This window comes from Hydrogenophaga sp. RAC07 (genome assembly GCF_001713375.1).
In the GTDB taxonomy this organism is placed as follows: Bacteria; Pseudomonadota; Gammaproteobacteria; order Burkholderiales; family Burkholderiaceae_C; genus Hydrogenophaga.
The window spans coordinates 4,001,628-4,111,729 of the sequence record NZ_CP016449.1 but is presented as its reverse complement, the minus strand read 5'-3'; the positions used below and the strand labels follow the sequence as shown (position 1 = coordinate 4,111,729).

Sequence of the window (110,102 nt, the reverse complement as noted above, 5' to 3'; positions counted from 1 at the left end):
TGCGCGCCTCTCGGCCGCGCGCAGCCTGGGCGCCGCGCTCGACGCGACGCTGGACACACTGACGCAGGACCTTGCGGTGCGCCACGCCATGGTGCTCATCCTGGACACCACCACGCAGCGCCTCTACACCGTGGCCAGCCGCGGTTATGAAACCTCCGGCGTGGGTTCGGAAATCGCGTTGGGCGACGGCGTGATCGGCGTGGCCGCGCGCGAATGCACGCCGGTGCGCATCATGCACATGACCAGCGCCTACCTCTACAGCCGTGCCATGCGCAACAGCCTGGGCGACGCGTGCCCGCAGAACACCGACATTCCCTATCCCGGCCTGCCCGAGCCGCACAGCCAGCTGGCCGTGCCGCTGCAGTCCGCCGGGCGCGTGGTCGGTGTGCTGTTCGTCGAGAGCCCGCTGGACATGCAGTTCAGCTTCGAGGACGAAGACCTGCTGGTGGCGCTCGGCGGCCAGCTGGGTGCTGCGATCGACCTGATGCAGGAAGCCGAGACACCGTGCACCGAGGACGAAACGCAGGCCGCCTCGACGAACACGCCACCAGCGACGGCGTTGGGCCCGGCGCTGCATGTGCGCCACTACCGCAGCAACGACAGCGTGTTCATCAACAACGCCTACCTGATCAAGGGCGTGGCCGGCGCCATCCTGTGGAAGCTGCTGCGCGACGGTCAGCAAGGCCGCAGCGAGTTCACCAACCGCGAGCTGCGGCTGGACAGCTCCCTGCGCCTGCCCGATGTGGCCGACAACCTCGAAGCCCGGTTGCTGCTGCTGCACCGCCGCCTGGCGGAGCAGTGCCCGCAATTGCGCATCCAGAAGACCGGGCGCGGCTGCTTCCGTTTCGAGGCGAACGGCCCGGTCGAGCTGGAAGACGTGGCGGCCTGAACCGCGAACTCAGGCCGTGACCAGACCGGGCACGGGCGGCAGACCGAGGCCGCGCGCGAGCTTGGCCCAGTCGCGCTGGTTGAGCAAACCCTGCGTCCCGGTCAGCATGCCTTCAAACACCGGTGCCGGTGCACCCGCGCGCATGCCCTGCATCACCTCCAGGCGCTCGGGGGCGTTCAGCTGCGGCAGCATCCAGCGCATCACCAGCATCATCTCGGCTGGCTCAATGGTGGCCAGCAGGGCGTCGTGGATGCCGACCAACTCCGCATCGCTGTAGGCGGCCCAGAGCGCGCTGTTGTGCACGGTCTCCTCGGCGTGCATGTGCTGGAAGTTGTCGGCCACGAACAGCGCCAACGCCAGGTAGAGGGCCTGCAGCGCGGGTTCGCGCTCGCCGGCTTCGGTCTTCAACAGGGACACAGCGGCGTCGCGCAGGTGGGCGATGTGGTGCAGGTGGCCGTCGTGTTCTTGCGCGATCGGCCCACAGACGCCGGGGCAACGCGCTTCGAGCGCAGGGTGCACGAAGTTGTTCTCGTGGTTGACGTGGCTGGTGCACAGGTTCATGAGTTCAACGACGCGGGTGACGGCGTGGTTCACATCGGCGGCGTCGCCGGGGTCGGCGCGGCCGACGGTGAGCAAGGTGTCGGTCATCAGGGCGCGCAGCGCCTTGTGGATGCCGGCGTACAGGTTGAAGCGGCCGAGGCCGGTGCGGGCGGCGGCGGTCACGTGGGCGATTTCGATGGCGTGGGATTGCATGGTGGTTCCTTTGGCGGGCGTTGCCCGGCTTGTCTCGTGATGACCGAGGCACCCCATGTGCCGCGAATCATGGAAAACAAGTCTAGGAATCCAGCCCGGCCCGCGCTGCTAAATAGCGCTTAAAGGAATCGTAAAAAAACCTTAAGCGAAGCCATCGTTGGGGAGTTCAGTCGAGTCCGCGCACGCGACCGCGCAACTGCTTGACGGTGGAGCGCGTGGCCTTGCCCTCCAACCGGCGCTGCTTCGAACCGAAGGTGGGCTTGGTGGCCTTGCGCGCCTTGGGCAAGGTGGCCACGCTGTCCACCAGTGCTTGCAGGCGCTCGAGTGCTTCGGCCTTGTTCTGCTCCAGGCTGCGGCTGGTCTGCGCCTTGATGACGACCACGCCCTCGGTGGTGATGCGGTGGTCGCTCAGCGCGAGCAGGCGTTCCTTGATCGCCTCGGGCAGCGATGAGGCGTGCACGGCAAAACGCAGGTGCACCGCGTTGGACACCTTGTTCACGTTCTGCCCGCCCGCGCCCTGCGCGCGGATGGCGGTGAACTCCACCTCGTTGGGATGCACGCTCGGGGACATGCGGGGAGTGTGCCACGCAGCCCCGCGGCCCCAAGGTGTCAGTAGCGTTCCTTCACGCCCGTGACCATGGCCTTGACGAGCCGCGTGCGCTCGATGCGGCCCATGACGATGGTCGCCGCCGCGTGCAGGCCCACCATGGGCAGCAGCCACTCGCCCAGGCCTTCGTGCAGATCCTGCAGCCACTCTTCGCCCCAGAAGAGGTCAAGCGTCTGCATCCAGCCGGTGAGGCCGAGCATGAGCACCATGGCCAGAAGGGCGAACACCATCAAGGCCCCCAGCGGGTTGTGGCCCCAGTGGTGTTCGCTGGCGCCGCCGAGCAGCGCGCGCACGTGGTGGACCACGCGCCGCGGTGTCGGAAAGAAGTCGGCAAAACGCGCGTGACGCGGGCCGATGAAGCCCCACACCACACGCACACCCACCAAGGCCGCAGCGGCGTAGCCCAGCCATTGGTGCAGGTCTTCTCCGTCGTCGACCACCAGGAGGTTGAGCAGCACGCAGGCCACCAGCGACCAGTGGAAGACGCGGACCAGCGGGTCCCAGACCCGCCTGGACGCAACGGTGCTCACTTCTGCTCGATGGCCTTGCCACTCACGGGATCAAAGTAGATCTCGACCTTCTTGCCGGCCTTGTCGGTACCGTAGATCTCGTAGCACTGGCCCTTGCTCACCTTGAAGGTCTTGATCTGGTAGCCCTGGGCTTCCACATCCTTCTTGAACGCCGCCTCGGGCATCCACTTTTCTTTGGGCGCGTTGCAGGCAGGGCCTGCCACGGCGGCGCCTGCCACGGCGAGAAGAAGCGCGGAGAGAACAACAGATTTCATGATTCGTTTCCTTGTGTTTCGATGCCAGCGGTTGCTGGTGAAGGCATTGAAACGAACGAACTTGAAATGAGGCTTAAACCGCTTTGTGACGGATGTCAGCAGCGGTAACGCAGAGGCTCAATGGCCTTCGGCGCGTTCGGGTGCCTTGCGCCACAACAGCATCAGCGCCAGCAGGGCCGAGGCCATCATGAGGAAGAGGCTGATGGCATTGAGCACCGGTGTGGCACCTTCGCGCATGCGGCTGTACATCAACACGGTGAGCGGCGAGTCGGAGCCCACCAGCATCAGCGTGGTGTTGAAGTTCTCGAAGGACATGAGAAAGGCCATGGCGGCCGCGCCGATCATGCTGGGGCGCAGGTACGGCAGGGTGATGGTCCACAGCACCGCAGCGCGGCTGGCGCCGAGGTTGTAGGCGGCCTCTTCGAGGGTGCGGTCGAAGCGGCGCAGGCTGGCCGAGATGGTGAGCGTGGCGATGGTGACGATGTAGCAGAACTGCCCCAGGATCACCAGCGGCAGACCGGGGCGCAGGAAGTCCAGTTCCAGGCCCCAGGTCTCGTCGGCAAAGTTGGCGATGCGGCTGGCGAACGCAAGGATGGAGATGCCCAGGATCACGCCCGGGATCACCAGCGGCAACATGCTCAGCAAGGCGATGGCGTTCTTGCCGGGAAAGTCGAAACGCTCCAGCAGAAAAGCGTTGCAGGTGCCCACGCCGACCGAGAGCACCGTGACCCAGGTCGCCACCCACGCACTGGTGCCCAGGCTCTGGATCAATTCGGCGTCGAACAGCAGGCCGGTGCGGCTGTCGTTGTCGGCCACGAACCAGTCGAGCGTGAAGCCCAACCAGGGCGGCGTGGGGTAGGGCGCATTGTTGAACGCGAAGATGGCCACCACGGCCAGCGGCACGAACAGGAACACGAAGAACGCGAGCACGAAGGCGTTGAGGCCAATGCGTTGTGCCAACGGTCGGGGCAGGCTGGGGATCATCGGATCAGGTTTTCATGACCGCACCGAAACGCTGGCCCGTGAGTTTGAGGCCCAACCACACCAGCACGGTGGACAGGAACAGCAACAGGAAACCGAAGGCCGCGCCCTGGTTCCAGTTGAAGCGTGTGATGAACTGGGTGTAGATCTGCTCGGTGAACCACAGCGAGTTCTTGCCACCCAGCAGCGTGGGCGTGAGGTAGTTGCCCAGGCACAGCATGAAGACCACGATGCACCCGGCCGCGATGCCGGGCGCCGCGTGCGGAATGACGATGCGGCGCACGATGTTCGCGGTGCTGCCGCCGAGGTCATAGGCGGCTTCGATCAGGCTGTCGTCCAGGCTCTCCAGGCTGTTGACCAGCGGGATCACCATGAACAGCAGCGAGGCGTAGACCAGGCCGACCAGGATGGTGCTGTCTCGGTAGAGCAGCTCGACCGGCGCACTGGCCAGACCCAGGCCTTGCAACAGGCTGGAGACCACGCCGGTCTCGCGCAGCAGGATCAGCCAACCCAGCGTGCGCACCATTTCGCTCACCCAGAACGGCAGCAGGCACAGCACCAGCAGCACCGTCTTGGCGCGCCCGCGCGCCACCTTGGCGATGTACCAGGCGGCGGGAAACGCCAGCAACAAAGTAAGCACCGTGGCCAGCACCGAGAGCGTGGCGGTGCGCACGAAGGTGTTCCAGTACAGCGGCTCGTCCACGAAGGTGCGGTACTGCTCAAGGCTGAGCGCGTATTCGCCCGGCCCGGTGCGCGCCTGCAGCGACAGCACCAGCAGCTCCACGTGCGGCAGGATCACCAGGCCCAGCAACCACAGCAGCGCCGGCGCGAGCAGCACCCCGAGGAAGAAGCGGCGGTGGCTGCTTTCACTCATGGAGTCGTCAGGCCGCGAAACACCAGGCCTGCGCGCTCTGGTAGGCGAAGTGCACCGTCTCGCCCGCCTTCAGGTCGGCCAGGCGCCCGGTGAGGGGAAGTGCGATGTGCAGGGGCGTGTTGCTGCGCGCCTCGCGCACCTGCACGGTGGAGTTGCCGCCGTCGAACAGCACGCTGTCGACCACCGCGCTCCAGGCCGGGTCGCCAGCCGGCAGCTCACGTGGGCTGCGGCCGATTTCGATGGCCTCGGGCCGCACGAAGACCACCGCGGCCTGGCCCGCGGCGATGCTGCCCACCGCCTGCGCCCACAGCGCCATGCCACTGCCGGTGCGCAACTGCACCTGGGCACCGTCCACTTGCTCCACCCGTCCTTCAAACCGGTTGTTGTTGCCCACAAACCCCGCCACGAAGGACGTGGCGGGCTGGTAGTACAGCTGCTGCGGGCTGCCGACCTGCTCGAACCGGCCCTGGTTCATCACCGCCACCTGGTCCGACATCACCAGCGCCTCCGACTGGTCGTGCGTGATGTAGACAAACGTGGTGCCGATCTCGGCCTGCAGCTGCTTGAGCTCCACCTTCATGTGCTCGCGCAGTTTCAGGTCGAGCGCGCCCAGCGGTTCGTCGAGCAGCAGCAGGGTCGGCTCCAGCACCAGCGAGCGCGCAATGGCCACGCGCTGCTTCTGCCCGCCCGAGAGCTGGTCGATGCGTTTGTCGGCGCTGCCGGGCAGGCCCACGCGTTGCAGCATGTCGGTGACCTTGGCCTTGACGGCCGGACTTTTCAGGCCGCGGCGCTCCAGCCCGTAGGCGATGTTCTCGCCCACGCTCATCATGGGAAACAGCGCCAGGTGCTGGAACACCATGTTCACCGGCCGTCGGTTGGGCGGCACGCCCAGCATGGACGCACCCTTGATGCGCAGGTCGCCGCTGTCGGGCGCGATGAAGCCCGCGATCATGCGCAGCAGCGTCGTCTTGCCGCAACCCGAGGGGCCGAGGATGGAGAAGAACGAGCCACGGCGAACTTTGAAACTCAAGGCCTGCACCGCCGCAAACGCGCCATAGCGTTTGTCGACGGCGAGCACCTCGAGATCGTTGTCGCCGGGGGAGGCGGTGCCGGGTGTGGGCACCGTTTATTGGGCGGCTTTGACGCGGTCGAGCACGCGGCCCTCGATGTCTTCGATGCCGGCCGGCACCGGCGGGTACCACTTGATGTTCTTCAGCGCCGCGTCGGGGAAGCTTTCGGCGAACTGCTTCTTGAGTGTCGCGTCGGCGAGCTGGTCGGCGCCTTTGCTGGCGGTGAAGTTGCCCGCGGCACCAGCCACCTTGGCAGCGACTTCCGGGCGCATGTTGAAGTTGATCCAGGCGTAGGCGGCTTCGTCGTTGCGGCCCTTGGCGGGCAGCGCGAAGGTGTCGACCCAGCCCAGCGCGCCCGACTTCGGCGCCACGAACTTGATGTCCGGGTTGGCCTTGTTCAGTTCCCAGCCGCCGGTGTCCCACATCATGGCCGTGGTGAGTTCACCCGAGCGGATGCCGGCGAGCAGCTGGTCCTTGCCGTCCCAGTAGAACTTCACGTTCTTCTTGCACTCGGCCAGTTTTTTGCCCATGTCGTCCATGAGCGCGGTGTAGGCCTTGGGGTTGTTGTAGAGCGCAAACGGGTCTTTGCCGGAGGCAAACGCCATGGCGATCAGCGTGGGGCGCTTCAGGCGCATGCTGACCTTGCCGGCGTTCTCGGCCGCACACAGGTCGGCGTAGTCGGTGGCCTTGGAGGTCTTGGTGTTGACCACCAGGCCGTCGGTGCCCCAGATGTGCGGCACGCCATAGACCTTGCCGGCCACGGTGGTGTTTTTCTTCGTGGCGTCCAGCATGGACGGGATGAACAGCTCGGACTTGATCTTCTTCAGGTCCATCGCCTTGTAGATCTTGAACTCGGTCTGCGGGCCGGCGATGCGGTCCTGACTGGGCTGCACCAGGTCGAAGCCCGCGCCGGCGGTGGCGCGCAGCTTGGAGATCATCTCTTCGTTGTTGGAGAGCGTGACCTCGACCTTGATGCCGGTTTCCTTGGTGAACTGCTCCACCACCTCTTTGGGGGCGTAGCCACCCCAGGTGAGCAGTCGCAGGGTCTTGTCCTGGGCGGTGGCGCCGGTGGTCACACACAGGACCAGCGTGGCCAGGGCAATGCGGTGGAAGGAACGGTTCATGGTGGACTCACTTTCAAAGGTGACGGGACAATGAAAACAGCGTGACGACGGGATGGACCGGGAGTGACAGGAAAAGCGCCACTATCGTCCAACCGCGGGGCTTGTCAAGGCGACATGCGCAAGGCGTGCCGGCTGCAGCGTACGTCGACGGCATGACGCTCCAGTGACAGCCCCGCGACGCGCGGGGCCATGTGGCTGGCTGGGATAATCGAGTCCATGGCAAACAAGCAGCGTGTGGTGGTGGGATTGAGCGGTGGCGTGGACTCCGCGGTGAGTGCGTACCTGCTCAAGCAGCAAGGGCATGAAGTCATCGGCATCTTCATGAAGAACTGGGAAGACGACGACAACAGCGAATACTGTTCGTCCAACATCGACTTCGTGGACGCCGCCAGCGTGGCCGACGTGCTCGGGATCGAGATCGAACACGTCAACTTCGCGGCCGAGTACAAGGACCGCGTGTTCGCCGAATTCCTGCGCGAGTACCAGGCCGGGCGCACGCCCAACCCCGACATCCTGTGCAACGCCGAGATCAAGTTCAAGGCCTTCCTCGACCACGCCATGCGCCTGGGCGCCGGGAAGATCGCCACCGGCCACTACGCCCGGGTGCGGGAGCGCAACGGGTCGTTCGAGTTGCTCAAGGGACTCGATCCGCTGAAAGACCAGAGCTACTTTCTGCACCGCCTGAACCAGGCGCAGCTGAGCAAGACGCTGTTCCCGGTGGGGGAGCTGCCCAAGACCGAGGTGCGCCGCATCGCGGCCGAGATCAAGCTGCCCAACGCGAAGAAGAAGGACAGCACCGGCATCTGTTTCATTGGCGAGCGGCCGTTCCGTGACTTCCTCAACCGCTACATCGCCAAGGAGCCCGGTCCGATCAAGGACGAAAAGGGCCGGGTGCTGGGCCAGCACGTGGGACTGAGCTTCTACACGCTGGGTCAGAGACAAGGGCTCGGGATCGGTGGCGTCAAGGCCAAGGGCGCACAGAAGGGGGGCAACGACCACGCCCCCTGGTTTGTGGCGCGCAAGGACATGGCGAGCAACACCTTGTGGGTGGTGCAGGGTCACGACCATCCCTGGCTGCTCACGCTGAAGCTGAGCGCGCAGGACGTGAGCTGGGTGGCTGGCCATGCGCCGCAGGGTGGCGAGGTGGGCGCCAAGACGCGTTACCGCCAGGCCGACGCGCCGTGTGCGCTGCAGCCGCAAGGCGACAGCCAGTTCGACTTGCGGTTCAAGGAGCCGCAATGGGCCGTGACGCCGGGGCAGAGCGCGGTGATCTACGACGGCGAGGTCTGCCTGGGGGGTGGGGTGATCACCACCGACGCGGCCAGCGCCTGAGCCTCCTCAAGGCGCTTTCGACGGTGCATTCAGGCGCGCATGGATGCGCCGCGTGGTGCGCCACACCACCCACAGCACCAGCGGCACCATCGCACCCGCCGCCATCTCCGGCTGGATCGGCAGGCCCGCCGCCTTGGCGCCCTTGGCGATGTAGAGCAGCAGGCTGATCACGTAGTACGAGATGGCCGCGATCGACAGGCCTTCCACCGTCGCCTGCAGTTGCAGCTGCAGTTCCTGCCCGCGCGTGAGCTTGGCCAGCAGCTCCTGGTTTTGCGCTTCGGTGACGATGTCGACCCGTGTGCGCAGCAGCGCGCTGGTGCGCGAGACACGTTCTGACAGCGAGGTCAGGCGCTGTGCGCTGGCCGCCACCGTGGCCATAGCCGGCGAGAGCCGGCGCTGCATGAATTCGCCGATGGTCTGCGTGCCCGGAATCGGCTTTTCGCGCAGTTCGGCAATGCGCTGCGTGACCACCGCGTCGTAGGCGCGCGTGGCGGCGAAGCGGTAGGTGTTCTCGGCGGTGGCGCGCTCCACCCGGGCCGCCAGCGAGACCAGCTGGTCCAGCAGTTCCTGTTCGGAGGTGGACTTGTTCTCGAGTTGCGCGGTGATGGTGGCGAGCTGCGCTTCGGCCGCGCTCAAGGTGGGCCCCAGTGTCTTGGCCACCGGCAGGCCCCGCAGGGCCATGAGGCGGTAGGTTTCCAGCTCCAGCAGCCGCTGAGAAATGCGGCCGGCGCGTGTGTCGGTGGTGCCCGGTGGCGTGAGCACCAGCATGCGCTCGAAGCCCGAGGGGTGCAGGCGGAAATCGGTCAGGGCCCAGGAATGCCCGCCGCCGATCTGCGAGGCGACCACGGTGCGTCCACCAAACCACTGCTGGGCCGGCTCCATGAGCCTGGCCTGCGCTGCAGGCGTTTGTTCGGGCAGCTCGCAATGCAGCATCACGAGCTTGATGGCGGCCACCGTGCGCCCGGGAATGCCGCGCAACCATCCGGGGGGTGTGACCAGCTTGTCCAGCAGCACCGGGTCGGTGGCGCCCAGCCCGGCGCCCTCGGGCAGGTGCTGCACGATGGAGTAGCGGGTGAACTCGGTGTGGCGCTCCCACTTCAGCGTGTGTTCGTTCAGCCGCAGGCGCAGGAAGTTGCCCTGCATCTGCTCCAGCGTCAGATCGTCCTGCCCGGGCAACTGCTTGAGGTGGGTCCATTCCTGCTCGCGGCTCACACCCTCGTTGAGCACCGCCACGAACACGATCAGCGCGGGCAAGTGGATGCGTGCCGAGGGCCTGGCATGCACCTCGTTGTGCAGCTCCTCGCGCAGCGCGTCGTCGGGGGGCAGGGCGCCCGGGAATGAAGGGCCACTGGCCGCGGTGAGGGGCAGATTCATGGGCGCTGAGCGGGTGAGTTGGGGCCGCTCAACTGTATGCCAAAGCGCCCGCCGCGCCCGCCGCAGAGGATTCAGGTGTGGCGCAACAGACGCCTGAGCCAGCGCATGCCCGAGCGCCGGGACCACAGCCGACCGGACACGGCCAGCGGCGCGGGTTCGGCCCACGCCATCCAGCCCCGGGCGGCGGATGGCACACCATCCACAGGATCGTGTCGGGAACGCGCAAAGGCCGCCAGGCGGGAGATGTCGAGCGCGTGGCGCGCGACGCTCGATGGTTGCGCCATCAGCTGGCGGTGCTTCTCCAGGGCCGCCTGGATGGTCCGGCCCATGCAGGCCGGCCCGGCGGGTTTGGACATGAAGCGAAAGATCTGGCCCTCGTTGATCAGGCGGCCGATGGTGGCGCTGTCGCAGTCGGCAGCGTGCATGACGGCCACGATGTTGGGGCTGCTGCGCTTCACGGCGCGGATCAGGTTCAGCGTTGCGCTGGTGCCCGAGTGGGTGTCGGCCACGATCACGGCCACCTTGTGGCGGTGCATCAGGCTCACCGCTTCGCCCGGGCTGCGCGCCCACAGCAGCAGCATGTCCTGCCCCAGCGCCGTTCGCAGCAGGTGCTCGGTGGTCGGGTCCTCGTCCATCAGCAACACGGCTTCAATGTCGCTGCCGAACCGAAGATCCGGGTCCGTCGGTGCCTGGGCGACGGGGTTGGTGTGGCGGGTCGCGGGCCGCCGCAGCGGCACTTCCCGCGCCACGGTGGCGGCGTAGGTCACCATGTCCAGCAGGTGCTGGTTGTCCCAGGGCTTGTGGATGTACCGGAACACCTCGCTGTCGTTGACCGATCGCAGCACGTCGGTGTATTCGGCATGGCCGGTGAGCAACAGGCGCATGGTCTGGGGCGACAATTCCTTGACCTGCTCCAGGAACTCGGTGCCGGGCATGCCGGGCATGCCGGGCATGCGCTGGTCGCTGATCACGACGTCGAACCCGCTGTGGCGCATCAGCGCCAGGCCTTCGTCGGCATGGGTGGCGGAGAACACGTCGAAACGGTCGCTCAGCAAGGCGTGTAGCGAGCGCAGCACGCCGGGTTCATCGTCCACACACAGGACGCGGGGTTTGGTGGGGGTGGTCATGGGGGTCAGGGGCTGTCAGGGTGACCCCTGACGAGCGCCAACCTGACCAGTTGCAGTACGGGCACGATGCTATTTTTGGCCCGTGCTTTCGCCCATACCCCGCAGGCAGTATCTTGGCTTGCACCTGCGGTGCGGGCCCTGCCTGCCGCGACCGGGACGGCTTCAGCCGCGAGGCGGGTTGTGCATCACCGACGCATCGGTCTGCACCAGATCCATCGGGTACCGCAGGCCCGCGAGGTGGTCTTCCATGCAGCGCAGCACCAGCGGGCTGCGGTGTCGCGCGGCACTGGCGCGCACTTCGTCGGGCGTGAGCCACAGCGTGCGCACGATGCCGGTGTCCAGACTGAGCCCCGGCACCGCATTCCCCAGCTCTCCGCAAAAGGCAAACCGCAGGTATGTGATGTCCTCGTCGTCTGCGGGGCTCTGACCTGCCCGCTGAAACCGCGAGAGGTACACGCCCACCAGCGCCGTGGGCGTGAACCGGTGGGTGGTTTCTTCCAGCGTTTCGCGCACCACTCCCTGGGCCGGGCTCTCTCCGGGGTCGAGGTGTCCTGCCGGGTTGTTCAGGCGCAGTCCCTCCGGCGTGTGTTCTTCAATCAGCAGATACCTGCCATCGCGCTCAATGACGGCCGCCACGGTGACACTGGGTTTCCATCGTGTATTCATCCATGCATTATTGATATCAGGTGGTGGCCTGAAATGCTTGTCAGGGCAGAAACCGGGCGGTATCCTCGAAAAGTCGCACTTTTAAATTACAAAAGAAGCAGACAAGGCGGCAAAAGTCAAACAAACGGGGTGGATCTATGACATGGCGTGGATGGGGCGTGTCCCACCTGTCGTGGGCGATTCGCTGGATGGTCTTGGTGAGTGCCTCGTGCCTGGGATGGTCGCCAGTTTCTGCCCAGACGCGGCCTGTCGTCTCCTTGACGAGCCAGGTCGACGCGCTGTCCCTCACCGACCGGCTGGAGTTTCTTGTTGACGGCGCAGGAGATTGGCAGCCCACCAAGCCACCACCGGGCGCCGGGTTCACACCGCTGAACGGGCGATGGAACCGTGACAATTTCGGTACCCGTGAGGCGCACATGTGGTCCAGGACCACCCTCAACACCGGCGATACGGGCGGGGGCGACTGGCTCTGGGTGGTGGCGAACCCACATCTTGACCGGGTCGATGTGCTCGTGTTGCTCGACGGCCAGACTGTGGCGCGCTGGAGCGGCGGCAACGCATCGCCTGGACGCGCAGACGCCGTTCGAGTGCATCCCTTCCTGCTGTCACAGCTTGCGCTGAAAGCCGGCACCGAATACACGGTGTACATGCACGTGCACTCACGCGGCGTCTTCTACGTTCCCGTGAGCCTGTGGCGACCCCGGGCGTTCTGGCAAGCGGATCAGGTGCGCTAAGTGTTGTCCGGTCTGTATTTCGGACTGGTGATGGGGCTGTTTGCCTACAACCTGTTTCTCTACCTGCTCATACGCGAGCGTGTTTACCTCCATTACCTTGGGTGCGTCCTCGCCCTGACATTGAGCCAGTTGGCCAACACCGGACTGGGTGCGCAGTGGGTGTGGCCCGCGTGGGCAGCTTCCAGCACGTTCATCAACAACCTGGCCATCGCCTGTTCGGCCGCGCTGGCGATGTTGTTCGTGCGCGCGTTTCTCAAGACGCGCCAGGCCGCGCCACGCATCGACCGGTGGTTGCGCGGCAGTGCTGGGGCCTGGCTGGTCGTGCTGTTGGGGCTGCCTTTTCTGGACAACGTGATCGCGGGGTACATCCTGGGCCCGGCCGGCTTTCTCACGGTCGTCTTCCTGACGCTGATCACGTGGGACGCGGTGCGCGCACGCCGGCCCGGCGCGCAGTATTTCGCCCTGGCCTGGGTCACCCTGTTTCTGGCGGGCGCCCTGTTCGCCCTGTTCCGGCTCGGGGCCTTTCCTCACCATCCTGTGCTGGCCAACATCATGATGATGGGCTCTTCGCTCGAACTGGTTCTGTTGTCGTTCGCGCTGGCCGACCGGATACGCTCGGATCGTCTGGCCAAGGAAAGAGCCTTTGCCGACAGGACCGCTGCGACTGTCAGACACGACGCAGCCCAGCGTGCCCTGGCTGAAAAGTCCAGCTTCATGGCCACGGTGACGCACGACATCCAGCAACCGCTCTATGCCATGCGGCTGGCCATGCAGAGCCTGGTGGATGCGCCGGCCGCCCCCCAGCTGGACGCGCCGCTCGCGCAAATCCGCTCGGCCATGCAGTTGGCCGACGACCTGCTGGGTTCCCTGGCCATGGTGGTTCAGCTCGATCGCGCCGATCTCACACCTTCCATCACACGCCATTCCGTGCAGAAGATGCTCGAGCGAGTTGAGTTGCTCTTCGAACCGCTGGCGCGGCAACGCGATCTCGATTGGCGCGTCACCCCTTGCGTCGCTTGGGTGAGGAGCGACCCCATGTTGCTGCAGCGCATGGTGTGCAATCTGGTGGCCAATGCGATTCGGTACACCGAGCGGGGTGGTGTGTTGCTGTCGTGCCGCGTGCGTCGCACGGGCCTGCTGCTGCAGGTCTGGGACACCGGGCCAGGCATCGCACCCGAAGAACAGGATGCCGTCTTCGAGGAATACTTCAGGGGCGGTGCCGCACAGTCGGGTGAATCGGGTCTGGGGCTCGGGCTGTCCATCGTGCGTCGGTGTGCCCTCCTGCTGGACATCCAGCTGAGCCTGCGCTCGGTGGTCGGGCGGGGCACTTGCTTTCAGTTGCTGGTGCCGTTGGCGCCTCCCAACGAATGACCGTGCACGCCGGTCGGGCCAAGGCAGTTCACCCACGCCTGCCCGGGCGGCGACCTTCAGTTAAGCTTGCCAGCTGATTCCCCAACCCGCGAGCGAGGAGACGTTCATGATGATTGGCGTACCCACTGAGACCACAGTGGGCGAAACCCGAGTGGCCGTCACGCCCGAGACGGCCAAAAAATACGTGGCCCAGGGGCACACGGTGCGCGTGCAGTCCGGGGCCGGCCTGGCCGCCAGCGTGACCGACGCGGCCTACACCGCGGTGGGGGCCGAGATCACCGACGCGGCCAGCGCACTGGGTGCCGACCTGGTGCTCAAGGTGCGCACCCCGTTCGACAACGAGCTGGCCCAGATGAAGCCGGGCGCCACCGTGGTCGGCATGCTCAACCCGTTCGACGCCGAAGGCCTGCAACGCATGGCGCGAGCCGGCCTCACCGCCTTTGCACTCGAAGCCGCACCGCGCACCACCCGCGCGCAGAGCATGGACGTGTTGTCTTCGCAGGCCAACATCGCCGGCTACAAGGCCGTGATGCTCGCGGCGCACCACTACCAGCGTTTTTTCCCCATGCTCATGACGGCGGCCGGCACCGTCAAGGCCGCTCGCGTGGTCATTCTGGGTGTGGGTGTGGCGGGCCTGCAGGCCATTGCCACGGCCAAGCGCCTGGGTGCGGTCATCGAAGCGTCCGACGTTCGCCCGAGCGTGAAGGAACAGGTCGAATCGCTGGGCGGCAAGTTCATCGATGTGCCGTACGAGACGGCCGAAGAGAAAGAAGCGGCCGAAGGCGTGGGCGGTTACGCCCGGCCCATGCCGCCGAGCTGGCTGGAGCGGCAGAAGGCCGAGGTCGCCAAGCGCGTGGCGCTGGCCGACGTGGTGATTTCCACCGCCCTGATTCCGGGTCGAGCCGCGCCGGTGCTCATCACCGAAGACATGGTCAAGTCCATGAAGCCGGGCAGCGTGATCGTGGACATCGCCGCCGGCAAGGGCGCCAATGGTGTGGGCGGCAACTGCCCGATCACCGAGACCGACCGCACGGTGGTCAAGCACGGCGTGACCATCGTCGGCGAGACCAACCTGGCCGCCATGGTGGGCGCCGACGCCTCGGCGCTGTACGCGCGCAACGTGCTCGATTTCCTCAAGCTCATCGTCAACAAGGACGGCGCGCTGCACGTGGACATGGAAGACGACATCGTCGCGGCCTGCCTGATGGCGCAGGGCGGTGAAGTGAAACGCAAGAGCTGAACGAGACACCAAGGACAAGACCATGGAAGCCGTATCCCCCACCGTTCTCAACCTCATCATCTTTGTGCTGGCCATCTACGTGGGCTACCACGTGGTGTGGAACGTCACGCCCGCGCTGCACACGCCGCTGATGGCCGTGACCAACGCGATCTCGGCCATCGTGATCGTGGGTGCCATGCTCGCAGCGGCCCTGACAGAGACCAACCTGGGCAAGACCATGGGTGTGCTGGCGGTGGCGCTGGCTGCGGTCAACGTGTTCGGTGGATTCCTGGTCACGCGGCGGATGCTGGAGATGTTCAAGAAGAAGGAACGCAAGGCGCCTGTGGCCGCTGAGGGAGCGCACAAATGAGCATGAACCTGGTGACCCTGCTGTACCTGGTGGCCAGCATCTGTTTCATCCAGGCCCTCAAAGGCCTGAGCCATCCGACCACGTCCATCCGCGGCAACGTTTTCGGCATGACCGGCATGGCGATTGCCATCCTCACCACCGCCGCGCTCATCGTCGAGCTCTCCGGTGGCAAGGCCGAGGGCATGGTCTGGGTGCTGGTGGGTCTTGTGGTGGGTGGTGGCGCCGGCGCCATCATGGCCAATCGGGTCGAGATGACCAAGATGCCCGAGCTGGTGGCTTTCATGCACAGCATGATCGGTCTGGCGGCGGTCTGCATCGCGGTGGCCGTGGTGGCCGAGCCCTACGCCTTCGGCATCGTCGCCAAGGGCGTGCCGATTCCCTTCGGCAACAAGATCGAACTCTTCCTGGGTGCGGCCATCGGCGCCATCACCTTCAGCGGTTCGGTCATCGCCTTCGGCAAGCTCTCGGGCAAGTACAAGTTCCGTCTGTTCCAGGGCGCACCGGTCACCTTCTCCGGCCAGCACATGATCAACCTGGTGCTCGGTCTGGCCACGGTGGGTCTGGGCGTGTTCTTTGCGTTCACCGAAAACTGGCCTGCGTTCTTCTTGATGATCGCGCTCTCGTTTGTGCTGGGCGTGCTGATCATCATTCCCATCGGCGGCGCCGACATGCCGGTGGTGGTGTCCATGCTCAACAGCTACTCGGGCTGGGCGGCAGCGGGCATCGGCTTCAGCCTGAACAACTCCATGCTGATCATTGCCGGCTCGTTGGTGGGCAGCTCGGGCGCGATCCTGAGCTACATCATGTGCAAGGCCATGAACCGCTCGTTCTTCAACGTGATCCTGGGCGGCTTCGGCGGTGAGGCTGCCACGGCGGGTGGCGCCAAAGCCGAAGCGCGGCCGGTCAAGAGCGGCAGCGCGGACGACGCGGCCTTCGTGCTGGGCAACGCCGAGACCGTGGTGATCGTGCCCGGCTACGGCCTGGCCGTTGCGCGCGCGCAGCACGCGGTGAAGGAGCTGGCGCACAAGCTCACCGAAAAAGGCATCACAGTGAAGTACGCCATCCACCCGGTGGCGGGCCGCATGCCGGGCCACATGAACGTGTTGCTGGCCGAGGCCGAGGTGCCTTACGACCAGGTGTTCGAGATGGAAGACATCAACGGTGAATTCGGCCAGGCCGACGTGGCCATCGTCCTGGGCGCCAACGATGTGGTGAACCCCGCCGCCTTGCAAAAGGGCAGCACCATCTACGGCATGCCCATCCTCGAAGCCTACAAGGCCAAGACCGTGATCGTGAACAAGCGCTCCATGGCCGCGGGTTATGCGGGTCTGGACAACGAACTCTTCTACATGGACAAGACCATGATGGTGTTCGGCGACGCGAAGAAGGTCGTTGAGGACATGACCAAAGCCATCGAATGACGGCCCCGGCCATGTGCCGGAAGGTTTTCTGTCAAAGGGGCCGGCTGCCATGCCGGCCCCTTGGTTTTTGTAGCAAGCAATCTTCGTTGGACGCGACTCTGCGTCCAGTCGTCAGAAAGTCGTAAGGGAAAAACACGAGGCCCCGCCATGCCACGCAGCCCGACAATGGCGGGTTGTTTTCAATACCAAGTTCTGGAGATCATGCATGACCGCATCAACGGCCGACCGTCCCTGGCTGGGCTCGTATTCCCCCGGTGTGCCCGCCGACATCGACGTGGCGCAGTACAGCTCGCTGGTGCACCTCATGGAAGAGAGCTTCGGCAAATACGCGAACCGGCCGGCCTACAGCTTCATGGGCAAGCAGATCACGTTTGCGCAGACCGACAGCCTGTCGCTCGCGTTTGCGGCCTACCTGCAGGGCCTGGGTCTGGTCAAGGGCGACCGCGTGGCGATCATGATGCCCAACGTGCCGCAGTACCCGGTGGCCGTCGCGGGCATCCTGCGCGCGGGCCTGGTGGTGGTGAACGTGAACCCGCTGTACACGCCGCGTGAACTGGAGCACCAGCTCAAGGACTCGGGCGCCAAGGCCATTGTGATCATCGAGAACTTCGCCAGCACCTTGCAGCAGTGCATCGCCAACACGCCGGTGAAACACGTGGTGCTCACGTCCATGGGCGACCAGCTGGGTCTGCTCAAGGGCGCGCTGGTGAACTACGTGGTGCGCAACGTCAAGAAGATGGTGCCCGCCTTCAGCCTGCCGCAGGCCGTGCGGTTCAACGACGCAATTGCCAAGGGCACACGCGGCACGCTCAAGCGCCCCGACATCAAACCCGACGACATGGCGGTGCTGCAGTACACCGGCGGCACCACCGGCGTGAGCAAGGGCGCCGTGCTCCTGCACCGCAATGTGATCGCGAACCTGCTGCAGTCCGACGCCTGGAACGAGCCGGCCATGAGCCGTGTGCCCGAGAACGAGCAGCCCACCAGCGTGTGCGCCTTACCGCTGTACCACATCTTCGCGTTCACGGTGAACATGATGCTGGGCATGCGCACCGGGGCCCTGAACATCCTGATCCCCAACCCGCGCGATTTGCCCGCGGTGTTGAAAGAGCTGGGCAAGCACACCTTCCACAGCTTCCCCGCGGTCAACACCCTGTTCAACGGGCTGGCCAACCACCCCGAGTTCAACACCGTGAACTGGAGCAACCTCAAGGTCTCGGTGGGCGGCGGCATGGCGGTGCAAAGCGCTGTGGCCAAACTCTGGCTGGAGAAAACCGGCTGCCCGATCTGCGAAGGCTATGGCCTGTCAGAGACCAGCCCTTCGGCCACCTGCAACCCGACCACCAGCACCGCCTTCAGCGGCACCATCGGCCTGCCCCTGTCCAACACCTGGCTCAAGTGCCTCGACGACGATGGCGTCGAGGTGCCGATGGGCCAGCCTGGCGAGATCGCCATCAAAGGACCGCAGGTGATGGCGGGCTACTGGCAACGGCCCGACGAGACCGCCAAGGTCATGACACCCGACGGCTACTTCAAGACCGGCGACGTGGGCGTGATGGACGAGCGCGGGTACTTCAGAATTGTCGACCGCAAGAAGGACATGGTGCTGGTCAGCGGCTTCAACGTCTACCCCAACGAGGTGGAAGACGTGGTGGCGCAGTTGCCTGGCGTGATGGAGTGCGCCGTGGTCGGTGTGCCCGACGACAAGTCGGGCGAGGCGGTCAAGCTTGTGATCGTGAAAAAAGACGAGGCGCTGACCGAAGCCCAGGTGCGCGACTATTGCAAGGCCAACCTCACCGGCTACAAGCAGCCCAAGGTGGTGGAGTTCCGCACCGAGCTGCCCAAGACGCCGGTGGGCAAGATCCTGCGTCGCGAGCTGCGCGACAAAAAATAGTGGGAGGCCCCACCGCCATCGTCAGCGCGCTGCACGAGGAGCTGGCCGCTGTGCTGGCGCTCATGCCCGACGAGCAACAGCAGACCGCGGGCGGACGCACCTTCTGGCGCGGCCACCTGCACGGGCACGACGTGGTGGCCGTGCTCTCGGGCATCGGCAAGGTGGCTGCAGCCACCACCGCCACGGCATTGATCGAGCGCTTCGGCGTGCAACGCATCGTGTTCACCGGGGTGGCCGGTGGTGTGCGACCGGGTGTGAACGTGGGTGACGTGGTGGTGGCGCGGCACTTCCTGCAGCACGACATGGACGCCTCGCCACTCTTTGCGCGCCACGAAGTCCCCGGCTATGGCCGCTCCACCTTTGACGCCGATGCGGCGCTCACTGCGCAATTGCTGCGCGCGAGCGAAAGCGTGTTGCGCTCCTTGCCCACGCAGTTGCCTGAAGCGGTGCGCAGCGCGTTCGGCCTGCACGCGCCCCGGTGCCACCAGGGCCTGCTGATCAGCGGTGATCGTTTTGTGTCAACCACCGCCGAGAGCGAGGCCCTGCGCCGCGAGCTGCCCGAGGCGCTGGCGGTGGAAATGGAGGGCGCGGCCTTTGCCCAGGTGTGTCACGACTACCGCGTGCCGCTGGCCGTGGTGCGCACCATTTCCGACCGCGCCGACGACGCGGCGCACGTGGACTTCCCGCGCTTCCTGCGCGAGGTGGCCAGCCGCTACAGCGGAGCGATCGTCGAGGCCTTGCTGAGCGACTGAACGCGGCGGGTCGTCAAACCCACCGCAGCAGCAGCCCCGCCACCAGCGGCAGTGCCACCGCGCTGAACAGCGCCGACAGGCCCATGGCCAGCCCGGCGAAAGCGCCCATCTCCTCGCTCACCTGAAACGCCCGCGCGGTGCCGATGCCGTGCGCCGCCGTGCCCAGCGCGAAGCCGCGCACCACCGGGTCTTTGATGCGCAAGGCGTCGAACAAGAACCGCGCGCTGGCGGCGCCGATGATGCCGGTGGCCGCGACCAGCACGGCAGTGAGCGAGGGGATGCCGCCGATCTTCTCCGCAATGCCCATGGCCACGGGGCTGGTGACCGACTTCGGTGCGAGCGACGCCAGTGTGGCTTTGGACGCACCCAGTGCCCAGCCCACGCCGATGGCGGTGACGGTGGCCGCCAGCGTGCCCACCACCAGCGCGCCCGCGATGGGCAGCCACAGGCGCTTGAGCCGGGGGAGCTGTTCGAACAGCGGGATGGACAAGGCCACCGTGGCCGGCCCGAGCAGGAAGTGCACAAACTGCGCGCCTTCGAAATAGGTGGCGTAGGGCGTGCTGGTGGCCCACAGCAGCGTGGCCAGCACCGCGATGGCGATGGCCACCGGGTTGGCCAGCGGGTTGAAGCCGCTTCGCTGGTAGAGCAAAAACGCGCCGTGGTAGACCAGCAGCGTGAGCGTGAGACCCAGCAGCGGCGTGGCCGAGAGGTAGACCCAGATGTCGGCGAGCGCGCCGGGCAGAGGCAGCGCGGGTGTCATCGTTGGGTCCGTTTCATCAACCACGCCATGGTGAGCGCCGCGCTCGCGAGCCCCACCAGGGTGCTCACCACCAGCGCCACACCGATCGCGAGCGCTTCGTTGCCCAGGCGCTGCAGGTGCAGCATGACGCCCACACCGGCCGGCACGAACAACAACGAAAGGTGCTGCAGCAGCGTCTGCGCGGTGGGCTTGATGGCGCCCAGCACCGAGGGGCGCAACACCAGCGTCAACAGCAGCAGGGCCAGGCCCACCACCGGGCCGGGCATGGGCGCACCCGTGGCGAGCACCAGCGCTTCGCCCAGCAACTGGAACACCAGCAGCGTGGCCAGCGCAGGGATCATGGCGTGGTCAGCGCCTCGTCCAGCACTTCCACCCAGTGGCGCACCGGTGTGGTGGTGCCGCTTTGCAGGTGCGTGATGCAGCCGATGTTGGCGCTGGTGATCACACTGGGCTGCAATTCACCCAGGTGACCGAGCTTGCGGTCGCGCAGCTCGTAGGCGATCTCGGGGTTGAGCACCGAATACGTGCCGGCGGAGCCGCAGCACAGGTGGGCTTCGTTCTTGGCCACCTGCACCGTGAAGCCGAGCGCGGCGAGGTGATGCTCCACACCGCCCTTGAGCTTCTGGCCGTGCTGCAAGGTGCAGGGCGGGTGGAAGGCGATCACGCGCGAGGCATCGGGTGCGTGCTTCAGCAGGGACCGCAGCGCAGGCACAAGCGCGGGCAGCAGCTCGCTGAGGTCTTGTGTGAGTTCGCTGATGCGCGCGGCCTTGGCGGCATAGGCCGGATCGTCGCGCAAGATGTGGCCGTATTCCTTCACCGTCACGCCGCAGCCCGAGGCGTTCATCACGATCGCTTCCACCGCATCCGGGCCATCGACCAGCGGCCACCAGGCGTCGATGTTGGCGCGCATCTGCGCCATGCCACCGCTCTGGTCGTTGAGGTGGAACTTCACCGCGCCGCAGCAGCCCGCAGCCGGCGCCAGCACACCCTGGATGCCGGCGGCGTCCAGCACACGCGCGGTGGCGCTGTGGATACTCGGCATCATGGCCGGCTGCACGCAGCCTGCCAGCAGCAGCACGCGCCGCGCATGCGTGCGCGTGGGCAGGCGGCCGGCGTTGCGGGGCGCGGGCACCTTGTTCTGCAGCGACGCGGGCAACAGCGGGCGCACCAACTGGCCGAGCTTCATGGCCGGGCCGAACAGCGGGGAGGGCAGGCCCTCCTTGAGCAGCCAGCGCACGGTTTTCTCGGCAGCCGGGCGCGGCACCTTTTCGTCCACCAGCTGGCGCCCGATGTCGACGAGGTGGCCGTAGTCCACGCCGCTGGGACAGGTGGTCTCGCAGTTGCGGCAGGTGAGGCACCGGTCCAGGTGCATCTGCGTCTTGCGCGTGGGCTCGGCGCCTTCGAGCACCTGCTTGATCAGGTAGATGCGTCCGCGTGGGCCGTCGAGCTCGTCGCCGAGCAGCTGGTACGTGGGGCAGGTGGCGGTGCAGAAACCGCAGTGCACGCACTTGCGCAGGATGGCCTCGGCCGCACGGCCGTCGGCGCGGGCCTGGTATTCGGGGGAGAGCTGGGTTTGCATGAGAGGTCAGGCCATGCGACCTGGATTGAAGATGCCGGCGGGGTCGAACGATTCCATCAAGCGGGCTTGAATGCTTTGCAGCGCAGCGCCCTGCATCTGGAAGCGCGGCACGCCAGGCGCGCCATCGGCACCGGCGCGGAACAGGGTGGCGTGGCCGTTCACTGCGCTGGCCGCCGCACGCAGCTCGGCGGCCGCCGACGCAGGCGCCCACAGCCAGCGCTGCGCGCCCTGCCACTCGATGAACTGCGCGTGCGGCAACGCGAGCACGGGCGCGGTCTGCGGCACCGAGAGGCGCCACAGGCACACATCGGGCGACGGGGCGTCGAAGAAGGGCAGGCGTTGGTCGCGGCAGGCGTCCCAGTCGGGGCCGGCCTGTGCGTTGTCCATGCGGGTGCCACCGGCCTCGCGCGCCATGCGCTCGCAGGCCGCTTCCACCGCGGCCACGGCGCCGCGCAGACGCACGAACAGCAGCTCGGGCGCGTCCGCCGCGGTCTCATCCTTCACCCAACAACTGGCGTTGATCGGCAGTGGCTGGCCACCCCAGCGGTGCAGTTGTTCCAGCGCGTCGTGTTGACCCAGGGGGAACACCAACGTGGCCTCGGCCAGCGCCACCGGCAGCACCTTGAGGCTGACCTCGCTGATCACGCCGAGCGTGCCCATGGCGCCGGCCATCACGCGGCTCACGTCGTAGCCCGCCACGTTTTTCATGACCTGACCCCCGAAGGTCAGCAGTTCACCGCGGCCGTTGATGAAGCGTGCGCCCAGCACGTAGTCCCGCACCGAGCCGGCGGTGGCCCGCGCCGGGCCGGCCAGACCCGCGGCCACCATGCCGCCCACAGTGCCGCCCGGGCCGAAGCGCGGGGGTTCAAACGGAAAACACTGGCCCTGCCCGGCCAGCAGCGCCTCGACCTCGGCCAGCGGCGTGCCCGCGCGCACCGTGATGACGAGTTCGGTCGGCTCGTAGCTGACCACGCCCGACCAGTCGGTGGTGGAGAGTTCGGTGCCCGGGGTGGGCACGCCGAGAAAGGATTTGGTGTTGCCGCCGACGATGCGCAGGGGCTGGCGGTCGGCGCCAGCCTGCAGAATCTGATCGATCAGGTGGCCGGGGTGTTCGGTGGTGCTGGCTTGCATCCGGACGATGGTAGTCGCCGGGGCTTCGCGAGACTTTGATTTTTTTTGCATGCGGGAATGCAAACCCACTGCGAACCGGCGCAAGCCGGCCCCCGGGGACAGCAATCCGCGAAGCGGCGGAGCGTGGGGGCTGGCTTTTATCTTGTGTAGCCCAGGCACATGCCTGCATTCGCCCGGCCTTTGCACTCGCGCTGCAGGCGCTTCTCCCGCGCTGCGGGGCTTTCTTCCGACGGCGCCTTGTGAAACTTCACCGAGGTGGGTTTGCGTGGGCTGCCGGACGGGTTCGGTCCCGCGGCCTGTGCGCAAAGCACGAAGAAGGCGGACAAGGCGATCACGGTGCGGGACAGGGAAGCGTGGCTCATGGGTTCCTCCAGGTTGCTGCGGTGAAAACGCAGTAACTATAAAGAACTCGTCAGGCACAAAAAAACCCGCGTGCCGGTTGGCCACGCGGGTTCAACTTCCACAGGAGAATCTCGGCAACTGCGCGGTGGGGCCTTCGTTGAAGAACCAGCCACACCGCGCGGTGAGACCTGCAGGACTCAGCGGTTGTAAGCCGTTTCGCCGTGAGCGGTGATGTCCAGACCTTCGCGTTCGGCTTCTTCCGAGACGCGCAGACCCACCATCATGTCCACAATCTTGTAGCAGACGAAGGCCACGATGCCCGACCACACCAGGGTGATCAGCACGCCTTCGGCCTGCACCACCATCTGGCTGGCGATGGAGTAGTCGTCGCCCTTGATGCCGCCCAGCGAACCGGCCGAGAACACGCCGGTGAGCAGCGCGCCCACGATGCCGCCCACGCCGTGCACACCGAACACGTCCAGCGAGTCGTCGGCGCCCAGCATCTTCTTGAGACCGGACACGCCCCACAGGCACAGGAAGCCGGAGATCAGGCCGATGATGATGCCGCCCATGGGGCCCACCGAGCCGCAAGCGGGGGTGATGGCCACCAGACCGGCCACAGCGCCGGACGCAGCGCCCAGCATCGAGGCCTTGCCTTTGGACAGCGCTTCACCGACACACCAGGCCAGCACCGCAGCGGCCGTGGCCAGCAGGGTGTTGATGAAGGCCAGGCCGGCGCCGCCGTTGGCTTCCAGGTTGGAGCCGGCGTTGAAGCCGAACCAGCCCACCCACAGCAGCGAGGCACCGACCATGGTCAGCGTCAGGCTGTGAGGCGCCATCGATTCCTTGCCGTAGCCGATGCGCTTGCCCAGCATGTAGGCACCCACCAGACCGGCGATGGCGGCGTTGATGTGCACCACGGTGCCACCAGCGAAGTCCAGCGCGCCCTTGTCGAACAAGTAACCACCGGCACCCCAGACCATGTGGGCGATCGGGATGTAGCTGAAGGTGAACCACAGGGCACAGAACAGCAGCACAGCGCTGAATTTCATGCGCTCGGCGAACGAGCCCACGATCAGCGCACAGGTGATGCCGGCGAACGTGGCCTGGAAGGCAACGAAGATCAGCTCGGGAATCATCACACCGGGGGTGAAGGTGGCGGCCAGCGTGGCGGGCGTGATGCCCATCAGGAAGACCTTGTCGAGGTTGGCAACGATCAGGCCTTCACCGCCGAACGCCAGGCTGTAGCCGTACACGGCCCACAGCACGACGATCAGCGAGAACACCACCATCACCTGCATCAGCACCGACAGCATGTTCTTGCTGCGGACCAGGCCGCCGTAGAACAGGGCCAGGCCGGGCACGACCATGAGCACCACGAGGATGGTGGAGACCATCATCCAGGCCACGTCGCCCTTGTCCATGGTTTCCTTGACCGCTTCTTCAGCAGGCGCTGCCTCGGCCGGGGCGGCGGTGGCAGCAGCCGGGGCTTCAACAGCCATGGGGGCGGCAGCGGGTGCATCGGCAGCCGGCGCTGCGGCGGCAGCGGGAGGCGCTTCGGTCGTGGTCTGCGCGGTGGCGCTCAGGCCTGCAAAGGCCAGGCCGGCGCCCAGCAGCAGGGTTGCAATCAGTTTTTTCATGTCTGTGATCTTTCTTGTTCAGTGGCGATGATCAGAGCGCTTCTTTGCCGGTCTCGCCGGTGCGGATGCGAACCACCTGTTCGAGCGAGGTGACGAAAATCTTGCCGTCGCCGATCTTGCCGGTGCGTGCCGCACCTTCGATGGCTTCGATCACGCGATCGACGAGGTCGTCGGAGACGGCCGCTTCGATCTTGACCTTGGGCAGAAAGTCGACCACGTATTCCGCGCCGCGGTACAGCTCGGTGTGGCCCTTCTGGCGGCCGAAGCCCTTGACTTCGGTCACGGTGATGCCTTGCACGCCCATGCCGGAGAGTGCTTCACGCACTTCGTCCAGTTTGAACGGCTTGATGATGGCTGAAACCATTTTCATGCTGCTATTCCTCTTCTTGAACAGGAGGGTGATGGGACCGGATGGCCGACACCGAGGTGGAAACGAGTTCGGCATGCCCGGAAGCAAACCAATCGCGGTGGGCTGACTGCGGCATGGCGGACCACGCTTCGAATCAATCGCTTACAAGACCTAGCAGGGAATATGCCAACCCACGGCATCCCTACCCCCTGGGGTTGCGGGCTTCCACGCTCACTACAGTCGCCAGCGCGGGAACAAACGTGTGTCGGTGAGCTCCGCGAGCCGCCGCTGAACCGGGTTGGACCCACACCGCGGCGCCGCACCCCGAGGGTGCGCACCAAACAAGTGCCTTTCCACAAAACCGTGCGTCCGTCCGAAAAGGTGGACATCGCGCACCGAAACAGGGAGTGAATCGCCATGGGACTGTCATTGGTGCGCAGCCGCGCGCTGCTCGGGCTGGACGCCAGGCCGGTGCAGGTGGAAGTGCATCTGGCCAACGGCCTGCCCAGCTTCACCCTCGTGGGCCTGGCAGACACCGAGGTGAAAGAGGCCCGCGAACGCGTGCGTTCGGCCATCGCCAACGCGGGGCTGGAATTTCCGTCCAACAAGAAGATCACGGTCAACCTGGCCCCGGCCGACCTGCCCAAGGACTCGGGCCGCTTCGATTTGCCCATTGCGCTGGGCATCCTGGCGGCCAGCGGGCAGATCAGCGCGGCGCGGCTGGCTGACTGGGAATTCGCTGGCGAACTCTCCCTGGGCGGTGAACTGCGCCCGGTGCGCGGCGCGCTCGCCATGAGCCTGGCGCTGCACCGCGACGCCGGCCCTGACGCCAGCAACGCCCGGCTCGTGCTGCCGCCGGGCAGCGCCGAAGAAGCCGCGCTGGTGCCACAGGCCCGGGTCTACCGGGCGCGCCACCTGCTCGATGTGATTGCCCGCTTTCTCCCCGAGAGCGCATCCACGGCCGAGCCGCCCGACGACGGCGGTTGGGCGCGGCTTTCGGCGCATACGATCGGGGAAGCGCCTGCGCTGGCGGATCTGGCCGACGTCAAAGGCCAGAGCGCCGCCCGCCGCGCGCTGGAGATCGCGGCCGCTGGTGGCCACAGCGTCTTGATGGCCGGGCCGCCCGGGTCCGGCAAGTCCATGCTGGCCCACCGTTTTGCGGGCTTGTTGCCGCCCATGAGCACGCTGGAGGCGCTCGAATCCGCAGCGGTGGCCTCGCTGGCCGGGCGGTTCGATCTGGCGCGCTGGGGACAGCGGCCCACCTGCGCGCCGCACCACAGCGCCAGCGCGGTGGCGCTGGTGGGGGGTGGCTCGCCGCCGAGGCCGGGCGAGATTTCGCTCGCGCACCACGGCGTGTTGTTTCTCGACGAACTCCCCGAATTTCCCCGCGCCGCGCTGGAGGCCCTGCGCGAGCCGCTGGAAAGCGGGCACATCCGCATCTCGCGCGCGGCCATGCAGACCGAGTTCCCGGCGCGCTTTCAGCTGGTGGCCGCCATGAACCCCTGCCCCTGCGGCTTTCTGGGCCACCCCACCCGTGCCTGCCGCTGCACACCCGACCAGGTGGCGCGCTACCAGGCCAAGCTCAGCGGCCCACTGCTGGACCGCATCGACCTGCACGTGGAGGTGCCGGCGCTGCCGCCGGAGAACCTGTGCACCCACCAGCCGGGCGAATCGAGCGTCTGCGTGCGCGAGCGTGTGACCGCGGCGAGGGACCGTGCGCAGGCCCGCCAGGGTTCGGCCAACCAGGCCCTGGCAGGGCGCGCGCTCGACGAACACGCCCAGGCCGAAGCCTTGGCCGTCAAGTTCCTGCACACCGCGGCCGCGCGCCTGGGCTGGAGCGCGCGCGGCACCCACCGCGCCCTGCGGGTGGCGCGCACCATCGCCGACCTCGCGGGCAGCGACACGGTGGGCGTGGCGCACATCGCCGAAGCGGTGCAGTACCGGCGGGTGGTCACACCGGGCGGCTGACAGGAGACGGGCCGCGCGCCACATGACCTTGTCCTGTGGTGCCGCGATGCAACTGGTATGGTTTCCGGCTTCCCCCATCTGAAGCAGGAGACACCATGAGCTACCCCCACACCCAACTGTTCATCCACGGCCAATGGCGCGACGCCGCCGCTGGCGAGACGCTGGCCGTGTTCAACCCGGCCACCGGCCAAGAGATCGGCCGGGTGGCCCACGCACGCCAGGCCGACCTCGACCTGGCGCTGGACGCCGCGCAAAAAGGCTTTGAAATCTGGCGCGACAAGCCGCCCATCGAACGCGCCAAGGTCATGCGCGCCGCTGCCGCGCTGATGCGCGAGCGCGCCGGCGCCATTGCCGCGCTGCTCACGCAAGAGCAGGGCAAGCCGCTCGCCGAGGCCAAGGGCGAGGCCATGGCCGCGGCCGACATCATCGAATGGTTCGCCGACGAAGGCCTGCGGGTGTACGGCCGCATCGTGCCCTCGCGCGGCAACCTCGCCATGCGCCAGATGGTGCTCAAGGACCCGGTCGGCCCGGTGGCCGCGTTCACGCCGTGGAACTTCCCCGTCAACCAGGTCGTGCGCAAACTGGCCGCGGCGCTCGCCACGGGCTGTTCCATGATCGTGAAGGCGCCCGAAGAAACCCCGGCCGCGCCGGCCGAGCTGGTGCGCGCCTTTGCCGACGCCGGCCTGCCGCCCGGCGTGTTGGGGCTGGTCTACGGCACGCCGTCGGAGATCTCCACCTACCTCATCGCGCACCCGGTCATCCGCAAGATCACCTTCACCGGCTCCACGCCGGTGGGCAAACAGCTCGCCGCCATGGCCGGCCAGCACATGAAGCGCGTGACCATGGAGCTGGGTGGGCACGCGCCGGTGATCGTGGCCGAAGACGCGGACGTGGCACTTGCCGTGAAGACCGCGGGCGGCGCCAAGTTCCGCAACGCGGGCCAGGTCTGCATTTCGCCCACGCGTTTCCTGGTGCACGAGAGCATTGCCAGGGAGTTCTCGGCCGCGCTGGTGAAACACGCCGCCGGCCTCTCGGTGGGCGACGGTTCAGCCGAAGGCACGCAGATGGGCCCGCTGGCCAACCCGCGCCGCGTGACGGCCATGGCCGAATTCACCAAAGACGCCGTGGAGCGCGGCGCCACGCTGGCCACCGGCGGCGAGCGCATCGGTGAAGCCGGCAACTTCTGGCAGCCCACCATCCTGACCGACGTGCCGCTGGACGCGCGCGTGTTCAACGACGAGCCCTTCGGCCCCATGGCCGCGGTGCGCAGCTTCAATACCCTGGACGAAGCGATTGCCGAGGCCAACCGCCTGCCCTTCGGCCTGGCCGGCTACGCCTTCACGCGTTCGTTGAAAAACGCCGACCTGCTGGCGCGCCGCGTCGAGGTGGGCATGCTGTGGGTCAACATGCCCGCCATGCCCTCGGCCGAAATGCCGTTCGGCGGCATCAAGGATTCGGGCTACGGCTCGGAGGGCGGGCCTGAGGCGATGGAGGCCTACCTGAATGCCCGGTCGGTTTCCATCATGAATGTCTGAGGCAGAGCAGGGGGTGCATCACCCCTTGTTGGGGCCCAGCTTGTTCGTGAAAGCCACCACCAGCGCAGTCATCAAGAAGAACGCCTGCAACTCCAGGCGCCAGCCGCCGGTATTGGTGATGTCCATGAAGTGGCCCGCATGGACGAGGGCGAGGGCAAACGCCATGTTGATCGCGATCACCAGCGCCGCCGGCACCACCCACACGCCCACCAGCAGGAACAGCGGGGCGATCAGTTCGCCCAGGTACACGCCGTAGGCCAGTGCGCCGGGCAGGCCCTTGGCCACCAGCATGCCCTCAATGCCGCCCACGCCGCCGGTCACCTTGGCCCAGCCGTGAAAGATCATGAGGATGGCGAGCGTCCAGCGCAGCAGGATCACGCCCAAGCGGGGTTGGTTGAAGAGGTTGTTGATCGCGTTCATGTGTTCAATGTCGGTTGAAGTGAAGAAAGGTTCCCGAAAACTGACCCACAGGGCGGTGTTCGGTTCCAGGCAGGGTTGAAACAAGCTTAAAGATTCGGCGCCAGCCAGCGCTGCAGCTCTTTCTCGGCCACCGCGCTGCGCTGCGCCAGATCGGCCACCTGATCCTCGCCGATCTTGCCTACGTTGAAATAGGCGCTCTCAGGGTGGCTCAGGTAGAAGCCGCTCACGCTGGCCGCCGGCAGCATGGCCAGGCTTTCGGTCAGGCCCATGCCGATGTCTTCGCACTGCAGCAGTTCGAACATCGGGCGCTTGACCGAGTGGTCCGGGCAGGCGGGGTAACCAGGCGCCGGGCGGATGCCCTGGTACTTCTCCTTGATCAGGTCTTCGTTGCTCAGCGCCTCGTCGGCCGCGTAGCCCCAGAGGTCGGTGCGCACGCGGTGGTGCATGCACTCGGCCAGGCCTTCGGCCAGGCGGTCGGCCAGGGCCTTGAGCATGATGGCGGAGTAGTCGTCGTGGTCGTCGATGAACAGCTTCTCTTTCTTCTCCACGCCCAGGCCGGCGGTGACGGCGAACACGCCCACGTAGTCGTCGGCCACGCCCTTGGGCGCCACGAAGTCGGCCAGGCACCGGCTCGGCCGCATCACGCCGTCCACCTCGAAGCGTTCGGTCTGCTGGCGCAGGCCGTGCCAGGTGAGCGCCACCTCGCGGCGGCTCTCGTCGGTGTAGAGCTCGATGTCGTCGTCGTTCACGCTGTTGGCCGGGTACAGGCCCACCACCGCGCTGGCGCTGAGCCAGCGGCCTTCAATCAGGCGCTGCAGCATGCGCTTGCCGTCGCTGAACACGCGCCGCGCTTCTTCGCCCACCACCTCGTCTTTCAGGATCTCGGGGAAGGGGCCGGCGAGGTCCCAGGTCTGGAAGAAGGGCGCCCAGTCGATGTACTTCACGATCTCGTTCAGATCGAAGTTCTTGAACACGCGCTTGCCGATGAAGCGCGGCTTCTTCGGCTCAAAAGCGCGCCAGTCGATGGGCGTCTTGTTGGCGCGCGCCTTGGCCAGCGGCCACAGCGGCACCTGCTTCTTGTTCGCGTGCTGGGTGCGCACCTTGTCGTAGTCGGCGTTGAGATCGGCGATGTACTGCGCCGCCTGGTCCGACAACAGCCCCTGCGCCACGCCCACGCTGCGCGAGGCATCAGGCACATAGACCACCGGGCCGCTGTAGTGCGGCGCGATCTTCACCGCGGTGTGCACGCGGCTGCAGGTGGCGCCGCCGATCAGCAGCGGAATCTGCTTCTCGCGGAAATGCGCGTCCTTCTCCATCTCGCCGGCCACGTACTGCATCTCTTCCAGGCTGGGTGTGATCAGGCCCGAGAGGCCCACGATGTCGGCACCCTCGGCCTTGGCCATGGCCAGAATCTCGTGGCAGGGCACCATCACGCCCATGTTCACCACCTCGAAGTTGTTGCACTGCAGGACCACGGTGACGATGTTCTTGCCGATGTCGTGCACGTCGCCCTTCACCGTGGCGATCACGATCTTGCCCTTGGGCTTCACGTCTTCGCCGGCCGCCACCTGGGCCAGTTTCTCGGCCTCGATGTAAGGCAGCAGGTGGGCCACCGCCTGTTTCATCACGCGTGCGCTCTTCACCACCTGCGGCAAGAACATCTTGCCCTGGCCAAACAGGTCGCCCACCACGTTCATGCCGTCCATGAGCGGGCCTTCGATCACGTTGAGCGGGCGCCCGCCCCCAGCCTCGATCTCGCGCCACATTTCTTCGGTGTCTTCGCTGATGAAGTCGTTCATGCCGCGCACCAGCGCGTGGCTCAGGCGTTCGCGGATCGGCAGCGCGCGCCACTCGTTCTTCTTGCTGTCGTCCTTGGCCGCGCCCTTGGCGTTTTCGGCCACCTCCACCAGGCGTTCGCCGGCGTCAGGGCGGCGGTTCAGCACCACGTCTTCCACCCGTTCGCGCAGCTCGGGTTCGAGCTCGTCGTACACGCCCACCATGCCGGCGTTGACGATGCCCATGTCCATGCCGGCCTTGATCGCGTGGTACAGGAACACGGTGTGGATCGCCTCGCGCACCGGGTCGTTGCCGCGGAAACTGAACGACACGTTGGACACGCCGCCGCTCACCTTGGCGCCCGGCAGGTTCTGCTTGATCCAGCGCGTGGCGTTGATGAAGTCGACCGCGTAGTTGTTGTGCTCTTCAATGCCGGTGGCAATGGCGAAGATGTTGGGGTCGAAGATGATGTCTTCTGGCGGAAAGCCCACCTCGTCCACCAGGATGCGGTAGGCCCGTTCGCAGATCTCGACCTTGCGCTCGTAGGTGTCGGCCTGGCCTTTTTCGTCAAACGCCATCACCACGGCGGCCGCGCCGTAGCGCTTGACCAGCCGCGCCTGGCGCTTGAACTCGTCCACGCCTTCTTTCATGCTGATGGAGTTCACCACGCCCTTGCCCTGCACACAGCGCAGGCCGGCCTCGATCACCTCCCACTTGGAGCTGTCCACCATCACCGGCACGCGCGCGATGTCGGGTTCGCCCGCGATCAGGTTGAGGAACTTCACCATGGCGGCCTTGCTGTCGAGCATGGCCTCGTCCATGTTCACGTCGATGATCTGGGCGCCGTTTTCCACCTGCTGGCGCGCAACAGCCAGCGCCTGCTCGTACTCGCCGTTCAGGATCATGCGGGCGAAGGCCTTGGAGCCGGTGACGTTGGTGCGCTCGCCCACGTTCACAAACAGGCTGTCGGCGCCAATGCGCAGCGGCTCCAGGCCGGAGAGCAGCATGGGCGGCACGGAAACGGGGGAAGACGGGGAAACGGAGGCAGATGCAGACATGGGGCTCACCAAGGCGGTTCTTCAGACAACAGACTGGTGAGCGCCGTTTTGGGCCTGTTCATGCCCACTCAAGCCTGACGCACACGCAAACCCTTGGGGGCCGGTGGCGCTGCAGCGCTCCTTGAGAGGGTTGGATTTTAGCTGCTGGTGCTGCGCAGGCCAGAGATGACCTCAGCGGGCGGCCTGATGTTGCGCCAGCAAGATGCCATTGAGTGCCGTGTTCACGTAGTAATTGCTGCGGCCCACTTTCTGTTTGCCGAGGAAGCCTCCGTCCACCAGCGCCTCCAGGTACTTGGTGGCCGTCAACCGCGACACCTGCAGATCGCGCTGCACGAACTCGATCTTGGTGTACGGGTGCATGAACAGGTTGTTGATCAGGTCCTGGCTGTAGAACTTGTAGCCGCTGCGGATGCGGTGCTTGTAGTCGAACAGGGCCGCCTTGATCGCCTGCACGGTCGTCACCGTCTGGCGGGCCGTGATCTCCACCGCTTGCAGCATGTAGAGCACCCAGTCTTCCCAGGTGTCGTTGTCGCGGACCGTCTGCAACAGGCGGTAGTAGTCGGCTTTGGTCTGCACGATGTGGCTGCTCAGGTACAGCACCGGAATCTCCAGCAGGCCTTCTTTCACCAGATACAACACGTTGAGGATGCGCCCTGTGCGGCCGTTGCCGTCGTAGAACGGGTGAATGCTCTCGAACTGGTGGTGCATCAGCGCCATCTTGATCAGCGGATCGGCCGAGAACAGCGCGTCGTCATTCATGAACCGCTCCAGGCCGCTCATCAGAGCCACGATCTCGGCCGGGTCTTGCGGCGGCGTGTAGACCGTCTGGCCCCCGCCGTCTTTGAGAGCCGTGCCCGGCAGTTTGCGAAAGCCCGCGTTGTTGCGCTCCAGTTCAGCCTGAATGCCCACGATGTGGTTGGCCGAGAGCAGCCCGCTGGTGCGCACCTGATCGAAGCCGAAGCGCAGCGCCTGCCGGTAGCGCAGCACTTCCTTGGTGGCCGGGTCGGCAAAGGCGTCGGGGTGTACATCGCCCTTGAACAGCTCGTCGTGCGTGGTAACGATGTTCTCGATCTCCGAACTGTCCTTGGCTTCCTGGAGACCCAGGGTGTTGATGAGGATGCCTTGGTAGGGAATCGACGCGGCCAAGCCTTTGAGCTCGGCCAGTTGCCGGCTGCTGCTGGCCAGTTTTTTCAGGATGGCTGGCGTGTCAAAGCGAGCCGGGTCCAAGTGTTCAAGGGGCTTCAGAGTTGACATCGTGGTTGGCGAGGCCTTTTATTTGTATAAAAAATTGAATTTTCTATGCATGTTAAACACCACGTGTATAGAAAACCAAGCTTTTTCATCGCAGGGCCAAGCCGCAGCCGTGGTGCGATGTTTGCTTGACCTTCCCCATGCCCCACCGCACCGACCCCGACCACACCGGCACCGACTGGCACGCCCAGGAGCTGCTGCTCATGCGCGAGGTGATGAAGCTGGTGGGCCGCAGCCTGGCGCCGGCCTTTGTGTTGCGCGAGATGCTGCACCTGATGAGCGAGCTGCTCGGCCTGAACCGGGGCCGCATGGTGCTGGCCGACGAAGGCGTCCCCGGCCAGACCCGGGACCAGCGCACCGCCTCCATCCGCCACGCCTACGGCCTCACCGCCGGGCAGGTGGCCAGCGGCGTGTACCGCTGGGGAGAGGGCATCACCGGGCGGGTGCTGCAGACCGGCCTGCCCGCCATCGTGCAGGACGTGGACGCCGAGCCGCTTTTTTTGTTTCGCTGCGTGCCGCGCAGCCAGCTGCCGCCGCAGACGGTGGCCTTCATCGCGCTGCCCATCGAGGTGAACGGCGCCACCATCGGTGTGCTGGCCTGCCACCGCATCCGCAGCCGCCAGCGCCATCTGAACGACGACCTGGCCGTGCTGCGCATTTTGGCCACGCTGGCCGGGCGGCTGCTGCAGCTGGAACAGCTGGTGGCCGAAGAAACCCGCCAGCTCGAAGAGCGCAACGCCGCCCTGGCCCGCGCGCTCGACACCAGCACCGCGCGCTACGGACTCATTGGCCGCTCACCCGCGCTCTTGCAGGCCCTGGGCGAGCTGGAGCGGGTGTCGCAGTCGCAGGCCACGGTGCTGCTGCTGGGCGAGTCGGGCACCGGCAAGGAGCTGTTTGCCCGGGCCGTGCACCTGGCCAGCGGCCGGCACGACCAGCCCTTCATCAAGGTGAACTGCTCGGCCATCCCCGACACCTTGTTCGAGTCCGAACTGTTCGGCTACGAGCGCGGCGCCTTCACCGGCGCCAACACCGCGCGCGCCGGCTGGTTTGAGCAGGCCAACGGCGGCACCATTTTTCTGGACGAGATCGGCGAACTGCCGCTGGCCATGCAGAGCAAGCTGCTGCGCACCCTGCAAGAAGGCACGCTGGTGCGCCTGGGCGGCACGCGCGAGCAAAAGGTGAATGTGCGCCTGGTGGCCGCCACCAACCGCGACCTCGCGCGCGACGTGCAGGCCGGGCAGTTCCGGCAAGACCTGTATTACCGGCTCAACGTGATCCCGATCCGCCTGCCCAGCCTGCGCGAGCGGCGCGAAGACATCCGCGCGCTGGCCCTGCATTTTGTGAACCGCGCCAACCAGGCCCACGAACGCAACGTGCACCTGGCGCCCGAGGCCATGGCGCGACTGGAAGCGCACGACTGGCCCGGCAACATCCGCGAACTCGGCAACCTCATCGAACGCCTGGTGCTGCTCACCGACCACCCCCGCGTGACCGCCGTGGCGCTGGAGCGTTTCATGCCCGAGTCGCTCACGCCGCTGCCCGCCACCGAGCCCCCACCCGCGCTGCCCCTGCCCGCCGGCAACGTGCGCGATTACCAGAGCGCCCGCTCCCACAGCCCGCAGGCCCTGCAAGACGCCCTGCAGCGCCACCAGGGCAACCAGACCCAGGCCGCCCAAAGCCTGGGCCTCACGCTGCGGCAGTTCAGCTACCGGCTGCGCAAGGCCGGGCTGCGCTGAAGGGTGGGGTTGAACCGTGGAACGGACAGCCGGCGTAACGGATGTGTGACAGCATCGACGCCATTGACCCCGATTTGCGAGAAGCCGCCATGAAAACCATCGACGAAATGCTGAACCTGGCCCTGCTGACCCCCGACGAGCACCAGCAGATCAGCAGCTGGATCGCCCAGGCCGACACCCCCGACGAGATCCTGAAGATGCCGCCCCTGCTGTGGCGCGCGGTGGAGCGGGCGAGTGCGGTGATGGGGATTGACGAGGATTTGCTGCGGCCACCGGCGCTGGACGCGGACGATTTCGTCAGCCGATAGCCGCGCAGACAGGTTGCGCACATTTTCGTCGGTTAGGTTGATCGGGAAGATCCGTCTCTCATCGCTCAGGAGCGGTCTTGCTCAGATCGAAATCAGCCGGTTAACATCTAAAAAAAGAAGCTTGCTTCAGATATCTGGGGTAAGTGCTCCTGTTTCAGTTCAACCCTTTGGGCCACCAATTTGCCTCGCGGGCGTCAGCTTCGCCAATTGAGCTTGTTTGACACCGATTAGATATGTTCGAAATGCAGGATGAATCTCCCATCGTGCTCCCTGCATAAAGTTCCAGTTTGCAAGCTTAACGAAATTAGAGTCATCATGGAAAAGGATATGACGGAAGCCTCGTGGCATGGTGTTGTCAACTACACGTGGATTAAGGAAGCCTGTTTCGTGTAGGAGGCGCAATATCGCTACTGCATCATCATCAACATCTGGGCGAAGCTGAGCTCCGCGGATTTGTATTGATGCAATGCTTGGAACGGTCAGCAGGTGTCGTCGCAATTTTTCAAAGTCAGATTCAAAATCAGAATCGGCGAAAGTGTTGATGATCTCGCGAATGTTCTTGCAATCCAGTGAGAATTCATTGACTACATCATCGACTCTCTCCGAAGAGTAAACTCGCATTGCCATCCCTGCTTCATCGCTCCCAATTAAAGAAGTATTTCTTTGCTTGGCCGCGCCATACATATTTTTGATGAGCTGGATGGCATCCCTCGGGCGTTCGCGAGCCGACTTCGCAATAAATGAGTCCCACGACCGGCGCTCATCACTCGACGGCAATGTCATCGTGGCCCCATTAAAAAAGACTGTGTAAGGATCGACACGTGTTTTCCCGGCATCTTTCGCCGCACTTTCCAACCGCTTCCTTATGATGTTTTGCATAAGCTTATCGTCAGCCAAGAGGGGAATCACGAGTCCACGCATGTGATCGGTTTGATCTCTTTGACCTTGACTCTCACTGGTGAGCCGAGTCCACACGCTTGATCTAAGACTGACAATCGCCCTGACGGCGCTGCATTCCCCTGTCAGGCGCCTCACCGCCAACAGAAGCGCCCAAATCCTATTTAAATGTGCTGGTTGATCCGGTGCTGCTAACTGATCAGTATCGTCAATTAGGAGATAGAAGACATTCCCTGACGAGAGAAGCTGCAAATTGACTGCCTTGATCAATGCATGAGGAGAGTTGGTTCCAGCCAATTCCTTTGCAAACTGTACACCGTTGATTTTCGCTGCAGGCAATGAGATGGCTGAAATGAGCTCTAGTGATTTTTGAATGAAGTCTTCTTCCGCAAGTCCCTGCTGCCGCGCCTCGTTGTGCAGTTTCGCTGCTGAACCCTTCAGCATCCCCTTGAGTTGCGAGCCAATTTGAGCCCCAACTGTTCGAAGCAGGACCTCGTAATAGAAGCGTTTCAGAGAGCCGATATCAAGCGAGGTTGGTGTGTCTTTGGATGATATGTTATCGGGCCGAATGAGAAGGCTTGGCAGCTTCTTTGATTTAGCGACTTTATCGATCCATTCGACGATGGCACTTTTCCCAATCCCCTTATTTCCTACGAGTATTCTCATACCTCCAGGTTCGATGGCACAGAGTTGCGTGAACTGAGTTGGTGCGATAAATATCTCGCCTAAGAAGGGCCGGTCTCCCTCTGCGGTACCGGTTCTAACGTACTTCAGCAGATGGTCGAGTGCACTCATTACATGTTTCCTAGACAAAGTTAATTGAGCTGTATTCGTGATTTGCAATATCAATGAACCAGCAAGAATTACAAGTTACTCCAACCATGTCGGCGCCGAAAAGCGCAACTAGATCAAAGATCTTGCGACCTTAAACCTCATTTTGGTACGGATGGAAGTAAACCATGAAATCCTACAGCCACGGATACTATGAGCGAAGCTGCAACGCGTGCTTTTCTGCGATTGACCGATTGGGGTTTGCGGTGGGTGCCGGCTTCGAGTCGAATTTAAGGATCTGCGCTTCCCGGCCCGTATACCCGCCCGTAGTGCCAAAAGGCAACCAACACTGTGTCGACATTGTGTCGACACAGTGGCGTATCCAGGCGCCGTCCGCCGCGAGAGCACTTCCACCCCAACCCCAATAAACCCAACAAATTCAACGCCCTTCAAGCGTTGACACACCTCCGCGCCCCCCCTGGCACGCAGGTTGCGCTAGAGACCTCAGGCAATCCCGCCTTCCGCCACTTCCGCGAGGTCTCCATGAGCATTGAAGCCACCCTGATCGCCCCCGCCCAGCTTGCTGCGCTGCAGTCGTCCGAACCCGTTGTGGTCATCGACACGCGTGACGCGGACACCTTTGCCGCCGGTCACATTCCCGGTGCCGTGAACCTGCGCGAAGTGTTCACGTATCTCGCCACCTCCACACCCGAAGGCCTGCAGGCGCTCAAGGCCGCGTTTGCCGAAGCGCTGGGCGCGGCCGGTTTGTCGGGCAAAGAGACGGCGGTGTTTTACGAAGACGCGATGAACAGCGGCTACGGCCAGTCGTGCCGCGGCTACTACCTGCTCACCTGGCTGGGCTACCCCAAGATCAAGGTGCTCAACGGCGGCTTCAGCGCCTGGAAGTCCGCCGGCCTGCCCATCTCCACCACGGCCGCCACACCCACGCCCGCCACCTTCCCGAGCGACCTGCCCACGGCCGACGTGATGCTCACGCAAGACGATGTGAAGGCCGCGCTGGGCACCGACACCGTGTTGCTTGACGTGCGCGACATCGACGAGTGGATCGGCGAATCGTCGTCGCCCTACGGCAAGGACTTCGCGCCCCGCAAAGGCCGCCTGCCCGGCGCCAAGTGGCTGGAGTGGTACCGCTTCATGAAGCCTTCCGCCCAAGGCCCGGTGTTCAAGACGCCCGACGAAGTCAAGGCCGAGTGCGCCACCGCCGGCATCACCACCGACGACACCATCTACCTCTACTGCTTCAAGGGCGCGCGCGCGTCCAACACCTTCCTGGCGCTCAAGCAGGCCGGCTTCTCCGACGTGCGCATGTACTTCGGCTCGTGGAACGAGTGGTCGCGCGACGAGAGCCTGCCGATCGAGACCGGTCTGCCCATCGCCAAGTCCACCAAGAAGCCCGCGCTGGCCCTGGCCGCCTGATCCCTTTTCCCTGATTCCTGAACACCTGGAGACACCATGTCCGCTACCGACACGCTCGAGCCTGTGACCACCGTCAAGGCCTACCTGCGCCCCATCGACAGCGAGGGCCTCGCGGCCTTCGCGGCCAAGGGCAAGGCCAACCCCGCCAGCCGTGGCACCAACAAGGTCCACACCGTCATGGAGGGGCAGTACCGTTCGCTCTCCACCGTGGGCAACCACGCCCCGGTGGTGGTGGACGAGCCGCTGCACCTCTTCGGCGAAGACACGGCCCCGGCGCCCGGCGAGATCGTGCTGTCGGGCCTGGGCGGGTGTCTCGCGGTGGGCATCACCGCGGTGGCCACCTGGAAGGGCGTGAAGCTCAGCAAGCTCGAGGTCTTCATGGAAGGCGACATCGGCAACCCCGCGGCGTGGGGCGCCGGTGGCGCGCTGGAAAAGCTGCCGGCCGAGATGGGCTTTCAGGCGATCCGCGTGAAGGTGGTGGTGGAAGGCGATGCGCCGCGCGAAGTGTTGGACGAGATCGTGAAGCACGCCAACTTCTACTCACCGGTGGCCAACAGCATGCGCAACCCGATCCCGTTCGAGATCGCGCTGGCCTGATGTGTTTTGCTCCCTCCCCCGCTGGGGGAGGGCAGGGGTGGGGGCTCGCGTGAAGCTGCGGTGTCGGCGCGCTGGCCCCCATCCCAACCTTCCCCCAGAGGGGGAAGGGGCGAAGTCACCCCGATCACCTCACCGTTCGCCCTGAGCCTGTCGAAGGGCCCACCCTCTTGTTGGAGCTTGAATGAACCCGAACGATCTGCCCCGCGAGCTGACGCAAGAAGCGTCGTCCAACGAGCTGCTGGCCGCGGTGCGCGCCGTGGCGCAGGGGCCGCTGGCCGACGTGGTGGAGGCCTGCGACCGCGACGGCTTCTACCCGCGCGACGTGTTGCAACAGCTGGGCGCGCTCGGGGTGTTCAGCGCGCACCTCGACGCACCCGTGGGCCGTGCCGACTACGGCCTGGCCATCCGCGCCATGGCCGAGGTCTCGCGCGTGTGCGGCGCCACCGGATTCATGGTGTGGTGCCAGGCGGTGTGTGGCCTGTACATGCAGGCCTCGGGCAACCCCGCGCTGATGGGCGATGCGCTCACCGCTCACGCCAGCGGCGCCACGCTGGGTGGTACCGGCATGTCCAACCCCATGAAGAGTTACGCGCAGATCGAAAGCCTGCTGCTCAAGGCCACGCCGGTGGAGGGCGGCTACCTCGTCAACGGCTCGCTGCCCTGGGTGAGCAACCTGGGGCCCGACCACGCCTGCGGTGTGCTCGCGGCCGTGATGAACGGTGACGAGCCCGCCGGGCGCGAGGTCATGTTTCTCTTGCGTTGCAACGCCCCCGGCATGGAGCTGCGCGAATGCCCCAGCTTCTCGGCCATGGAAGGCACGGGCACCTACGCGCTGCGCCTCACCAACGTGTTCATCGGCGCCGACGAGGTCATGGCCGAACCGGCCAAACCCTTCATCGCGCGCATCCGCGCCGCCTTCGTCATGCTCCAGTGCGGCATGGCGGTGGGCGTCACGCAGGGCGCCATCGACTCCATCTGGGAAGTTGAAGCGCAGCTCGGCCATGTGAACCAGTTTCTGGAAGACCGGCCCGACGCGCTGCAGGCCGAGCTGGACGCGCTCAGCGCGCGTGTGATGAAGCTGGCCGAAACCCCGTTCAACCCCTCGGTGGAGTTTTTCATCGACGTGCTCGACGCACGTGCACACGGCGCCGAACTGTCGCTGCGCGCCGCGCAGTCGGCCCTGCTGCACCAGGGCGCACGCGGTTACCTCATGAGCTCGGCCGTGCAGCGCCGCGTGCGCGAATCGCACTTTGTCGCCATCGTCACGCCCGCCATCAAACACCTGCGCAAAGAGATGGCGCGGCTGTCCGCCGAGGTCATGCCGGCATGAACACCTCGCTGAACACGATCGCCGCTGCGGTGCAGGCCCTCGCACCCTGGCAGCAGTACATCTGCGACGCCTGTGGCTACATCTACAACGAGGCCGACGGCGACCCCGACGGCGGCCTGGCCCCCGGCACGCGCTACGCCGACATCCCCGACGACTGGGCCTGCCCGCTGTGCGGTGTGACCAAGGCCGACTTCACGCCCTACACACCACCCAGCCTGGACGCCCTGCGCGCCGGCATCACCCACAGCGCCCCGGTGGCCACACGCGGCGCGGCCGGTGTGCTCATCGTCGGCGCCGGACGCGCCGGCTGGCAGATGGCCGAAGCCCTGCGCGCACTCGACGCCGCCTTGCCCATCACCGTGGTCACGGCCTGCGCGGGCGACGTGTACGACAAGCCCATGCTGTCCATCGCCATGGCGCGCAGCACGGCGCTGGAGGCCATGGTCAAGGAAAGCGGCGCGGCCGCCGCAGCCCGCCTGAACGTGCGCCTGATCAGCCACACGCAGGCCGTGCGCATCTGCACCGACACCCGGCAGCTGCGCACCACACGCGGCAACCTGAAGTACGACCGCCTCGTGCTCGCCCACGGCGCACAAGCCGCCCTGCCACCCACGCTGCCCGCCGCCCTGTGCTGGCGCATCAACCACCTGGCGGCGTACCAGAAGCTGCGCGCCGCACTCGGCGACACACCCAAGGACATCGCCATCGTCGGCGCCGGCCTGATCGGCAGCGAGCTCGCCAACGACCTTGCGCTCGGCGGTCACCGCATCACCCTGCTCGACGTGCAGACCGAGCCACTCGCGCGCTGGAGCGCCGAGGGCGCGGGCACACAACTGCTCGACGCGTGGAAAGACCTCGCCATCCGCTTTGTGGGCGGTGTGCAGGTGGCGCAGCTGGAGCAGATCAGCGGCCGCTACCGCATCACCACCACCTGCGGCCAGCGCTTCGCCGCCGACCAGGTGATCGCCGCCGCCGGCCTGAGCACGCCGCCGCGTCTGGCGCAGAGCGCCGATTTGAAATGGGACAACGGCATTGCCGTGGACGCTGCGAACCTGAAGACGAGCAACGTCCACATCCACGCCATGGGCGACTGCATCGCCATCAACGGCCAAGCCAGCCGCTTCATCGAACCGATCGCCCGCCAGGCCCGGGCCATCGCCGCCGACATCTGCGGCGCCACCCCCGCGCCTTACGAGCCGCGTGCAGCGGTCGTGCGGGTCAAGACGACGTCACGGCCGTTGACGCTGCATTGAGCGGCACGGGCTGGATCGGCACGACCCGACGGACCGGCCGCTCCGCCCGAGCCCGCAACTGCCCACACCCACCCTCCACATCCTGCCCGGCCGACTGGCGCAGCTTGGTGAGGATGCCGCGGCGGTGCAGGCGGCGTGCGATGTCGGCCGCTTGTTCCCAGCTCGGGCGCTGGTAGGGCAGGTCGTCCACGGTGTTGTACGGAATCATGTTGAGGATGGCGTGTTTGCCGTGCAGCAAACGCACGATGCCCTCGATCTCGTCGTCGCCGTCGTTGATGCCGGCCAGCAGCGTCCACTGGTACTGGATCGGATAGCCGGTGGCCCGCGCGTACTTCTCACCGGCCTCCACCAGTTCGTCGGGCGTCATGCGCGGCGCGCGGGGCATCAGCTGTTCGCGCAGCCCGGCCTTGGTGGTGTGCAGCGACAGCGCGAGCGCTGGTTTCACGCGGGCCAGCGGCAGCGCCTCGAACACACGCGGGTCGCCCACGGTGGAGAACACCAGTTGTTTGTGGCCGATGTTGCCCACGGTGCCCAGCAGGTCGATGGCGTCCATCACGTTGTCCAGGTTGTGCGCGGGCTCGCCCATGCCCATGAACACCACCTTCTTCACCGGCCGCAGCGTGCGCGCCAGCGCCACCTGCGCCACGATCTCGGCGCTGCCCACCTGGCGGATGAGGCCGCTCTGGCCGGTCATGCAGAACACGCAGCCCACCGCGCAACCCACCTGCGTGGACACGCACAGGCCGTCGCGCGGCAGCAGCACGCTCTCCACCGTCTGGCCGTCGGCCAGCGCCACCAGCAGGCGGGCGGAGCCGTCTTCGCCCGGGTGTTGCGATTGCAGCACCGCCAAGCCCGCCAGTTCGCTGGCCACTTCGGGCAGTGCTGCCACCAGCGTCGCAGGGAGAAAGTGCGACAGTTCGCGCCGCCCGCTGTTCTGCGGCAAGGCTTGCGACCACAGGCGCAGCACCCGCTGTGCGTGGCGCGGGTTGGCGCCGAGGGCGGCCAATCTTTGGCGGAGGTGTTCGATGCGCATGGGGAGCGAAGCTTACCGCTCAGCGCTCGAAAAGTGCCGAGAGGGCAGGCCCGGCCTCGTCGATGAAATGCCGCAGCTTGGCCGGCACGAAACGCTTGCCCGGGTAGACGAGGTGGATCGGGTCGGTGCGCGCGTGCCAGCCCGGCAGCAGCGGCACCAGATGCCCGTGGTCGACCTCGCGGCGGCACACGTAGTCGGGCAACAGCGCCACGCCCTGGCCGTCGAGCGCGAGCTGGCGGATGAGCCGCATGTCGTTGGCGGCAAACGCGCAGTGCAGCGGCACCTGCGCGCGGGTCTTGCCGCGCGTGAGCGTCCAGCTGTCGCGCCCCAGCGGGCTGAAGCACAGGGTGGCGTGCTGCGTGAGGTCTTTGGGTGTGCGCAGCGCCGGTGCGCGCGCCAGGTAGTCGGGGTGAGCAAACGGTGCCCAGCGCGCCTGGCCGATCTGGCGCGCCACCAGGCTGGAGTCGGCCAGTTCGCCGGCGCGCAGCGCGAGGTCCAGGCCCTGCGCCACCAGGTCGAGGCGGGCGTCGGAAAACACCAGCTCCACCGCCACACCCGGGTGGCGCGCGCGGTAGTTGCTGAGGATGCCCAGCAGCTGGTCGTCGCCCATGTCGATGGGCAGCGTGATGCGCAGCAGGCCCTGGGCCTCGTGTTTGCCGGCGTCGAGCTGCGCCTCGGCCTGCAGGATGTCTTCGAGCCCGCGCGCGGCCTGCGCAAGGTAGGCCTGACCCGCTTCGGTCAGGTGCAGGCGGCGGGTGGTGCGCTGCAGCAGCGTCACACCCAGGCGCTGCTCCAGCCGTGACACGCGCACGCTCAGCGTGGAGGTGGGCATGCCCATGAGCCGGGCAGCGGCGCTGAAGCCACCGGCCTGCGCCACGCGCACAAACACCAGCGTGTCGTTGAGGTCGGGGTTCTGCGGGTTCACGGGATTGTTCAGCTCATTGAAAGATGATTTGTGATCTTACCGACTTATCACGGCAGCGCTGGCCCGGTACAGTGCACCTTCAACAGGAGAACACCCCCATGAAAACCGTTTCTTTCATCCAGCGCAGCGCCGGCGGCCATTGGGTCGGCGACGGCTTTCCGGTGCGCAGCATGTTTTCGTACAACGACCGGCCCGAGCGCTTCTCGCCCTTCCTCATGCTCGACTACGGCGGCCCCACGCGCTTCGAGCCCACCACGAAGCAACGCGGCGTGGGCCAGCACCCGCACCGTGGCTTCGAGACCGTGACCATCGTGTACGAGGGTGAGGTCTCGCACCGCGATTCCAGCGGCGGCGGCGGCACCATCGGCCCCGGTGAAGTGCAGTGGATGACGGCGGCCAGCGGCATCGTGCACGAGGAATACCACGGCGAACGCTTCGCCAAAACCGGCGGCGCGTTCGAGATGGTGCAGCTCTGGGTGAACCTGCCGGCGCGCGACAAGATGGCCGCGCCGGGCTACCAGGGCATCACGCGCGAGCAGATTCCCGAGGTGTCCTTGCCCGAGGGTGCCGGCACGGCGCGCATCATCGCGGGCGAACTGCTCGGTGCGAAGGGCCCGGCGCACACCTTCACGCCCATGCAGGTGTGGGACCTGCGCCTGAAGGCCGGCCACACCGTGACCTTGCCAGCCCCGGCCGGGCACACCACCGCCCCGCTGGTGCTGCGCGGGCGGTTGCGCCTGGACAATGGCCAGGAGGTGGTGGCAGCGAACCTGCCCGTGTTCTCGCGCGACGGTGAGGATGTGTCGCTGGAGGTGCTGGAAGACAGCACCGTGCTTTGGTTGACCGGTGAGCCGATCGACGAGCCGGTGGTGGGCTACGGCCCGTTTGTCATGAACACGGAGGCCGAGATCCACCAGGCCTTCACGGACTTTCAAAGCGGTCGCATGGGTCGCATTCCCGCGACCGCCTGAACAGGAGAAGAAGATGCTTGAAATGGTCATCACCGCGCGCTCTGCCGACCTGGGCCACGGCCTCACAGTGCGGCGCGTGCTGCCGTATGCCAGGCGCCGCATGGTCGGCCCGTGGATCTTTGTGGACCACGCCGGCCCGGTGACGATCGCGCCCGAAGACACGCGCGCAGCCGATGTGCGCCCGCACCCGCACATCGGGTTGTCGACCGTGAGTTATCTGCTCAGCGGCCAGGTGCATCACCGCGACAGCCTGGGCGTCGACCAGCTCATCAACCCCGGCGACGTGAACTGGATGACGGCCGGGCGCGGCATCTCTCATTCGGAGCGCTTCAAGCACCCCGACTCGTTCGCGGGCGGCGGCCTGGAGCTGATGCAGCTGTGGGTGGCCCTGCCCGAGAAGGACGAAGAAACCGACCCCGCCTTCGTGCACTATCCCGCAGCCGACCTGCCGGTGCGGGAGCGGGACGGCGTTTGGATACGGCTGATTGCGGGCGAGGCCTACGGCATGACGAGCCCGGTGAAGACGCACTCGCCACTGTTCTACCTGCACACCGAATGGCAGGCCGGCGCCAGCCTGGCCCTGCCCGGCGGTTACAGCGAACAGGCGGTGTACGTGGCGCGCGGCGAGATCGAACACGCCGGCGAGACCTACGAGCCCGGCCAGCTGCTGGTCTTCGGCAGCGACACCGACGCGGTGATCACCGCGCGCACCAAAAGCACGCTGATGGTCTTCGGCGGCGAGCCGCTGGGCGAGCGCCACGTGTTCTGGAACTTCGTGTCCTCGCGCAAGGACCGCATCGAGCAGGCCAAGGCCGACTGGGCGGCGGGGCGTTTTGCGCTGCCACCCGACGACAACCAGGAGTGGATTCCGCTGCCGGGGTAGACCAACTGCATGTTGACGTCGCTTGGTATATTCTTACCATTCAGCGATCGATCAACAAGGAGCCAGACATGTCTGCCACCGCCACCCTCTCCAGCAAATTTCAGATATCCATTCCCAAGGCTGTTCGCGACGAACTGCACTGGAAGGCGGGTCAGGAGTTCGTGTTCATTCCCAAGGACAAGGGCGTGCTGGTGATGCCGGTGCCCGAACTCAAACAACTCGCCGGTATCGCCAAAGGCGCGGGTACGTCGGGATTCCGGGACCGCAAGGACCGCTACTGATGGCGGCGCCTTTGCGCGTGGTCGACACCTCGGCCTGGATCGAATGGCTGATTGCCTCGCCGATCGGCAAGAAGCTCGCCAAGGAAATTCCTGAAAAAGACCTGTGTGTCGTGCCGACCATCGTGCAGTTGGAGCTGTCCAAATGGTTGTGGCGCGAACTCGGTGAATCGCAGGCCGATCAGGTGATCGCCTACACGATGAAGTGCCAGGTCGCACCGCTCGACACGGCCACTGCGCTGCGGGCAGCCGATCTGCACCGCCAACACAAGCTGGCCACGGCCGATGCCATCGTGTATGCCACGGCGGTACAACGCGGCGCCGAATTGCTCACCTGCGACGCCCACTTCGAAGGATTGCCCGGGGTGGTCTTGTTCCCGAAGTCTCCGTCGCATTGACTGTGTGCGCTACACGCCCAGGTAACGCCCCGGCCGGTGGTTCAGCGTGAGGATGGCGCCGATGGCCACGGCGCCCAGCACCGACTGCAACACGCGCTCGGGCGGCACCACCGCAAACGCGGTGAGCACCACCAGCACGTCCACCGACATCTGGATATGGCCGGCCCGCAGGCCGCGGGTCTGTTGCAGCCACTGCGCCACGATGTTCACACCGCCCACGCTGGCCTGGTGGCGCAGCAGCGCGAGCAGGCCGAAGCCGATGAGAAAACCGCCGAGCACAGAGGCGACCCAGGGGTTAAGCAACTCGAAGCGGACCACGTGCGGCGCCAGCGCGGTGCACACCGACACCAGCGTCACGGCGCCCAGGCTCTTCAGCGTGAACTCCACGCCCAGCCGCGTCCACGACAGCCAAAAAAACGGCAGGCTGAACACGAAGAAGCACAGCGCGAGGTTCAGGCCGGTGGCGTAGCTCACCAGAAACGCCACCCCCGCCACGCCGCCGGTGAGCAGGCCTGCGTGGGCAAACATGGTCATGCCCAGCGCCACGAACAGCGACCCGGCGACCAGCGCATGGCCGTCGTCGAGCCAGGAGTGGGAGAGTCGTATCAGGGGGGAGGCGGGCATGCGGTATCAAAGCACATCGCGTGCCGCGACCGCATGCGCTGCTCAGAACCCTTCCAGCACGATCTTGCCGCGCGCCTTGCCGCTCTCCAGCAGCGCATGCGCGCGCCGCAGGTTGGCCGCGTTGATCGTGCCCAGGTGTTCGCCCACCGTGGTCCGCAGTTCGCCTGCGTCCACCCGGCGCGCCACGTCGCCCAGCAGCTTGTGCTGCTCGACCATGTCGGGTGTTTCGAACAAGGAGCGCGTGAACATCAGTTCCCAATGCAGCGACACGGCCTTGCGCTTGAGCGCCAGGACATCGATGCTGCCGGGCACCGGATCGTCGATCAGACCGAGCTGGCCTTGCGGGGCAATCAGTTCAACGATCTGGGCGAAGTGGTGTCCGGTTTGCGTGAGGCTCACCACGTAGCGCGGCGCGGGCAGGCCGGCCTGCTTCAGGGCCTCTGCGAGCGGTTGGCTGTGGTCGATGACATGGTGCGCGCCCAGCGCCTTCACCCATTCCACGGTCTCGGGCCGCGACGCGGTGCCGATCACGGTCAGGCCCGTGAGCTGGCGTGCCAGCTGGACCAGGATCGAACCCACGCCACCGGCGGCACCGATCACCAGCAGGGCGTCACCTGTCTGCGAGGTGTCGCGCGAGACGCGCAGGCGGTCGAACAGCATCTCCCACGCGGTGATGGCGGTCAGCGGCAGCGCGGCGGCGTCCGCGTCGGACAGCGAGCTCGGCGCCAGCGCGGCGATGCGCTCGTCCACCAGGTGCAGCTGGGCATTGGCGCCCGGGCGGTTGATGGCACCGGCGTACCAGACGCGGTCGCCGGGCTTGAACATCGTCACTTGCGCGCCGACGGCACGCACCGTCCCCACGGCGTCCCAACCCAACACGGCCCACTCACCCTCGGCGGGCACGGAGCGCAGGCGCATCTTGGTGTCCACCGGGTTGACGGCGATAGCCCGGACCTCCACCAGCAGGTCGCGCGCGCCGGGGGTGGGTTCGGGCAGGTCCACGTCTTGCAGCGACAGCGGGTCGGTGATGGGCAGGGCTTGCTGGTAGGCAATGGCTTTCATGGGGGTCTTCCGGGTGGTCGATGAATGGCACCCAGTGTGCGCGCGAGGACGCGCCGGTTGAAGGCCCGACCCGGCGAATCAGTTTCAATGAAAATCGAACGATGACACGCATCGCGGAGCTGGAACTGATCACCCACATTGCCGACCTGGGCAGCCTCACCGCCGCCGCCAAGGCGTTGGACTGGTCACCCGCCGCGGCCAGCGCCGCGCTCAAGCGGCTGGAAGCCGAGTGGGGCGTGGCTGTGTTCGTGCGCAGCACGCGCAGCCTGCGCCTGTCGGCCGAGGGCGAACGCCTGATGCCGCATGTGCGCCAGGCGCTGCTGGCCATGGGCCAGGCGCGCGCCGCTGCACAACCGCACCGCGCGGCCTTGCGTGGCGAGCTGCAGATATCCATGCCGTCCGACCTCGGCCGGCATGTGCTGCTGCCCTGGCTGGAGACGTTTCAGCAGCGGCACCCGCAGCTGGCGTTGCGCCTGCACCTGGCCGACCACAACGCCGACCTCATGCGTGTGCCGGTGGACATCGCGATCCGCTATGGCGCGCCGGCCGACTCGGCGCAGGTCGCCCTGCCGCTGATGCCGGACAACCACCGCGTGCTGGTGGCGTCACCGGCCTACCTCGCCCGCCACGGCATGCCCACGCGTGCGCAGGATTTGATGGAACACGAGGCCTTGCGCTTCATGCTCGGCGGCGAAGTGCCCAAGGCGTGGCGCCTGCAGATCGACGGCCAGTGGGTGGACGTGCCGGTGCGTGGCAGCCGCTCGGCCAACGACGGTGAGGTGGTCAAGCGCTGGGCGCTGGCGGGGCTGGGCGTTGCGCACAAGTCGTGGCTCGATGTGTCGGCCGAACTCGCTGCGGGTCAGTTGGTGCGCGTGAACCCGGCCTGGCGCGGCGAGCCGGCGCCCCTACACCTGGTGCTGCCCGGTCGACGCCAGATCACGCCAGCGGCACGCGCTCTGCGCGACTGGCTGCAGCAGCAGCTGGCTGCATTGACCGCCGGCGTGCGGGCCTGAGCGACCGCTGCTTGCTCAGAGACCGAGCGCGGTCAAACCCGCATGGTCCTGGGGCCGAGCGCCGAGCGGCCAGTGGAACAGGCGCTCATCGGCGGCGATTGGCCGGTCGTTGATGCTGGCGTGGCGCTGCTCCATGTAGCCCTCGGGCGTGAACTGCCAGTTCTCGTTCCCGAAAGAGCGGAACCACTGGCCCGAGTCGTCGTGCCATTCGTAGACGAAGCGCACCGCGATGCGGTTGTCGGTGAAGGCCCAGAGTTCCTTGATGAGGCGGTACTCCAGTTCCTTCGCCCACTTGCGCACCAGGAAGGCGTGCACCTGCTCTCGGCCCACCGGAAACTCCGCGCGGTTGCGCCAGCGCGTGTCCTCGGTGTAGACCTTGACCACCCGGTCGGGGTCGCGCGAATTCCACGCGTCCTCGGCCATGCGCACCTTCTGCGCCGCCGTCTCGGCGGTGAAGGGCGGCAGCGGCGGGCGGAGCTCCATCAGTACTGCTTGTAGGGGAGGAATTTCCCGGACATGACGATGTTGACGCGGTCGCCGTTCGGGTCGGCCTGGCGCTGCATGTCCATCTTGAAATCGATCGCGCTCATGATGCCGTCGCCGAACTCTTCGTGGATCAGTTCCTTGAAGGTCGTGCCGTACACGCTCACGAGTTCGTAGAAGCGGTAGATCAGTGGATCGGTGGGCACCGTGGTGGGCAGCGAACCCTTGTAGGGCACGACCATCAGCCACTTCTGTTCGTCGCTGGAGAGACCGAAGATCTTGCCCAGCACCTTGGCTTGCGCGGGCGTGGCGGTCATCTGGCCCAGGCAGAGCGCGGTGGTCCATTCCTTGGACTGGCCCACCTTCTTGGCCACGTCGGCCCAGCTCAGGCCCTTGGTGACTTTGGTGGTGATGATTTTTTCGGTGACGTCGAGTCGGCTCATGGTGTTGCCTCGTTGCTTGTGGTGGAGAAAGGAAAGAAAAAGGGGTCAGTGCGCCTTGGCGCGCGAGACCAAAAAATCCACGATGTGGTTGCGCAGGTCGTAGTAACCATCGAGGTGGTGCAGTTGTGCGCGTGTGCGGCTGCGTGGCAGCGGGTTGACCACCACCTCGGCCATGCCGCCGGGCTTGTAGCCGTTGGGCGTCTCGGATCCGTTGCTCATCAGCAGGATGCGGTCGGCCAGCAGGATGGCTTCGTCCACATCGTGCGTGATCATGAAAACGGTCTGGTGCGTCTCGCGCACGATGCCCATCAGCTCGTCCTGGATCGTGCCGCGTGTGAGCGCATCGAGCGCGCCGAAGGGCTCGTCGAGCAGCAACATCTTGGGCTGGATGGCAAAGGCGCGCGCAATGCCCACGCGTTGCTTCATGCCGCCCGAGAGCTGGCTGGGCTTCTTGTCGATTGCCGGGGACAGACCCACCAGCGCCACAAACTTTTCGGCGTGTTCGTTGATCTGCGCGCGGCTCCAGTCGGGCCAGCGCGACTTGACCGCGAACGCAATGTTTTGCCGCACGCTGAGCCAGGGCATGAGCGCATGGCTCTGGAACACCACGCCGCGCTCCAGGCTGGGGCCCGCGATCTCGCGGCCGTCCATGAAGCAGTGGCCGGAGGTGGCGGTGTCCAGGCCCGCGAGCACGTTGAGGATGGTGGTCTTGCCGCAGCCGCTGTGGCCGATGATGCAGACGAACTCGCCCTTGTCGATGGCGAAGGACACGTCGGCAAACACCGGCTTGTCGGCCTGGTAGGCCTTGGCGAGGTTTTCAACCTGGAGGAAACCGGTCATCTTGGGAGCTTTCGTTGGGGCCGGCGCAGTGGCTTGAGGCAGGACGGCGCTTTCGCGCACGCTGGTGTCACTCCACATAGGTCACCGCCTTCTGCAACTGGGCAAACATGAGGTCGAGCAACATGCCCACCACACCGATGAGCAGCACGGCAAAGATCACGTTGGTGAGCGAGAGGTTGTTCCACTCGTTCCACACGAAGTAGCCCACGCCGGTGCCACCCACCAGCATCTCGGCGGCCACGATCACCAGCCAGGCGATGCCCATGCTGATGCGCATGCCGGTGAGGATGGTGGGCGCGGCGGCCGGCAGGATCACCTGGAAGGCCTTGCGGATCGGGTTCACTTCGAGCGTGCTCGCCACGTTGAGCCACTCGCGCTTGACGGCGGACACACCGAAGGCGGTGTTGATCAACATCGGCCACACCGAGCAGATGAAGATCACGAAAATGCCGCTCACGTCGGAGTCTTTCAACGTGTAGAGCGCCAGCGGCATCCAGGCCAGCGGGCTGATGGGTTTGAGCACCTGCACGAAGGGGTCGAACGCCTTGCGCATCAGCGGCGACATGCCAATCAGGAAGCCCAGCGGAATCGCCACCGCCATGGCCAGCAAAAAGCCCAGGCCCACGCGGCCGAGTGAATGCGCGAGCTGGATGCCGATGCCCTTGTCGTTCGGACCATTGTCGTAGAACGGGTCGGACAAATGCCCCCAGCTCGCCTTGGCCACTTCCATGGGCGGTGGGAAACCGGTGCTCTTCTCGGCGCCGGGGTCCTTGCCCATCATCTTGGCGTACTCGATCTCCTCGGCCGTCATGCCGCTGGAGGCGCCGCCAATCGACGGCCCCGACGTTGAAAGCTGCCAGGCCCCGATGAAGACGCAGAAGATGATCAGCGAGACCAGGGCCGCGCGCAGGTTGAGGCTGGTGGCTTTCATGGTCAAGCCGCTTTGCTGATGGCGAAGCTCTTGAGGTACTCGGCAGGCTTGGCCGAATCAAACGCCTTGCCCATGATGGTGTGCTTGGTGTAGCCACCGCCGGCGGCGAACGGTTGACCCAGGTCCTTCATGTGTTTGCGCGCGTCGGTGATCAGGAACACCTTCTCGGCCACGGCCTTGTAGTCCACGTCGCCCTTGACATAGCCCCAGCGCTGCATCTGCGTGAGCATCCAAACGGCCATGCTCTGCCACGGCATCGGATCGAAGTCGGCGCGCTCGGGCACGTTCTGGATCTTGCCCAGGCCGTCGGCAAAGCGCCCTGTGAGCACCTGCGTGACCACGGCTTCGGGCTGGTTGAGGTATTGGCTGGGCGAGATCACCTTGGCGATCAGCTCGCGGTTCTTCGGGTCGCGCGCCATGGCGGCCGAAGTGAGCACCGCACGGTAGAGCGCTGCAAAGGTGTTGGGGTTCTTCTGGATGAACTCGGTGCTGGTGCCGAAGGCGCAGCACGGGTGCCCGTCCCAGAGGTCGCGGGTCAGCACGTGGATGAAGCCGACTTCGTCGAACACCGCACGCTGGTTGAACGGGTCCGGGCCGAGGAAGCCGTCGATGTTGCCGGCGCGCAGGTTGGCCACCATCTCCGCCGGCGGGATCACGCGCAGCTGCACGTCGGTGTCCGGGTTCAGGCCGTTCTCGGCCAGGTAGTAGCGCAACAGGAAGTTGTGCATCGAGTAGTCGAACGGGATGCCGAACTTGAAGCCTTTCCAGTTCTTCGGATCGCGGTTGTTCTTGTGCTTCAGGGCCAGCGTGATCGCCTGGCCGTTGATGTTCTGGATGGTCGCCACGTTCATCGGCACGGCGTTGCTGCCCAGGCCCATGCTGATGGCCAGCGGCATCGGCGACAGGAAGTGGGTCGCGTCGTATTCCTTGTTGATCATCTTGTCGCGCACCAGGGCCCAGCCCGCGGTCTTGGTGACTTCGACGTTGAGGCCCTGCTTCTGGTAGAAGCCCAGCGGCGCGGCCATGATGAGCGGCGTGGCGCAGGTGATCGGGATGAAACCGATCTTCAGGTTGGTCTTCTCCAGCGAGCCTTGCTTCTCTTGCGCCATGGCTTGCAGGCTGGCCACCGGCAACACGCTTGCAATGGCGGCCATGGCCGTGCCCTTGCCTACGGCGCGCAGGAAACGGCGGCGCACCTCGTCGTGCGGAAACAGCGCCTTGACCAGCGTGGCTTCAATGAACTCGTTGCTGTAGGCCTCGAACTCGGCGGCCTCGCTGCGTCGGCGCAATTCGATGGCCGCACCGTCGGCCGCCACCTCGGCGTGGTGATCGGCGATCGTGTGGTCGCGTCCGCAGCTGCACTTGAGCATGAGCGGACGATCGGCGTTGTAGGGATCGAAGAATTCGGACATGGCGCGCACCTCGTGAGTTGATGGACGAGGTGTTCATTGCAAGCAACGGGCCAGATGCGGTGCAGGCGGCCCCGATCGCCGCAGAGGAGCACAAGTCGCGGGAGGCTGACCGACGCCGTGTAGGGCCAGCCCTACAAGAAGCGGCTTTTCAGGGAGATATCAGGCGGGTTTGGGCGCGCGTGTATGGCGTTCGGCGTACAGCGCGAGTTCCACGTCGTTCTTCGCGCCGGTCTTGTCCAGCACGCGTGCACGGTAAGTGCTCACCGTGTTGGCCGCCAGGCCGAGCTGCGCACCAATTTCGCTCACGGTGCGGCCCTGGGTGAGCAGGCGGTAGACCTGGTACTCGCGGTGCGAGAGCGCCTCGGGCCCGGTCTGCGCACCCGCGCTGCCCACGGCAGCGGCCAGCGCTTCGGCCGTGGCCTGGCTCACGAACACGGCGCCGCCCGCGGCCTTGCGCACGGCGGCCAGCATGTCGTCGGGGTCGGCGCTCTTGTTCAGGTAACCGCAGGCGCCCAGGCGGATGCAGCGCACCGCATACTGCTTCTCGGGGTAGGTGCTGAGCATGAGCACCGGCAGGCGCGGGTGCTCGCGCTTGATCGCCTGCAGCACGTCCAGCCCGTCCAGGCCGGGCATGGCGATGTCGAGCAACACGAGATCGAGCCCTTCGCTGCCGTGGAAGGCCCTCACCACGTCGAGCACCTCGGGGCCGGTCTGCGCCTCGGCCACCACCTGCACATCGGGGGCGTCGGCCAGGATCTGCTTGAGCCCCTCGCGCACGATGCGGTGGTCGTCACCGATCAGCACGCGGATGGTTTCGGTCATGAGGTCGAACTGCGTATTCAAGCCACGTCTCCGGAGGGCAGCGTCACCGTCAGGCCCATGCGGGTGCCCTGTCCTGGTGCGCTGTCGATGTGAATGTCGCCGCCAAAATGCCGCGCCCGCTCGCGCATGCCCATCACGCCGTAGGCATCGGCCGCCTCAAAAGCCTGGGCCGGCGCGCCCACGCCATTGTCTTGCACGGTGAGTTGCAGCGACGTCCCGCGCACGACGATGTGCACGCCCAGGCGGTCGGCGCGCGCGTGCCGCCCCACGTTGCTCAGCATCTCCTGGAAGATGCGGAACACGCCCATGGCCAGCGGCTCGGGCGGGTCGGGTGCGTCGTCCACCTCCATGCACCAGTTCAGGGACATCTCGGCCGACTGCACGAACTCCTGCGCCTGCCATTCGAGCGCGGCCCACAGGCCCTGGTGGTCCAGGATGCTGGGGCGCAGGTCGGTGATGATGCGGCCCACGTTGTCCACCGCGGTCTCGATCAGGCGGCTCATGTTCTGGCACTTGCAGCGCATGCGTTCGCGCATGTCGCCCGCCGCCTCCAGCGTGCGCTGCTCCTGTTCGGAGAGGCGCTTGTCCAGCCAGTTCACGTCCATCTTGAGGGCCACCAGGAGGCTGCCAAGCTCGTCGTGCACCTCGCGAGCGATGCGGGTGCGCTCTTCCTCGCGCACGGCTTCCGAGCGCGCGGCCAGCTCGCGCACCTGCTTCAGGGCCGTGGCCAGCGCGAGCGTGCGCTCACCCACACGCTCTTCCAGCTCGTCCTTGGCGCGCTGCAGGGCGTCGGCGGCGCGCTTGCGTTCGGTGATGTCGACAAAGGTCACGACCGCGCCGCGCACGGCGCCCTCGTCGAGTATGGGGTGGCTGGAGTACTCGACCGGGAAGCTGGAGCCGTCGCGGCGCCAGAACACCTCGGAGTCGATGCGGCAGGGCAGGCCTTCCAGAAAGGCCTTGAAGATCGGGCAGTCGTCCACCGGGTAGTGCGCGCCGTCGGCGTGCGAATGGTGGGTGAGGTCGTGCATGTTGCGGCCCAGCAGTTCGTCCGGCTCGAAGCCGATCATGCGGGCGCCCGCGTGGTTGATGAACACGCACAGGCCGTCGAGATCGATGCCGAACACCCCCTCGCCGGTGGAGGCGAGCAGCAGCGCCAGCGGGTCGCCCCAGGCGCGGGTGTTCGGGGTGGGCGTGTCGATCTGCATGCACACAACGCACGCAATGAATGTGCCAAAGCGGTGCATGGCGGGCAAAGCGCGACAATGAGCACCAGACCCTCCGCAGCCCACCGGTATTCCCCATGGCCCTGTTCGACACCTTGTTCGGCGAGCGCTACACCGCCGCCCGCCTGCGCAAACGGCGACACCAGCGTGTGGGGGTGTCCACCACCGCCCGGCGTGCCGCAGATCTGCTGCGTTCCACCACGGCACTCATCCAGCTCAGCCCCGGCGAAGCGCTCACGGTGGTGGCCTACATGGAACTGCGGCGCTGCGCCGAGGGCGAAGCCATCATCCGCCAGGGCCACAGCGGCGGCGAAGACGGCTTCATGGCGCTGGTGATCGAGGGCGAGGTGACGGTGGAGGCCGTCACCGTGAGCCGCACCGAGCCGCACACGGTCAACGTGCTCGGTCCGGGCCACCTCATGGGCGAAATGTCGCTCATGGACGGCGAAGCCCGCTCCGCCACCTGCACCGCCAGCACCGAGGTGCGCTGCGCTGTGCTCACCCGAGCATCCCTGCAGACGCTCATTGCCGAAGAACCCACCACCGCCGCCAAACTGCTCAGCGCCGTGGCCCAGCGCCTGAGCCAGCGGCTGCGCGAGAACGACACCAAGCTGCAGCTCTACGGTCAACTCGTCCTGTCGATGCAGCAGGAGATTGACCGCCTGATCCCCGAGCCACGTTAGGTGTTTGGGGCCGTTTTGGAGCTCCAGATCATGGTGATGGCCAGGATCGACAGGACCACGCCGAGAGAAACGGCCACCGGGATCTTGAACACGTCGATCAACAGCATCTTGCTGCCGATGAACACCAGGATCACGGCCAGGCCGTAGTTGAGCAGGTGGAAGCGGCTGGCCGCGGCCTGCAGCAGGAAGAACATGGCGCGCAAACCGAGGATGGCGAACACGTTGCTGGTGAGCACGATGAACGGATCCTTGGTGATGGCGAAGATCGCGGGGATGGAGTCCACCGCAAAGATCACGTCGGTCAGGCCCACCAGGCAGATCACCATGAGCAGCGGCGTGGCGATGCGCTTGCCGTTCTCCACCGTCCAGAACTTCTCACCATCGAAGTTCTTGCTCACCGGCAACACCTTGCGCAGCAGCTTGAGCGCGGGGTTGTCGTCCAGGCTGGGCTCCTGGCCGGCGGCCCACCACATCTTCACGCCGGTGAGCACCAGGAAGGCGCCGAACACATACAGGATCCAGTGGAACTCCGAGATCAGCCAGCCGCCCACCAGGATCATCACCGTGCGCAGCACGATGGCGCCCACGATACCGATCATGAGCACGCGCTTCTGGTAGGCCGCAGGCACGGCGAAGTAGGTGAAGATGAGCAGGAAGACAAAGATGTTGTCGACCGCCAGACTCTTCTCGATCAGGTAGCCGGTGAGGAACTCAAGCGACTTCTCGTTGGCGATCGCGCTCGATCCGGTGGTGTCCCTGATGGCGAACCAGAACAACACATTGAACACAAAGCTCAAGCCCACCCAGACCAGCGACCAGTTGACCGCCTGTTTGACGCTCACCTCCTGAGCACCCTGCTTCTTGAGCACGACAAAATCGACAAACAGGGCCGCCACGACGAACACGACGAAGACGACCCACAGCCACAGGGGGGCAATGCTTTCCATGAGAAACCTCAGATTTGGTGTTGAAGGAACACCCCAAGGTCTTGCCATGGCCGCAACGTGTGCGGTTGGGGGTTTCCGGCGACCGTGAGACCGCGTATTGACGAAAACCCCACCCGCCGAAGCCCGGCTGTGCGCCGGGTGGCGGGTTGACTACTCCCCTTGAAGGGAAGCGCGATTGTGGTGGCGAAACGCGGGTTTCACCAACTGAACGACCTTCAGGTTTTGCCTGAAGGTCCTGCGTGGATCAAGCGGCTTCCTTGTAGAAGAGCTCGCGCTTGAGGCTGCGCGGCGCCAGCGGTTCCACGCTCTGGTGGATGGCCGCGATGTGCTCCGGCGTGGTGCCGCAGCAGCCGCCCACGATGTTGACCAGGCCTTCGGCCGCGAACTCGCGCAGCAGGCGGCTGGTGTCTTCGGGCGTTTCGTCAAAGCCGGTGTCGCTCATGGGGTTGGGCAGGCCGGCGTTGGGGTAGCAGCTGATGAAGGTGTCGCCCGCGACCTTGGCCAGTTCCTGGATGTAGGGGCGCATCAGCGCGGCACCCAGCGCGCAGTTCAGGCCCACGGCCAGCGGCTCCAGGTGGCGCACGCTGGCCCAGAAGGCGCTGACCGTCTGACCGCTCAGGATGCGGCCCGAGGCGTCGGTCACGGTGCCGCTGATGATCACCGGCAGGCGCTCGCCGCTTTTCTCGAAGAACTCGTCGATGGCGAACAGCGCGGCCTTGGCGTTGAGCGTGTCGAAGATGGTCTCCACCAGCAGCAGGTCGGCCCCGCCCTCGACCAGCGCCTCGATCTGCTCCAGGTAGGCCGCGCGCAGCTGCTCGAAGGTGACGTTGCGCGCCCCGGCGTCGTTCACATCGGGGCTGATGCTCGCGGTCTTGGGCGTGGGGCCGAGCGCGCCGGCCACGAAACGCGGCTTGTCGGGCGTGCTGAACTTGTCGCAGGCCGCGCGTGCGATGCGCGCCGAGGCCAGGTTCATCTCGCGCGCCAGGTGTCCCATCTCGTAATCGTCCTGCGCGATGGTCGTGGCGCCAAACGTGTTGGTCTCGATGAGGTCGGCACCGGCAGCGAGATACCCTTCGTGGATGTCCTGGATCACGTCGGGGCGCGTGAGGCTGAGCAGCTCGTTGTTGCCCTTGACGTCCTTGTGGAAGTCCTTGAAGCGCTCACCTCTGTAGTGGGCTTCTCCCAGCTTGAAGCGCTGGATCATGGTGCCCATCGCGCCGTCGAGGATGGCGATGCGGTGTTTCAGGATCTCGGGCAGCGCCTGGGCGCGGGTGTAGGCGGGGGAAGTCATGCATGGATTGTAAGAAGCGACCCGACCCGCAGGCCGCGGCCGGACGGGCGGCCTCAGGCTTTCCCCGACAATAGCCCCCATGAAACACCTCTCGCCCTCACAGGCCTGGGCCTGGCTGCAGGCCGAACGCGAGCAGCGCGAAGCCCGCGGCGAGCCCGCACCGTTGTTTGTGGACGTGCGCATGGAAATCGAATCGCTCTACGTGGGCCGCCCGCCCGGCGTGGAGAACATTCCCTGGTACGAATACCCCGACCTCACGCCCGACCCGGCGCGTTTTGCGCAAGCGGTGGAGCGGGAGGCGGGCGACAAACAACGCCCGGTGCTGCTGATCTGCCGCAGCGGCAAACGCACGCTGGACGCCGGCAAGGCGTTGGAAGCCGCCGGGTTTGCCGAAGTGGCACATGTGGTGCACGGCTTCGAGGGTGAACTCAACGAAGAATTCAAACGCTCCAGCCTCAACGGCTGGCGCTTTGAGGGCTTGCCGTGGGAGCAGATGTGATCGACATCGCGCCGGAAAGCGAAATCCTCGAGGCCAGCGTCGGCGTTCTGCAAGAGGTCTTCGGGTTCGACGCCTTCCGCGGCCCGCAGGCCGAGATCGTGGCGCACGTGGGGGGCGGCGGCGACGCGCTCGTGCTCATGCCCACGGGCGGCGGCAAGTCGCTGTGTTACCAGGTGCCGGCCATCGTGCGCGAGCGCAGCGGCCAGGGCCTCACCGTGGTGGTGTCGCCGCTGATCGCGCTCATGCACGACCAGGTGGGCGCCTTGCTCGAAGCCGGCGTGGCCGCGGCCTTTCTGAACTCCAGCCTGTCCAGCGAAGACGCGCAGCGCGTGGAAAAAGAGATGCTGCGCGGCGAACTCACGCTGCTCTACGCGGCGCCCGAGCGCCTGACCACGCCACGCTTCCTGGCCTTGCTCGACTCGCTCAGGGAGCGCGGCAAGCTGGCGCTGTTTGCCATCGACGAGGCCCACTGCGTGAGCCAGTGGGGCCACGACTTCCGCCCCGAGTACCGTGGCCTGGTGGTTTTGCACGAGCGTTTTGCCGGCGTGCCGCGCGTGGCGCTCACCGCCACCGCCGACGACCTCACGCGCGCCGACATCGTCGAGCGCCTGCAGCTGCAGGACGCGCGCACCTTCATCAGCAGCTTCGACCGGCCCAACATCCGCTACCAGCTGGTGGAGAAAAAGGACGCCACCGCCCAGCTGCTGCGCTTCATCCGCGACGAACACACCAGCGGCGACGAACACGACGCCGGCATCGTGTACTGCCAGTCGCGCCGCCGCGTGGAAGAGGTGGCCACGATGTTGTGCGAAGCGGGGCTCAACGCGCTGCCGTACCACGCCGGCCTGGACGCAGCCGTGCGGCAGAAACACCAGGACCGCTTCCTGCGCGAAGAGGGCCTGATCATGGTCGCCACCATCGCCTTCGGCATGGGCATCGACAAGCCCGACGTGCGTTTTGTGGCCCACCTGGACATGCCCAAGAACATCGAAGGCTACTACCAGGAAACCGGGCGCGCCGGTCGCGACGGTGAGCCCGCCAACGCCTGGATGGCCTATGGCCTGCAGGACGTGGTGAACCAGCGCCGCATGATCGACGAGAGTCCGGCGGCCGACGAGTTCAAGCAGGTGATGCGCGGCAAGCTCGACGCCTTGTTGACGCTCGCAGAAGCGAGCGATTGCCGGCGTGTGCGTCTGCTCTCCTACTTTGGCGAAGAGAGCGAGCCCTGCGGCAACTGCGACAACTGCCTGCATCCGCCGCAGCTGTTCGACGCCACCGAATCCGCGCGCAAGCTGCTCTCGTGCATCTACCGCGTGCAGCAGTCCAGCGGCACGGCGTTCGGCGCCGGCCACATCATGGACATCCTGCGCGGCAAGGTCACCGAGAAGGTGACGCAGCACGGGCACGACAAGCTTTCCACCTTCGGCATCGGCGCCGATTTGTCCGAAACCCAGTGGCGCGCGCTCTTGCGCCAGCTGATCGCGCGCGAAGCGGTGCAGGTGGACGCGGCGCACTACAACACCCTGCACCTGCAGGACGCGGCGCGCGAGATCCTGAAGGGCCAGAGCGCGGTGTGGCTGAAGTCGCTGTCCGAGAAAGCCGCCGGCTCCGGGCGGGTGAGTCGCCCGCGCAGCGCCCGCGCCACCGTGGCCGACGACGGCCAGCCGCTGACCCTGGCCGCGCGCGACGCCCTGGACGCACTCAAGGCCTGGCGCGCCGGCGTGGCCAAGGAACACAACCTGCCCGCGTTTGTGATCTTTCACGACGCCACCTTGCGCGCGATCGCCGCGCGCCAGCCCCGCACGCTGGCCGATCTGGACGGCATTGCCGGGCTGGGCGTGAAGAAACGCGAGGCCTACGGCGAGGAGGTGTTGCAGGTGGTGAGTGCTTTCAGTTAGCCGCGCCGGGGTGTTTCCGGCTCAAATCACCACCATCGCCTGACACGCCCGACCGCTCATCGCGGCGGGCGATCTCCCCACGTTTCAGTTCTCAAGAATGCGGGCCCACTGACGATGCAAGGGGTGTATCCGGGGATGTCCCCCAACACCCCGAACATCTCGAACGGAGCACTGCATGTTTTCCTGGCTGCCCTGGATTGGCAAAAGCAAAAGGGTTCAGTACCACGACACGCAGGTCCTGGAACTGGACTTTCTGGTGGACGAGTTCCACGCCGCAATGGCCGACATCCAGGACCCGATCCGTGTGCGCATCCATGCCGCGCTGCTGTCTTGCCAAAGCCCCAAGGACCTCTGGTTCCTGCGCAGCAAGCTGTTCGGTCTGATCTCCAAGCACCACTGCGAGAGCGTGGCCAACACCCGCATCGGCCGCCTCGACCAGAAGCTGCGCTTCTTCGTGGACAACCACCCCGATTACTCGTCGGACGAGCTGCCCAGCAAGCCCATGACGCTGCTGCACTGAGCAGCCGCTTCAAACCCTGCCCACCGCGACCGCTTTTCAGCGGTCGCGCAGTTTCAGCGCCGCCACCAGCGCCAGCGCACAGATCGCCGCCAGCATCAGGAAGGTTTCGTCGAACGCCGCCATGCGCGCCGGGCTGGCGGGGCTGGTGTCCAGCAGCGCACCGTGCGCCGCCACGCGCCATTCGAGCACGATGCCGCACAGGCTCACCCCCGCAGCACCCCCCAGCATGCGCAGGAAATTGATCACGCTGGAGCCTTGCGGAATGTGGCCGTGGCCCAGGCCGCGCATGGCACCGATGTTGAGCGAGGGCAGGATGAAACCCAGGCCGATGCGCCCCAGGATGGCCCAGGCGATCAGCAGCGGGATGATCTGCGCCGGGCGCCCCAGGTCGATGGTGACCATGAGCGCGAACGACGCGGACAACAGCACCAGACCGATGCTCACCAGCCGGTGCGTGGGCTGTTGGTCGGCCAGCCGCCCCACCACCGCGATGCTCACCGCCAGCACCAGGCCCGCCGGCAGCAGGATGGTGCCCACGTACGAGGCCGAGAGGCCCAGCCCCATCTGCATGTACACCGGCAGCAGGTAGGTGGAGCCGAACAGCGCAATGCCGTAGATGAAGGCCACGATGCTGCCCATGGCAAAGCGCCGGTCCTTGAACAGCGAGAGGTTCATCAGCGGGTCGATGCCCTGGTCGGGGTTTCGCAGCCGGCGTTTCAGCGTGCGCCGCTGCAGCACCACAAATGCCACCAGCAGCAGCGCGGCGCCGCCCAGCAGCAAGCTCGCGCTCAGCGCCGTGCCGCCCTGCAGTTCCACCAGGCCATTGAGCAGGCACAGCGTGCCCGCGGCGGCCAGCAGCAGGCCGCGCCAGTCCAGGTGGGCGCCCTGGCGGTTGGCCGCGAGACCCCCGGGTGAGGTGGTGGGCACATAGCGCCGTGCCAGCCACAGCGAGGCGATGCAGAACGGCACCACCATGAAGAAGATCGAGCGCCAGCCAAAGCCGTCGACCAGCAGGCCACCGATGCTGGGGCCCAGCGCGGGCGCGAGCACCACGCCCATGCCGAAGACGCCGCTGGCGCGGCCCTGTTCGTGCGGCTCGAAGGCGCGCAGGATGATGATGGCCGGGATGGGTTGCACCACACCGGCCGCCAGACCTTCGGCCACGCGCGCGGCCAGCACCAGCGGAAACGAGTTGGCAAAACCGCCGGCCACGCCGCCCACCAGCAGCAGCCACATGCAGCCCGCGTAGGTGCTCCGGTAACCGTAACGCGCCAGCAGCCAGGGCGTGGTGAGCATCGAGACCGTCATGGCCGCCATGAAACCCGACGTGGCCCACTGCGCGCGCTCCTGGCCCAGCGTGAAGTGCTGGCTCATGTCGGGGATGGCCACGTTGATGATGGTCGACGACATGATCGACGCCATCGTGCCCACCATCACCGAGAGCAGCAGCAGCCAGCGGTAACGCTCGCCGTAGCGCTCGCGCAGCGCGGGCAGGGTGTGGTCGGCCGGCTCAGCCATGCGGCCCCGCCGCAGCGGCCGCGCAGCGCGCGCAGATGCAGGCCTGCCCGGCCGATGCGGCGGGCACACGCTGCAGCAGCTCGGGGCTGAAGGTGGCGCCCACACACCAGCAGGGGCCCTGTTTCTGGCCGGTCTCGCGTTCCAGTTCCATCGCGCAACGGTTGGGCTCGCCGCACAGCGGGCAGCGCGCGGGGTCGATCTCGGGGGCGTTGGGGGTCATGGGAGATGGGGGTACTGACGCGCCGGGGCGGCGGTGGGTTGAGGCTATGGTAATTTCAAAGCCTTCTTCTTCGCCATGGTGTCTGCCGTGGCCACTGCCGGCATGCGCCAGCTGGTCTGGCGCACCCATTTCCCCATGCCCCTCTCTGTGTTTTTCCGCCGCACCGCCCTCCTGATGGCGCTGCTCCTGCCCGCCTGGGCTGCGCTGGCCGCCGGGCCCGCCCCCAACAGTGCGGCCCACACCGTGCCCGACACCATGGCCCAGCGCCTGCTCGCCTGCACCGTGTGCCACGGCGAGCAGGGACGCGCCACCAACGCAGGGTACTTTCCGCGCATCGCCGGCAAGCCCGCGGGTTACCTCTACAACCAGCTGGTGCACTTTCGCGCCGGTCGCCGCAACAACGAGGGCATGACGTCGCTGCTCGATTCGCTGAGCGACACCTACCTGCGCGAGATCGCGGCGCATTTCGCCAGCCTGGACCTGCCCTACCCGGCGCCGCAGCGCAGCGACGCAACACCCGCCGTGCTGCAACGGGGCGAGGCCCTGGCGCTGCGCGGCGACCCGGCGCGCGACCTGCCAGCCTGCGTGGCGTGCCATGGCCAGGCCCTCACCGGCGTGAACCCGGCCATCCCGGGTCTGCTCGGTCTGCCGCGCGACTACCTCATCGGCCAGCTCGGTGCCTGGCAAACCGGCCTGCGCCGCGCCAGCGCGCCCGACTGCATGGGTCACGTGGCCCAGCGCCTGAGCGGCGGCGACGTGAGCGCGGTGGCGAGCTGGCTCGCCAGCCAGCCGCTGCCGGCCAACACCCACCCTGCGCCCGGCACGGCCCAGCCGCTGCCCCTGCGCTGCGGCAGCGAGGGTTGAAGATGGCACACCACATCACACCCTGGCGGGTGGTCTTCGGGGGGCTGCTGCTGGGCGTGGGCGCGCTGGCGCTGGCCGTGCTGCTGGAACTGCGCGGCGCGCCGCTGGACACCGAAGCACCGCCCTTGACCGTGACACCTCAGCTCGTGGAGCGCGGCGCCTACCTCGCGCGCGCCGGCAACTGCATGGCCTGCCATACCGAACGCGGCGGCGCGGCCTATGCGGGTGGCCGCGCCGTGCCCACGCCGTTCGGTGCCGTGCTCTCGACCAACCTCACGCCGCACAAGGCCACCGGCATCGGGCAGTGGAGCGCGGCCGGGTTCTGGCGTGCCCTGCACCACGGCCAGTCGCAGGACGGCCGTCTGCTCTACCCCGCCTTCCCCTACAACCACACCACGCTGGTCACGCGCGAGGACAGCGATGCGCTGTTCGCCTTCCTGCACAGCCTGCCCCCGGTGGAGCAGGCCAACCGGCCGCACGGTCTGCGTTTCCCGTACAACACCCAGGCAGCGCTGGCGGTGTGGCGCGCGCTGTATTTCAAGCCCGGTGTGTTCGTGCCCGAGCCTTCGCAAGGCGCCGAGTGGAATCGTGGCGCCTACCTCACGCGCGGGCTGGCCCACTGCGCCGCCTGCCACACCGAACGCGATCCGCTGGGTGGCAGCAGCGAAGCGCAGGCCTTTCGTGGCGGCCTCATGCCCGCGCAAGACTGGTACGCGCCCTCGCTGCGGTCGGCGGCTGAAGGTGGCGTGGCCAGTTGGGACGCCGGGCAGGTGGTGGCCCTGCTCAAGACCGGTGTGGCCGAGGGCGCTTCGGTCATGGGGCCGATGGCCGACGTGGTGCTGCACGGCACGCAGCATTTGAACGACGCCGACCTGCGCGCCATGGCCGTGTATCTCAAGGGCCTGCCCGCGCACGACACGACCCCCGGGCGTCTGGAGCCTGCCGACCCGCAGCAGATGGTGCGCGGCGAGAAGCTCTACGCCCAGCAGTGTGCACAGTGCCACGGCGACAACGGTGAAGGTGCCGCCGGTGCATACCCGCGTCTGGCCGGCAACCGCGCCGTGATGCTGGAGACGCCGCACAACACGGTGCAGGCCATCCTGGGCGGCGGCTTCGCACCCGCCACCGCAGGCCACCCGCGGCCCTACGGCATGCCGCCCTACCGCACGCTGCTCACCGACGACGAGGTGGCCGCCGTGGCGAGCTTCGTGCGCCAGTCGTGGGGCAACCAGACGCCTGCGGTGTCCGGTCTGGCGGTGCAGCGCCTGCGCTGAAGCGCGGCTCGGCCCCGGTCGGGCCCTTGCTTGATCTGGATCATCGCGGGCCCGCGCGCCAGCGCTAGAGTGGGTGCAGCCGCCGAGCCCATGTCGGGCGATGCGGCGCATCCACATGACGACACCCTCTCGCCAGGTCCTCTTGTGCTGCGCAATCGCGCTGGTCCTCGGCGCGCTGGGCGGCTGCACGTCGCTGTTGCCGACCTCGCGCACCGATGTGGCCTCTCGCTGGACCAGCTACGAAGACGCCGAGCGTGCACTGGCCACCATGCAGGCCTTCGAGGCCCGCCGTGACGATGTTCACCGCCAGGGACTCGATCCGCGCCTGGGTCCCGGGATCACGGTGCTGCACTTCGCCGATGTGCTGCAGCGCTTTGCCGCTGTCGTGCAGAGCCGTCCGGACCACGTGGACCCGGGCGTCAACGCCTGCCTGCAGGCCGGCCAACGGTGCAGCGGCTACGCGATCTCCGTGAAGAAGCTGTCACGCCAGCGCGTGGGCAACTTCTGGGTCGATTCGCTGGACTTCCGGCGCGAAACCGTCACCACCGGCTGGAGCGTGGAGGTGCTGCTCGTATTCGTCGACGACACCCTGGTCTACAAGCTTGTGGGCGGTCAGCCCACCATCCGGGAGGTGGACGTCCAGCGCAAGCCGCTGGGCCCGCTGCAGGGCTGGGGCCAGCAGCTCGCGCGTTGATCTGTCCCACCCCGGGTGGGCATTCGGACCGCGCACAGCGCGGCGTCCGGTCAGCGTCTAGACTGGTTTGATGACACCTCGCAAATGGACTGTGCTTCCCGTGGTGGCCACCGTCGCCGCGGTAGTCCTGTTGTTCACCACCGGCTGCGCCGCCTGGCGCATCGGGCAGGCGGCCGATCTTGCTCGCAAGAGCACACCGTTTCAACAAAGCCCGGCCGACGCGGTGCTGAGCCTGCTCATCGTGGGCGACAGCACCGGCGTGGGCACCGGGGCCAGCTCACCCGACAACAGCCTCGCGGGCCTGCTCGGCCGCGCGCACCCGCGCCTGCGCATCGACAACCGCGCGCGCGACGGCGCCACCTTTGCCGATGTGGTGCGCCAGTTCGACGGCACGCAGCGGTACGACCTGGTGCTGGTGCAGGCCGGCGGCAACGACGTGATCCGCCTGCGCTCCGACGAGGATGTGCGCGCCGACATCGACCGGGCCACCGCGCTGGCCCGCGAACGGTCCGACCGCGTGGTGCTCATGCCCGCCGGCAATGTGGGCAACGCCCCCTTCTTTTTCCCACCGGCCTCGTGGCTCATGACGGACCGCGCGCGCCGCATGCACGGCTTCATTCGTGAATCGGCCGAGCGCCACGGCGCGGTGGTGGTCAACCTGTTCAAGGAGCGGGCCGACGACCCGTTCGCGCAGAAGCCCGAACTCAATGCGGTGGACGGCCTGCACCCCAGCGACGCGGGCTACCAGGTCTGGCGCGACGAGCTGCTGGCCCAAAGCGGCTGGGCCGAGGTGCTTGCCGCCGCCCGCTGAGCCTTACACGCCGGCCACCACCCCGTCGCTGCGCGGATCGGCTGCGCCTTCGATCACACCGTTGGGGTGGCGCACCAGCGCGCCCGCGTGGCCCATGGTGTCGCTGAAGGGCTCGGTGAACACCTCCACCTCGTGGCCGGCGGCCTTGAGCGCGTCAACCAGGGCCGGGTCGAAGCGGCTTTCCAGCTTGAGCGAGGTGGTCTCGCCGCCCCAGGTGCGGCCGAGCAGCCAGCGCGGCGCGGTCACGGCCTGCTGCAGGCCCTGGCCGAAGCGCGCGTAGCGCGTGAACACCGCCGCCTGCGTCTGGGGCTGGCCTTCGCCGCCCATGGTGCCGTAGGGCATCACGCGGCCGTCGTCGAACAGGGCCAGCGAGGGGTTGAGCGTGTGGAAGGGGCGCATGCCGGGCTTGAGCACGTTGAGCGCTTTCGGGTCGAGTGAAAAGCTCGTGCCCCGGTTCTGCCAGACGATGCCGGTGTCCTGCAGCACCACGCCCGAACCGAACTCCCAGTACACGCTCTGGATGAAGCTCACCGCGCGGCCCTGCGCGTCGATGCAGCCCATCCAGATGGTGTCGCCGGGCTTGGCCACGTCGGGCCAGGGCAGGGCTTTCTCGCGGTCGATCTCCGCCGCCAGCTCGGTGAGGGCGGCGGGTTTCAGGAAGCCTTTCGGGTCGGCCGGCAGGCGTTGCGGGTCGGTGACCACACGCTCGCGCACCCGGAAGGCGCGTTTGGTCGCTTCCACCAGGCCGTGCACGTGCGCGAAGCCTTCACCTTCGGTGACACCCAGGCGCTCGAACAAGCCCAGGATCATCAAGGCCGAGAGGCCCTGCGTGGGCGGCGGCAGGTTGTAGACCGTGCTGTCGTTCAGCCGCACCGACAGCGGCTCGACGATCTGCGCCTGGTAGGCCGCGAGATCGCTGGTGCGCAGCGGGCTGCCGACGCGCTCCAGTTCGGCGCCGATGCGAGCGGCGAGTTCACCGCGGTAGAAGTCGTCCAGGCCGCGCTCGGCCAGTTGCTCCAGCGTGCGACCCAGCGTGGGCTGTTTGAGCACGTGGCCCACGGCGGGTGGCTGGCCGTTGACCAGGTGGGTCTGCGCAAAACCCGGTGCGTCTTTCAGGCCATCGAATTTTTCGCGGGTGAGGGCGGCCTGGCTTTCGGTGACCGCGATGCCGTGGTGCGCGTGGCGGATGCCGTCGGCCAGCAGGCGCGACAAGGGCAGTGCCGGGCCCCACGCGGCGGCCACGTCGAGCGCCTTGGCCCAGCCGCCGATGGTGCCTGCCACCGTGAGCGCGGCCTTCGGGCCGCGCGAGGGGATGGTCTCGTGACCCGCATAGAAGCCCAGGTCGGCCATGGCGGCAGCCGGGCCGCAGGCCGAGATGGCCACAGGCTCCTTGCCCGGTTCGTGGATGAGCCAGAAGCCGTCACCGCCGATGGCGTTCATGTGCGGGTAGACCACGGCAATCGCCGCGGCGGCGGCCACCATGGCCTCGACCGCGTTGCCGCCGTCGCGCAGCACGTCGCGCCCGGCCTGCGCGGCCAGGTGGTGAGGCGCAACAAACATGCCGCCCAGGGCGGTGAGGGTGTGAATCATCGAAGGTCTCCGGGTTGTTGTGAGCTCAGGTCAGCAGGCCGTAAAACATGCGCGCAGCCGTCAACGCGAGGAAGGCCGCGAACACCTGACGCAGCCGTTTGGCGTTGATGGCATGCGCGAGTTTCGCACCCCAGCCGGTGGTGGCCAGCGTGGCCGGCACGATGAGCGCAAACCCCAGCAGGTTCACATAGCCCAGGCTGAAGGGCAGCCGGTCGGGCACGTCCAGCCCGTTGAGGATGAAGGCCAGCGCCCCGGGGAAACTGATGACCATGCCCAGCATGGCGCCGGTGCCCACCGCCGTGTGCATGGGCACGCGCAGCGCGTTGAGGATCGGCACGCTGAGCGTGCCGCCGCCAATGCCCATGAGCGTGGAGATGCCGCCGATGCCGCTGCCCAGCAACGCGGTGCCGGCGGTGCCGGGCAGGCCACCGGCCAACGCAAAGCCGTCGCGCTTGAAAGCCATGTTCAGGGCCACCACCAGCGCCGCCGAGGCGAACACCGCGGTGAGCGACGCGCCGCTCAGGAACCGGCTGGCCACCGAGCCGACGATCACGCCCAGGACCACCGAGGGCATGAGGCGCTTGATCAAGGCCATGTCCAGGCTGCCGCGTTTTTTGTGCGCACGGCTGGACATGATGGAGGTGGGAATGATGGTGGCGAGCGACGTGCCCACCGCCGCGTGCATGCGCACCGACTCGTCCACGCCGAGCAAGGTGAACAGGTGGTAGAGCACGGGCACGATGACGATGCCGCCACCGACGCCGAGCAGACCGGCGAGCACGCCCGCCACCAGGCCGGTGGCGAGCAGGGCCGCTGCCAGACCCAGCAACCAGGCGGTGCTGTATTGGTTGAAGAACTCCATGGTGTTTACCAGCCGATCGCCTTGGGCAACCACAGCGCGATCTGCGGGTACAGGAAGAGCAACACCAACGTGAGGAACTGCAGGCCGATGAAGGGGACCACACCTTTATAAATGTCCTTGATGTTCACCTCGGGAGGGGCCACACCCTTCAGGTAGAACAGCGCCCAGCCGAACGGCGGCGTGAGGAAGCTGGACTGCAGGTTCACCGTGATCAGCATGGCCAGCCAGACCGGGTCCACGCCCAGGTTCAGCAGGATCGGCAGGAACAGCGGCACGGCGATGTAGCTGATCTCGATCCACTCCACAAAGAAGCCCAGCACAAAGATGATGAGCATCATGAACCAGATGGCGGTATTGGTGCCGCCCGGCAGGGCCTCGAACATGCCGGCGATCAGGTCCTCGCCGTGCAGGCCGCGGAACGAGAGCGCGAACACCTGCGCCGTCATGAGGATGAACATCATGATGGCGGTGATCTTGCTGGTGTCCAGCGCGGTGGCCTTGAGCGTGGCCCAGGTGAAGCGGCCCGAGAGCGCCGTGATGATCACCGCGCCCACGGCGCCCATGCTGGCCGCTTCGGTGGGGGCAGCGATGCCGCCCACGATGGAGCCCAGCACCGCCACCACCAGCATCACCGGTGGCACCAGCACCTTGAAGAAGCGCACCCAGAGCTGGCGGCGCGACACCGCGTCGCGCTCGGCGATCGGGATCGGCGGCATGGTCTCCGGCTTGAGCCAGCCCATGATCACGAGGTAGACGATGTAGACGGCGGCAAGCAGCATGCCCGGGCCCACGGCGGCCGCGAACAGCGTGCCGACCGAGAGCTGCATGATGTCCGAGAGCAAGATGAGGATCAGGCTGGGCGGGATGATCTGGCCCAGCGTGCCCGAGGCGCAGATCACACCGCAGGCCACGCTCTTGTCGTAACCGCGCCGTATCAAGGTGGGCAAGGTCAGCAAACCCAGCGTGATGATGGTCGCACCCACGATGCCGGTGGTCGCACCCATGAGCACACCGAACAGCACGATGCCGATCGCCATGCCGCCCTTGAGGCCGCCGGCGATGTGGCCCATGACGTCGAGCAAGTCGTCGGCCAGGCGCGATTTCTCCAGCATCACGCCCATGAACACGAAGAGCGGGATGGCCATCCACTGGTAGCCGCTGACGATGCCGTAGAAGCGCGCGGGCAGCAGGTTGAACAGCGACTCGCCAAAGCCCAGCCAGCCGAACACGAAGCCGCTGACGGCCAGGCTGATGGCCACCGGGATGCCGATCATCAGCATCACGAAAAAGCCGACCAGCATGAAGATGGCGTAGGTCGACATCTCAAACATGGGCCGACTCCTTGTCGGTCAAGGGTGCGTCGAGCAGGCGCAGCAGCTGGGCGAACTGTTGCAGCACCAGCAGGCCATAGCCCAGCGGGATCAAGGCCTTGACCAGCCAGCGCAGTGGAATGCCACCCGGGTCGGCCGAGGCTTCGCTGATCGAGCGCGACTGCTCCACATAACCCAGCGACAACCAGATGAAGCCCAGGCTCACTGCGATGAGCAGCAGCGCGGAGACCACATCGACCACGCGTTTGGTGGTGGGCGAGTAGCGCGCGTAGAACAGGTCCACGCGCACGTTTTCACCGCGCTGCAGCGCGTGGCTCATGCCCAGGAGGATGAGGGCGGCCAGCAGGTGCCATTCGAGTTCCTGCGCCCAGACCGAGCCAAAGCTGAAGCTGTAGCGCAGGACCACGTTGGTGGCGACCAGGCCGATCATGACCAGCGCGATCCAGGCGGTGAGCCCGCCGATGCGGTCGATGAAACCCTCGATGAGAGCGGCCAGGGGCCGCAATGCCTTGAGCATGATGCCGATCCTTGGGTTAGCCGCGAACCTTGAGGTGGTAAGCCTCTTCGCTGATCTCGCTCCAGCGGTCGTACTTGGCCTTGAAGGCGAAGTAGGAGTCGTGCACCTTCTTCGTCAACGGGTCCTTGAGGCCGTCGGCCAGCACCTTGTCGGTCTCCACCTTCAGCGCCTTGATGACGTCGTCGGGCAGCGGCCGCGCGGTCACGCCCTGGTTCTTGATCAGGTCTTCCATGGCTTCGGAGTTCGCCTTCTGGCACCAGCCCTCGCTGATCACGTTGCACGCGGCCGAGGCGTTGCTCACGATCGCCTGCAGGTCTTTCGGCAGCTTGTCCCAGGCGGCCTTGTTGATCAGCAGTTCGGACACGGTGGACGACTCGTGCCAGCCGGTGGTGTAGTAGTTCTTGGCGGCCTTGTGCAGACCCAGGCGGCGGTCCTGGAAGGGGCCCACGAACTCGGCCGCGTCGATCACGCCGCGCTCCAGCGCGGGGAAGATCTCGCCGCCCGGCAGCACCTTCACGTCCACGCCCAGGTTGGCGTAGACCTTGCCGGCCAGGCCGGGAATGCGCATCTTGAGACCCTTGAGGTCGGCCACGGTCTTGATCTCTTTCTTGAACCAGCCCGTCATCTGCACGCCGGTGTTGCCGCAGGGCATGGCCACCATGCCGAAGGGTGCGTAGACCTCGTTCCAGAGGTCGATGCCGCCGCCGTCGTAGAGCCAGCCGTTCATGCCCTGGAAGTTCATGCCGAAGGGCACGGCGGTGAAGTACTGCGCGGCGGCGGTCTTGCCGGTCCAGAAGTAGGCGTTGGCGTGGTTCATCTCCACCGTGCCGGCGCGCACCGCGTCGAAGCCCTCGAACGCCGGGATCAGTTCACCGGCGCCGAAGACCTGGATGTTCAGGCGGCCATCCGACATTTCGCGGATGCGCTTGGCGAGATCGGTCGCGCTGCCCGGTCCGTCCATGTAGAAGGGCGAGCCCTTGCCGTAGGCACTGGTCATCTTCCAGTTGAATCGGGCCGACTGGGCGTTGGCGATGACGGGAGCACCGAGCACGCTGCCGGCAACGGCGGCGCGGGTGAGGAACTGGCGGCGGATCAGGGACATGGCGGCACTCCTGTGAAGGGGTTGAAGGTTGGACGGGGTGAAAGGCTGCCGTTTGTAAAGCGGCATGTCTTTCACTTCGCAAGCGCCATGCCATGTGTTTGCGTGTTCCAAGTCCTTGATTTGATTGATGTGCCGGCCGCTTTGGTTGGCATGCTTCCGAAATGGTGCATGCGAATCCGCCCCGGGTTGGTGTCAGTCGGTGCCGAATGTTCAGTGGTCCGCCGTGAGCGTGCCATTTGTCAAGTGATCCGGGCGTTGAGGCTGCTCATGGAAGCCAGGGCGCCCCTCTGAGTCACCCCGTGCGCACAAACGGCAGCCGGGCCCGCTTTGGTGCGCGCGCACCAAAGCGGGCCCCGGGCGGCCAGGCGTTACAGACGCGCGCCGCCGCGGCGGTTCTTCACGCGCGTGAGCAGCGTCTTGCAATCCACCGACAGGATCTCCGGCCGGTTGAAGATGTGGCGGTGCACGAAAGCCTCGAAGGTCTCGGGGCTCTCGGTGAGCGCGTGCACGTGCAGGCTTTTCAGGTCGCTCATGATGTAGAGGCTCACCACCTCGGCGCAGTCGGCCAGCTCCTGCGCGATGCGCTCGATGGCCGCCGGCGCGACCACGATGTCGAGAAAGGTCGAGTTCACCTGGCCGAGCTTCTCGGGGTTGATCACCGCGGCAAACAGCTCGATCACGCCGCTGGCCTGCAGGCCCTGCACGCGCGAACGCGCATGCGCCCGCGAAATGCCGAGCTGGCGCGCGATGTCGGCAAACGACGCGCGGCCGTCTTTCACCAGGATGTTGAGCAGGGCGGTGTCGAGCTTGCTCAGGCCGATGTCGGCGGCCTGCGTGGGTGGGTTCTGGGTCATGCCACAGCCCCAAGCAACTGGCGGGCCAGTGCCCTTTGCAGCCCCGGGCCAGCCCGTGCCGTCTGTCGCCTGCATGTCCCCGCCGCGCCCATGCCCTGTTCATCGCCCGCACACAGGCGTACAACCGGATTGAGGAAACGGTATGAACAGTATGGTTCGTTTTTTTCAGATCATCGGGCTCTCGTTCGCGGGCCTGTTGGCCAGTGCCCCGGCGATGGCCCAGGGCGCCTGTGTGAACGAACCCGGGCGCGCCCACGAACTGCGCGTGCTCGACGAAATCCAGATCACCGAGCTGATGGAGCGCTTTGACGTGGTGGCCGCGCCGCAGCGCTTGCACACCATGCTGGCCAGCCTGGTGGCCGCCGCTCCCCGGCTGCGCCAGGGCCCGGCCGTGCACCTGCTGGCCTACGAAGACAAAGACCTCAACGCCTACGCCGCCGACCACGGCATGGTCATCCTCACCAGCGCGATGTGGAGCAAGCAAGAAGACCTCTCCGACGACGAACTGGCTGCGGTGATGGCACACGAACTCGCCCACATCGAAGGCCGCGACTCGTTGGTGGAGGCCTGCGCCAACCTGCAACGCCTGAAGCAACCCGCCATGCGCTTTGAAGACGCCCGCGACCGCATGGCCCTGGAAATGTTCAACCCCCGCTCAACCCTGGCGCGCCAGGCGCAGCAACAACTGCACGCGCAGGAACACGCCGCCGACGTGCGCGCCATCGCTCTGCTGCGCGCCGTGGGCCGCAACCCGCAAGCCATGGTGAGCGTGCTTGCCAAGATCCACGGCACCACACCGTCGGCGCTGAACCTGCTGATGGGCACCACGCACCCGGAACTGCGCGCGCGGCTGGAGAAGGCGCAGGCGGCGGTGGATGCGGTCAATGCAGGGCAGCTGCCTCAGTCCCCGAAGTGAGCCACCAGGGCCTCACCCCAGGCCCACGGACCGGTGAGCGTCAGCGTCACGGTGGTCCAGTCGCCCTCGGCTTGAACCAGATGGTCGGCGTCCCACGCACCACCATCGTCCAGCGGGCCGCGTGGGCCGGGGCTGTGTTGTTCGGCCCACGCCAGCACGGCCTTCACCTCATTCATCACCTCGGGCAACTGCTCGGCACGCACGCTGGCCATGGCGTCCCAGGTGCCGGTGCCTTCGCCGTCGTCGCTGGGGTCGAAGAGGAGGTATTGCAGTGTCATGGGTGGATTGTCCGCGTGCGGCACCATGAAAAACGGCGCCCAAAGGCGCCGCGTTGACGGGTTGGCTCGCCGGGAGCCCTCACCCCAACCCTCTCCCAGAGGGAGAGGGAGAAAGAGGGGAGCCTCTCCCTCTGGGAGAGGGGGCGGATGCAAGGATCAGGCGGCTGCCTTCACCTTCAGACGCCACGCGTGCAACAGCGGCTCGGTGTAACCGCTCGGTTGTGCCTTGCCCTTGAACACCAGGTCCAGTGCGGCCAGGTAGGCCATGCTGGTCTTGAAGTTGCCGGCCATCTTCTTGTAGAGCGGGTCGCCGGCGTTCTGGCCGTCCACCACGGCGGCCATGCGCTCGAAAGTCTTGGTCACTTGCGCTTCGCTCACCACGCCGTGGTGCAGCCAGTTGGCGATGTGCTGGCTGGAAATGCGCAGCGTGGCGCGGTCTTCCATCAGGCCCACGTTGTGGATGTCGGGCACCTTGGAGCAGCCCACGCCCTGGTCGACCCAGCGCACCACGTAGCCCAGGATGCCCTGCACGTTGTTGTCCAGCTCCTGCTGCTTCTCGGCATCGCTCCAGTTCGGCGTGGCCGTCACGGGAATCGTGAGCAGGCCGGTGAGCAAGACGTCGCGTTCCTTGTTGGCATCGATCTTCTCCAGCTCTTTCTGCACGTCACTCACCAGCACCTGGTGGTAGTGCAGGCTGTGCAGCGTGGCGCCGGTGGGGCTGGGCACCCAGGCGGTGTTGGCGCCGGCCTTGGGGTGGCCGATCTTCTGCTTGAGCATCTCGGCCATGAGGTCGGGCATGGCCCACATGCCTTTGCCGATCTGCGCCTTGCCGCGCAGGCCGCACGAGAGGCCCACCAGCACGTTGTTGCGCTCGTAGCTCTGGATCCAGGCGCTGGTTTTCATGTCTCCCTTGCGCACCATGGGGCCGGCCAGCATGGCGGTGTGCATTTCGTCGCCGGTGCGGTCCAGGAAGCCGGTGTTGATGAAAGCCACACGGCTCGAAGCAGCGGCAATACAGGCCTTCAGGTTGACGGAAGTGCGGCGCTCCTCGTCCATGATGCCGAGCTTGACCGTGCTCTCGGGCAGGCCGAGCAGCTGTTCCACACGGCCGAAGAGTTCGGCGGCAAACGCCACCTCGGCCGGGCCGTGCATCTTGGGCTTGACGATGTATACCGAGCCCTTGCGCGAGTTGCGGATGGCGTCCTTCTTCGTGCGCTTCAAGTCGTGCAGGGCGATGGTGGTGGTGACCACCGCGTCCATGATGCCTTCGGGAATCTCTTGGCCGTCGGCACCCCAGAGGATGGCCGGGTTGGTCATGAGGTGGCCCACGTTGCGCAGGAACATGAGCGAGCGGCCGTGCAGGCGCACGGCGTTCGGCTTGCCGTTGGGCGCCGTGTACACGCGGTCGGCGTTGAGGCCGCGCGTGAAGGTGGTGCCGCCCTTGCTCACCGACTCGGTCAGGGTTGCCTGCAAGATGCCGAGCCAGTTGCTGTAGGCCAGCACCTTGTCTTCGGCGTCCACCGCAGCAATGGAGTCTTCCAGGTCGAGGATGGTGGAGAGCGCGGCCTCCAGCACCAGGTCGCTCACGCCGGCGGCGTCCGTCTTGCCGATGGCCGTGTTGCGGTCGATCTGGATGTCCAGGTGCAGGCCGTTGTGCTTGAGCAGCACCGAGCTGGGCGCCTTGGCTTCGCCCTGGTAACCCACCAGCTGCGCCTTGTCGGCCAGCTTGGCTGACCCGCCTTCGGCCAGGCCCACCACGAGCTCGCCGTCCTTGTTGATCTTGTAACTGGTGGAGCCCACATGCGAGCCCTTCTTCAGCGGCGCGGTGCGGTCCAGCACATGGCGCGCGTATTCAATGACCTTGGCGCCGCGCTTGGGGTTGTAGCCCCCCTTCTTGCCCACTTTCTCGCAGCCCTTGTCTTCCGAAATCACGTCGGTGCCGTAGAGCGCGTCGTACAGCGAACCCCAGCGCGCGTTGGCGGCGTTCAGCGCATAGCGCGCGTTCAGGATCGGCACCACCAGCTGCGGACCGGCCTGCACGGCCAGTTCGTCGTCCACGTTCTTCGTGGTGGCCTTCACCTTCTTGGGCTGCGGCACGAGGTAGCCATTGCCTTCGAGGAACGCGCGGTACGCCGCCATGTCGGCGATGGGGCCGGGGTGGGCCGCGTGCCAGGTGTCCAGCTCCGTCTGCAGGCGGTCGCGCTCGGCGAGCAGCGCGGCGTTCTTGGGCGCGAGGTCGCTCACGATGGCGTCAAAGCCCGCCCAGAAGGCGGACTCGCTCACGCCGGTGCCGGGCAGCACTTTCTGGTTGATGAAGTCGGCGAGGACGGTGGCGACTTGAAGGCCGTGGATCTGGGTGCGTTGTGTCATGGCGTGGGGTTTTGAAAAAAAGGAAATCAGTCAAAAAAGGCGAGCACATCGCTGAGCTGGCTGCCGGTGCGGTGGGGCTGGGTGCCGAGTTCTTCAAACGGGAGATTTTGCCGGTTCACCCACAGCGTGCGGTAGCCGTACCAGGTGGCGGCCAGTGCGTCCCAGGCGTTGCTGCTCACGAACACGATCTGTCCACAGGCCAGGCCGGTGGCTTGTTCGCCGAGTGCATAGGCCTCGGGGTGGGTCTTGTACTTGCGGATGGGGTCCACGCTGATCACGTGATCGAGCAGGCCCTCCAGCCCGGCGCTGCGCACCGCAATGCCCAGCATGTCGGGGTCACCATTGCTCAGGATGCCGGTGGCCACACCACGCTCGCGCAGCGCCTGCAGCACCGCGCGGTTTTCCGGAAAGGCCGAGAGGTGGCGGTACTGGTTCATGAGCCGCGCGGCCCGCTCTTCAAACGCGGGCCAGTTGCTGCGCGCCTCGGGCGCAATCGTCTTGATGGCGTAGGCCAGCGCGCTTTGCGTGAGCGCCCAGAACGGCCGGTAGTGCGCGCCGTGGTCGCTGGTGGTCACCAGCCGCGTGTATTCAATCTGCTTGTCCCGCCACAGCGTGGCCAGCCGCGTGCCCTGCCCGGTGAACAGCTGCTCGGCGAGCAGCCCCACGCTGTACACGTCGAAGAGCGTGCCGTAGGCGTCGAAGAGGACTGCGCGGGGTTTTTCCATCCCCGCACTGTATTCCACACATAAGTGCGCATTGAATCTGTTTTCTGCGGGTTATTTGTGACTCTCTTGACGGTAATTGAGCGTTGCGAGCTTCGCGTGGGCTATGAACGAACCCGTGAGACAAGAACATTGGCGCGCCTCCCGCGCAGCGCTGCCTCTGACGACCTGTTGCCCTGTTCCGCATGAGTGCGCCTCTTCTTGACGCGGTCATCCGCATACAACCACTCTGCTCTGTTTAGTGGCGCAGTTGAACATGAGTCGCCTCGGGCTACCCCACCCGCCCACTCAACCCACGCGCTGCCGACAGCACCTTTCCCACATGCCGCTCATCAAACCGGTGCGCCGGCATCGTGAGCGTGAGCGAGGCGGCGATCGATCCTTCCGCATGGAACACCGGCGCCGAGATGCCGGCGACTTCGGCCAAGCGGTCGCCCACGGCGGTCATGAAACCTTCTGCACGGATGCGGGCGTGGATGCGCTTCTCGGCGGTGGTGGGTTTGCGGCTGTCGTCGCCCGCGCCAAAGGCCGAGAGCACACGTCCACCCGTGCCTTGGTGCAGCGGCAACACCTCGCCGGCGCGGATGTGGTCGCGCACCGGGTGTGGTGAGTCCACGCGATAAAGGCACAGGCGGGTCTGGTTCGGCGCCTGGCCCTGGCGCACGTGGTACGCCGCGCTCTCGCCGGTGGCGGCCACCAGTTGGCGCAGCACGGGCATGACGATGCGATCCAGCGAAAACGAAGCCGCGTAGATGCCGTGCAGCCGCGCCACTTCGCCGCCCAGGGCATAGCGCCCGTCGTCCAGCCGCTGCAGCAGGTGCGCGTGTTCGAGCGAAGCCAGCAAGCGCAGGGCGGTGCTTTTGTAGAGCTGCGTGCGCTCGGCCAGTTCGGCGAGCGACAAGGCCGCGTCGCCCGCGCGGAACGCACCGAGCAAGGACAGCGCGCGGTCCACCGCGGCGGTGCCGCCGCTGGTGGCATTGGTGTCAGCGAGCGATGGGGTTTGCGCTTTGCGGGGCATGTAGAGGCTTGGGTTGACAGGCAGGAGGTGATCTGCGATTCTTTCAACAGAAAGAATATCGTTCTGTCAGATAGAACGCAAGCTCAAACCGACTTCCGCCATGCCCACCACCCCCGAAGTCCTCATCAGCGAAGTCGGCCCGCGCGACGGGCTGCAATCCGTCAAGGCGACCATGCCGACGGAACACAAGCTGCGCTGGATCGACGCGCTTGTGGCGGCCGGCCTGCGCGAGATCGAGGTGGGCTCCTTCGTGCCGCCCAGGTTGCTGCCTCAGATGGCGGACACACCCGCCGTGGTGCAACACGCCTTGCAGCACCCTGGCCTCGTGGTGATGGCGCTGGTGCCCAACCTTCGCGGTGCCGAGGCTGCGCTGGCCGCGGGCGTGCTCAAGATCACCTTGCCGGTGTCGGTGAGCGAGGCGCATTCCCTGGCGAACGTGCGAAAGACGCCGGCGCAGATGCTCGACGAGCTGCGCGAGGTCCATGCGCTGCGGCGCGATGCCGTGCCCGCGGTCGCCATGGAGGTGGGCCTGTCCACTGCGTTTGGCTGCACGCTGCAAGGCGCGGTGGCCGAAGACGACGTGATCCGCCTGGCCGTGGCCTGTGTGGAGGCGGGTGCGGACGAGGTGGGTCTGTCGGACACCACGGGCATGGCCAACCCGGCGCAGGTGCGCCGCCTGTTCACGCGGCTGCGCGCCGAACTGGGAGAGCGCGCCGGCGCGGCCCACATGCACAACACGCGTGGTCTCGGCCTGGCCAATTGCCTCGCGGCTTACGACGTGGGCGTGCGCACCTTCGACGCCTCGCTCGGTGGCCTGGGCGGTTGCCCTTATGCGCCCGGCGCCTCGGGCAACGTGGTCACCGAAGACCTGGTCTTCATGTTCGAGGCCATGGGCGTGCGCACCGGCATCGACATCTCCAAACTCATCGCCGCGCGCGAACCCCTCAAGGCCGGCCTGCCGGGTGAACCGGTCTACGGCATGACGCCCGAAGCCGGTTTGCCCAAGGGGTGGCCCACCCACCCAACACCATGACAAAATTCCCGTACGAAGGTCTGCGCGTCGTCGAATTCACCCACATGGTCATGGGCCCCACCTGTGGCATGGTGCTGGCCGACCTGGGGGCCGAGGTCATCAAGGTCGAGCCGCCGGCCGGCGACAACACGCGCCGCCTGCTCGGTTCGGGCGCGGGCTTCTACCCGCTGTTCAACCGCAACAAGAAGAGCCTGGTGCTCGATGTGCAAACGCCCGAAGGCAAGGAGGCGGTGCTCAAGCTGATCGCCACCGCTGATGTGGTGAGCGAAAACTTCAAGCCCGAGACGATGAAGAAGCTGGGCCTGGACTACCCGAGCCTGAAGACGCTGAACCCGCGCCTCATCCACGTGAGCCACAAGGGTTTCCTGCCCGGCCCGTACGACCACCGCACCGCGCTCGACGAGGTGGTGCAGATGATGGGTGGCCTGGCCTACATGACCGGGCGTCCGGGTGATCCGCTGCGCGCGGGCTCGTCGGTGAACGACATCATGGGCGGCCTGTTCGGTGCCATCGGTGTCATGGCCGCGCTCAGCGCGCGCGAGAAAACCGGGGTGGGCAGCGAGGTGCAAAGCTCGCTGTTCGAGAACAACGTGTTTCTGGTGGCGCAGCACATGATGCAGTTCGCGGTGACCGGCCTGCCGGCCGCGCCCATGCCCGAGCGCATCTCGTCCTGGGGCATCTACGACGTGTTCAAGGTCAAGGACAACGAACAGATCTTTCTCGCGGTGGTGAGCGACACCCAGTGGGCGATCTTCTGCGAGGCCTTTGGCTACGACGACCTCAAGGCCGACGAGCGCCTGCTGGGCAACAACAACCGCGTGCGTTGCCGCGACTGGCTCATCCCGTTGCTGCGTGAGCGCCTCGCGCAGCAGACCGCGGCCGACCTCGCTGCGCTGTTCGAACGCCACGGCCTGCCGTTTGCACCCATCACCCAACCCCACGAGCTGCTCGACGATCCGCACCTCTGCGCAACCGGGGGCCTGGCTCCCATCACCCTGCCCGACGGTGAACGTGCCGGCCAGACCGCACAAACCGTGCTGCTGCCGCTCGCGCTTGACGGCGAACGCCTGGGCGTGCGCCGCAGCCCGCCCCGGCTGGGCGAACACAGCGCCGAGCTGCTGGCCGAGCTGGGTTACTCGGCCGAAGACGCCGCGCGCCTGAGCCGGACGGTGGTGAAAGCGGCCTGAGAAGTCATCAATCCAGGCGTAAACGTCATGAGTCCGCTACGGTTTGTGGGGTAATCTGCCCCGGTGGACAAACTCAAACAACTCGAAACCTTCACGTCGGTGGCCACGCGTGGCAGCCTGACCGCCGCTGCCAAAGCCGAAGGCGTGGCCCCGGCCATCATCGGCCGCCGGCTCGACGCGCTGGAAGCCCGCCTGGGCGTGAAGCTCATGGTGCGCACCACGCGGCGCATCACCCTCACCCACGAAGGCAGTGCCTTCCTCGAAGACTGCCACCGCCTGCTGACCGACCTGGCCAACGCCGAAGCCAGCGTGAGCGCCGGCGGGGTGAAGGCCAGCGGGCATTTGCGCATCACCGCGCCGGCCGGCTTTGGCCGCCGCCACGTGGCGCCGCTGGTGCCGCACTTTCGCGAACTGCACCCCGAGGTGACGATCTCGCTCAACCTGAGCGACCGCGTGGTCGATGTGGCCGGCGAGGGCTACGACTGCGCGGTGCGCGTGGGTGATCTGCCCGACTCTTCATTGGTGAGCGTGCGCCTGGCGGAGAACCGCCGACTGTGCGTGGCCACCCCACGTTATCTGCAGCACCACGGTCGCCCGCAGACCCCGGCCGACCTGGTGCGTTTTGACTGCCTCACGCTGTCGAGTGACGCTTCTCAAACACGCGGCTGGGCCTTCGCCATGCCGGGAGAGGGCGGCGAGACCACCATCACCCACCTGCGACCCGGCGGCCCGCTGGACTGCACCGACGGGCAGGTCCTGCACGAATGGTGCCTGGCCGGTTACGGCATCGCCTGGCGCAGCACCTGGGAGGTGGAGGCCGACATCACGGCCGGGCGGCTGGTGAGCGTGCTCGACGATTTCGCCGCGCCGCCCAACGGCATCTTTGCGCTGTTCCCGCAGCGCAAACACCTGGCGCTTCGCGTGCGCCTGTGGATCGACTTCCTCAAGCACGAGTACGCGCGCCCGGAGTTCTGGAAACACTGAGCCTGCGGGGTCGGCTCAGGCGCGCCGGGGGCGCTTCACCGCGCGCACCTTGCCGCTCAGGCCCCCACCGCAATAGAACAGGTCGGCACCGTCGGACTCCAGCCCGCTCACGCCGGTGCCGGCGGGCATCTCCAGCCGTTCCAGCACCGCGCCACTCTGCGGGTCGATGCGGCGAATGTCGCTCTCTTCACCTTCCCAGGTGCCGTGCCAGAGCTCGCCGTCGACCCAGGTCACGCCGGTCACAAAACGGTTCGACTCGATGGTGCGCTGGATGGCGCCGGTGGCGGGGTCGATCTGGTGGATCTTGCAGTCGCGGTACTGACCCACCCACAGGCTGCCTTCGGCCCAGGTGAGGCCGGAGTCGGCGCCGTTGCCGGGGGCGGGGATGGAGTGCAGCACCGCACCCGTGCCCGGGTCGATCTTGTCGATGCGCGCTTCGGCGATCTGGTACAGGTGCTTGCCGTCGAACGCGGTGCCGGCGTCGCCCGCGTGCTCCAGCGTGCGGGTGGTCTGGCCGCTGGCGGGATCGAAGGCCACGATCTGGTCGCCGACGGAGGCCCATACCTGCCGGCCGTCGTGGGTGACGCCGTTGACGCGGCCCGCGCCCTCGAAGGGGCCGTATTCGCGAACGATGTCGGCGGGGGTGGACTGGACGGTGGAGGGCGGTGTTGCGGTGGACGTGCTGGTCATGGTGGGGCTCCTGGTGGGTGGCGCCGGTCGTCGGCGCCTGGAGGTCACTCTAGGCAATCGGCAGCGCAGTGGGGAGTAACAAGATCGTCGTGAATCCGGCCAGCGGCGGCGCCAGCCAGCGCCGCGCCCGCGCCTGGCCGATGGCGCGCACACGGCCCTGTGTTTCCAGCTCGGCAAGTGCACGTTGCACCGTGCGCTGGCTGGCATCCAGCGCCAGCGCGAGCGCCGAGGTGGACCAGGCCGCACCGTCGGACAGCAGCGCGAGCAGCGACGCCTGATCGCCGTCGAAAGGCGGCTTCAACACCACCACGTTGCGCCCGTCCAGCGGCTGAAGCATGAAACCGCGTTCGGTGGCTTCGATGCGGCCCAGGGACTTGACCAGCGCGCGCAGCCGCCCGATGTCCACGCGCAGGCGCGCCCGGTGGGTCTCGTCGGGGCGGCGGGTGCGAAACGCGTCGGCGATCAAGGCCTCGCGGTCCACATCGCCCGGCCAGGCCTGCGCGAGCGCGCGCGCCAGCGCAAACAGCACGGGCCGGCGCGCCAGCGACACCCAGGCAGATCCGCTGCCAACGCCGTGGCGGCAGGCGTCGACCACGAGGGCGTCCGACGCCAGCAGCGCCGCGACTGCGTCGAGGGTCAAGGCCTGCTCGCCGCCGCTCGCCATGCGCCGAGCCGCAGGCTGTGCCAGCGAGGCCAGGGCCTGCGCCACCTCGGCCTGCAAGGCCGGCACGCCCGAGCGCTCCGCCGCCGCCTCGGCGCGCTCGAGCGACGCACGCGCCTCGCCCACGCGCAAGGCGCGCAGCGCCAGTTCGGCGCCGATCAGCTCGGCCACCGCCGACAGGGCCGGAGAGAGACCACGCGCATCGGTGCGCGCCAGCGCGTCGGCCGCCTCGCCCAGGTGGCCGGTTAGCAGCCAGCGCCGCGCGGCAATCAGCCGCGCCTGCTGCGCATTGGCGCGGTCGCCGTGTGTCGCCAGCGTGGTGGCGGCGTTGGCCAGTGCACGCGTCGAGCCGCCGAGTTCGCGCATGGCCAGCGCCACCTCGGCCTCGGCCACCACGCAGCGCGCCCGCGACAGCGCTTCGTGAGCGCCAAAGCGCCGGGCCGCGCGCCGCAACAGATCGCGTGCACGCGGGTGGTCCCCGAGCTGCGCCATGGCGATGCCGCGCAAGGCCAGCGCGGGCGGGTCGTCGCGCAGGGCCACACGTTTGAGCGCGCCGAGCGCATCGCCCGTGGCCAGCGCGCGCGCGGCGGCGGTGATCAGGGAATCCATGGCGAGAGGCTACACCGGGCCCCAGGCCCGGTGGGAGTCGTCAGCGCAGGAAGAAGCGCAGCGGCGCCAGCACGATCTGCGGAAACAGCACCAGCAGAAGCAGCACGCCGAGTTGCGCCGCGAGGTAGGGCAGCACGGCGCGGATCACCGACTCCAGGCGCTCGCGCGCCACACCGGCCACCACATTGAGCACCGTGCCCACCGGCGGTGTGATGAGGCCGATGGCGTTGTTCATGATGAACAGCACGCCGAAGTACACCGGGTCGATGCCGGCCATGCGCACCACCGGCATGAGCACCGGCGCCAGGATCAGGATGGTGGGCGCGAAGTCGAGTGCGGTGCCCACCACCACGATCAGCAACATGATCACGAGCAGCAAGAGCGTGGGCGAACCCACCAGCGGCTGCAGCAGGTCGGCCACCACCATGGGGATGTTGGCCGCCGCGATCAGCCAGGCCGTGACCTGTGCCGCCGCCACGAGAAACATGACCACGGCCGAGGTCTTGCCCGCCGCCAACAGCAAGGCGTAGAGCTGCGAGACCTTGAGCTCGCGGTAGACCACGAAGCCGACGAACACCGCATAGAACACCGCCACGACGGCGGCCTCGGTGGGTGTGAAGAAGCCGCCCTTGAGGCCGCCGACGATGAGCACCGGCAGCAGCAGCGCCCAGACGCCGGCGAAGGTGGCCGACCAGCGTTCCTGCATGGTGGCCTTCTCGCCCCGCGGCATGTCGTCGCGCTTGGCCTGGAACATCCAGGTGCCCACCAGGGCGATGGCCATGAGCAGGCCGGGCACGATGCCGGCGAGAAACAGGCTGGTGATGGACACGTTGGCCACCACGCCGAACATGACGAAGCCGATGGAGGGCGGGATGATGGGCGCGATGATGCCGCCCGAGGCGATCAGCCCCGAGGCGCGCGGCATGTTGTAGCCGGCCTTGCGCATCATGGGGATGAGCAGGGCTGCCACGGCCGCGGTGTCGGCAATTGCCGAGCCCGAGAGCGAGGCCATGATCACGCAGGCGAAGATGGCCACATAGCCCAGGCCACCCTTGAAGTGGCCGACCCACGCGCCGGCCACACCCACGATGCGCCGCGAGATGCCGCCGGCGTTCATGAGCTCGCCGGCGAGCACGAAAAACGGGATCGCCATCAGCGGAAAACTGTCGGCGCCGGAGAGCATGTTCTGCGCCAGGATCTGCGCATTGAAGATGTCCATCCAGGCCATCATGGCCATGCTGGAGACCATGAGCGCGAAGGCGATCGGCATGCCCAGCGCCATGGCCGCGAGCAGCGAGAGAACGAAAACAAGAACGATCATGGGGTGGGCTCAGTCGTTCGCAGCGGGTGTCGGGTCCGCGAGGTCGTGCCCGCGCAGCAGGGTCACGATGTTGACCAGCACCATCGCGCCGATCGAGACCGCACACAGGTAGGCCACCGAGTACACGATGGACAACGACATGCCGGTGACCAGGCCGATGTTGGCCACGTTGATGTCGTGTTGCAGGAGCAGGCCCCAGAGCAACACGCCACAGCACACCAGCACCAGCACATGCCCCAGCAGCAGCGCGGCACGTCGCGTGCGTCCGGTGAGGCGGCTCACGACCATGTCCATGCCCAGGTGACCCCCTTCGCGCATGGCCACGATGGCGCCGAGGAAGGTGAGCCAGATGAACATGAAGCGCGCGAGCTCTTCCGAGGTGTTGATGCCCGAGTCGAACACGTGGCGCAGCACCACGTTGCCGAACACCATGACGCACATGGCCGCCAGGCAGAGCACCATGACGGCTTCGAGCGCCTTGAAGTACCAGTGGATGAGCGATTTCATGTCAAAACGCAAAGATCTTGCCCGGGTTCATCAGGTTGTCCGGATCGATCGCGTGCTTGATCTGTCGCATCAGTGCCACCGGCGCATCGCCGAGTTCGTCGATCAGGAAACCCTGCTTGTGCAGGCCGATGCCGTGCTCGCCGGTGCAGGTGCCGTCCATGGCGATGGCGCGCGCCACCAGCCGCGCGTTGAGCGCTTCAGCCTGCTCCACCTCGTGAGCGTTGTCGCCGTCCACCAGCATCTGCACGTGAAAGTTGCCGTCGCCCACGTGGCCCACCATGGGCGCGATCAGACCCGACCGCTGCAGGTCGGCTGCGGTCTCGTTGACGCAATCGGCCAGCCGTGAAATGGGCACACACACGTCGGTGACCACGCTGCGGCAACCCGGGCGCAACTGCAGCGCCGCAAAGTAGACGTTGTGCCGCGCTTCCCACAGGCGCGTGCGCTCCTCGGGCGTTCGCGACCACTGAAAGCTCTCACCCCCGAGCTCGCCCACGATGGCCTGCACCAGGTCGATCTGCTCGCGCACGCCGGCTTCGCTGCCGTGGAATTCAAAGAACAGGTGGGGCTGCTCGGGCAGGCCGGTCTTGCTGTAACCGTTGAGCGCGCGGATCGCGACACGATCGACAAACTCGCAGCGTGCGATCGGCACACCCACCTGGATGGTCTGCACCACCGCCTGCACGGCCGCGTCGATGCCGGGGAAGGCGCACACGGCGGCCATGATGCTCTCGGGCAGGGGGTGCAGCTTCACCGTGGCTTCCACCACCACGCCCAGCGTGCCTTCGGAGCCCACGAAGAGGCGCGTGAGGTCGTACCCGGCGGCGCTTTTGCGAGCACGTTGCGCGGTCTTGATGAGTTGCCCGTCGGGCGTGACCACGGTGAGGTTGACCACGTTCTCGCGCATGGTGCCGTAGCGCACGGCGTTGGTGCCGCTGGCGCGTGTGGCGCACATGCCGCCGATGGTGGCGTCGGCGCCGGGGTCCACCGGAAAGAACAGGCCCTGGTCGCGCAGCGCAGCGTTCAGCGCCTTGCGTGTCACGCCGGGCTGCACGGTGGCGGTCTGGTCGTCGCCGTGAATGGCGACCACCTGGTCCATCTGCTGCAGGTTGAGTGTGACGCCGCCTTGTGTGGCCAGCGTGTGGCCTTCGAGCGAAGAGCCCGCGCCGTAGGGCACCAGCGGCACGCGGTGTTCGCGACACAGTTTGACGATGGCCACCACCTCGTCGGTGCTGCGCGCAAACGCCACCGCGCCGGGTGGCATGGCCGCGAAGATCGACTCGTCACGGCCGTGGTGATCACACACGGCCGTGCTGGTGGACAGGCGTTCGCCCAGCAGGGTGCCCAGGCTGGCCAGCAGCCCGGGTGGCAAGGTGACGGCGTTCACTTATTTCGCCGTGCCGCGCACCTTGGCGATCTCGGTGCGCACCAGGGTCATGAACTCGGGACCGATTTTTTCCAGGTGTGGCGCAATGGCGGGTGGCACACGGTCGCGGATGGCCTGCAGGTCGGCGGGCGAGAACTGCGTGACCTGCACACCCTTGTCCTTCATGCCCTGCAGCGCGTTGCCGGCCTCGGCCGCGGTGGACTTGCGCTGGTACGCGGTGGCGTTCTTCGCGGCGGTGTTCATGGCCGTCTGCTCAGCGGGCGAAAGGCTGTCCCAGTACTTTTTGGACACCGCAAAGATCAGCGGTGAATACACGTGGCCCGAGAGCGTCATGTACTTCTGCACTTCATAGAAGCGCTGCGTGTACATGAGCACCACCGGGTTTTCCTGGCCGTCGAAGGCCCTGGTTTCCAGCGCCACGAAGAGCTCGGACCACGGCAGTGGCGAGGCGTTGGCGCCGATGGCCTTGAAGGCGTCGAGCGTGAGCGGGTTGGGCTGGGTGCGCAGCTTCAGGCCCTTCAGATCGTCCAGCGTGTTGACCGGGCGCTTGGAGTTGGTGATGTGGCGAAAGCCGTTTTCCCACCAGCCCAGCACGTGGATGCCCACGGCGGCGAGTTTGGCGTTGAGGTGCGCGCCCACCGGGCCGTCGAACACGGCGTGTGCTTCGGCTTCGGTGTTGAAGAGAAAGGGCACGTCCTGAAAACCGAGTTCCTTGACCTGGCCCAGCATGGCCAGCGCGCTGCCGGTGTAGAACTCCTGCACGCCGCCTTGCAGCGCCGCCAGCATCTGTGGGTCCGGGCCGAGGGCCTGGTTGGCGATCACCGAGATCTTCATCTTGCCGGCGCTGGCTTTGTCCATCTCGGCGGCAAACTGTTTGGCGGCCTGGCCAGCCGGGTGGGCGTCGGCCAGACCGTGGCCAAAGCGCGCGGTGCGCGCCTTGAAGTCCTGCGCCACGGCGCTGGTGCCCAGCGCGGTCAGGGTCGTGAGGGCCATGGCGGCCAGCAGTCGGTTGAGTTTCATGCGGTTGTCTCCTCTGGGTGGGCGGGTTGGTGGGACGGGTTTCTGGCCTGGATCCGGTTGCGCAGCAGGCCGATGCGCTCGATCTCGACTTCACAGACATCGCCGGGTTGCATGTAGAGGCGCGGCTCACGGGCGTGGCCGATGCCCGCCGGCGTGCCGGCCACGATCAGGTCGCCGGCTTCGAGCGTGATGGCTTCGCTGATGGTCACGATGAGCGAGGCCACGTCGAACACCATGTCGCTGGTGTTGGCCGACTGCACGGTCTGGCCGTTGAGCCGTGTCTCCAGCCGCAGGCCGGCGGCGCCGGGCGGCAGTTCGTCGGCGGTGACCAGCCAGGGCCCGAAGCCGCCGGTGCGGTCGAAGTTCTTGCCCATGGTCCATTGCGGCGTCTTGAACTGGTACTCGCGCACGCTGCCGTCGTTGAACACCGAGTACGCCAGCACGTGCGAGAGCGCGTCCTCCCTGCGGATGCACGAGCCACCGGTGCCGATCACGGCCACCAGTTCTCCCTCGAAGTCCAGCGTGTCCGACAGGCCGGCGTGCTCCAGCGGTTCGCCGTGGGCAACCACGCTGGTGTTGAAGCGCGAGAACAACGTGGGGTAGGCGGGTTGCTCGAAGCCACTTTCGGCCGAGTGGTCGCGGTAGTTCAGGCCCACGCAGATGATCTTGCGCGGCTCGGCCACCGGGGGCAGGAATTCCACCCCCGCGAGGTCGACCACGGGCTGGGCGCGCATGGCCCGGGCGGCGGCGTCGAGCGCGGGACGGCCCTGGCGGATCGCGGCGTCCAGTGACCCGGGGTGGGCGCTGGCGCCCTCGGTGGCGCCGTGCCAGGCGCCGCTGGCGGGGTCCTGCACCGCCCAGCCTTCGCGCCCCTCGCGCTGGAAACGTACCAACTTCATCGCTCGCTCCTGTGTGTGTTCATGGGAGGGCACTCTACCAGTGAAGATGTATCGTTCGGCAAATAATCTATTCTTTTATCATTGGTACATTCCCGCATAAAATCCGCCAGCCATGACCACCACCGCCAAAACCACCCAGGCCGAGACCGTCTGCCAGCGCATCCGCCAGGAGATCCTGGAAGGCCGGTTGCTGCCCGGTGCCAAGCTCAACATCAAGGCGCTCGAACAGCGTTTCGAGGTCAGCCTGGGCGCCATCCGCGAAGCGCTCTCGCGCCTGGGCGCCGAGGGCATGGTCACCGCCGAGTCGCACCGGGGTTACCGCGTGAGCCCGGTGAGCAAGGAAGAGCTGCTGGACCTCACCCGCACGCGCGTGGAGCTCGAATGGCTGTGCCTGAGCAAGGCCATGCAGCACGGCGATGTGGAGTGGGAAACCGGCATCGTGGCCGCCGCGCACCGCATGGAGCGGCTGCAGGAAACGCCGTCGGAAGCCGAGGCCCGCAAGACGCTGGCCTGGAACCAGGCCCACGGCGCGTTTCACGAAGCGCTGGTGGCCGCCTGCCCCAGCGCCTGGCTGCTGCGCATGCGCGCGGTGCTGTACGCGCAGAGCGAGCGCTACCGCCTGCTCTCGGTGCCGCTGGACACCGACCACCACCGCGACGTGAAAGGCGAACACAAGCGGCTGGTGGACGCGGTGCTGGCGCGCGACGAGCCCGCGGCGCTCAAGGCCCTGGAAGAGCACTTCTTCGCCACGGTGCAGATCATCCTGCGCTCACCCTTGTTGCAGTGACGGGCACGGGCGACGACCCGCGCAGCGACAACCACGCAAACAGCGCGCCCACCAGCGCGCCGGCCACCACGTCCAGAAACACGTGCTGCCGGATCGCCATGGTGGACCAGAGGATGACGGCGCACTGCAACACACTCAGCCAGCGCAGCAGCGTGGGTGCGCCGATCTGAACAAAGATGCGGTGCAGCCAGAAGGCGGCGTACACGGCAGAGGCCACGTGCAGCGAGGGACAGGCATTGCCCGTGGCGTCCACGCTTTTCATGAAGGCCAGTTGCGGGTGCTGCGACCAGTCGATGTCCAGCACCGGTGTCTGCGTGGGAAACACCCAGAACAGCAGCAGGCAGAAGATGCACAGGGCCGCCGTCCAGAGGCCCTGAACGATGAGCGAGCGCAGGTTGGGCATGAAGGCCGCGGGCAGCGACACGTAGACCCAGAGCGAGACATAGGCCGCAAAGCCCGCGGGGGTGAACGGCACCCAGTCGTCGATGGCGAGCATGGGCATCGTGAAGGGCTCGCGCAGCGGGTGTTGCTGGACCCGGAAATAGGCCTGGAAAAACAGCACCATGAAGACCGTGGTGCCCAGGGCCTTGAGGTACCAGAGCGTGGTGAAGCGGGAATACAGGCGACGAGCCCAGGCGCGATCGGAAGGTGGTGTCATGGGCAAGGTGGGTTGGCGACCGGTGGCAGCGCCGGCTGACTGTACGTCAAGCGTGTGAAATGTCCCCAAGGTACTGTCGGGTAATTTGTATAATCCACGGCCCTGCGACCCCGACAGCAGCGCGTGGCCGACCCAGGCCACCCAGAACAACAAGATGGTTGTTGCTTCGGAGGAGCTCCCCGTGTTTTCTTCAGTGTCGTGGCCTGTGCCCCGGTCCTTGCGTGCCGGTCTTTCTGTTGTGTCCCACCCATGAACTCCGCCGAACTGATCCGCAACTTTCTGACCGAGCGCCTGGGCGTCGTTCCCCACCAGATCCAGCCCGGTGCCCTGCTGGCCGACCTGGGCGTGGACTCGCTGATGCTGGCCGAGCTCATGTTCGAAGCCGAAGACCGTTTCGGCATCGAGATCCCGTCCGACCTGTCGCCCCCGCGCACCGTGGCCGACATGCAGTCGGCAATCGATGCGCTCACGCCGTTGAAGACCGGCTGAGCCATGCAGGCGCGCCGTGTAGCCATCACCGGCATTGGCCTGATCAGCCCCTGGGGCGGGGACCTGGGTGATTTTTTCGAACGCCTGCTCGCCGGCGAGTCGGGCGTGCGCCACCTGCTCACCGACGATCTGCCGCGTCCGCTGTCCACACCGTTCGTGAGCTGCCAGGGCTTCGAGCCCGAGGTGGAGCTGGGCAAACCGCTGGCCATGATGATGGAGCGCTTCGCGCAGCTCGGCACCGCCGCCGCGTTCCAGGCCTGGGCACACGCGGGTCTGCCGCGCCAGCCCGAGGCCGCCGATGCGGCCGAGCGCGACACCTGGGGCTGCATCTGGGGCACCGCGCTGGGCGGCCTGTCGGCTCACGAGCGCGGCAGCCGCGAGATGTGGCAGAAGGGGCGCGAGCGCCTGTCGCCGCTGTCGGTGGTGCAGGGCATGAACAACGCGGTCAACGCGCACATCTCCATCCAGCTCGGCCTGGGCGGCGTGAGCTCCAGCCACACCGCCGCCTGCGCCTCGTCGGGCATCGCCATCGGTGAAGCGTTCCGGCGCGTGCGCAGCGGCGACGCCGACGTGATGCTCACCGGCGGCTCCGATGTGTGCCAGTCTTATGGCGTGGTGCGCGCCTGGGAGGCGATGCGTGTCATGGCACCGGGCGATGCGCAGACGGCGCCTTCGGCCTGCCGGCCTTTTTCGGCCGACCGCGCGGGCCTGGTGCTCGGCGAAGGGGGTGCCGCCCTGGTGCTGGAAGCCTGGGACCACGCGGTGGCCCGCGGCGCCACCATCCACGGCGAAATCGTGGGCTTCGGCGCCAGCTGTGACCGCAGCCACCTGGTGCGCCCGAGCAGCGCGGGCCAGGTGCGCGCGCTGCGCGCCGCGCTGGCCGACGGAGGCCTGGAGCCATCCGACATCGGTTATGTCAACGCCCACGGCACAGCCACCGCCGAGGGCGATCCGGTGGAAATCGCGGCGCTGCGCGAGGTGTTTGGTGACGGTGCCAGCCGCCTGCCCGTGAGCGCCACCAAATCCATGCACGGCCACCTGCTCGGTGCCTCCGGCGCCATCGAGGCGGTGGTGACGGCCCTGGCCTTGCGCGAGCAGGCCGTGCCACCCACCGCCCACCTCGCCGGGCGCATCGACCCCGCCTGCGAAGGGGTCGACCACATCCTCCAGGGCCGGCGGCGGGTACCGTTGCAGGCGGCCCTGTCCAACTCGTTTGCCTTCGGCGGCAGCAACGCCGTGCTGGCCTTGCGCGCTCCGCCGCGCTGAACCTGACACCTCGAATGAATCCCATGACCGAACCTGTTTCCCCCGCCACCGTCGACGCCCTCTGGCCCGAGGTGGTCGCCCTGATCATTGAAGCGCTCAACATGGAGCTCACCCTGGCCGATGTGGACCCCGACGGCCCGCTGTACGGCGACGGCATGGGGCTGGACTCCATCGACATGCTGGAGATCTCGCTCGTGATCTCCAAGCGCTACGGCTTCCAGATGCGCTCGGACAACGAAGACAACGAGAAGATCTTCTCGACGCCGCGCGCCCTGTCGGCGCACATCGCCAGCCAGCGCACGCAGTGAAACGCCCGAACGCATGACCGCTCTTTCGGTGCTGCGCAACGTCGGTGTGCTGCTGCTCATGGCGGCCTGGGTGGTCGCCGCCCACGTGGGCAGCACCGGCTGGGGCAACGCCGATGTGAACGCCGTGGTGGCCGTGCTGCCGATCGCCGTGGCCGTGCTCATGGCCTTGTGGCGCTGGCCGCAGTGGGCCGTGCGTGCGGGCGGTGTGATGGCTCTTGGCGCGCTCGTGGCCTGGCTCTGGCCGCAGCTGCGTCACAACGTGCCGCTGCTGTATTACCTGCAGCACCTGGGCATCCACGTGGCGCTGGGCGTGTTGTTCGGCAAGTCGCTGCTCGGCCCGGGCGATGCCCTCATCACCCGCATGGCGCGGCGCATCTTCGCCCACGAGCTGTCCGAGCGCAAGGTGCGCTACACGCGCAACGTCACGCTGGCCTGGACACTGTTCTTCTTCATCAACGCACTGGTCTCCACCGGGCTGTTCATCTGGGCGCCCGCGGCCGTGTGGTCGGTGCACGCCAACGTGCTCACCGGACCGCTGATCGCTGTGATGTTCGTGGTGGAACACGCGTGGCGCCTGTGTGTGCTGCCGCCGCACGAGCGTCCCGGCCTCGCCGACATCGTGCGCGCTTACCGGCGCGAATCGGCAGCGCGAAACGCCGGCTCTTCCCGGTCATGAGCAGCTCACCGTTGATCAGCGACCGTGGGCTGGACGACGTGTTCGCCTGGCGCGCCAGCGGCCCGGTGAGCGTGCGCGATTTCCTGGCCGACGCGCACGCGTTGGCCGCGCAGTTGCCCGAGGGCGGCTGGCAGCTCAACCTGTGCGACGACCGTTACCACTTCGCGGTCGGCTTCGTGGCCGGGCTGCTCGCCGGCAAGGTCAGCCTGCAGCCCTCGTCGCAATCGCCGGAGACCTTGCAGCGCCTCGCCGCCGACCACCCCGGCACCACCTGGCTGGCCGACAAGCCAACGGAGTTGCCGGGCCTGAGCGGCACGGTGTTCCCCGATCTCGCCACGCTGAGCCGACCCGCCGTGCAAGCGATGCCGCAGGTGGACGACGCGAAGACCGTGGCCATCCTGTTCACCTCGGGCTCCACCGGCCTGCCGCAGCCACACCACAAGACCTGGGGCAAGCTGGTGCAGAACGGGCGCGCCGAAGCCGCGGCACTGGGCCTGCTGCAGCACCCGCAGACCATCGTCGGCACCGTGCCCACACAACACAGCTACGGCTTCGAGTCGACTTTCCTCGTGGCCCTGCACGGCGGCTGCCGGTTCGCGGCCGCCAAACCGTTTTACCCGCAGGACATCGTGGCCGCGCTGCAGGCCGTGCCGCGCCCGCGCATGCTGGTGACCACGCCGTTCCACCTCTCGGCCCTGCTCGCGTCCGACCTGCCCGTGCCGCCGCTGGACCTGGTGCTCTCGGCCACCGCGCCGCTGAGCCCCGACCTCGCGCGCCGCGCCGAAGCACGCTGTGGCGCGCCGGTGCACGAGATCTACGGCTCGACCGAATCGTCCGCCCTGGCCAGCCGCCGCACCCTCGACGGCGCGGCCTGGCATCCGCTGCGCGCGGTGCGGCTCGAGCACGTTGGCGACACCACCCACGCCAGCGGCGGCCACGTCGAAGGCCGGGTGCCGCTGGCCGATGTGATCGAGTCCTGCGCCGACGGCACGTTCCTGCTGCACGGCCGCCACGCCGACCTGGTGAACATCGCGGGCAAACGCACCTCGCTGGCCTGGCTCAACCACCAGATCGGCGCCTTGCCCGGTGTGGTGGACGCGGCCTTTTTTCTGCCGGACGACGCGGACGATGCCGACGGCGTGACGCGTCTGGCCGCCTTTGTGGTGGCGCCCTCGCTGGATGCGCGCGAGATCATGGCCGGCCTGCGCCAGCGGCTGGACGCGATCTTTCTGCCGCGCCCATTGGTGCTGTTGGACGCCCTGCCGCGCAACAACACCGGCAAGCTCACGCGCCAGGCGCTGCAGGCGCTCTACGCCGAGAAGGTGCCACATGGACACGGCTGAGTTCGTCTGGGCGGTGCCGCCCGATCACCCGGCCTTCGCCGGGCACTTTCCGGGCCGGCCCATCGTGCCCGGCGTGGTGCTGCTCGACCAGGCGCTGCTGTTCGCCGCGCAGTTGCGCGCCGAGGACGGCCGGGCGGGTTGGCAGGTGGCACAAGCCAAGTTTTTTGTGCCGGTCGGCCCGGGCCAGACCCTGCGCTTTGCCCTGCAGACCACGCCGCGCGGCTCGGTGGCATTCAGCGTGACCTGCGAGGGCGTCGAGGTGGCCACGGGCAGCCTCGTGCCGCCAGCGCCATGACGGGCGGACCCACGCCCGACTGGATGCAGCAGAAGGAGCGCAGCCACCTGGGGCCGCTGCGCCTGATGGTGTGGATCTCGCTGCGCCTGGGGCGCCCGGTGGGGCGGCTGGTGTTGCGCGGCATCGCGCTGTACTTCGTGCTGTTCTCGCCCAGGGCTCGGCGCAACGGGCGGGCCTACCTCACGCGAGCGCTCGGCCGCGCGCCCACCTGGCGCGACGGTTACCGCCACGTGCTGACCTTCGCCAGCACCGTGCACGACCGCATCTACCTGCTCAACGACCGCTTCGATCTGTTCGACATCCGCATCACCGGGCACGACGCCGTGCAGCAGGCACTGGACCGACAGCCCGGGGCTTTTCTGGTGGGCGCGCACCTGGGCAGCTTCGAGGTGTTGCGCGCCATGGCCCACCAGCACGCCCGCACGCCGGTGGCCATGCTGATGTTTGAAGACAACGCGCGCAAGATCAACGCCATCCTGCACGCCATCAACCCGCGAGCCCAGCAGGACGTGGTGGCGCTGGGCCACCCCGACTCGATGCTGCGCGCGCGCGACAAGCTCGACGCGGGCTTTCTGGTGGGTATGTTGGCCGACCGGTCGCTCGCGAACGATGCCACGGCAGAATGCATGTTCCTCGGCGCACCGGCGCGGTTTCCGCTCGGGCCCTGGCGCATGGCGGCCATGCTGCGCCGGCCGGTGTTTTTCATGTCCGGCGTGTACCTCGGTGGCAACCGCTACGAACTGCACTTCGAGCTGCTGGCCGACTTTTCCACCGTCGACCGCGGCGAGCGCGAAGCCGCCATGGCCCAGGCCATGCAGGCCTACGCCGACCGGCTCGGCGAACTGTGTCGCCGCGCACCGTACAACTGGTTCAATTTTTTCGATTTCTGGCAACGCACATGATCCGACGACTTTTCACGGGCCTGGTGCTCGGCAGCTTCAGCGTGTTGGCACATGCCGCGTTCGACATCGGACAGCTCATGATCGAGCTGGCCAGCAACCCCGGCGGGCGGGCCACGTTTGTCGAGAAGCGCCACCTCGCCCTGCTCGACAAGCCGCTGGTGGCCACCGGCGAGATGACCTACACCGCGCCCGACCGGCTGGAAAAACGCACGCTCACGCCCAAGACCGAGACCATGGTGCTCGACAAGGACACGCTGAGCCTGGAGCGCGACCGCCGCAAGATGCAGATCCAGCTCAGCCAGCGGCCCGAGGTGGCGGCCTTTGTGGAGAGCATCCGCAGCACGCTGCAGGGCAACCGCGCTTCGCTGGAGCGCAACTACACGCTGCTGCTCGCCGGCCACATGGACGCCTGGGTGCTGACCCTGGTGCCGACCGAACAACGCATCGCCTCGCTGCTGCAGCGCATCACGCTCAGCGGCGTGCGCGAACAGGTGCTGGTGATCGAGTACCTGCAGGCCGATGGCGACCGCACGGAGATGACGATCGAGCCGGTGAAGCTGCCATGAGCGTTGTGCGAAGCGCGGAGGTTTTCGAATGAGCCGTGGTGTGTGGCGCGCGCTGCTGATCTGGCTGGCGGCGATGGCATTCGGTGTGGTGCTGCTGCTGAACACGCGTTTCTCGGCCGACGTTTCCTTCTTCCTGCCGTCCAAGCCCACCGCCGAACAGTCGGTGATGGTCGACCAGTTGCGCGAGGGCGCGGTGTCGCGCCTGCTCATGGTGGCCATCGCCGGCGGCGACGCGGGCCAGCGCGCCGAAGCCTCGCGCGCGCTGCGCGCCGCGCTGGCCGGCAACGCGGCCTTCGCCACGGTGCAGAACGGCGAAGCCGAAGCGATGGACACCACGCGCGACTTCCTGCTGGCGCACCGCTACCTGCTGAGCAACGCGGTCACGCCCGAGCGTTTCAGCGTGGACGGTTTGAAGAGCGCGGTGAACAACAGCATCGATCTGCTCAGTTCGTCGGCCGGACTGCTGTTCAAGCCCTACCTCGCACGCGACCCCACGGGTGAGCTGGTCGAACTGGTCTCGGGCCTGGGTGGCGGTGTGCAGCCCAACGAGGTCGAGGGCGTCTGGGCCTCGCGCGACGGTGAGCGCACCATGCTGCTGGTGCAGACGCACGCGCTGGGCTCCGACACCGACGGGCAGTCCGCCGCCATCGACCTGATCCGCGAGGGCTTTGCCCAGGCCAAACAACAGCCGGGTCTGGCGGCTCTGACCCTGGAGATGTCCGGCCCCGGGCTGTTCGCGGTGCGGGCGCGCGCCACCATCCAGCAAGAGGTCATGCGCCTGTCGATCATGAGCACGGTGATCCTCGCGGTGCTGCTGGGTTTTGTGTACCGCCGCGCGCGCCTCATGCTGCTCACGCTGGTGCCGGTGCTCAGCGGCACGCTGGCCGCCATCGTCACCGTTGGGCTGGTGCACGGCACCGTGTTCGGCATCACCGTGGGCTTTGGCGCCGCGCTCATTGGCGAGGCGGTGGACTACGCCATCTACTACTTCGTGCAGTCCGGGCGCATGGGCGCCACCTCGTGGCGCGAGCAGTACTGGCCCACCATCCGCCTGGGTGTGCTCACCTCGGTGCTGGGCTTTGGTGCGCTGCTGTTCTCGGGCTTCCCCGGCCTGGCCCAGCTCGGGCTGTACGCCATCAGCGGCGTGATCACGGCCGCGCTGGTCACGCGCTTCCTGCTGCCGCACCTGGCGGGCCCGGGTGTGCATCTGGCGGACGGCGCGCGCCAGGGCCGCGTGTTGCGCCCGCTGGTGGCGCACGCCGGTGTGTTGCGCTGGCCCTTGGTGGCGCTGGTGCTCGTGGCCGGCGTGTACCTGGCCCAGCACCGCAACGACCTCTGGTACCCCAACCTGTCGGCGCTCTCCACCGTGACCGAGGCCGAGGGTGAGCTCGACGCACGCCTGCGCGGCGACCTCGGCGCGCCCGATGCGCGCTACATGGCGGTGATCACCGCGCCCGACCGCGAAAGCGCCCTGCAAGCCGCCGAACGCGCGGGCGCGCAGTTGCGCCCGCTGGTGGACCAGGGGCTCATCGGCGGCTTCGACACGCCGGCGCGTTTTCTGCCGAGCGAGGCCACACAGAACGCGCGCCGCGCCAGCCTGCCGCCGCCCGACGAACTCGTGGCACGGCTGCGCGAAGCGCTGGTCGACGCTCCTTTGTCGGCCGAGCGCCTGCAACCCTTTGTGGACGACGTGCAGGCCGCGCGCGGCTCGCGCAACCTCACACGGCAAGACCTGGACGGCACCGGCCTGGGCCTGGCGGTGGACGCGCTGCTGCTGCAACGCGCCAGCGGCTGGAGCGTGTTGTTGCCGCTGCGCCCCGCAGCGAACGCAGCCGGCGCCAACATCCCGGTGGAGGCCGTGCGCAGCGCGCTGGCCGGCAGCGGTGCGATCTTCATCGACCTCAAGGGCGAGTTCGACACGCTTTACGGTGAGTACATCGACGAGGCCATTGTGTTGTCGCTGCTGGGCTTCCTCGCCATCGTGGTGGCGCTGGGCTGTGTGCTGCGCAGTCCTCGTCGCCTGCTGGGCGTGATGCTGCCGCTGGTGATGGCGGTCATGGTGGTGGTCGCCGGTTTGCACATCAGCGGTGTGCGCCTGCACCTGCTGCACCTGGTGGGGGTGTTGCTCACGGTGGCGGTGGGCTCCAACTACGCGCTGTTCTTCGACCGCATCTCGCTCGGCGAAACCCTCGACGACGAGACCCTGCTGTCCATCGGCGTGGCCAGCGCCACCACCGCCATCGGCTTCGGGGTGCTGGCCTTCTCGTCGGTGCCGGTGCTGCAGGCCATCGGTGTCACCGTGGGGCCGGGCGCGGTGCTGGCGCTGGTGTTGTCTGCTGCCTTCGCCGCGCGAAAGCCCGCACCGTGACGACCGAGCTGCGCACCGTGGGCACGCTCAGCGGTGCACCGCACCTGATCGTGATGCTGCCCGGCGTGGCCATGCCGCCCGAGGCCTTGTTCGACGCGGGCTTTGCCCACGCCATCGCGCACCGCGGCCTGCCGCTGGACCTGATCGCCGTCGACATCGACGGACTGGGGCTCGACGCCGCGCACACCTGGGAAGCGCTGCAGAGCCGCGTGCTCACCCCCGCGCGCGAGCGCGGCACACGCGTGTGGCTCGGCGGCATTTCGCTCGGTGGCCTGATCGCCATGGCCCACCTGGCCGCGCGCCCCGGCGTGGCCGACGGCCTGTGCCTGCTCGCGCCGTACCCGGGCAGCCGCCCGAGCGTGAACGTCGTGGAGCGCGCGGGCGGTGCTGACGCGTGGCAGGCGAGCGAGGCCGACCTGCAAGACCCCGAGCTGCGTGTGTGGCGGTGGCTGCAGCGCCCGCCGCCCGGGTTGCCGGTGTTCATCGGCCACGGCACCGAAGACCGGTTTGCCGACCGCATCCAGCGCGTGGCCGAACGGTTTCCGCCGGCGTCGCGCCACACCGTGGCCGGTGGTCACGATTGGTCCGCGTGGCTGCCGCTGTGGGAACGTTTCCTCGCTTCCGGTCACTTCAAGGCCTGACATGCCGACACGCTGGACCCCCTCTCCTTTGCTGAGCGCCAGCGCCGCCTTGCATGGCGCGGCTGTGCTGGGCGCGCTCGCTGTGCCCACCGCCTGGCCGTGGGCGGCCGGGGCCCTGGTGGCCAACCACGCGCTGCTCGCCGGTGCCGGCCTGTGGCCCAGTTCGCACCTGCTCGGCCCCAACCTCACCCGCCTGCCCGCGGCCGCGGCGCAGCGGCGCGAGATCGCGCTCACCATCGACGACGGGCCCGACCCCGAGGTCACGCCGCGTGTGCTCGATGTGCTCGACGCATGCAACGTCAAGGCCAGCTTCTTCTGCATCGGCCGCATCGCAGAGCAGCACCCCGCCTTGTGCCGCGCCATCGTGCAGCGCGGCCACCGCGTGGAGAACCACGGCTTTGCGCACAGCAACGCGTTCTCGCTGTTCGGCCCAGGCGCCATGCGGCGCGACATTGCGCGCGCGCAGGCCCTGCTGGCCGACATCACCGGCGAAGCGCCGCGCTTCTTTCGCGCCACCGCCGGCCTGCGCAACCCCTTCCTCGACCCGGTGCTGCACGGTCTGGGCCTGCAGCTCGCCACCTGGACGCGCCGCGCCTTTGATACCCGCACCGGCGACCCCGAGCGCGTGTTGCAGCGACTCACCCGCCGCCTCGGCGCGGGCGACATCGTGCTGATGCACGATGGCCACGCTGCGCGCACAGGAAACGGTGAACCCGTGATTCTTGCGGTGCTGCCGCGCCTGCTGCAGACCGTTGCCGAACGCCAATTGCAGCCTGTCACCCTGAGCCAGGCCTTGTCCTCATGAGCCGTCCATTCCTTGCCCAACTGGTCAACGAGGCCAGCCAGACCTTCAGGCCTAGCGGCCGTTTTGCCTACCACTACGCGCGCGGCAAGCTCGGCCATGACACCATCTTTCACGAGGTGCTGCGCCGTGGCCTGCTGCCCGAAGGCGGCCGTTACCTCGACCTCGGCTGTGGCCAGGGAAGCCTGTTCTCCTGGCTGCTTGCCGCGCGCCGGCTGCACGAGCAAGGCCAGTGGCCCGCCGGCTGGGCGCCACCACCGCCGACGCGGGAACTGCGTGGCGTGGAGCTGATGCAGCGCGATGTGGAGCGCGCCGCGCGCGCCTTCGGCCCACAACACCCGGTGGTGCGGGTGGAGCAGGGCGACATGAACATGGTGGACTTCGGCCAGCCCGACGCCATCCTGATCCTGGACGCGCTGCACTACTTCAGCCACGAGCAACAACGTGCCGTGCTCGCGCGCATCCGCCAGGCCCTGCCCCCGGGTGGTGTGTTTCTCACCCGCGTGGGCGACGCCGGCGCCGGCCTGACCTACCGCATCTGCAACGGCGTGGACCGCCTCGTGACGTACACGCGTGGCCACCGCCTGCCGCGCCTGTACTGCCGCACGCTGGCCGACTGGGTGTCCGAACTGCAGCGCCTGGGTTTTGTGGTGGAGTCCGAGCCCATGAGCGGGCGCAAACCCTTTGCCAACGTGATGCTGGTGTGTCGGGTGCCGCACGGTGAAAAGTCAGGGGATGTGGCAGCATTTGAGACAATGCCCGACCCTGTTCTGAGCACCCCGACGTGAAGCCCCTGCTGCTCTCCGCTTACACCGCCACCACCTGCCTGGGTGTGGGGCTCGACGCCCACCGGACGGCCCTGCGCGAAGACCGCAGCGGCCTGCAGCCCTGCGCTTTCGAGACCGTGGACCTGCCGACCTGGGTGGGCGAGGTGCCCGGGGTGGACGCGCATCCGCTGCCCGCCGCGCTGGCCGCGTTCGAGTGCCGCAATCACCGCCTGGCCCTGCTCGCGCTGCGGGCCGACGGGTTTGAGGAGCGCGTGCGCGCCGCCGTGGCGCGCCATGGTGCGGACCGTGTCGGCGTGTTCATGGGCACCAGCACCTCGGGCATCCTGCAGACCGAGCTGGCCTACCGCGAGCGCGACGCGGCCACCGGCGCGCTGCCCGAGGCCTTCAACTACGCCACCACCCACAACCCCTACGCTCTGGCCGAACTGTTGCGCGAACACCTGGGCATCACTGCCATGGCCGCCACCATTTCCACCGCGTGCTCGTCGAGCGCCAAGGTGTTCGCGGCTGCCGCGCGCCAGCTCGAACTGGGCACCATCGACGCCGCCCTGGTGGGTGGAGTCGACTCGCTCTGCCTCACCACGCTTTACGGCTTCGCCTCGCTCGAACTCACCTCCAGCGACCCCTGCCGGCCTTGTGACGCGGGGCGCAACGGCATCTCCATCGGCGAGGGCGCAGCCTATGCGTTGCTGGAGCGCGCCGAGCATGCGCCCACCGACGCCGTGTGGCTGCTGGGCGCGGGCGAGTCCAGCGACGCGTACCACATGTCCGCCCCGCACCCCGAGGGCCTGGGCGCGCAAATGGCCATGCAGGCCGCGCTGCGTTCGGCCTCGCTGGCGGCAGGCGACATCGACTACATCAACCTGCACGGCACCGCCACACCCGCCAACGACAGCGCCGAAGGCAAGGCCGTGATGGCCGTGTTCGGCGAGCGCGTGCCGTGTTCGTCCACCAAGGGCGCTACCGGCCACACGCTGGGCGCGGCTGGCGCGGTGGAAGCCGTGTTGTGCGCGATCGCGCTGGTCGACGGCCTCACACCCGGCAGCCCCGGCACCCGCGCGCTCGACCCCGCGCTGCGCATGAACTACCAACTGCGCGGCGCACCCGCCACGCTGCGCCACACGCTCACCAACTCGTTCGGTTTTGGTGGCAGCAATTGCAGCCTGGTGTTCGGAAAGCTGACCGCATGACCGCACCGCTCACCGCGTGGATCACCGGCATCGGCCTCATCGCCCCCGGCCTGCCCGACTGGCCGGGCGCACGCGCCGTGCTGCGTGGCGAACAGCCCTGGGTGTCGGCGCCCTCGTTGCTGCCCGCACCCGCCCTCTTGCCGCCGGCCGAGCGCCGCCGCGCCAGCCGCGTCATCAAACTCACGCTGGGCATTGGCCTGGAAGCCGCGGCCGGCGCCGACGTGTCCACCCTGGCCACCGTGTTCACCTCGTCCGGCGCCGACGGCCACAACTGCCACGCGCTGTGCGAACAGCTCGCCACCGACGACCGCCACGTCTCGCCCACGCGCTTTCACAACTCGGTGCACAACGCGCCCGCCGGTTACTGGGGCATCGCCACCAAATCGATGGCACCCTGCCAGGTCATGTGTGCGTTCGACGGCAGCTTCGGTGCAGGCTTCATCGACGCGCTGGGCCAGGTGGTGCTGGACCAGCAAGCCACCCTGCTGCTCGCCTACGACAGCGAATACCCCGAGCCGCTGCTCGCCAAGCGCACGATGTCCGACTGCGCCGGCGTGGCGCTGCGGCTGGAGCCCGTGCGCACGCCGCAGGCCATCGCGCGCATCACCGTGCAGACCACCTCAGCACCCGCGCGGCCGCTGCAGCAGCCCACGCTGGAAGCCTTGCGCGCGGCCATCCCCGCGTTGCGCGGGTTGCCACTGCTGGAGCGCCTGGCGCTGGGTGGGGCCGGCGAGGTGTGTCTGGAGTACTTGCCCGGGCTGCAGTTGAACGTGCAGATCGAACCCACATGAGCGCTGCACAGGGGCAGGGCGAAGGGACTCCAGTGAACGCCGAGCGGGACTGCGCCTGGATCGCCGCGCGCATTCCGCACCAGGGCCGTATGTGCCTGCTCGACGCGGTCACCGACTGGTCGGCCGATCACATCGTCTGCCACGCGCTGAGCCACACCGACCCGGCGCACCCGCTGCGCGCCGCCGGGCGCCTGGGCGCATCCAACGGCATCGAATACGCGGCGCAGGCCATGGCGGTGCACGGCGCACTGGTGGCCGGCGCGGACGCCGCACCGCGCCAGGGTTACCTCACCAGCGTGCGCAGCGTCACCCTGCACGCCGAGCGGCTGGACGACCTGCCCGGCCCGCTGAGCGTGCGCGCCGAGCGCCTGTCGGGCGACGCGAACCACGTGCTCTACCGATTCACGCTCCACCACGGTGAACGCTGCCTGCTCGAGGGGCGCGCGGCCGTGGTGCTCGACGCCGACCAGCTTTGAACAAGGACATCTCATGAAACGAGCCCTCGTCACCGGCGGCAGCGGCGGCATCGGTGCGGCGATCTGCCAGCGCCTGGCCGCTGACGGCCACCACGTCATCGTTCACGCCCATCGCGCCATCGACAAGGCCCAGGCCACCGCACAAGCCATCTGCGAAGCCGGCGGCAGCGCCGAAGCCGTGGCGTTCGACGTGACCGACCGCGCCGCCACCGCCGCCGCGCTCGCCGCGTTGACCGAGGTGGGTGCCGTGCAGATCCTCGTGAACAACGCAGGCATCCACGACGACGCCGTGTTCCCCGGCATGAGCGGCGAGCAGTGGGACCGGGTTGTCGACGTCTCGCTCAACGGCTTCTACAACGTGACGCAGCCGCTCACCATGCCGATGATCCGCAAACGCTGGGGCCGCATCATCTCCATCTCGTCCATCGCCGGTGTCATGGGCAACCGCGGCCAGGTGAACTACGCGGCCGCCAAGGGCGCGCTGCACGCCGCCAGCAAATCCCTCGCCCTGGAACTCGCCAGCCGCGGCATCACCGTCAATGCCGTCGCGCCCGGCATCATCGAAACCGACATGATCGAAGGCGCCTTCGACGCCGAGGCCATCAAACGCCTGGTGCCGATGCAGCGCGCGGGGCGGGTGGACGAGGTGGCCGAGCTGGTGGCGTTTCTGGCGTCGGACAAGGCGGCTTATGTGAGTGGGCAGGTCATCTCCATCAACGGCGGAATGGCTTGAAGACGCTTGCGCTTCACAGTCTCGGCTTGCGGTGGTTCCAGCGCGAACGCTGCGTGCGCCAAATCGGAGGTTGATCGCTTCGAGGGCTGCAGTGCAGCGATAGCCGTCGGTCGTGGTCACGAGCTGGGTTCACGCTCCCTGACACGAGGCCGTCATTTGCTCAACCGGCAGCGTTGAGGCAACAACGACGGCTATCGAGTGGGGTGCCGTCAACTGCGTTGCAGGCCGTCGGTTGCCACCGCTTGCTCCTCGTTCGAGCATTCATCCACGATCAGTCCATCATCGCGACGCCATTGCGCCACGCCCTCAAGCTGCACATCGTCGTCCTTCACCAGAAGCAACCGACCACAGCACCGGTCAATCTGGATGTCTCAACGTTGTCATGCATGGTCAACATGTGGACTCCCTGTGCTGGTTTGATCCAGCGATGCAGCCAAGTCAGGTTGCTTCAGCCTGCTGCTGAGAAGTGCGTTGGCGGCAGTGAAGTCGAGGTCATCAATTTGTTGGAGAAGTCCCTCGGCGTCTTCCTGTCCCAGCAGGCTGACCAACTCCAGCCGCAGCGACAGGCCAAGATCAATGGCATCAAAGTCACCCTCGGACAAGCGCTCGGCAAGCGTGGTGAGCTTGTCCCGGCCAGCTTGGGTCAAGGGACCAGCACCCAACACCGCCGTCTCCTTCGGCATCGCCATGGCCATGTGAACTTCGACCTGAGCCAACAGGTCGTCAAGGACCTTGGCCACCTGCTGTACAACGTCCAGGGGCGGGACAGATCCACCGAGAATGGCGCCTTCTGCATGCTTGGCCACGGCAGCCAGTTCGGTAGCGCCCAACGTCCCTGCGCTGCCGCGCAACTTGTGCAGGCTGGCGCTCAGATCGTCCTTGATACCGGCGCCCTGCTGTTGCGCCAGTTCAAGCCAGGTCACCCCCCAGGCCGAGTAGTTCTTCTGCACCAGCGTGAGCAGTCTGTTGAAGAGCACAACACTGTTGCTCGAGTACGCCATGGCCAACTTCGTGTCGATGCCCGGAATCTCAGGCCAGGGTTGCGACGCTGGTGGATCCAGAGCGACGGCTCCTTCATCGGACCGGCTCAGTACCACTTGTGGTGCCGAGCCCCTGTACTGCCCGATCCTGCTGCGCAACAGCTTCACCACCTCCAGAGGCGCCAACGGCTTGGTGAGGAAATCGTCCATGCCGGCCGCTTTCGCCTTGAGCCGTTCACTGTCGAGTGCACCTGCGGTGAGGGCAATCACCGGCAGGCTTTTGAGTGCTGCATGCGATTTGATGAGTCGGGCTGCTTCCAGACCGTCGAGCACCGGCATCTGCACGTCCATGAGCACGGCATCCACTTCGTCGGGATGAAGCATCAGCCAATCGGCCGCTTCCTGGCCGTTGGCACAGGTGTGGCATGTGGCACCTTGGTGCCGGAGCAGTGCCACGGCAATCTCCAGGTTGATTTCGCTGTCATCGACCACCAGGATGTGCGCCCCCTGCAGCCAACGGATACCGCCCTCGATTGCGCGGGTGGCTCCAATCATGCGGTCCTGAGAATCTTCGCCCAGCGCCAGAACCTCGACCACCGAATTGAAGATCCCGGACATATCGGCCGGCTTTCGAACCACCCTGTGCAGAGGCAGCGCCAAGGTCTCCATCACCTCCAGTTCCTGCAAATCTCCGAGCAAGATGACGGGCAGATCATGACCCTGCGCGTTCGAAGCAATCACCATCTCGCGCAGCTTCACAGTTCCTTCGGCACCCAGGGCAGCGTCCATCAGAAGCACATCCGGCTCACCTGTCTCTGCTTCCACAGGTCTGAAGCATGACCAACCCAGTGCAGCGAGGCGTTGTCTCAGGTCGAGACAGATGCCCTCGTCTGCGCACATCAAGGCCACTTCGATCGGTCGGTTTGCCCGAGTGACCTGAGCGACCATGTGTGTGTCCGCTTCGACCAGCGGCACGGTAATCAGGAATTCGCTGCCCATCCCGAGCGTGCTGCTGACCTGGGCATCACCGCCCATCATCCGCGCCAGGTTGCGAACGATGGACAGCCCCAGCCCGGTTCCTCCAAACTGCCTTGTGGTGCTCTCATCGGCCTGCACAAAGGGGGCGAACAGGCGGACCATCGCTTCCGGAGAAATGCCCACACCGCTGTCCTGAACCACAAGCTCGACCCATGGTCGAGAGGCATCCCGTCGCACCCGCGTCGACAAGGTCACCGCGCCATTCGACGTGAACTTGATCGCATTGCCCAACAGGTTGCTGAGTATCTGTCGCAGGCGAAAGCGGTCCCCGACCACCCACAAGGGCAAATCTGCAGCAGTTTGCAACTTCAGTTTCAAGCCCTTGGCCTGTGCCACGACACCATGAATGTCCATCAGCTCTTCGAACAACTGCCTGGGCTGGAATGGCCGCGCTTGCATCGACAGTTCTCCCGCCTCGATCTTGGCCAGGTCCAGCACGTCGTTGATGATGTCCATCAGCGCATGTCCTGCATGGTTGGCCTTGGCGAGCAGGTCGCTCTGGTTGGGCTTGAGATCGGTGTCCTGCAACATCCTGTGCATGCCCAGCACAGCATTCAATGGCGTTCGGATCTCGTGGCTCATGTTGGCCAGGAATGCGCTCTTGGCCGCACTGGCCGCCTCGGCCGCTGCTTTCGCATCCTGCAACGCCTGCGCAGCCTGCTGCCGCTCGGTGATGTCCTGAAAGGCGCCGACAAGGCAAGCGACTTGTCCGTTGACATATTCCACTTCGCCCAAGGAGCGCACCCAGATGTCGCGGCCGGTGGGGTTTGCCAGGCGCAACTCCAGATCCCAGCCCTCGCCGGTTTCGACAGCGTGCTGCACGGCGCTGGAGATCATGTCCCGGTGTTCGGGCACGTAGAAGTTGATGGCAGTGGCAAGGTTTGGCACAAAGTCTGTCGGCATCTCATGGATGCGCCTGGTCTGCTCGTCCCAATAGAGCTTGCCCGTGCTCAGCTCGAGGCGCCACCCGCCAATTGACGCCAATTGGCCGACGCGCCGCAGCAACGCCGTCTGCTCCTGCAGTGCGGCTGCGGTGGTGACCTGATCGGTGATGTCGGTGTTGACGCCGATCATGCGCAGGGCAGTGCCTGTGGCATCACGCACCACGTGCGCGGCGGCCTTGAGGTGTCGCACGCTGCCATCGGGCAGCAGAATGCGGAACTGGGTGTCGAACCGTTTCTGGCCTTTGATGGCATCCCGCAACGCTTGTTCACTGAGTGCACGGTCTTCGGGATGCAGGCTGCTGCTCCACAGTGAATAGGGCTCGGCATCAGTGGTGCGGCGCCGTCCGTACAGAGCAAACATCTGGTCGTCCCAGAGCAAGGTGCCGGCTTGCAGGTCGTACTCCCACACGCCCATGGCCGCACTGTCCACAGCCAGCGCCACGCGCTCATTGGCATGCGCCAGGGTGTCGGTCATGGCGTTGAAGCTGGCCGCCGCCTGACCCAGCTCGTCGCGGCTCTCGTAGTTGCAGCGGGCCTGCATGTCGCCGGCCTGCACCGACTGCGCCGCAGCCTGCAACATCGCCACCGGGCGCAGCACGCGCACCACCAGCAACCAGGCCAGGAAAAGCGATGAAGCCAGCCACAGCCAGTTCAGCAGACCGTCACGTTGGCGCAGGTTTGCGGTTTCCGCCTGCACTTGCTCGAACAAGGTGCCATCGCGCCGGTAGGCCAGATCGCTGACAAGCCGGGTCTCGGACAGGATCTGATCCACCAGCATCGCGCGGCGCTCGCCAGCCAGTTCCGGCGCCAGGTCGGGCACATCCCGACGCAGGCTGCCGAAGATGGCTGTCAGGTTGGCCGTGGTGTCTCGCAACTCGTCGAAATCTTCGTCGCTGGACCCAAGCGGTATGGCCTGGGCCACGGCCTGGGTCAGTGCGCGGTGCGCAATCTGCCACTGGCTGGCCGCTCGCTCCGTGCCGCGCAACATGTATTCGTGGGTCAGCACCAGCAGTGCATTGGCGTCGTGCGTGGCCCTTCGCGTAGCCTGTTGCTGGACTTCCAGCTGCGCCACACGCTCCGCGCTGCCGGTCTGCAGCACCAACTTCAGGGCACCCACGCCCATGGTGAAGGCCAGGTAGATGATGATCATCCAGCGCAGCATGGGCAGCCTTCAATCCACCAGCGTCACGGCTGTCGGGTCCAGTGCGCGCAGTGGACCCGGGCGCATGCGCGCCAGGAAATCGGGCGTGCCGTTGCCCTGCACCTGCTCAGTGCGGCGCATCCAGCGAGACTCGGCCTCCAGCGTGGTCAGCAGCGACTGTCCCAGCGACAGGCGAAAGCTCAGCAGCTCCCAGGCCTGGCTGAGCACCTCGGGGTCCAGTTGGAGCTTGCTGGCCACCTGCGCCTGCGCGCGTGCCGAGTCCGCGCGAATATAGGTTGTGGCGCGCTGCAACGCACGCAGCAGCTTGGTGGCGTCGGCATCGCTCAGACCGGGTTTGGCCACGAGATTCATGGTCACCGTGTACAGCCGCGGTGCTGGCAACACCAGGCCCTTGTCCCCCAGCAGCCGCATCGCCGCCGGGCCATGAGGCTGGTACAGACCAGCAGCATCGACCTCACCAGAGGCCACTTGCTGCGGCGCCCGGGCCGCATCCAGTTCAACCAGGGTGACCTGATTCAGGCCAATGCCATGGAAGGTGAGGAAGGTGTCGGTGAAATAGTGACCGGTGGTGCCCCGCACAAAGCCGATGCGCTTGCCTCGCAGGTCGGCAGGCGATGCAATTCCCCGGTCTGCACGCGCGACAAAGCTGTTGTCGCGAGACGTGGTCATCGTGCCCAGGATATGGAAGGGCAGGCCCTCATGCACCGCTGTCACGATGGGCGTGTCTGCCACGGTAGCGACGTCCACCTCTTTGTCGGTCAGGTGTTTCAGGCAACGCCGTCCGTTGACACAAGGGACGATTTCCACCGCCAGACCTTCGGCGGCGAAGAAACCCTGCCAACTGGCAACGAGGGCAGGCGAAAAATAGGGCAATTGAGCCACCGCTATACGTAGCGGCTGGGCGCCGATTGGCGCGGCCCAGCACAGGAGCAGGAGTGGCGCCGTCAGTAGCAACCACCTGTGAGCCCAACGACGACATGCCATATCCATCTCCACCAGATTTTTTATGATTTTGCTCGACGGTGAAGCATCCCGATCTGTGATTGAAGGGCCATAAAACCAGTCAATTGTCCGGGTCAGACGCAATCTGCATTGCAGAACACCCGGGTCCCGGCAGCCCCTGCTTTGCGGATCGGATGATCATGTGAGCATTGCGAGCATCTGCGGAAGGTCCTGAGAATGGGATGCCAGCAGGGAGCGACTGGCGATCGGTGTCATGGACCGCAAATCCGATGCGGCGGCGCCATCCGTTCATCGGGCGGTTGCTGCCTTTCATTTTGAACGCCCACAGCCGTTGCAAGGAGATTTCGCGCAACCCTCCATGCCGCGCCTAGCATCTTCTTGACCGTTCGAGCATTCACTGGTGAGCGAGCGAGCCGTTGAATGGATTCAAGCGACAGCCCTGTCGTGTCGATAGGAGCAATGAGCACCATTGCAAACACGGAATCAAATTGCCAATACACCCGCCGAGGATTTCGATCAAGAGTCTTCTCTTGCCTTTGGTGGTGCTGGCCATCGGTGGTGCAACGACCTACTTCCTGGTCATGGCTCAGGCAGTGCGAAACCAAGAATTGATCGAACGGCAGTTCAATGCGCAGGTTGAGCAGACTGTTGAAGATGTCAGGCGCCGCATCATCGGTTATGAATTCGGCCTTCGAGGAGCTCGCGGTGCAATCACTGCGGTGGGGCTGTTGATTCATCAGCACAACTGAGCCAGTGATCACGTCGAAGATTGAGCCACTGGGTTGATGGATTCTTTGGCTACTCGGTTGTGGATAAGTCTATCGGGTCTGCTGTTTTTCGATCTCCTTTCTGAGCTTTGCTGCGTTGCTTTGGCGGTGCCGCGCCAGCGGCACTGGAATGCTTGAATCGCCAGCTCTCATTGCCCGTCTCCACGATGTGGCAGTGGTGCGTGAGGCGGTCGAGCAAGGCGGTGGTCATCTTGGCGTCGCCAAAGACGCTGCTCCATTCCGAGAAGGTGAGGTTGGTGGTGATAACCACGCTCGTTCGCTCGTAAAGCTTGGAGAGCAGGTGGAACAGCATCGCGCCGCCCGACTGCGTGAATGGCAGGTAGCCCAGTTCATCCAGGATCACCAGATCGACGTACATCAGGCGGTGCGCCATTTGCCCGGCCTTGTTCTGCGCCTTCTCCAGCTCCAGGGCGTTGACCAGCTCCACCGTTGAGAAGAAGCGCACCCGCTTGCCATGCATGCGAATGGCCTCGATCCCCAGGCTCGTGGCCAGGTGGGTTTTACCCGTGCCGGGGCCACCAACCAGCACCACGTTGTGCGCCGACTCCACGAAGCGAAGGGTGTGCAACTGGCGCACCAGTGCTTCGTCGAGCTGCGCGTGGGCGAAGTCAAAGCCGGCGAGGTCACGGTGCGAAGGGAAGCGCGCCACGCGCATCTGGTAAGCCATGGAACGCACCTCACGCTGAGCGGTCTCGGCCTTGATGAGCTGGTGCAGCACGGCCTCATGATCGAGCGATTTCATGCGGGCGGTGCCCAGTACCTCCGGCCAGGCACTGGCCATGCCGTGCAGGCCCAGTGCTTTGAAAGCATCAATGACGTCATGCATGGTCGGACTCCGGTGACGCCTCATGAGGCTGGACGTTGCGCAGTGCGTCGTAGCGCTGCAGGTTGGCCAGTGGCGGCGTGTTGAGCTTGAGCATCGTGGCCACCGGCGACTCGGGCAAGCGCTGTTCCTTCAGGCGCGAGAGCACGTTGAGCACATGCTCCGCACTTACCCGCCCGCTCTGCAGGGCCAGCTCCACCGCCACCAGCACGGCTTCCAGCCCGTGCAGGCTCACCCCCATGAGCAGCTGCGCCATCACCCTGTCGCCACCGCTGTGGCGCAGCAACTGGCGCTGCAGTTCCTGCAAGGGTTCGGGCATGGTCTTGAAGGGTGCGCCGTTGCGCAGCGCGCCGGGCTTGCGCTCGATGAGCGCGATGTAATGCATCCAGTCGTAGAGCGTCTGATCACGTTCGAAGCTGCGCGCCAG

General features: G+C 66.7%; 110 protein-coding genes, 1 pseudogene and 1 riboswitch (2 of these 112 cut by a window edge). Of the genes and pseudogenes, 51 read left to right on the top strand and 60 right to left on the bottom strand.

The window, feature by feature from the left end; translation table 11 throughout:
- Positions 1–889: the 3' portion of a GAF domain-containing protein gene (locus BSY239_RS19160; RefSeq protein ID WP_069048206.1), read on the top strand. 488 nt of this gene lie to the left of the window's left edge; 889 of the gene's 1,377 nt are visible here — the last part of the coding sequence; its start codon lies off the left edge, out of view; its stop codon occupies positions 887–889.
- Between the two features lie 9 nt (positions 890–898).
- Here BSY239_RS19160 and BSY239_RS19155 read toward each other — a convergent pair whose 3' ends face one another.
- From BSY239_RS19155 to BSY239_RS19120, 8 genes are all read right to left on the bottom strand, one after another.
- A complete protein-coding gene (locus BSY239_RS19155) occupies positions 899–1,642 on the bottom strand; it encodes a hemerythrin domain-containing protein (protein WP_069048205.1) in 744 nt (247 codons plus the stop codon).
- Between the two features lie 166 nt (positions 1,643–1,808).
- Positions 1,809–2,213: an alternative ribosome rescue aminoacyl-tRNA hydrolase ArfB gene (gene arfB, locus BSY239_RS19150; RefSeq protein ID WP_069048204.1), complete on the bottom strand. Its 405-nt coding sequence runs from the start codon at positions 2,211–2,213 to the stop codon at positions 1,809–1,811.
- A gap of 38 nt (positions 2,214–2,251) precedes the next feature.
- Positions 2,252–2,779 carry a cytochrome b/b6 domain-containing protein gene (locus tag BSY239_RS19145; RefSeq protein WP_069048203.1) on the bottom strand — a complete coding sequence of 176 codons (528 nt, stop codon included), beginning with the start codon at positions 2,777–2,779 and terminating at the stop codon, positions 2,252–2,254.
- The gene (locus BSY239_RS19140; RefSeq protein WP_069048202.1) at positions 2,776–3,033 is read right to left on the bottom strand and encodes a PepSY domain-containing protein; all 258 of its coding nucleotides are present in this window, start codon (positions 3,031–3,033) and stop codon (positions 2,776–2,778) included. Before BSY239_RS19140 ends, BSY239_RS19145 begins: the two co-directional genes overlap by 4 nt.
- Positions 3,034–3,150: 117 nt before the next feature.
- Positions 3,151–4,017, bottom strand: coding sequence for an ABC transporter permease (locus BSY239_RS19135; protein WP_069048201.1), 867 nt, complete (start codon positions 4,015–4,017; stop codon positions 3,151–3,153).
- A gap of 4 nt (positions 4,018–4,021) precedes the next feature.
- On the bottom strand, positions 4,022–4,888 hold the full coding sequence (locus tag BSY239_RS19130) for an ABC transporter permease (protein WP_069048200.1): 867 nt from the start codon (positions 4,886–4,888) through the stop codon (positions 4,022–4,024).
- Positions 4,889–4,895: 7 nt separating this feature from the next.
- Positions 4,896–6,011 (bottom strand): ABC transporter ATP-binding protein, encoded by a 1,116-nt coding sequence (locus tag BSY239_RS19125; RefSeq protein ID WP_069048199.1) that lies wholly within the window; start codon positions 6,009–6,011, stop codon positions 4,896–4,898.
- Between the two features lie 3 nt (positions 6,012–6,014).
- Positions 6,015–7,082, bottom strand: coding sequence for an extracellular solute-binding protein (locus tag BSY239_RS19120; protein ID WP_069048198.1), 1,068 nt, complete (start codon positions 7,080–7,082; stop codon positions 6,015–6,017).
- A 216-nt stretch (positions 7,083–7,298) separates the two neighbouring features.
- Between BSY239_RS19120 and mnmA the strand changes: the two genes are divergently transcribed.
- Positions 7,299–8,414: a tRNA 2-thiouridine(34) synthase MnmA gene (mnmA, locus tag BSY239_RS19115; protein ID WP_069048197.1), complete on the top strand. Its 1,116-nt coding sequence runs from the start codon at positions 7,299–7,301 to the stop codon at positions 8,412–8,414.
- Positions 8,415–8,420: 6 nt separating this feature from the next.
- Here mnmA and BSY239_RS19110 read toward each other — a convergent pair whose 3' ends face one another.
- The 3 genes from BSY239_RS19110 to BSY239_RS19100 all read right to left on the bottom strand — a co-directional run bounded on the left by BSY239_RS19110 (position 8,421) and on the right by BSY239_RS19100 (position 11,581).
- Positions 8,421–9,788 carry a DUF3422 family protein gene (locus BSY239_RS19110; RefSeq protein ID WP_069048196.1) on the bottom strand — a complete coding sequence of 456 codons (1,368 nt, stop codon included), beginning with the start codon at positions 9,786–9,788 and terminating at the stop codon, positions 8,421–8,423.
- Between the two features lie 71 nt (positions 9,789–9,859).
- Positions 9,860–10,915: a response regulator gene (locus BSY239_RS19105; RefSeq protein ID WP_069048195.1), complete on the bottom strand. Its 1,056-nt coding sequence runs from the start codon at positions 10,913–10,915 to the stop codon at positions 9,860–9,862.
- Between the two features lie 162 nt (positions 10,916–11,077).
- Positions 11,078–11,581, bottom strand: coding sequence for an NUDIX hydrolase (locus BSY239_RS19100; protein WP_069048194.1), 504 nt, complete (start codon positions 11,579–11,581; stop codon positions 11,078–11,080).
- 257 nt (positions 11,582–11,838) lie between these two features.
- Here BSY239_RS19100 and BSY239_RS22235 point away from each other — a divergent pair, with 257 nt between their 5' ends.
- From BSY239_RS22235 to BSY239_RS19065, 7 genes are all read left to right on the top strand, one after another.
- Positions 11,839–12,315 (top strand): 7TMR-DISMED2 domain-containing protein, encoded by a 477-nt coding sequence (locus BSY239_RS22235; RefSeq protein ID WP_172823130.1) that lies wholly within the window; start codon positions 11,839–11,841, stop codon positions 12,313–12,315.
- Entirely contained in the window at positions 12,316–13,686 is a 1,371-nt protein-coding gene (locus BSY239_RS19090; RefSeq protein WP_069048192.1) for a sensor histidine kinase, read from the top strand. It abuts the gene before it with no gap.
- A 106-nt stretch (positions 13,687–13,792) separates the two neighbouring features.
- Positions 13,793–14,926: a Re/Si-specific NAD(P)(+) transhydrogenase subunit alpha gene (locus BSY239_RS19085; protein ID WP_069048191.1), complete on the top strand. Its 1,134-nt coding sequence runs from the start codon at positions 13,793–13,795 to the stop codon at positions 14,924–14,926.
- A 22-nt stretch (positions 14,927–14,948) separates the two neighbouring features.
- Positions 14,949–15,275 carry an NAD(P) transhydrogenase subunit alpha gene (locus tag BSY239_RS19080; RefSeq protein WP_069048190.1) on the top strand — a complete coding sequence of 109 codons (327 nt, stop codon included), beginning with the start codon at positions 14,949–14,951 and terminating at the stop codon, positions 15,273–15,275.
- Entirely contained in the window at positions 15,272–16,696 is a 1,425-nt protein-coding gene (locus BSY239_RS19075) for an NAD(P)(+) transhydrogenase (Re/Si-specific) subunit beta (RefSeq protein ID WP_069048189.1), read from the top strand. The genes BSY239_RS19080 and BSY239_RS19075 overlap by 4 nt, the downstream gene beginning before the upstream one ends.
- A 205-nt stretch (positions 16,697–16,901) precedes the next feature.
- On the top strand, positions 16,902–18,590 hold the full coding sequence (locus BSY239_RS19070; RefSeq protein ID WP_069048188.1) for a long-chain-fatty-acid--CoA ligase: 1,689 nt from the start codon (positions 16,902–16,904) through the stop codon (positions 18,588–18,590).
- Positions 18,590–19,342 (top strand): 5'-methylthioadenosine/adenosylhomocysteine nucleosidase, encoded by a 753-nt coding sequence (locus BSY239_RS19065; protein WP_069048187.1) that lies wholly within the window; start codon positions 18,590–18,592, stop codon positions 19,340–19,342. The genes BSY239_RS19070 and BSY239_RS19065 overlap by 1 nt, the downstream gene beginning before the upstream one ends.
- A 13-nt stretch (positions 19,343–19,355) precedes the next feature.
- Here BSY239_RS19065 and BSY239_RS19060 read toward each other — a convergent pair whose 3' ends face one another.
- The 7 genes from BSY239_RS19060 to glnK all read right to left on the bottom strand — a co-directional run bounded on the left by BSY239_RS19060 (position 19,356) and on the right by glnK (position 25,164).
- Positions 19,356–20,102 (bottom strand): LrgB family protein, encoded by a 747-nt coding sequence (locus BSY239_RS19060; protein ID WP_069048186.1) that lies wholly within the window; start codon positions 20,100–20,102, stop codon positions 19,356–19,358.
- On the bottom strand, positions 20,099–20,443 hold the full coding sequence (locus BSY239_RS19055) for a CidA/LrgA family protein (RefSeq protein WP_069048185.1): 345 nt from the start codon (positions 20,441–20,443) through the stop codon (positions 20,099–20,101). The genes BSY239_RS19060 and BSY239_RS19055 overlap by 4 nt, the downstream gene beginning before the upstream one ends.
- Complete coding sequence (gene glcF / locus BSY239_RS19050; RefSeq protein WP_069048184.1) at positions 20,440–21,681, bottom strand: glycolate oxidase subunit GlcF; 1,242 nt, start codon at positions 21,679–21,681, stop codon at positions 20,440–20,442. Before glcF ends, BSY239_RS19055 begins: the two co-directional genes overlap by 4 nt.
- Positions 21,682–21,687: 6 nt before the next feature.
- Positions 21,688–22,812, bottom strand: coding sequence for a glycolate oxidase subunit GlcE (glcE, locus tag BSY239_RS19045; RefSeq protein ID WP_069048183.1), 1,125 nt, complete (start codon positions 22,810–22,812; stop codon positions 21,688–21,690).
- A gap of 137 nt (positions 22,813–22,949) precedes the next feature.
- Positions 22,950–23,174, bottom strand: a complete 225-nt coding sequence (locus BSY239_RS19040; RefSeq protein ID WP_069048182.1) for a hypothetical protein — start codon at positions 23,172–23,174, stop codon at positions 22,950–22,952.
- Between the two features lie 177 nt (positions 23,175–23,351).
- On the bottom strand, positions 23,352–24,794 hold the full coding sequence (locus tag BSY239_RS19035; RefSeq protein ID WP_069048181.1) for an ammonium transporter: 1,443 nt from the start codon (positions 24,792–24,794) through the stop codon (positions 23,352–23,354).
- Positions 24,795–24,825: 31 nt separating this feature from the next.
- Positions 24,826–25,164, bottom strand: coding sequence for a P-II family nitrogen regulator (glnK, locus tag BSY239_RS19030; RefSeq protein WP_056264790.1), 339 nt, complete (start codon positions 25,162–25,164; stop codon positions 24,826–24,828).
- Between the two features lie 396 nt (positions 25,165–25,560).
- Here glnK and BSY239_RS19025 point away from each other — a divergent pair, with 396 nt between their 5' ends.
- Together BSY239_RS19025 and BSY239_RS19020 are read left to right on the top strand one after the other, a co-directional pair.
- Positions 25,561–27,111, top strand: coding sequence for a YifB family Mg chelatase-like AAA ATPase (locus BSY239_RS19025; protein WP_069048180.1), 1,551 nt, complete (start codon positions 25,561–25,563; stop codon positions 27,109–27,111).
- Positions 27,112–27,206: 95 nt separating this feature from the next.
- Positions 27,207–28,646 (top strand): NAD-dependent succinate-semialdehyde dehydrogenase, encoded by a 1,440-nt coding sequence (locus BSY239_RS19020; RefSeq protein ID WP_069048179.1) that lies wholly within the window; start codon positions 27,207–27,209, stop codon positions 28,644–28,646.
- An 18-nt stretch (positions 28,647–28,664) separates the two neighbouring features.
- Here the strand turns inward: BSY239_RS19020 and BSY239_RS19015 are convergent, their stop codons facing one another.
- The 3 genes from BSY239_RS19015 to BSY239_RS19005 form a co-directional block, all read right to left on the bottom strand.
- On the bottom strand, positions 28,665–29,066 hold the full coding sequence (locus BSY239_RS19015) for a DoxX family protein (RefSeq protein WP_083240224.1): 402 nt from the start codon (positions 29,064–29,066) through the stop codon (positions 28,665–28,667).
- A gap of 86 nt (positions 29,067–29,152) precedes the next feature.
- A complete protein-coding gene (gene metH / locus BSY239_RS19010) occupies positions 29,153–31,900 on the bottom strand; it encodes a methionine synthase (RefSeq protein WP_083240072.1) in 2,748 nt (915 codons plus the stop codon).
- Positions 31,901–31,931: 31 nt separating this feature from the next.
- Positions 31,932–32,029, bottom strand: a riboswitch (S-adenosyl-L-homocysteine riboswitch).
- Between the two features lie 42 nt (positions 32,030–32,071).
- Entirely contained in the window at positions 32,072–33,127 is a 1,056-nt protein-coding gene (locus tag BSY239_RS19005; RefSeq protein WP_236944104.1) for a Fic family protein, read from the bottom strand.
- A 164-nt stretch (positions 33,128–33,291) separates the two neighbouring features.
- Here BSY239_RS19005 and BSY239_RS19000 point away from each other — a divergent pair, with 164 nt between their 5' ends.
- The gene (locus BSY239_RS19000) at positions 33,292–34,887 is read left to right on the top strand and encodes a sigma-54-dependent Fis family transcriptional regulator (RefSeq protein WP_069048177.1); all 1,596 of its coding nucleotides are present in this window, start codon (positions 33,292–33,294) and stop codon (positions 34,885–34,887) included.
- Between the two features lie 89 nt (positions 34,888–34,976).
- Positions 34,977–35,195 (top strand): hypothetical protein, encoded by a 219-nt coding sequence (locus BSY239_RS18995; protein ID WP_069049092.1) that lies wholly within the window; start codon positions 34,977–34,979, stop codon positions 35,193–35,195.
- Between the two features lie 159 nt (positions 35,196–35,354).
- On the opposite strand, the gene BSY239_RS22535 is transcribed toward BSY239_RS18995, so the two are convergent.
- The gene (locus tag BSY239_RS22535) at positions 35,355–36,887 is read right to left on the bottom strand and encodes a P-loop ATPase, Sll1717 family (RefSeq protein ID WP_156775537.1); all 1,533 of its coding nucleotides are present in this window, start codon (positions 36,885–36,887) and stop codon (positions 35,355–35,357) included.
- A gap of 519 nt (positions 36,888–37,406) precedes the next feature.
- Here BSY239_RS22535 and BSY239_RS18990 point away from each other — a divergent pair.
- From BSY239_RS18990 to BSY239_RS18975, 4 genes are all read left to right on the top strand, one after another.
- Complete coding sequence (locus BSY239_RS18990; RefSeq protein ID WP_069048176.1) at positions 37,407–38,300, top strand: sulfurtransferase; 894 nt, start codon at positions 37,407–37,409, stop codon at positions 38,298–38,300.
- 36 nt (positions 38,301–38,336) lie between these two features.
- Positions 38,337–38,897, top strand: coding sequence for an OsmC family protein (locus BSY239_RS18985; protein WP_069048175.1), 561 nt, complete (start codon positions 38,337–38,339; stop codon positions 38,895–38,897).
- Between the two features lie 181 nt (positions 38,898–39,078).
- On the top strand, positions 39,079–40,227 hold the full coding sequence (locus BSY239_RS18980; RefSeq protein ID WP_069048174.1) for an acyl-CoA dehydrogenase family protein: 1,149 nt from the start codon (positions 39,079–39,081) through the stop codon (positions 40,225–40,227).
- On the top strand, positions 40,224–41,480 hold the full coding sequence (locus tag BSY239_RS18975; protein WP_069048173.1) for an FAD-dependent oxidoreductase: 1,257 nt from the start codon (positions 40,224–40,226) through the stop codon (positions 41,478–41,480). Before BSY239_RS18980 ends, BSY239_RS18975 begins: the two co-directional genes overlap by 4 nt.
- On the opposite strand, the gene BSY239_RS18970 is transcribed toward BSY239_RS18975, so the two are convergent.
- Positions 41,446–42,513, bottom strand: a complete 1,068-nt coding sequence (locus BSY239_RS18970; RefSeq protein WP_069048172.1) for an RNA methyltransferase — start codon at positions 42,511–42,513, stop codon at positions 41,446–41,448. The two genes, BSY239_RS18975 and BSY239_RS18970, sit on opposite strands and share 35 nt — an antisense overlap.
- Before the next feature lie 19 nt (positions 42,514–42,532).
- Complete coding sequence (locus BSY239_RS18965; protein WP_069048171.1) at positions 42,533–43,438, bottom strand: LysR family transcriptional regulator; 906 nt, start codon at positions 43,436–43,438, stop codon at positions 42,533–42,535.
- Positions 43,439–43,536: 98 nt separating this feature from the next.
- On the opposite strand from BSY239_RS18965, the gene BSY239_RS18960 reads away from it, so the two are divergent.
- From BSY239_RS18960 to BSY239_RS18945, 4 genes are all read left to right on the top strand, one after another.
- A complete protein-coding gene (locus BSY239_RS18960) occupies positions 43,537–44,409 on the top strand; it encodes a pirin family protein (protein WP_069048170.1) in 873 nt (290 codons plus the stop codon).
- A gap of 13 nt (positions 44,410–44,422) precedes the next feature.
- Positions 44,423–45,292 carry a pirin family protein gene (locus BSY239_RS18955; protein ID WP_069048169.1) on the top strand — a complete coding sequence of 290 codons (870 nt, stop codon included), beginning with the start codon at positions 44,423–44,425 and terminating at the stop codon, positions 45,290–45,292.
- 68 nt (positions 45,293–45,360) lie between these two features.
- Positions 45,361–45,573, top strand: a complete 213-nt coding sequence (locus tag BSY239_RS18950) for an AbrB/MazE/SpoVT family DNA-binding domain-containing protein (RefSeq protein ID WP_069048168.1) — start codon at positions 45,361–45,363, stop codon at positions 45,571–45,573.
- Positions 45,573–45,968: a type II toxin-antitoxin system VapC family toxin gene (locus BSY239_RS18945; RefSeq protein ID WP_069048167.1), complete on the top strand. Its 396-nt coding sequence runs from the start codon at positions 45,573–45,575 to the stop codon at positions 45,966–45,968. The genes BSY239_RS18950 and BSY239_RS18945 overlap by 1 nt, the downstream gene beginning before the upstream one ends.
- Before the next feature lie 9 nt (positions 45,969–45,977).
- Here BSY239_RS18945 and BSY239_RS18940 read toward each other — a convergent pair whose 3' ends face one another.
- Positions 45,978–46,592 (bottom strand): YitT family protein, encoded by a 615-nt coding sequence (locus BSY239_RS18940; RefSeq protein WP_069048166.1) that lies wholly within the window; start codon positions 46,590–46,592, stop codon positions 45,978–45,980.
- 42 nt (positions 46,593–46,634) lie between these two features.
- On the bottom strand, positions 46,635–47,654 hold the full coding sequence (locus tag BSY239_RS18935) for a zinc-binding alcohol dehydrogenase family protein (RefSeq protein WP_069048165.1): 1,020 nt from the start codon (positions 47,652–47,654) through the stop codon (positions 46,635–46,637).
- Between the two features lie 101 nt (positions 47,655–47,755).
- Here BSY239_RS18935 and BSY239_RS18930 point away from each other — a divergent pair, with 101 nt between their 5' ends.
- Complete coding sequence (locus BSY239_RS18930; protein ID WP_069048164.1) at positions 47,756–48,667, top strand: LysR family transcriptional regulator; 912 nt, start codon at positions 47,756–47,758, stop codon at positions 48,665–48,667.
- A gap of 15 nt (positions 48,668–48,682) precedes the next feature.
- Here the strand turns inward: BSY239_RS18930 and BSY239_RS18925 are convergent, their stop codons facing one another.
- From BSY239_RS18925 to BSY239_RS18895, 7 genes are all read right to left on the bottom strand, one after another.
- Positions 48,683–49,150 (bottom strand): nuclear transport factor 2 family protein, encoded by a 468-nt coding sequence (locus tag BSY239_RS18925; RefSeq protein WP_069048163.1) that lies wholly within the window; start codon positions 49,148–49,150, stop codon positions 48,683–48,685.
- On the bottom strand, positions 49,150–49,593 hold the full coding sequence (cynS, locus tag BSY239_RS18920; RefSeq protein WP_069048162.1) for a cyanase: 444 nt from the start codon (positions 49,591–49,593) through the stop codon (positions 49,150–49,152). The genes BSY239_RS18925 and cynS overlap by 1 nt, the downstream gene beginning before the upstream one ends.
- A gap of 45 nt (positions 49,594–49,638) precedes the next feature.
- The gene (locus tag BSY239_RS18915) at positions 49,639–50,511 is read right to left on the bottom strand and encodes an ABC transporter ATP-binding protein (RefSeq protein ID WP_069048161.1); all 873 of its coding nucleotides are present in this window, start codon (positions 50,509–50,511) and stop codon (positions 49,639–49,641) included.
- A complete protein-coding gene (gene ntrB, locus BSY239_RS18910) occupies positions 50,501–51,364 on the bottom strand; it encodes a nitrate ABC transporter permease (protein ID WP_069048160.1) in 864 nt (287 codons plus the stop codon). Before ntrB ends, BSY239_RS18915 begins: the two co-directional genes overlap by 11 nt.
- Positions 51,365–51,366: 2 nt before the next feature.
- Positions 51,367–52,776 (bottom strand): CmpA/NrtA family ABC transporter substrate-binding protein, encoded by a 1,410-nt coding sequence (locus tag BSY239_RS18905; RefSeq protein ID WP_069048159.1) that lies wholly within the window; start codon positions 52,774–52,776, stop codon positions 51,367–51,369.
- A gap of 159 nt (positions 52,777–52,935) precedes the next feature.
- Positions 52,936–53,598, bottom strand: a complete 663-nt coding sequence (locus BSY239_RS18900) for a response regulator (protein WP_069048158.1) — start codon at positions 53,596–53,598, stop codon at positions 52,936–52,938.
- A 17-nt stretch (positions 53,599–53,615) separates the two neighbouring features.
- Positions 53,616–54,803 (bottom strand): sensor histidine kinase, encoded by a 1,188-nt coding sequence (locus tag BSY239_RS18895; RefSeq protein WP_069049091.1) that lies wholly within the window; start codon positions 54,801–54,803, stop codon positions 53,616–53,618.
- 95 nt (positions 54,804–54,898) lie between these two features.
- On the opposite strand from BSY239_RS18895, the gene BSY239_RS18890 reads away from it, so the two are divergent.
- Entirely contained in the window at positions 54,899–55,504 is a 606-nt protein-coding gene (locus tag BSY239_RS18890; protein WP_069048157.1) for a cyclic nucleotide-binding domain-containing protein, read from the top strand.
- Here BSY239_RS18890 and BSY239_RS18885 read toward each other — a convergent pair.
- A complete protein-coding gene (locus BSY239_RS18885; RefSeq protein WP_069048156.1) occupies positions 55,501–56,451 on the bottom strand; it encodes a TerC family protein in 951 nt (316 codons plus the stop codon). The two genes, BSY239_RS18890 and BSY239_RS18885, sit on opposite strands and share 4 nt — an antisense overlap.
- A gap of 244 nt (positions 56,452–56,695) precedes the next feature.
- A complete protein-coding gene (locus tag BSY239_RS18880) occupies positions 56,696–57,742 on the bottom strand; it encodes a homocysteine S-methyltransferase family protein (protein WP_069048155.1) in 1,047 nt (348 codons plus the stop codon).
- 79 nt (positions 57,743–57,821) lie between these two features.
- Here BSY239_RS18880 and BSY239_RS18875 point away from each other — a divergent pair, with 79 nt between their 5' ends.
- The 3 genes from BSY239_RS18875 (at position 57,822) to BSY239_RS18865 (ending at position 60,659) form a co-directional block, all read left to right on the top strand.
- Positions 57,822–58,241, top strand: a complete 420-nt coding sequence (locus BSY239_RS18875; protein ID WP_069048154.1) for a rhodanese-like domain-containing protein — start codon at positions 57,822–57,824, stop codon at positions 58,239–58,241.
- Entirely contained in the window at positions 58,238–60,139 is a 1,902-nt protein-coding gene (gene recQ / locus BSY239_RS18870) for a DNA helicase RecQ (RefSeq protein WP_069048153.1), read from the top strand. The genes BSY239_RS18875 and recQ overlap by 4 nt, the downstream gene beginning before the upstream one ends.
- A 175-nt stretch (positions 60,140–60,314) precedes the next feature.
- Positions 60,315–60,659 (top strand): hypothetical protein, encoded by a 345-nt coding sequence (locus BSY239_RS18865; protein ID WP_069048152.1) that lies wholly within the window; start codon positions 60,315–60,317, stop codon positions 60,657–60,659.
- A 36-nt stretch (positions 60,660–60,695) separates the two neighbouring features.
- Here BSY239_RS18865 and BSY239_RS18860 read toward each other — a convergent pair whose 3' ends face one another.
- Both BSY239_RS18860 and BSY239_RS18855 read right to left on the bottom strand, forming a co-directional pair.
- A complete protein-coding gene (locus BSY239_RS18860; RefSeq protein WP_069048151.1) occupies positions 60,696–62,177 on the bottom strand; it encodes an MFS transporter in 1,482 nt (493 codons plus the stop codon).
- Entirely contained in the window at positions 62,170–62,397 is a 228-nt protein-coding gene (locus tag BSY239_RS18855) for a cysteine-rich CWC family protein (RefSeq protein WP_069048150.1), read from the bottom strand. Before BSY239_RS18855 ends, BSY239_RS18860 begins: the two co-directional genes overlap by 8 nt.
- A gap of 135 nt (positions 62,398–62,532) precedes the next feature.
- Here BSY239_RS18855 and BSY239_RS18850 point away from each other — a divergent pair, with 135 nt between their 5' ends.
- The 4 genes from BSY239_RS18850 (at position 62,533) to BSY239_RS18835 (ending at position 66,040) form a co-directional block, all read left to right on the top strand.
- Complete coding sequence (locus tag BSY239_RS18850) at positions 62,533–63,261, top strand: c-type cytochrome (RefSeq protein WP_069049090.1); 729 nt, start codon at positions 62,533–62,535, stop codon at positions 63,259–63,261.
- A gap of 2 nt (positions 63,262–63,263) precedes the next feature.
- Positions 63,264–64,535: a c-type cytochrome gene (locus tag BSY239_RS18845; RefSeq protein WP_069048149.1), complete on the top strand. Its 1,272-nt coding sequence runs from the start codon at positions 63,264–63,266 to the stop codon at positions 64,533–64,535.
- A gap of 115 nt (positions 64,536–64,650) precedes the next feature.
- Positions 64,651–65,229: a hypothetical protein gene (locus BSY239_RS18840; protein WP_069049089.1), complete on the top strand. Its 579-nt coding sequence runs from the start codon at positions 64,651–64,653 to the stop codon at positions 65,227–65,229.
- 70 nt (positions 65,230–65,299) lie between these two features.
- On the top strand, positions 65,300–66,040 hold the full coding sequence (locus BSY239_RS18835) for an SGNH/GDSL hydrolase family protein (RefSeq protein ID WP_069048148.1): 741 nt from the start codon (positions 65,300–65,302) through the stop codon (positions 66,038–66,040).
- A 3-nt stretch (positions 66,041–66,043) separates the two neighbouring features.
- Here BSY239_RS18835 and BSY239_RS18830 read toward each other — a convergent pair whose 3' ends face one another.
- From BSY239_RS18830 to BSY239_RS18805, 6 genes are all read right to left on the bottom strand, one after another.
- Positions 66,044–67,630, bottom strand: a complete 1,587-nt coding sequence (locus tag BSY239_RS18830) for a gamma-glutamyltransferase family protein (RefSeq protein WP_069048147.1) — start codon at positions 67,628–67,630, stop codon at positions 66,044–66,046.
- Positions 67,631–67,655: 25 nt separating this feature from the next.
- Positions 67,656–68,492 carry a sulfite exporter TauE/SafE family protein gene (locus BSY239_RS18825; protein WP_069048146.1) on the bottom strand — a complete coding sequence of 279 codons (837 nt, stop codon included), beginning with the start codon at positions 68,490–68,492 and terminating at the stop codon, positions 67,656–67,658.
- 5 nt (positions 68,493–68,497) lie between these two features.
- The gene (locus BSY239_RS18820) at positions 68,498–69,823 is read right to left on the bottom strand and encodes a TRAP transporter large permease (protein WP_069048145.1); all 1,326 of its coding nucleotides are present in this window, start codon (positions 69,821–69,823) and stop codon (positions 68,498–68,500) included.
- Positions 69,816–70,340: a TRAP transporter small permease subunit gene (locus tag BSY239_RS18815; RefSeq protein ID WP_069048144.1), complete on the bottom strand. Its 525-nt coding sequence runs from the start codon at positions 70,338–70,340 to the stop codon at positions 69,816–69,818. Before BSY239_RS18815 ends, BSY239_RS18820 begins: the two co-directional genes overlap by 8 nt.
- 16 nt (positions 70,341–70,356) lie before the next feature.
- Positions 70,357–71,442: a TRAP transporter substrate-binding protein gene (locus BSY239_RS18810; RefSeq protein WP_172823129.1), complete on the bottom strand. Its 1,086-nt coding sequence runs from the start codon at positions 71,440–71,442 to the stop codon at positions 70,357–70,359.
- A gap of 368 nt (positions 71,443–71,810) precedes the next feature.
- On the bottom strand, positions 71,811–72,296 hold the full coding sequence (locus tag BSY239_RS18805; protein ID WP_069048143.1) for an Lrp/AsnC family transcriptional regulator: 486 nt from the start codon (positions 72,294–72,296) through the stop codon (positions 71,811–71,813).
- A gap of 142 nt (positions 72,297–72,438) precedes the next feature.
- On the opposite strand from BSY239_RS18805, the gene BSY239_RS18800 reads away from it, so the two are divergent.
- Positions 72,439–73,212: a M48 family metalloprotease gene (locus tag BSY239_RS18800; protein ID WP_083240070.1), complete on the top strand. Its 774-nt coding sequence runs from the start codon at positions 72,439–72,441 to the stop codon at positions 73,210–73,212.
- On the opposite strand, the gene BSY239_RS18795 is transcribed toward BSY239_RS18800, so the two are convergent.
- From BSY239_RS18795 to BSY239_RS18780, 4 genes are all read right to left on the bottom strand, one after another.
- The gene (locus tag BSY239_RS18795; RefSeq protein ID WP_069048141.1) at positions 73,197–73,490 is read right to left on the bottom strand and encodes a hypothetical protein; all 294 of its coding nucleotides are present in this window, start codon (positions 73,488–73,490) and stop codon (positions 73,197–73,199) included. The genes BSY239_RS18800 and BSY239_RS18795 overlap by 16 nt on opposite strands.
- A gap of 156 nt (positions 73,491–73,646) precedes the next feature.
- Positions 73,647–75,860, bottom strand: a complete 2,214-nt coding sequence (locus tag BSY239_RS18790; protein ID WP_069048140.1) for a malate synthase G — start codon at positions 75,858–75,860, stop codon at positions 73,647–73,649.
- 26 nt (positions 75,861–75,886) lie between these two features.
- Complete coding sequence (locus BSY239_RS18785) at positions 75,887–76,585, bottom strand: haloacid dehalogenase type II (protein ID WP_069048139.1); 699 nt, start codon at positions 76,583–76,585, stop codon at positions 75,887–75,889.
- A 268-nt stretch (positions 76,586–76,853) separates the two neighbouring features.
- Entirely contained in the window at positions 76,854–77,600 is a 747-nt protein-coding gene (locus tag BSY239_RS18780; protein ID WP_069048138.1) for an IclR family transcriptional regulator, read from the bottom strand.
- Between the two features lie 100 nt (positions 77,601–77,700).
- Here BSY239_RS18780 and BSY239_RS18775 point away from each other — a divergent pair, with 100 nt between their 5' ends.
- The 3 genes from BSY239_RS18775 to BSY239_RS18765 all read left to right on the top strand — a co-directional run bounded on the left by BSY239_RS18775 (position 77,701) and on the right by BSY239_RS18765 (position 80,804).
- Positions 77,701–78,633 (top strand): hydroxymethylglutaryl-CoA lyase, encoded by a 933-nt coding sequence (locus BSY239_RS18775; RefSeq protein ID WP_069048137.1) that lies wholly within the window; start codon positions 77,701–77,703, stop codon positions 78,631–78,633.
- On the top strand, positions 78,630–79,820 hold the full coding sequence (locus BSY239_RS18770) for a CaiB/BaiF CoA transferase family protein (RefSeq protein ID WP_069049087.1): 1,191 nt from the start codon (positions 78,630–78,632) through the stop codon (positions 79,818–79,820). The genes BSY239_RS18775 and BSY239_RS18770 overlap by 4 nt, the downstream gene beginning before the upstream one ends.
- A gap of 63 nt (positions 79,821–79,883) precedes the next feature.
- A complete protein-coding gene (locus tag BSY239_RS18765) occupies positions 79,884–80,804 on the top strand; it encodes a LysR family transcriptional regulator (RefSeq protein ID WP_069048136.1) in 921 nt (306 codons plus the stop codon).
- A 15-nt stretch (positions 80,805–80,819) separates the two neighbouring features.
- Here the strand turns inward: BSY239_RS18765 and BSY239_RS18760 are convergent, their stop codons facing one another.
- The 7 genes from BSY239_RS18760 to BSY239_RS18730 are packed head-to-tail and all read right to left on the bottom strand — an operon-like array spanning position 80,820 to position 87,898.
- Positions 80,820–81,494 (bottom strand): Vgb family protein, encoded by a 675-nt coding sequence (locus BSY239_RS18760; RefSeq protein WP_069048135.1) that lies wholly within the window; start codon positions 81,492–81,494, stop codon positions 80,820–80,822.
- A gap of 49 nt (positions 81,495–81,543) precedes the next feature.
- Entirely contained in the window at positions 81,544–82,764 is a 1,221-nt protein-coding gene (locus tag BSY239_RS18755; RefSeq protein ID WP_069048134.1) for a DNA-binding protein, read from the bottom strand.
- Positions 82,765–82,804: 40 nt separating this feature from the next.
- A complete protein-coding gene (locus BSY239_RS18750; protein WP_069048133.1) occupies positions 82,805–84,085 on the bottom strand; it encodes a TRAP transporter large permease subunit in 1,281 nt (426 codons plus the stop codon).
- Positions 84,086–84,094: 9 nt separating this feature from the next.
- Positions 84,095–84,592 carry a TRAP transporter small permease gene (locus tag BSY239_RS18745; protein WP_069048132.1) on the bottom strand — a complete coding sequence of 166 codons (498 nt, stop codon included), beginning with the start codon at positions 84,590–84,592 and terminating at the stop codon, positions 84,095–84,097.
- A 1-nt stretch (position 84,593) separates the two neighbouring features.
- Positions 84,594–85,979 carry an FAD-binding oxidoreductase gene (locus BSY239_RS18740; RefSeq protein WP_069048131.1) on the bottom strand — a complete coding sequence of 462 codons (1,386 nt, stop codon included), beginning with the start codon at positions 85,977–85,979 and terminating at the stop codon, positions 84,594–84,596.
- The gene (locus tag BSY239_RS18735) at positions 85,980–86,999 is read right to left on the bottom strand and encodes a TRAP transporter substrate-binding protein (RefSeq protein WP_069048130.1); all 1,020 of its coding nucleotides are present in this window, start codon (positions 86,997–86,999) and stop codon (positions 85,980–85,982) included.
- On the bottom strand, positions 86,996–87,898 hold the full coding sequence (locus BSY239_RS18730; protein ID WP_069048129.1) for a fumarylacetoacetate hydrolase family protein: 903 nt from the start codon (positions 87,896–87,898) through the stop codon (positions 86,996–86,998). The genes BSY239_RS18735 and BSY239_RS18730 overlap by 4 nt, the downstream gene beginning before the upstream one ends.
- 112 nt (positions 87,899–88,010) lie before the next feature.
- On the opposite strand from BSY239_RS18730, the gene BSY239_RS18725 reads away from it, so the two are divergent.
- A complete protein-coding gene (locus BSY239_RS18725) occupies positions 88,011–88,685 on the top strand; it encodes a GntR family transcriptional regulator (protein WP_069048128.1) in 675 nt (224 codons plus the stop codon).
- Here BSY239_RS18725 and BSY239_RS18720 read toward each other — a convergent pair.
- Positions 88,657–89,343, bottom strand: a complete 687-nt coding sequence (locus BSY239_RS18720) for a phosphatase PAP2 family protein (RefSeq protein ID WP_069048127.1) — start codon at positions 89,341–89,343, stop codon at positions 88,657–88,659. The two genes, BSY239_RS18725 and BSY239_RS18720, sit on opposite strands and share 29 nt — an antisense overlap.
- A gap of 249 nt (positions 89,344–89,592) precedes the next feature.
- Between BSY239_RS18720 and BSY239_RS18715 the strand changes: the two genes are divergently transcribed.
- The 15 genes and pseudogenes from BSY239_RS18715 (at position 89,593) to fabG (ending at position 102,977) form a co-directional block, all read left to right on the top strand.
- On the top strand, positions 89,593–89,832 hold the full coding sequence (locus BSY239_RS18715) for an acyl carrier protein (RefSeq protein WP_069048126.1): 240 nt from the start codon (positions 89,593–89,595) through the stop codon (positions 89,830–89,832).
- A 3-nt stretch (positions 89,833–89,835) separates the two neighbouring features.
- Positions 89,836–91,098, top strand: a complete 1,263-nt coding sequence (locus tag BSY239_RS18710; protein WP_069048125.1) for a beta-ketoacyl-[acyl-carrier-protein] synthase family protein — start codon at positions 89,836–89,838, stop codon at positions 91,096–91,098.
- A gap of 23 nt (positions 91,099–91,121) precedes the next feature.
- Positions 91,122–91,406, top strand: coding sequence for a phosphopantetheine-binding protein (locus BSY239_RS18705; protein ID WP_069048124.1), 285 nt, complete (start codon positions 91,122–91,124; stop codon positions 91,404–91,406).
- 13 nt (positions 91,407–91,419) lie between these two features.
- Complete coding sequence (locus BSY239_RS18700; protein WP_069048123.1) at positions 91,420–92,082, top strand: hypothetical protein; 663 nt, start codon at positions 91,420–91,422, stop codon at positions 92,080–92,082.
- Positions 92,079–93,720: pseudogene (locus BSY239_RS18695) on the top strand (AMP-binding protein). The gene BSY239_RS18700 and the pseudogene BSY239_RS18695 overlap by 4 nt, the downstream one beginning before the upstream one ends.
- Positions 93,717–94,622: an LpxL/LpxP family acyltransferase gene (locus BSY239_RS18685; protein WP_069048120.1), complete on the top strand. Its 906-nt coding sequence runs from the start codon at positions 93,717–93,719 to the stop codon at positions 94,620–94,622. Before BSY239_RS18695 ends, BSY239_RS18685 begins: the two are co-directional and overlap by 4 nt.
- Complete coding sequence (locus BSY239_RS18680) at positions 94,619–95,188, top strand: LolA family protein (RefSeq protein WP_083240069.1); 570 nt, start codon at positions 94,619–94,621, stop codon at positions 95,186–95,188. The genes BSY239_RS18685 and BSY239_RS18680 overlap by 4 nt, the downstream gene beginning before the upstream one ends.
- 28 nt (positions 95,189–95,216) lie before the next feature.
- The gene (locus BSY239_RS18675) at positions 95,217–97,556 is read left to right on the top strand and encodes an MMPL family transporter (RefSeq protein ID WP_069048118.1); all 2,340 of its coding nucleotides are present in this window, start codon (positions 95,217–95,219) and stop codon (positions 97,554–97,556) included.
- Positions 97,553–98,197: an alpha/beta hydrolase gene (locus BSY239_RS18670; protein ID WP_069048117.1), complete on the top strand. Its 645-nt coding sequence runs from the start codon at positions 97,553–97,555 to the stop codon at positions 98,195–98,197. Before BSY239_RS18675 ends, BSY239_RS18670 begins: the two co-directional genes overlap by 4 nt.
- Before the next feature lies 1 nt (position 98,198).
- On the top strand, positions 98,199–99,002 hold the full coding sequence (locus tag BSY239_RS18665) for a polysaccharide deacetylase family protein (RefSeq protein ID WP_069048116.1): 804 nt from the start codon (positions 98,199–98,201) through the stop codon (positions 99,000–99,002).
- Complete coding sequence (locus BSY239_RS18660; protein WP_069048115.1) at positions 98,999–99,787, top strand: class I SAM-dependent methyltransferase; 789 nt, start codon at positions 98,999–99,001, stop codon at positions 99,785–99,787. Before BSY239_RS18665 ends, BSY239_RS18660 begins: the two co-directional genes overlap by 4 nt.
- Positions 99,784–100,977, top strand: coding sequence for a beta-ketoacyl-[acyl-carrier-protein] synthase family protein (locus tag BSY239_RS18655; protein ID WP_069048114.1), 1,194 nt, complete (start codon positions 99,784–99,786; stop codon positions 100,975–100,977). The genes BSY239_RS18660 and BSY239_RS18655 overlap by 4 nt, the downstream gene beginning before the upstream one ends.
- On the top strand, positions 100,974–101,768 hold the full coding sequence (locus BSY239_RS18650) for a beta-ketoacyl synthase chain length factor (RefSeq protein ID WP_069048113.1): 795 nt from the start codon (positions 100,974–100,976) through the stop codon (positions 101,766–101,768). Before BSY239_RS18655 ends, BSY239_RS18650 begins: the two co-directional genes overlap by 4 nt.
- Complete coding sequence (locus BSY239_RS18645; protein WP_069048112.1) at positions 101,765–102,244, top strand: hotdog family protein; 480 nt, start codon at positions 101,765–101,767, stop codon at positions 102,242–102,244. The genes BSY239_RS18650 and BSY239_RS18645 overlap by 4 nt, the downstream gene beginning before the upstream one ends.
- A gap of 13 nt (positions 102,245–102,257) precedes the next feature.
- Positions 102,258–102,977 (top strand): 3-oxoacyl-ACP reductase FabG, encoded by a 720-nt coding sequence (fabG, locus tag BSY239_RS18640; protein ID WP_069048111.1) that lies wholly within the window; start codon positions 102,258–102,260, stop codon positions 102,975–102,977.
- A 209-nt stretch (positions 102,978–103,186) separates the two neighbouring features.
- Here fabG and BSY239_RS22995 read toward each other — a convergent pair whose 3' ends face one another.
- From BSY239_RS22995 to BSY239_RS18630, 3 genes are read right to left on the bottom strand one after another with little or no spacing between them, the layout of a single operon-like run.
- A complete protein-coding gene (locus tag BSY239_RS22995; RefSeq protein ID WP_257784867.1) occupies positions 103,187–103,309 on the bottom strand; it encodes a hypothetical protein in 123 nt (40 codons plus the stop codon).
- 48 nt (positions 103,310–103,357) lie between these two features.
- On the bottom strand, positions 103,358–107,101 hold the full coding sequence (locus tag BSY239_RS18635) for a PAS domain-containing protein (RefSeq protein ID WP_069048110.1): 3,744 nt from the start codon (positions 107,099–107,101) through the stop codon (positions 103,358–103,360).
- Between the two features lie 9 nt (positions 107,102–107,110).
- Positions 107,111–108,187 carry an ABC transporter substrate-binding protein gene (locus BSY239_RS18630; RefSeq protein ID WP_156775534.1) on the bottom strand — a complete coding sequence of 359 codons (1,077 nt, stop codon included), beginning with the start codon at positions 108,185–108,187 and terminating at the stop codon, positions 107,111–107,113.
- Between the two features lie 407 nt (positions 108,188–108,594).
- Between BSY239_RS18630 and BSY239_RS18625 the strand changes: the two genes are divergently transcribed.
- Entirely contained in the window at positions 108,595–108,813 is a 219-nt protein-coding gene (locus BSY239_RS18625; RefSeq protein ID WP_156775533.1) for a hypothetical protein, read from the top strand.
- Between the two features lie 49 nt (positions 108,814–108,862).
- Here the strand turns inward: BSY239_RS18625 and istB are convergent, their stop codons facing one another.
- Both istB and istA read right to left on the bottom strand, forming a co-directional pair.
- Positions 108,863–109,678 (bottom strand): IS21-like element helper ATPase IstB, encoded by an 816-nt coding sequence (gene istB / locus BSY239_RS18620; protein WP_069048107.1) that lies wholly within the window; start codon positions 109,676–109,678, stop codon positions 108,863–108,865.
- Positions 109,671–110,102, bottom strand: partial view of an IS21 family transposase gene (gene istA / locus BSY239_RS18615; protein ID WP_083240221.1) — the 3' portion only. It continues 1,095 nt past the right edge of the window; 432 of the gene's 1,527 nt are visible here — the last part of the coding sequence; its start codon lies beyond the right edge, outside the window; its stop codon occupies positions 109,671–109,673. The genes istB and istA overlap by 8 nt, the downstream gene beginning before the upstream one ends.

Bases quoted from the DNA above. Each gene is read 5' to 3' on its own strand.
- mnmA (WP_069048197.1), top strand. From the start codon at position 7,299: ATGGCAAACAAGCAGCGTGTGGTGGTGGGATTGAGCGGTGGCGTGGAC.
- BSY239_RS18650 (WP_069048113.1), top strand. From the start codon at position 100,974: ATGACCGCACCGCTCACCGCGTGGATCACCGGCATCGGCCTCATCGCC.
- BSY239_RS18635 (WP_069048110.1), bottom strand. From the start codon at position 107,101: ATGCTGCGCTGGATGATCATCATCTACCTGGCCTTCACCATGGGCGTG.
- BSY239_RS19035 (WP_069048181.1), bottom strand. From the start codon at position 24,794: ATGAAAAAACTGATTGCAACCCTGCTGCTGGGCGCCGGCCTGGCCTTT.
- BSY239_RS18890 (WP_069048157.1), top strand. From the start codon at position 54,899: ATGGCCCTGTTCGACACCTTGTTCGGCGAGCGCTACACCGCCGCCCGC.
- BSY239_RS19155 (WP_069048205.1), bottom strand. From the start codon at position 1,642: ATGCAATCCCACGCCATCGAAATCGCCCACGTGACCGCCGCCGCCCGC.
- BSY239_RS18775 (WP_069048137.1), top strand. From the start codon at position 77,701: ATGCCCACCACCCCCGAAGTCCTCATCAGCGAAGTCGGCCCGCGCGAC.
- BSY239_RS18810 (WP_172823129.1), bottom strand. From the start codon at position 71,442: ATGTCCCTGATCCGCCGCCAGTTCCTCACCCGCGCCGCCGTTGCCGGC.
- BSY239_RS19100 (WP_069048194.1), bottom strand. From the start codon at position 11,581: ATGAATACACGATGGAAACCCAGTGTCACCGTGGCGGCCGTCATTGAG.
- BSY239_RS18850 (WP_069049090.1), top strand. From the start codon at position 62,533: ATGCCCCTCTCTGTGTTTTTCCGCCGCACCGCCCTCCTGATGGCGCTG.
- BSY239_RS18755 (WP_069048134.1), bottom strand. From the start codon at position 82,764: ATGGATTCCCTGATCACCGCCGCCGCGCGCGCGCTGGCCACGGGCGAT.
- BSY239_RS18955 (WP_069048169.1), top strand. From the start codon at position 44,423: ATGCTTGAAATGGTCATCACCGCGCGCTCTGCCGACCTGGGCCACGGC.
- BSY239_RS19075 (WP_069048189.1), top strand. From the start codon at position 15,272: ATGAGCATGAACCTGGTGACCCTGCTGTACCTGGTGGCCAGCATCTGT.
- BSY239_RS18840 (WP_069049089.1), top strand. From the start codon at position 64,651: ATGACGACACCCTCTCGCCAGGTCCTCTTGTGCTGCGCAATCGCGCTG.
- BSY239_RS18745 (WP_069048132.1), bottom strand. From the start codon at position 84,592: ATGAAATCGCTCATCCACTGGTACTTCAAGGCGCTCGAAGCCGTCATG.
- BSY239_RS18815 (WP_069048144.1), bottom strand. From the start codon at position 70,340: ATGCTCAAGGCATTGCGGCCCCTGGCCGCTCTCATCGAGGGTTTCATC.
- BSY239_RS18680 (WP_083240069.1), top strand. From the start codon at position 94,619: ATGATCCGACGACTTTTCACGGGCCTGGTGCTCGGCAGCTTCAGCGTG.
- glnK (WP_056264790.1), bottom strand. From the start codon at position 25,164: ATGAAAATGGTTTCAGCCATCATCAAGCCGTTCAAACTGGACGAAGTG.
- BSY239_RS18960 (WP_069048170.1), top strand. From the start codon at position 43,537: ATGAAAACCGTTTCTTTCATCCAGCGCAGCGCCGGCGGCCATTGGGTC.
- BSY239_RS19120 (WP_069048198.1), bottom strand. From the start codon at position 7,082: ATGAACCGTTCCTTCCACCGCATTGCCCTGGCCACGCTGGTCCTGTGT.
- BSY239_RS18730 (WP_069048129.1), bottom strand. From the start codon at position 87,898: ATGAAGTTGGTACGTTTCCAGCGCGAGGGGCGCGAAGGCTGGGCGGTG.
- BSY239_RS18665 (WP_069048116.1), top strand. From the start codon at position 98,199: ATGCCGACACGCTGGACCCCCTCTCCTTTGCTGAGCGCCAGCGCCGCC.
- BSY239_RS18675 (WP_069048118.1), top strand. From the start codon at position 95,217: ATGAGCCGTGGTGTGTGGCGCGCGCTGCTGATCTGGCTGGCGGCGATG.
- BSY239_RS18860 (WP_069048151.1), bottom strand. From the start codon at position 62,177: ATGGCTGAGCCGGCCGACCACACCCTGCCCGCGCTGCGCGAGCGCTAC.
- BSY239_RS18975 (WP_069048173.1), top strand. From the start codon at position 40,224: ATGAACACCTCGCTGAACACGATCGCCGCTGCGGTGCAGGCCCTCGCA.
- BSY239_RS19110 (WP_069048196.1), bottom strand. From the start codon at position 9,788: ATGAATCTGCCCCTCACCGCGGCCAGTGGCCCTTCATTCCCGGGCGCC.
- BSY239_RS19020 (WP_069048179.1), top strand. From the start codon at position 27,207: ATGAGCTACCCCCACACCCAACTGTTCATCCACGGCCAATGGCGCGAC.
- BSY239_RS18865 (WP_069048152.1), top strand. From the start codon at position 60,315: ATGTTTTCCTGGCTGCCCTGGATTGGCAAAAGCAAAAGGGTTCAGTAC.
- BSY239_RS19070 (WP_069048188.1), top strand. From the start codon at position 16,902: ATGACCGCATCAACGGCCGACCGTCCCTGGCTGGGCTCGTATTCCCCC.
- BSY239_RS18885 (WP_069048156.1), bottom strand. From the start codon at position 56,451: ATGGAAAGCATTGCCCCCCTGTGGCTGTGGGTCGTCTTCGTCGTGTTC.
- BSY239_RS18990 (WP_069048176.1), top strand. From the start codon at position 37,407: ATGAGCATTGAAGCCACCCTGATCGCCCCCGCCCAGCTTGCTGCGCTG.
- BSY239_RS18750 (WP_069048133.1), bottom strand. From the start codon at position 84,085: ATGATCGTTCTTGTTTTCGTTCTCTCGCTGCTCGCGGCCATGGCGCTG.
- BSY239_RS19105 (WP_069048195.1), bottom strand. From the start codon at position 10,915: ATGACCACCCCCACCAAACCCCGCGTCCTGTGTGTGGACGATGAACCC.
- BSY239_RS18700 (WP_069048123.1), top strand. From the start codon at position 91,420: ATGACCGCTCTTTCGGTGCTGCGCAACGTCGGTGTGCTGCTGCTCATG.
- fabG (WP_069048111.1), top strand. From the start codon at position 102,258: ATGAAACGAGCCCTCGTCACCGGCGGCAGCGGCGGCATCGGTGCGGCG.
- BSY239_RS18915 (WP_069048161.1), bottom strand. From the start codon at position 50,511: ATGTGGAGTGACACCAGCGTGCGCGAAAGCGCCGTCCTGCCTCAAGCC.
- BSY239_RS19130 (WP_069048200.1), bottom strand. From the start codon at position 4,888: ATGAGTGAAAGCAGCCACCGCCGCTTCTTCCTCGGGGTGCTGCTCGCG.
- BSY239_RS18900 (WP_069048158.1), bottom strand. From the start codon at position 53,598: ATGACCGAAACCATCCGCGTGCTGATCGGTGACGACCACCGCATCGTG.
- BSY239_RS18935 (WP_069048165.1), bottom strand. From the start codon at position 47,654: ATGAAAGCCATTGCCTACCAGCAAGCCCTGCCCATCACCGACCCGCTG.
- BSY239_RS18760 (WP_069048135.1), bottom strand. From the start codon at position 81,494: ATGACCAGCACGTCCACCGCAACACCGCCCTCCACCGTCCAGTCCACC.
- BSY239_RS18945 (WP_069048167.1), top strand. From the start codon at position 45,573: ATGGCGGCGCCTTTGCGCGTGGTCGACACCTCGGCCTGGATCGAATGG.
- BSY239_RS18895 (WP_069049091.1), bottom strand. From the start codon at position 54,803: ATGCAGATCGACACGCCCACCCCGAACACCCGCGCCTGGGGCGACCCG.
- BSY239_RS19040 (WP_069048182.1), bottom strand. From the start codon at position 23,174: ATGAGCCACGCTTCCCTGTCCCGCACCGTGATCGCCTTGTCCGCCTTC.
- BSY239_RS18985 (WP_069048175.1), top strand. From the start codon at position 38,337: ATGTCCGCTACCGACACGCTCGAGCCTGTGACCACCGTCAAGGCCTAC.
- BSY239_RS18930 (WP_069048164.1), top strand. From the start codon at position 47,756: ATGACACGCATCGCGGAGCTGGAACTGATCACCCACATTGCCGACCTG.
- glcF (WP_069048184.1), bottom strand. From the start codon at position 21,681: ATGCAAACCCAGCTCTCCCCCGAATACCAGGCCCGCGCCGACGGCCGT.
- BSY239_RS19085 (WP_069048191.1), top strand. From the start codon at position 13,793: ATGATGATTGGCGTACCCACTGAGACCACAGTGGGCGAAACCCGAGTG.
- BSY239_RS18725 (WP_069048128.1), top strand. From the start codon at position 88,011: ATGACCACCACCGCCAAAACCACCCAGGCCGAGACCGTCTGCCAGCGC.
- BSY239_RS18845 (WP_069048149.1), top strand. From the start codon at position 63,264: ATGGCACACCACATCACACCCTGGCGGGTGGTCTTCGGGGGGCTGCTG.
- BSY239_RS18820 (WP_069048145.1), bottom strand. From the start codon at position 69,823: ATGTTTGAGATGTCGACCTACGCCATCTTCATGCTGGTCGGCTTTTTC.
- ntrB (WP_069048160.1), bottom strand. From the start codon at position 51,364: ATGAAAGCCACCAGCCTCAACCTGCGCGCGGCCCTGGTCTCGCTGATC.
- BSY239_RS18790 (WP_069048140.1), bottom strand. From the start codon at position 75,860: ATGACACAACGCACCCAGATCCACGGCCTTCAAGTCGCCACCGTCCTC.
- BSY239_RS19140 (WP_069048202.1), bottom strand. From the start codon at position 3,033: ATGAAATCTGTTGTTCTCTCCGCGCTTCTTCTCGCCGTGGCAGGCGCC.
- BSY239_RS19000 (WP_069048177.1), top strand. From the start codon at position 33,292: ATGCCCCACCGCACCGACCCCGACCACACCGGCACCGACTGGCACGCC.
- BSY239_RS18830 (WP_069048147.1), bottom strand. From the start codon at position 67,630: ATGATTCACACCCTCACCGCCCTGGGCGGCATGTTTGTTGCGCCTCAC.
- arfB (WP_069048204.1), bottom strand. From the start codon at position 2,213: ATGTCCCCGAGCGTGCATCCCAACGAGGTGGAGTTCACCGCCATCCGC.
- BSY239_RS18970 (WP_069048172.1), bottom strand. From the start codon at position 42,513: ATGCGCATCGAACACCTCCGCCAAAGATTGGCCGCCCTCGGCGCCAAC.
- BSY239_RS18875 (WP_069048154.1), top strand. From the start codon at position 57,822: ATGAAACACCTCTCGCCCTCACAGGCCTGGGCCTGGCTGCAGGCCGAA.
- BSY239_RS18995 (WP_069049092.1), top strand. From the start codon at position 34,977: ATGAAAACCATCGACGAAATGCTGAACCTGGCCCTGCTGACCCCCGAC.
- BSY239_RS22535 (WP_156775537.1), bottom strand. From the start codon at position 36,887: ATGAGTGCACTCGACCATCTGCTGAAGTACGTTAGAACCGGTACCGCA.
- BSY239_RS18660 (WP_069048115.1), top strand. From the start codon at position 98,999: ATGAGCCGTCCATTCCTTGCCCAACTGGTCAACGAGGCCAGCCAGACC.
- BSY239_RS18645 (WP_069048112.1), top strand. From the start codon at position 101,765: ATGAGCGCTGCACAGGGGCAGGGCGAAGGGACTCCAGTGAACGCCGAG.
- BSY239_RS18940 (WP_069048166.1), bottom strand. From the start codon at position 46,592: ATGCCCGCCTCCCCCCTGATACGACTCTCCCACTCCTGGCTCGACGAC.
- BSY239_RS18880 (WP_069048155.1), bottom strand. From the start codon at position 57,742: ATGACTTCCCCCGCCTACACCCGCGCCCAGGCGCTGCCCGAGATCCTG.
- BSY239_RS18705 (WP_069048124.1), top strand. From the start codon at position 91,122: ATGACCGAACCTGTTTCCCCCGCCACCGTCGACGCCCTCTGGCCCGAG.
- BSY239_RS19015 (WP_083240224.1), bottom strand. From the start codon at position 29,066: ATGAACGCGATCAACAACCTCTTCAACCAACCCCGCTTGGGCGTGATC.
- BSY239_RS18825 (WP_069048146.1), bottom strand. From the start codon at position 68,492: ATGGAGTTCTTCAACCAATACAGCACCGCCTGGTTGCTGGGTCTGGCA.
- BSY239_RS19080 (WP_069048190.1), top strand. From the start codon at position 14,949: ATGGAAGCCGTATCCCCCACCGTTCTCAACCTCATCATCTTTGTGCTG.
- BSY239_RS18710 (WP_069048125.1), top strand. From the start codon at position 89,836: ATGCAGGCGCGCCGTGTAGCCATCACCGGCATTGGCCTGATCAGCCCC.
- BSY239_RS18715 (WP_069048126.1), top strand. From the start codon at position 89,593: ATGAACTCCGCCGAACTGATCCGCAACTTTCTGACCGAGCGCCTGGGC.
- BSY239_RS18835 (WP_069048148.1), top strand. From the start codon at position 65,300: ATGACACCTCGCAAATGGACTGTGCTTCCCGTGGTGGCCACCGTCGCC.
- BSY239_RS18685 (WP_069048120.1), top strand. From the start codon at position 93,717: ATGACGGGCGGACCCACGCCCGACTGGATGCAGCAGAAGGAGCGCAGC.
- BSY239_RS19025 (WP_069048180.1), top strand. From the start codon at position 25,561: ATGGGACTGTCATTGGTGCGCAGCCGCGCGCTGCTCGGGCTGGACGCC.
- cynS (WP_069048162.1), bottom strand. From the start codon at position 49,593: ATGAGCCGACTCGACGTCACCGAAAAAATCATCACCACCAAAGTCACC.
- BSY239_RS18785 (WP_069048139.1), bottom strand. From the start codon at position 76,585: ATGGAAAAACCCCGCGCAGTCCTCTTCGACGCCTACGGCACGCTCTTC.
- BSY239_RS18925 (WP_069048163.1), bottom strand. From the start codon at position 49,150: ATGGAGCTCCGCCCGCCGCTGCCGCCCTTCACCGCCGAGACGGCGGCG.
- BSY239_RS18980 (WP_069048174.1), top strand. From the start codon at position 39,079: ATGAACCCGAACGATCTGCCCCGCGAGCTGACGCAAGAAGCGTCGTCC.
- BSY239_RS19135 (WP_069048201.1), bottom strand. From the start codon at position 4,017: ATGATCCCCAGCCTGCCCCGACCGTTGGCACAACGCATTGGCCTCAAC.
- glcE (WP_069048183.1), bottom strand. From the start codon at position 22,812: ATGCAAGCCAGCACCACCGAACACCCCGGCCACCTGATCGATCAGATT.
- BSY239_RS19060 (WP_069048186.1), bottom strand. From the start codon at position 20,102: ATGACACCCGCGCTGCCTCTGCCCGGCGCGCTCGCCGACATCTGGGTC.
- BSY239_RS18795 (WP_069048141.1), bottom strand. From the start codon at position 73,490: ATGACACTGCAATACCTCCTCTTCGACCCCAGCGACGACGGCGAAGGC.
- BSY239_RS18735 (WP_069048130.1), bottom strand. From the start codon at position 86,999: ATGAAACTCAACCGACTGCTGGCCGCCATGGCCCTCACGACCCTGACC.
- metH (WP_083240072.1), bottom strand. From the start codon at position 31,900: ATGTCTGCATCTGCCTCCGTTTCCCCGTCTTCCCCCGTTTCCGTGCCG.
- BSY239_RS18855 (WP_069048150.1), bottom strand. From the start codon at position 62,397: ATGACCCCCAACGCCCCCGAGATCGACCCCGCGCGCTGCCCGCTGTGC.
- BSY239_RS18800 (WP_083240070.1), top strand. From the start codon at position 72,439: ATGAACAGTATGGTTCGTTTTTTTCAGATCATCGGGCTCTCGTTCGCG.
- BSY239_RS18720 (WP_069048127.1), bottom strand. From the start codon at position 89,343: ATGACACCACCTTCCGATCGCGCCTGGGCTCGTCGCCTGTATTCCCGC.
- BSY239_RS18805 (WP_069048143.1), bottom strand. From the start codon at position 72,296: ATGACCCAGAACCCACCCACGCAGGCCGCCGACATCGGCCTGAGCAAG.
- BSY239_RS18905 (WP_069048159.1), bottom strand. From the start codon at position 52,776: ATGTCCGAATTCTTCGATCCCTACAACGCCGATCGTCCGCTCATGCTC.
- BSY239_RS18780 (WP_069048138.1), bottom strand. From the start codon at position 77,600: ATGCCCCGCAAAGCGCAAACCCCATCGCTCGCTGACACCAATGCCACC.
- BSY239_RS18950 (WP_069048168.1), top strand. From the start codon at position 45,361: ATGTCTGCCACCGCCACCCTCTCCAGCAAATTTCAGATATCCATTCCC.
- BSY239_RS19055 (WP_069048185.1), bottom strand. From the start codon at position 20,443: ATGATCCCTGCGCTGGCCACGCTGCTGGTGTTCCAGTTGCTGGGCGAA.
- istB (WP_069048107.1), bottom strand. From the start codon at position 109,678: ATGCATGACGTCATTGATGCTTTCAAAGCACTGGGCCTGCACGGCATG.
- BSY239_RS18770 (WP_069049087.1), top strand. From the start codon at position 78,630: ATGACAAAATTCCCGTACGAAGGTCTGCGCGTCGTCGAATTCACCCAC.